The sequence below is a fragment of the Oxynema mangrovii CENA135 genome, assembly GCF_016632315.1.
In the GTDB taxonomy this organism is placed as follows: domain Bacteria; phylum Cyanobacteriota; class Cyanobacteriia; order Cyanobacteriales; family Laspinemataceae; genus Oxynema; species Oxynema aestuarii.
Genome location: NZ_JAEOXH010000001.1, coordinates 3,180,750 through 3,296,092 on the forward strand (window position 1 = coordinate 3,180,750; position 115,343 = coordinate 3,296,092).

93 protein-coding genes, 1 tRNA gene and 2 pseudogenes (2 of these 96 cut by a window edge) are annotated in these 115,343 nt (G+C 51.4%); 44 read left to right on the plus strand and 52 right to left on the minus strand.

The window, feature by feature from the left end:
- Window positions 1–196 carry the beginning of a methyltransferase domain-containing protein gene (locus JJD41_RS12450; protein WP_200666322.1) on the minus strand. 668 nt of this gene lie to the left of the window's left edge, so the window shows 196 of its 864 coding nt (coding positions 1–196); its start codon is at window positions 194–196; its stop codon lies off the left edge, out of view.
- Between the two features lie 428 nt (window positions 197–624).
- Between JJD41_RS12450 and JJD41_RS12455 the strand changes: the two genes are divergently transcribed.
- The 3 genes from JJD41_RS12455 to JJD41_RS12465 all read left to right on the plus strand — a co-directional run bounded on the left by JJD41_RS12455 (window position 625) and on the right by JJD41_RS12465 (window position 3,482).
- Window positions 625–1,959, plus strand: a complete 1,335-nt coding sequence (locus JJD41_RS12455) for a TrkH family potassium uptake protein (protein ID WP_200666324.1) — start codon at window positions 625–627, stop codon at window positions 1,957–1,959.
- 136 nt (window positions 1,960–2,095) lie between these two features.
- Window positions 2,096–2,791: a potassium channel family protein gene (locus tag JJD41_RS12460; protein WP_168567556.1), complete on the plus strand. Its 696-nt coding sequence runs from the start codon at window positions 2,096–2,098 to the stop codon at window positions 2,789–2,791.
- 88 nt (window positions 2,792–2,879) lie between these two features.
- Window positions 2,880–3,482, plus strand: a complete 603-nt coding sequence (locus tag JJD41_RS12465; protein ID WP_200666326.1) for a sulfite oxidase-like oxidoreductase — start codon at window positions 2,880–2,882, stop codon at window positions 3,480–3,482.
- Window positions 3,483–3,610: 128 nt separating this feature from the next.
- Here JJD41_RS12465 and JJD41_RS12470 read toward each other — a convergent pair whose 3' ends face one another.
- From JJD41_RS12470 to JJD41_RS12480, 3 genes are all read right to left on the minus strand, one after another.
- Complete coding sequence (locus JJD41_RS12470; RefSeq protein WP_200666328.1) at window positions 3,611–4,990, minus strand: aldehyde dehydrogenase; 1,380 nt, start codon at window positions 4,988–4,990, stop codon at window positions 3,611–3,613.
- Between the two features lie 56 nt (window positions 4,991–5,046).
- Window positions 5,047–5,952 carry a GUN4 domain-containing protein gene (locus JJD41_RS12475; RefSeq protein WP_200666330.1) on the minus strand — a complete coding sequence of 302 codons (906 nt, stop codon included), beginning with the start codon at window positions 5,950–5,952 and terminating at the stop codon, window positions 5,047–5,049.
- A 174-nt stretch (window positions 5,953–6,126) separates the two neighbouring features.
- A complete protein-coding gene (locus JJD41_RS12480; protein ID WP_200666332.1) occupies window positions 6,127–6,531 on the minus strand; it encodes an MAPEG family protein in 405 nt (134 codons plus the stop codon).
- A gap of 201 nt (window positions 6,532–6,732) precedes the next feature.
- Between JJD41_RS12480 and JJD41_RS12485 the strand changes: the two genes are divergently transcribed.
- Both JJD41_RS12485 and JJD41_RS12490 read left to right on the plus strand, forming a co-directional pair.
- Window positions 6,733–10,230: a WD40 domain-containing protein gene (locus tag JJD41_RS12485; RefSeq protein ID WP_200666334.1), complete on the plus strand. Its 3,498-nt coding sequence runs from the start codon at window positions 6,733–6,735 to the stop codon at window positions 10,228–10,230.
- Window positions 10,231–10,287: 57 nt separating this feature from the next.
- Window positions 10,288–10,716 (plus strand): hypothetical protein, encoded by a 429-nt coding sequence (locus tag JJD41_RS12490; protein ID WP_200666336.1) that lies wholly within the window; start codon window positions 10,288–10,290, stop codon window positions 10,714–10,716.
- A gap of 11 nt (window positions 10,717–10,727) precedes the next feature.
- Here the strand turns inward: JJD41_RS12490 and JJD41_RS12495 are convergent, their stop codons facing one another.
- The 7 genes from JJD41_RS12495 to JJD41_RS12525 all read right to left on the minus strand — a co-directional run bounded on the left by JJD41_RS12495 (window position 10,728) and on the right by JJD41_RS12525 (window position 19,329).
- On the minus strand, window positions 10,728–12,062 hold the full coding sequence (locus tag JJD41_RS12495; protein ID WP_370583799.1) for a hypothetical protein: 1,335 nt from the start codon (window positions 12,060–12,062) through the stop codon (window positions 10,728–10,730).
- 195 nt (window positions 12,063–12,257) lie between these two features.
- Window positions 12,258–13,319 carry an NAD-dependent epimerase/dehydratase family protein gene (locus tag JJD41_RS12500; RefSeq protein WP_200666340.1) on the minus strand — a complete coding sequence of 354 codons (1,062 nt, stop codon included), beginning with the start codon at window positions 13,317–13,319 and terminating at the stop codon, window positions 12,258–12,260.
- A 234-nt stretch (window positions 13,320–13,553) separates the two neighbouring features.
- Window positions 13,554–14,618, minus strand: coding sequence for a uroporphyrinogen decarboxylase (gene hemE, locus JJD41_RS12505; protein WP_200666342.1), 1,065 nt, complete (start codon window positions 14,616–14,618; stop codon window positions 13,554–13,556).
- Between the two features lie 143 nt (window positions 14,619–14,761).
- Window positions 14,762–15,664, minus strand: coding sequence for a S66 peptidase family protein (locus tag JJD41_RS12510; RefSeq protein WP_200666344.1), 903 nt, complete (start codon window positions 15,662–15,664; stop codon window positions 14,762–14,764).
- Between the two features lie 25 nt (window positions 15,665–15,689).
- Window positions 15,690–16,814: a glycosyltransferase family 4 protein gene (locus tag JJD41_RS12515; protein ID WP_200666346.1), complete on the minus strand. Its 1,125-nt coding sequence runs from the start codon at window positions 16,812–16,814 to the stop codon at window positions 15,690–15,692.
- A 46-nt stretch (window positions 16,815–16,860) separates the two neighbouring features.
- The gene (locus JJD41_RS12520) at window positions 16,861–17,949 is read right to left on the minus strand and encodes a HEAT repeat domain-containing protein (RefSeq protein WP_200666349.1); all 1,089 of its coding nucleotides are present in this window, start codon (window positions 17,947–17,949) and stop codon (window positions 16,861–16,863) included.
- A 261-nt stretch (window positions 17,950–18,210) separates the two neighbouring features.
- Window positions 18,211–19,329 carry a DMT family transporter gene (locus JJD41_RS12525; RefSeq protein ID WP_200666351.1) on the minus strand — a complete coding sequence of 373 codons (1,119 nt, stop codon included), beginning with the start codon at window positions 19,327–19,329 and terminating at the stop codon, window positions 18,211–18,213.
- A gap of 341 nt (window positions 19,330–19,670) precedes the next feature.
- On the opposite strand from JJD41_RS12525, the gene sppA reads away from it, so the two are divergent.
- Window positions 19,671–20,486, plus strand: a complete 816-nt coding sequence (gene sppA / locus JJD41_RS12530; protein WP_200666353.1) for a signal peptide peptidase SppA — start codon at window positions 19,671–19,673, stop codon at window positions 20,484–20,486.
- A 132-nt stretch (window positions 20,487–20,618) separates the two neighbouring features.
- Entirely contained in the window at window positions 20,619–21,020 is a 402-nt protein-coding gene (aroH, locus tag JJD41_RS12535; RefSeq protein WP_168567576.1) for a chorismate mutase, read from the plus strand.
- Here the strand turns inward: aroH and JJD41_RS12540 are convergent.
- The gene (locus JJD41_RS12540; RefSeq protein WP_200666357.1) at window positions 21,017–21,169 is read right to left on the minus strand and encodes a hypothetical protein; all 153 of its coding nucleotides are present in this window, start codon (window positions 21,167–21,169) and stop codon (window positions 21,017–21,019) included. The two genes, aroH and JJD41_RS12540, sit on opposite strands and share 4 nt — an antisense overlap.
- 7 nt (window positions 21,170–21,176) lie before the next feature.
- The gene (gene crtR, locus JJD41_RS12545) at window positions 21,177–22,079 is read right to left on the minus strand and encodes a beta-carotene hydroxylase (RefSeq protein WP_200666359.1); all 903 of its coding nucleotides are present in this window, start codon (window positions 22,077–22,079) and stop codon (window positions 21,177–21,179) included.
- A 262-nt stretch (window positions 22,080–22,341) separates the two neighbouring features.
- Here crtR and pyk point away from each other — a divergent pair, with 262 nt between their 5' ends.
- Entirely contained in the window at window positions 22,342–24,129 is a 1,788-nt protein-coding gene (pyk, locus tag JJD41_RS12550) for a pyruvate kinase (protein WP_200666361.1), read from the plus strand.
- Window positions 24,130–24,213: 84 nt separating this feature from the next.
- Here the strand turns inward: pyk and JJD41_RS12555 are convergent, their stop codons facing one another.
- Together JJD41_RS12555 and JJD41_RS12560 are read right to left on the minus strand one after the other, a co-directional pair.
- Window positions 24,214–26,106, minus strand: a complete 1,893-nt coding sequence (locus tag JJD41_RS12555) for a CocE/NonD family hydrolase (protein WP_234488613.1) — start codon at window positions 26,104–26,106, stop codon at window positions 24,214–24,216.
- Window positions 26,037–26,297: a hypothetical protein gene (locus JJD41_RS12560; protein ID WP_200667369.1), complete on the minus strand. Its 261-nt coding sequence runs from the start codon at window positions 26,295–26,297 to the stop codon at window positions 26,037–26,039. Before JJD41_RS12560 ends, JJD41_RS12555 begins: the two co-directional genes overlap by 70 nt.
- A gap of 56 nt (window positions 26,298–26,353) precedes the next feature.
- On the opposite strand from JJD41_RS12560, the gene JJD41_RS12565 reads away from it, so the two are divergent.
- A complete protein-coding gene (locus tag JJD41_RS12565; protein WP_200666363.1) occupies window positions 26,354–27,685 on the plus strand; it encodes an MFS transporter in 1,332 nt (443 codons plus the stop codon).
- 524 nt (window positions 27,686–28,209) lie between these two features.
- Here the strand turns inward: JJD41_RS12565 and JJD41_RS12570 are convergent.
- A complete protein-coding gene (locus JJD41_RS12570) occupies window positions 28,210–28,641 on the minus strand; it encodes a hypothetical protein (protein WP_234488614.1) in 432 nt (143 codons plus the stop codon).
- A gap of 311 nt (window positions 28,642–28,952) precedes the next feature.
- Here JJD41_RS12570 and JJD41_RS25360 point away from each other — a divergent pair, with 311 nt between their 5' ends.
- Both JJD41_RS25360 and JJD41_RS12575 read left to right on the plus strand, forming a co-directional pair.
- On the plus strand, window positions 28,953–29,084 hold the full coding sequence (locus tag JJD41_RS25360; protein WP_255547283.1) for a hypothetical protein: 132 nt from the start codon (window positions 28,953–28,955) through the stop codon (window positions 29,082–29,084).
- Between the two features lie 157 nt (window positions 29,085–29,241).
- A complete protein-coding gene (locus JJD41_RS12575) occupies window positions 29,242–30,216 on the plus strand; it encodes an aromatic ring-hydroxylating dioxygenase subunit alpha (protein ID WP_200666368.1) in 975 nt (324 codons plus the stop codon).
- Here JJD41_RS12575 and JJD41_RS12580 read toward each other — a convergent pair.
- Complete coding sequence (locus JJD41_RS12580) at window positions 30,208–30,876, minus strand: DUF1802 family protein (RefSeq protein ID WP_370583801.1); 669 nt, start codon at window positions 30,874–30,876, stop codon at window positions 30,208–30,210. The genes JJD41_RS12575 and JJD41_RS12580 overlap by 9 nt on opposite strands.
- A 283-nt stretch (window positions 30,877–31,159) precedes the next feature.
- Here JJD41_RS12580 and JJD41_RS12585 point away from each other — a divergent pair, with 283 nt between their 5' ends.
- A complete protein-coding gene (locus JJD41_RS12585) occupies window positions 31,160–32,122 on the plus strand; it encodes an aldo/keto reductase (RefSeq protein ID WP_200666372.1) in 963 nt (320 codons plus the stop codon).
- Between the two features lie 109 nt (window positions 32,123–32,231).
- Here JJD41_RS12585 and JJD41_RS12590 read toward each other — a convergent pair whose 3' ends face one another.
- A complete protein-coding gene (locus JJD41_RS12590) occupies window positions 32,232–33,290 on the minus strand; it encodes a BLUF domain-containing protein (protein WP_200666374.1) in 1,059 nt (352 codons plus the stop codon).
- Between the two features lie 252 nt (window positions 33,291–33,542).
- Here JJD41_RS12590 and JJD41_RS12595 point away from each other — a divergent pair, with 252 nt between their 5' ends.
- The gene (locus JJD41_RS12595; protein ID WP_200666376.1) at window positions 33,543–34,433 is read left to right on the plus strand and encodes a shikimate dehydrogenase; all 891 of its coding nucleotides are present in this window, start codon (window positions 33,543–33,545) and stop codon (window positions 34,431–34,433) included.
- An 82-nt stretch (window positions 34,434–34,515) separates the two neighbouring features.
- Entirely contained in the window at window positions 34,516–34,986 is a 471-nt protein-coding gene (locus JJD41_RS12600) for a hypothetical protein (RefSeq protein WP_370583803.1), read from the plus strand.
- 41 nt (window positions 34,987–35,027) lie between these two features.
- Here JJD41_RS12600 and JJD41_RS12605 read toward each other — a convergent pair whose 3' ends face one another.
- The 3 genes from JJD41_RS12605 to upp form a co-directional block, all read right to left on the minus strand.
- Window positions 35,028–35,309 carry a YggT family protein gene (locus tag JJD41_RS12605; protein ID WP_200666378.1) on the minus strand — a complete coding sequence of 94 codons (282 nt, stop codon included), beginning with the start codon at window positions 35,307–35,309 and terminating at the stop codon, window positions 35,028–35,030.
- Between the two features lie 88 nt (window positions 35,310–35,397).
- The gene (locus tag JJD41_RS12610; protein ID WP_200666380.1) at window positions 35,398–35,730 is read right to left on the minus strand and encodes a glycine zipper 2TM domain-containing protein; all 333 of its coding nucleotides are present in this window, start codon (window positions 35,728–35,730) and stop codon (window positions 35,398–35,400) included.
- Window positions 35,731–35,802: 72 nt separating this feature from the next.
- Window positions 35,803–36,453, minus strand: a complete 651-nt coding sequence (gene upp / locus JJD41_RS12615; RefSeq protein WP_200666382.1) for a uracil phosphoribosyltransferase — start codon at window positions 36,451–36,453, stop codon at window positions 35,803–35,805.
- A gap of 434 nt (window positions 36,454–36,887) precedes the next feature.
- On the opposite strand from upp, the gene crtH reads away from it, so the two are divergent.
- Window positions 36,888–38,414, plus strand: a complete 1,527-nt coding sequence (gene crtH, locus JJD41_RS12620) for a carotenoid isomerase (RefSeq protein WP_200666385.1) — start codon at window positions 36,888–36,890, stop codon at window positions 38,412–38,414.
- A 126-nt stretch (window positions 38,415–38,540) separates the two neighbouring features.
- The gene (locus tag JJD41_RS12625) at window positions 38,541–40,691 is read left to right on the plus strand and encodes a lipase family protein (protein ID WP_200666388.1); all 2,151 of its coding nucleotides are present in this window, start codon (window positions 38,541–38,543) and stop codon (window positions 40,689–40,691) included.
- 75 nt (window positions 40,692–40,766) lie between these two features.
- Here JJD41_RS12625 and JJD41_RS12630 read toward each other — a convergent pair whose 3' ends face one another.
- Window positions 40,767–41,126, minus strand: coding sequence for a phage holin family protein (locus tag JJD41_RS12630; RefSeq protein WP_200666390.1), 360 nt, complete (start codon window positions 41,124–41,126; stop codon window positions 40,767–40,769).
- A 166-nt stretch (window positions 41,127–41,292) separates the two neighbouring features.
- On the opposite strand from JJD41_RS12630, the gene JJD41_RS12635 reads away from it, so the two are divergent.
- The 3 genes from JJD41_RS12635 to JJD41_RS12645 all read left to right on the plus strand — a co-directional run bounded on the left by JJD41_RS12635 (window position 41,293) and on the right by JJD41_RS12645 (window position 43,574).
- Window positions 41,293–41,832, plus strand: coding sequence for a pentapeptide repeat-containing protein (locus JJD41_RS12635; protein WP_200666392.1), 540 nt, complete (start codon window positions 41,293–41,295; stop codon window positions 41,830–41,832).
- Between the two features lie 99 nt (window positions 41,833–41,931).
- Entirely contained in the window at window positions 41,932–42,159 is a 228-nt protein-coding gene (locus JJD41_RS12640; protein WP_168567594.1) for an indolepyruvate ferredoxin oxidoreductase subunit alpha, read from the plus strand.
- A gap of 239 nt (window positions 42,160–42,398) precedes the next feature.
- Entirely contained in the window at window positions 42,399–43,574 is a 1,176-nt protein-coding gene (locus JJD41_RS12645; RefSeq protein ID WP_200666394.1) for a tetratricopeptide repeat protein, read from the plus strand.
- 225 nt (window positions 43,575–43,799) lie between these two features.
- Here the strand turns inward: JJD41_RS12645 and JJD41_RS12650 are convergent, their stop codons facing one another.
- Complete coding sequence (locus JJD41_RS12650) at window positions 43,800–44,240, minus strand: peroxiredoxin (protein WP_200666396.1); 441 nt, start codon at window positions 44,238–44,240, stop codon at window positions 43,800–43,802.
- Window positions 44,241–44,416: 176 nt separating this feature from the next.
- Here JJD41_RS12650 and JJD41_RS12655 point away from each other — a divergent pair, with 176 nt between their 5' ends.
- From JJD41_RS12655 to JJD41_RS12685, 7 genes are all read left to right on the plus strand, one after another.
- A complete protein-coding gene (locus JJD41_RS12655) occupies window positions 44,417–44,827 on the plus strand; it encodes an Npun_F0494 family protein (RefSeq protein ID WP_200666398.1) in 411 nt (136 codons plus the stop codon).
- Window positions 44,828–44,863: 36 nt separating this feature from the next.
- Window positions 44,864–46,327, plus strand: coding sequence for a cobyric acid synthase CobQ (cobQ, locus tag JJD41_RS12660; RefSeq protein WP_200666400.1), 1,464 nt, complete (start codon window positions 44,864–44,866; stop codon window positions 46,325–46,327).
- 111 nt (window positions 46,328–46,438) lie between these two features.
- Window positions 46,439–46,678, plus strand: coding sequence for a 2Fe-2S iron-sulfur cluster-binding protein (locus JJD41_RS12665; protein ID WP_200666402.1), 240 nt, complete (start codon window positions 46,439–46,441; stop codon window positions 46,676–46,678).
- Window positions 46,679–46,874: 196 nt separating this feature from the next.
- Window positions 46,875–48,566 (plus strand): CBS domain-containing protein, encoded by a 1,692-nt coding sequence (locus tag JJD41_RS12670; RefSeq protein ID WP_370583804.1) that lies wholly within the window; start codon window positions 46,875–46,877, stop codon window positions 48,564–48,566.
- Between the two features lie 86 nt (window positions 48,567–48,652).
- A complete protein-coding gene (locus JJD41_RS12675; RefSeq protein WP_200666406.1) occupies window positions 48,653–49,672 on the plus strand; it encodes an ABC transporter ATP-binding protein in 1,020 nt (339 codons plus the stop codon).
- Between the two features lie 210 nt (window positions 49,673–49,882).
- Window positions 49,883–50,725: an ABC transporter permease gene (locus JJD41_RS12680; RefSeq protein ID WP_234488615.1), complete on the plus strand. Its 843-nt coding sequence runs from the start codon at window positions 49,883–49,885 to the stop codon at window positions 50,723–50,725.
- A gap of 104 nt (window positions 50,726–50,829) precedes the next feature.
- A complete protein-coding gene (locus JJD41_RS12685; RefSeq protein ID WP_200666411.1) occupies window positions 50,830–51,198 on the plus strand; it encodes a hypothetical protein in 369 nt (122 codons plus the stop codon).
- 262 nt (window positions 51,199–51,460) lie between these two features.
- On the opposite strand, the gene JJD41_RS25365 is transcribed toward JJD41_RS12685, so the two are convergent.
- Complete coding sequence (locus JJD41_RS25365; protein WP_255547284.1) at window positions 51,461–51,589, minus strand: hypothetical protein; 129 nt, start codon at window positions 51,587–51,589, stop codon at window positions 51,461–51,463.
- On the opposite strand from JJD41_RS25365, the gene JJD41_RS12690 reads away from it, so the two are divergent.
- Window positions 51,588–53,480: an ATP-binding protein gene (locus JJD41_RS12690; RefSeq protein WP_200666413.1), complete on the plus strand. Its 1,893-nt coding sequence runs from the start codon at window positions 51,588–51,590 to the stop codon at window positions 53,478–53,480. The genes JJD41_RS25365 and JJD41_RS12690 overlap by 2 nt on opposite strands.
- A 297-nt stretch (window positions 53,481–53,777) precedes the next feature.
- On the opposite strand, the gene JJD41_RS12695 is transcribed toward JJD41_RS12690, so the two are convergent.
- Complete coding sequence (locus tag JJD41_RS12695) at window positions 53,778–54,458, minus strand: hypothetical protein (protein ID WP_200666415.1); 681 nt, start codon at window positions 54,456–54,458, stop codon at window positions 53,778–53,780.
- Between the two features lie 73 nt (window positions 54,459–54,531).
- Window positions 54,532–55,632: a bifunctional diaminohydroxyphosphoribosylaminopyrimidine deaminase/5-amino-6-(5-phosphoribosylamino)uracil reductase RibD gene (ribD, locus tag JJD41_RS12700; protein WP_200666418.1), complete on the minus strand. Its 1,101-nt coding sequence runs from the start codon at window positions 55,630–55,632 to the stop codon at window positions 54,532–54,534.
- Window positions 55,633–55,848: 216 nt separating this feature from the next.
- On the opposite strand from ribD, the gene JJD41_RS12705 reads away from it, so the two are divergent.
- Window positions 55,849–57,801, plus strand: a complete 1,953-nt coding sequence (locus JJD41_RS12705; protein ID WP_200666420.1) for a mechanosensitive ion channel family protein — start codon at window positions 55,849–55,851, stop codon at window positions 57,799–57,801.
- A gap of 86 nt (window positions 57,802–57,887) precedes the next feature.
- Here JJD41_RS12705 and JJD41_RS12710 read toward each other — a convergent pair whose 3' ends face one another.
- Together JJD41_RS12710 and JJD41_RS12715 are read right to left on the minus strand one after the other, a co-directional pair.
- Window positions 57,888–58,625: a sulfite exporter TauE/SafE family protein gene (locus tag JJD41_RS12710; protein ID WP_200666422.1), complete on the minus strand. Its 738-nt coding sequence runs from the start codon at window positions 58,623–58,625 to the stop codon at window positions 57,888–57,890.
- A 114-nt stretch (window positions 58,626–58,739) separates the two neighbouring features.
- A pseudogene (locus JJD41_RS12715) lies at window positions 58,740–59,853 on the minus strand (RNA-guided endonuclease InsQ/TnpB family protein).
- A gap of 970 nt (window positions 59,854–60,823) precedes the next feature.
- Here JJD41_RS12715 and JJD41_RS12720 point away from each other — a divergent pair.
- Window positions 60,824–61,411 (plus strand): annotated as a pseudogene (locus JJD41_RS12720) (PAP/fibrillin family protein).
- Window positions 61,412–61,567: 156 nt separating this feature from the next.
- On the opposite strand, the gene JJD41_RS12725 reads toward JJD41_RS12720, so the two are convergent.
- A complete protein-coding gene (locus tag JJD41_RS12725) occupies window positions 61,568–61,963 on the minus strand; it encodes a hypothetical protein (RefSeq protein ID WP_200666424.1) in 396 nt (131 codons plus the stop codon).
- A gap of 551 nt (window positions 61,964–62,514) precedes the next feature.
- Entirely contained in the window at window positions 62,515–63,537 is a 1,023-nt protein-coding gene (locus JJD41_RS12730; RefSeq protein WP_200666426.1) for an aldo/keto reductase, read from the minus strand.
- A gap of 64 nt (window positions 63,538–63,601) precedes the next feature.
- On the opposite strand from JJD41_RS12730, the gene JJD41_RS12735 reads away from it, so the two are divergent.
- The gene (locus JJD41_RS12735) at window positions 63,602–63,985 is read left to right on the plus strand and encodes a nuclear transport factor 2 family protein (protein WP_168567687.1); all 384 of its coding nucleotides are present in this window, start codon (window positions 63,602–63,604) and stop codon (window positions 63,983–63,985) included.
- A 305-nt stretch (window positions 63,986–64,290) separates the two neighbouring features.
- Here the strand turns inward: JJD41_RS12735 and groL are convergent, their stop codons facing one another.
- Together groL and JJD41_RS12745 are read right to left on the minus strand one after the other, a co-directional pair.
- Window positions 64,291–65,964, minus strand: a complete 1,674-nt coding sequence (gene groL, locus JJD41_RS12740; RefSeq protein WP_200666428.1) for a chaperonin GroEL — start codon at window positions 65,962–65,964, stop codon at window positions 64,291–64,293.
- 55 nt (window positions 65,965–66,019) lie between these two features.
- Window positions 66,020–66,160: a hypothetical protein gene (locus JJD41_RS12745; RefSeq protein ID WP_200666430.1), complete on the minus strand. Its 141-nt coding sequence runs from the start codon at window positions 66,158–66,160 to the stop codon at window positions 66,020–66,022.
- Between the two features lie 19 nt (window positions 66,161–66,179).
- Here JJD41_RS12745 and JJD41_RS12750 point away from each other — a divergent pair, with 19 nt between their 5' ends.
- From JJD41_RS12750 to JJD41_RS12770, 5 genes are all read left to right on the plus strand, one after another.
- Window positions 66,180–66,332 carry a hypothetical protein gene (locus JJD41_RS12750; RefSeq protein ID WP_200666432.1) on the plus strand — a complete coding sequence of 51 codons (153 nt, stop codon included), beginning with the start codon at window positions 66,180–66,182 and terminating at the stop codon, window positions 66,330–66,332.
- 646 nt (window positions 66,333–66,978) lie between these two features.
- On the plus strand, window positions 66,979–70,710 hold the full coding sequence (locus tag JJD41_RS12755; RefSeq protein ID WP_200666434.1) for a DUF4347 domain-containing protein: 3,732 nt from the start codon (window positions 66,979–66,981) through the stop codon (window positions 70,708–70,710).
- A gap of 98 nt (window positions 70,711–70,808) precedes the next feature.
- Window positions 70,809–70,881, plus strand: a tRNA-Thr gene (locus tag JJD41_RS12760).
- A gap of 175 nt (window positions 70,882–71,056) precedes the next feature.
- Window positions 71,057–71,566, plus strand: a complete 510-nt coding sequence (locus JJD41_RS12765; RefSeq protein WP_200666436.1) for a DUF1648 domain-containing protein — start codon at window positions 71,057–71,059, stop codon at window positions 71,564–71,566.
- Between the two features lie 221 nt (window positions 71,567–71,787).
- Window positions 71,788–72,276, plus strand: coding sequence for a hypothetical protein (locus JJD41_RS12770; protein ID WP_200666438.1), 489 nt, complete (start codon window positions 71,788–71,790; stop codon window positions 72,274–72,276).
- 20 nt (window positions 72,277–72,296) lie between these two features.
- Here JJD41_RS12770 and JJD41_RS12775 read toward each other — a convergent pair whose 3' ends face one another.
- Window positions 72,297–72,911, minus strand: a complete 615-nt coding sequence (locus JJD41_RS12775; RefSeq protein ID WP_200666441.1) for a hypothetical protein — start codon at window positions 72,909–72,911, stop codon at window positions 72,297–72,299.
- 298 nt (window positions 72,912–73,209) lie between these two features.
- Between JJD41_RS12775 and JJD41_RS12780 the strand changes: the two genes are divergently transcribed.
- Entirely contained in the window at window positions 73,210–74,352 is a 1,143-nt protein-coding gene (locus tag JJD41_RS12780; RefSeq protein ID WP_200666443.1) for a peptidoglycan-binding domain-containing protein, read from the plus strand.
- Between the two features lie 42 nt (window positions 74,353–74,394).
- On the opposite strand, the gene JJD41_RS12785 is transcribed toward JJD41_RS12780, so the two are convergent.
- Window positions 74,395–75,150: an ABC transporter ATP-binding protein gene (locus tag JJD41_RS12785; RefSeq protein WP_200666445.1), complete on the minus strand. Its 756-nt coding sequence runs from the start codon at window positions 75,148–75,150 to the stop codon at window positions 74,395–74,397.
- Window positions 75,151–75,484: 334 nt separating this feature from the next.
- Here JJD41_RS12785 and JJD41_RS12790 point away from each other — a divergent pair, with 334 nt between their 5' ends.
- Window positions 75,485–76,339 carry an ABC transporter permease gene (locus JJD41_RS12790; RefSeq protein WP_370583805.1) on the plus strand — a complete coding sequence of 285 codons (855 nt, stop codon included), beginning with the start codon at window positions 75,485–75,487 and terminating at the stop codon, window positions 76,337–76,339.
- 157 nt (window positions 76,340–76,496) lie between these two features.
- Here JJD41_RS12790 and JJD41_RS12795 read toward each other — a convergent pair whose 3' ends face one another.
- Entirely contained in the window at window positions 76,497–77,519 is a 1,023-nt protein-coding gene (locus JJD41_RS12795; RefSeq protein ID WP_200666447.1) for an ABC transporter substrate-binding protein, read from the minus strand.
- Between the two features lie 157 nt (window positions 77,520–77,676).
- Window positions 77,677–79,440, minus strand: a complete 1,764-nt coding sequence (locus JJD41_RS12800) for an NACHT domain-containing protein (RefSeq protein WP_200666449.1) — start codon at window positions 79,438–79,440, stop codon at window positions 77,677–77,679.
- 1,034 nt (window positions 79,441–80,474) lie between these two features.
- Here JJD41_RS12800 and JJD41_RS12805 point away from each other — a divergent pair.
- On the plus strand, window positions 80,475–85,862 hold the full coding sequence (locus JJD41_RS12805; protein WP_200666451.1) for a trifunctional serine/threonine-protein kinase/ATP-binding protein/sensor histidine kinase: 5,388 nt from the start codon (window positions 80,475–80,477) through the stop codon (window positions 85,860–85,862).
- Window positions 85,863–86,118: 256 nt separating this feature from the next.
- Here the strand turns inward: JJD41_RS12805 and JJD41_RS12810 are convergent, their stop codons facing one another.
- The 6 genes from JJD41_RS12810 to JJD41_RS12835 all read right to left on the minus strand — a co-directional run bounded on the left by JJD41_RS12810 (window position 86,119) and on the right by JJD41_RS12835 (window position 93,188).
- On the minus strand, window positions 86,119–86,940 hold the full coding sequence (locus JJD41_RS12810) for a hypothetical protein (RefSeq protein WP_200666453.1): 822 nt from the start codon (window positions 86,938–86,940) through the stop codon (window positions 86,119–86,121).
- A 65-nt stretch (window positions 86,941–87,005) separates the two neighbouring features.
- On the minus strand, window positions 87,006–90,272 hold the full coding sequence (locus tag JJD41_RS12815; protein WP_200666455.1) for a CHAT domain-containing protein: 3,267 nt from the start codon (window positions 90,270–90,272) through the stop codon (window positions 87,006–87,008).
- Between the two features lie 136 nt (window positions 90,273–90,408).
- Window positions 90,409–91,014 carry a hypothetical protein gene (locus JJD41_RS12820; protein WP_200666458.1) on the minus strand — a complete coding sequence of 202 codons (606 nt, stop codon included), beginning with the start codon at window positions 91,012–91,014 and terminating at the stop codon, window positions 90,409–90,411.
- Between the two features lie 114 nt (window positions 91,015–91,128).
- Complete coding sequence (locus tag JJD41_RS12825) at window positions 91,129–91,548, minus strand: hypothetical protein (RefSeq protein ID WP_234488616.1); 420 nt, start codon at window positions 91,546–91,548, stop codon at window positions 91,129–91,131.
- Window positions 91,549–91,945: 397 nt separating this feature from the next.
- Complete coding sequence (locus tag JJD41_RS12830) at window positions 91,946–92,410, minus strand: hypothetical protein (RefSeq protein ID WP_168567704.1); 465 nt, start codon at window positions 92,408–92,410, stop codon at window positions 91,946–91,948.
- Window positions 92,411–92,531: 121 nt separating this feature from the next.
- Window positions 92,532–93,188, minus strand: coding sequence for an MBL fold metallo-hydrolase (locus JJD41_RS12835; protein WP_200666462.1), 657 nt, complete (start codon window positions 93,186–93,188; stop codon window positions 92,532–92,534).
- A 3-nt stretch (window positions 93,189–93,191) separates the two neighbouring features.
- Here JJD41_RS12835 and JJD41_RS12840 point away from each other — a divergent pair, with 3 nt between their 5' ends.
- From JJD41_RS12840 to JJD41_RS12855, 4 genes are all read left to right on the plus strand, one after another.
- Window positions 93,192–94,667 carry a site-2 protease family protein gene (locus tag JJD41_RS12840; RefSeq protein ID WP_200666464.1) on the plus strand — a complete coding sequence of 492 codons (1,476 nt, stop codon included), beginning with the start codon at window positions 93,192–93,194 and terminating at the stop codon, window positions 94,665–94,667.
- Between the two features lie 5 nt (window positions 94,668–94,672).
- Entirely contained in the window at window positions 94,673–96,016 is a 1,344-nt protein-coding gene (gene trmFO / locus JJD41_RS12845; RefSeq protein WP_200666466.1) for an FADH(2)-oxidizing methylenetetrahydrofolate--tRNA-(uracil(54)-C(5))-methyltransferase TrmFO, read from the plus strand.
- Window positions 96,017–96,160: 144 nt separating this feature from the next.
- On the plus strand, window positions 96,161–97,534 hold the full coding sequence (locus JJD41_RS12850) for a serine/threonine protein kinase (protein ID WP_200666468.1): 1,374 nt from the start codon (window positions 96,161–96,163) through the stop codon (window positions 97,532–97,534).
- 283 nt (window positions 97,535–97,817) lie between these two features.
- Window positions 97,818–99,506 (plus strand): glycosyltransferase family 39 protein, encoded by a 1,689-nt coding sequence (locus JJD41_RS12855; protein WP_200666470.1) that lies wholly within the window; start codon window positions 97,818–97,820, stop codon window positions 99,504–99,506.
- 24 nt (window positions 99,507–99,530) lie between these two features.
- Here the strand turns inward: JJD41_RS12855 and JJD41_RS12860 are convergent, their stop codons facing one another.
- From JJD41_RS12860 to JJD41_RS12875, 4 genes are all read right to left on the minus strand, one after another.
- Window positions 99,531–101,156: an AAA-like domain-containing protein gene (locus tag JJD41_RS12860; protein WP_200666472.1), complete on the minus strand. Its 1,626-nt coding sequence runs from the start codon at window positions 101,154–101,156 to the stop codon at window positions 99,531–99,533.
- Between the two features lie 582 nt (window positions 101,157–101,738).
- Window positions 101,739–102,173 carry an acyl-CoA thioesterase gene (locus JJD41_RS12865; RefSeq protein WP_200666474.1) on the minus strand — a complete coding sequence of 145 codons (435 nt, stop codon included), beginning with the start codon at window positions 102,171–102,173 and terminating at the stop codon, window positions 101,739–101,741.
- 117 nt (window positions 102,174–102,290) lie between these two features.
- On the minus strand, window positions 102,291–102,665 hold the full coding sequence (locus JJD41_RS12870) for a DUF2809 domain-containing protein (protein WP_200666476.1): 375 nt from the start codon (window positions 102,663–102,665) through the stop codon (window positions 102,291–102,293).
- 84 nt (window positions 102,666–102,749) lie between these two features.
- The gene (locus JJD41_RS12875; RefSeq protein ID WP_200666478.1) at window positions 102,750–103,877 is read right to left on the minus strand and encodes an acyl-CoA dehydrogenase family protein; all 1,128 of its coding nucleotides are present in this window, start codon (window positions 103,875–103,877) and stop codon (window positions 102,750–102,752) included.
- Between the two features lie 277 nt (window positions 103,878–104,154).
- Between JJD41_RS12875 and JJD41_RS12880 the strand changes: the two genes are divergently transcribed.
- On the plus strand, window positions 104,155–104,541 hold the full coding sequence (locus JJD41_RS12880; RefSeq protein ID WP_200666480.1) for a hypothetical protein: 387 nt from the start codon (window positions 104,155–104,157) through the stop codon (window positions 104,539–104,541).
- Between the two features lie 121 nt (window positions 104,542–104,662).
- Here JJD41_RS12880 and JJD41_RS12885 read toward each other — a convergent pair whose 3' ends face one another.
- Complete coding sequence (locus JJD41_RS12885; RefSeq protein WP_200666482.1) at window positions 104,663–105,475, minus strand: creatininase family protein; 813 nt, start codon at window positions 105,473–105,475, stop codon at window positions 104,663–104,665.
- Window positions 105,476–105,722: 247 nt separating this feature from the next.
- On the minus strand, window positions 105,723–106,595 hold the full coding sequence (locus JJD41_RS12890) for an S-methyl-5'-thioadenosine phosphorylase (RefSeq protein WP_200666484.1): 873 nt from the start codon (window positions 106,593–106,595) through the stop codon (window positions 105,723–105,725).
- A 228-nt stretch (window positions 106,596–106,823) separates the two neighbouring features.
- Between JJD41_RS12890 and JJD41_RS12895 the strand changes: the two genes are divergently transcribed.
- Window positions 106,824–107,024 carry a hypothetical protein gene (locus JJD41_RS12895; RefSeq protein WP_200666486.1) on the plus strand — a complete coding sequence of 67 codons (201 nt, stop codon included), beginning with the start codon at window positions 106,824–106,826 and terminating at the stop codon, window positions 107,022–107,024.
- 141 nt (window positions 107,025–107,165) lie between these two features.
- Here the strand turns inward: JJD41_RS12895 and JJD41_RS12900 are convergent, their stop codons facing one another.
- The 4 genes from JJD41_RS12900 to JJD41_RS12915 form a co-directional block, all read right to left on the minus strand.
- Window positions 107,166–107,999, minus strand: coding sequence for a Tab2/Atab2 family RNA-binding protein (locus tag JJD41_RS12900; protein WP_200666488.1), 834 nt, complete (start codon window positions 107,997–107,999; stop codon window positions 107,166–107,168).
- Window positions 108,000–108,286: 287 nt separating this feature from the next.
- Window positions 108,287–109,018 (minus strand): response regulator, encoded by a 732-nt coding sequence (locus JJD41_RS12905; protein WP_200666490.1) that lies wholly within the window; start codon window positions 109,016–109,018, stop codon window positions 108,287–108,289.
- 57 nt (window positions 109,019–109,075) lie between these two features.
- Window positions 109,076–114,538 carry a chemotaxis protein CheB gene (locus JJD41_RS12910; RefSeq protein ID WP_200666492.1) on the minus strand — a complete coding sequence of 1,821 codons (5,463 nt, stop codon included), beginning with the start codon at window positions 114,536–114,538 and terminating at the stop codon, window positions 109,076–109,078.
- A gap of 583 nt (window positions 114,539–115,121) precedes the next feature.
- Window positions 115,122–115,343: the 3' end of a PAS domain S-box protein gene (locus JJD41_RS12915; RefSeq protein ID WP_200666494.1), read on the minus strand. The gene runs 2,292 nt beyond the window's last position; 222 of the gene's 2,514 nt are visible here — the last part of the coding sequence; its start codon lies off the right edge, out of view; its stop codon occupies window positions 115,122–115,124.

The window sequence follows — 115,343 nt, forward strand, 5'->3', positions numbered from 1 at the left end:
AATCTTGGGATAAATGGAGGGAGGTTTGAGTCAACAATTCTTCAATCAAATCAATTTGGGCTTGGCGACGATCGCGCGATCGCTCGTCTGGAGAAGGATAATAACCGTGGTGCATGTGTTCTCCCCAAATGCTTTCCCACAGGGTCGAAGATTCATCGTAGAATTGTTGGATATTTTCGTAAAGTGTAGAATTCATGGGAATTGACTCAGTAGAAGAACCGTTTTAAAATATAAAAATTTAGCCGACAGAACCGGAAAATCGAAATCAAATCGAATGTTTCTTTAAATTACCAGATTATTGATAGAGTTTCAATAAAATCCTGGGGACGACCCAGAGATGATTGACATTTAAATGAATCATCTATCTAGGATCCTTTTGGTCAACCCTTATTTTTCTAAATGATGGTTAAAAAGGAACGGTCGTTATGTCGGGATTTTTGGCACGATCGCCCGTCAGCCAGATTCCGAGTTTTTCCTTAACCTGATACAATTTATCTAAATCTCAGACCTGGATCGCGATCGAACTCTTATTTCCGATCGGTTTGACTGAATTGCCTCTCAGTAAACGGGGTGAAAAAGAGTTTGTCGATCTCCCAATCTAAAATCTAGAATCTAACATCCTCAATGACTGTTTCTCGAACAATTTGTCTTGGATTCTTGGCAGTAATTAGCATCGGCACTATTTTATTGATGCTGCCAATTTCCACTAGCGATGGGTCTTGGAACAATTTCGTAACGGCATTGTTTACCTCGACCTCTGCGGTCTGCGTGACGGGCTTAATTGTGGTCGATACGGGTAGCTATTACTCGCCAGTTGGCGAGTTTTTAATTGCCTTATTAATTCAGGTTGGCGGTTTAGGTTACATGACCGCAACGACGTTTTTACTGTTGTTACTGGGTCGAAAATTCAAACTGAAAGAAAAACTGGCTATCCAGCAGTCTTTAGATACGCCGGGAATGGCTGGGGTAGCCGGGTTGGTGCGATCGATTATTGCGATGACCTTAGTCTTCGAACTGACGGGAGTTTTCTTACTCTTGTTAGTGTTCGTACCGAAGCATGGCTTTAACTATGGCTTGTGGCTGTCTATTTTCCACAGTATCAGCGCCTTTAACAATGCTGGATTTAGTTTATTTTCAGACAGTTTGATGGGCTATGCCGATTCTTCAATTTTAATTTTAACGATTAGTTTGCTGATTATTTTCGGTGGAATCGGCTATCAAGTCATTATGGCGATGTTTCTGTGGTTGCGCGATCGCCTCACCCGGCGATCGGAACGGGGATTATTTTCCCTACATTTCAAAATCGTAACCACGACGACCTTATTTTTATTAATCGTCGGAACTCTCGCATTTTTCAGTACGGAAGTCAACAATCCCGACACCTTAGCACCGTTAAATTTCGAGGGAAAATTACTGGGGGCGTGGTTCCAGTCGGTGACGACACGAACCGCCGGATTTAACAGTATTGACATCGCCGCGATGACCCCGGCGGCTATTTTTATCACGATTCCGTTCATGTTTGTGGGGGCGTCGCCGGGAAGTACGGGAGGGGGAATTAAAACCACCACGGCCCGGATTTTAGTGATTTGTACGAAAGCCGTTTTACAAGGGCGGGAACAGGCGTTATGTTTTCAGCGCCAAATCCCGGTGGAAATGATTTTAAAAGCGGTTGGCGTCGTCGTCGGGTCGATTGGAACCACGATCGCCGCCATTATTTTAATCACCCTGACCGATCCGAATTTACCGTTTATCGAAATCATGTTCGAGGTGGTTTCCGCTTTTGCGACGGTCGGACTGTCCATGGGAATTACGGCGAGTTTGTCCACCCCTGCCAAACTGATTTTAGTCGTGACGATGTACGTCGGGCGGGTGGGAATTTTAATGTTAATGAGTGCGTTGCATGGCGACCCGCGACCGACGACGATCCGTTATCCGGAGGAAGATCTACTCGTGGGTTAGCCCCGATTCCCTCCCGATCGCGCCGTCGCCCAGTTCTTGATAGTCTTAAAGACGGATCGATCGCGTAGCGGGCGATCGCCCCGGATGGTGGCACCAATTTTTCCCCTCTGTTTTCAGTTGCCAAAGGTTAAGCAGTGTGAATCTATCGTCTTTGAGTTTCTTTCGCAGTTTGCGTTCGGAGAACCGCCAATTCGCCGTGATTGGCTTAGGTCGTTTCGGTCGGGCCGTCTGTCTGACCTTACACGGTTTAGGTTACGAAGTGCTCGCCGTAGATAGCGATGAAAAAAAAGTCAACCAAGCCCTCAACGATCAAATTGCCTCTCACGCCGTCCAACTCGACACCACCGAACCCAATTCCTTGGAAGAGGCGGGACTGACCGAATTCGATACCGTGATCGTGGCGATCGGGAATTACTTAGCCCAGAGTATTATCACCACCCTCAACCTCAAAGAAGCGGGGGTCAAACACGTGGTCGCCAAAGCGTCCTCGGAAACCCACATGAAATTACTCAATAAAGTCGGCGCCGATCACGTCGTCTTTCCCGAACGAGAAATGGGTTGCGCCTTAGCGCGATCGCTGACCAAACCCAGCATTCTCGATCGCTTTGAGCTCGACACCGACCACAGCATCGTCGAAGTTCTCGTCCCCGAACACTTCGACGGAAAAACCATTTCCGAACTGGAACTGCGCAAACGCTACGGTCTGACCGTCCTCGCCGTCGGGTTGGAAAACAAATTTGAGATCAACCCCCCGCCGACGATGCGCCTGCATAAAGGAACGGCAATGGTAGTTATCGGCGCCAACAAAGAAATCGATCGCCTCGCCAGCTAAAACCGCTTTCTTCCGAGGTTTTCTCTCATGTCGATCGGTTCGGTCCGGGGTATACTGCTCCTAATACTGGTGCAATTGTTCGAGAACCATGTTGGGCAAATTTTTTAAAAAACCCGGTCCGGAATTGGGCGATCGCGTCCCGCCGGGTCAGCATTTGACCAATGGCTTTCCAGTTTTGACTTACGGCGATACCCCACAACTGTCCACCGACGAGTGGGAATTTAAAGTCTGGGGGTTGGCAACGCCGAAAACCTTTACCTGGAAAGACTTTATGGCGATGCCACAACACGAGTTTACCGCCGATTTCCACTGCGTAACGCGCTGGTCCAAACTCGATGTCAAGTGGACCGGGGTTAAAGTCACCGACTTTCTCCAACAGGTCGAACTCGACCCCAAAGCGGTTCACGTCATGGAACATTGCTACGGCGGTTACACCACCAACCTCCCCCTGGAAGATTTCGCCCGCGAAGAAAACTTTTTCGCCCATACCCTGTTTGGCGAACCCCTCCCGGCGGAACACGGCGGACCGATGCGTCTGGTGGTTCCCCATCTCTACGCCTGGAAAAGTGCCAAATGGATTAACGGACTCGAATTTCTCGATAAGGAAGAATCGGGATTTTGGGAACGCAACGGCTACCACAAACGGGGCGAACCGTGGGCGGAAGAACGCTACAGCAATGCGTTATTCTAACGGCGACGGAGTTGGGAATAAGGGTGTAGGGGCGAAAAATAGGTGAAAAATAGGTGAAAAATATGCACGCCCATGTTTCGCCCATTCTTCACCCCTACTGCAAGGTTTTCACAAAATCCTACAACATCCTACTGGCCCAAAAACTTTTTAACCAGTTTCAACTTCCCGACATAAGGGGGATAACGCAGGTCGAGATCCAGCCAGAAAGACTTTTTCAAAACGCTTTTGCGGTGGGAAAAGGTATCGAAACTGGCTTTTCCGTGATAGGCGCCGATACCACTCGGACCGACGCCACCGAACGGGAGTTCCGCGACCCCCACATGCATAATCGTGTCGTTGAGACAGACTCCTCCAGAGGAGGTTTCTCGGACAATCCGCGCCTGTTTTTCCTTATCGTTCGAGAACAGGTACAACGCGAGGGGTTTCGGACGTTGGTTGACGATCGCGATCGCCTCGTCGAAGCGATCGTAAGGAATAATCGGTAAAATCGGCCCGAAAATTTCCTCTTGCATAAGCGGCGCGTCTAAAGCGACGTTCTCCACCAGGGTCGGCGCGATGTAGCGATCGCCCGGGTCGAGTTCGCCCCCCGTCACGATTTGAGCATCTTGCAGTAAACTTGCAAGCCTTTGAAAATGCTTGTCACTGACAATCCGCCCAAAATCGGGACTCTCTTGGGGGCTAGGCCCGAAAAATTGATGTAACTTTTGCTGAATTGCCGCGACGAAATCCGCCTGGATCCGGCGATCGACGAGTAAGTAATCCGGCGCGATGCAAGTTTGTCCCGCATTGAGAAACTTACCCCAGGTTACCCGGGTCGCCGCCGTTTCCAAATTAATCTGAGTATCGACAATACACGGACTTTTCCCGCCGAGTTCCAACGTGACCGGAGTCAACTGTTTCGCCGCCGCCTCCATCACCCGTTGGCCGATCGCCGTTCCTCCGGTAAAAAAGATATGGTCGAATTTCTCTGCGAGTAACCCCTGAGAGACCTCCGCATCTCCCTCCACCACGCTGATGTAACCCGGATCGAAGACGGCGCCAAACAATTTGGCAATCATCCGCGACGTATTCGCCGAAACCTCGGAAGGCTTGACGATCGCGCAATTTCCCGCCGCGATCGCCCCAATTAAGGGTTCGATCGCCAAATTAAACGGATAATTCCAGGGACTGATAATTAAAACTACCCCCAACGGTTCGGAATAAACCCGCGCCGAAGCGGGAAATTGTTCGATTCCCGTCGCCACTTTTTGCGGTTTGACCCACGATTTAATCTGTTTGAGGGCGTAATCGATTTTGCTAACGCTGCCAATTTCGGTTAAATACGCTTCTAAATGCGGTTTTCTCAAATCTGCTTGAACCGCCGCGATAATCTCTGCTTCGTGGTCGAGAATGGCTTGTTTGAGCTTTTTGAGTTGTTCGATGCGAAAGTCAACCGATTTCGTCCGACCCGTCGCGAAAAATTGCCGTTGTCTTTCAATAATTTCCCGGACTGGAGTAGCAGTGAGCATGAAATTGTCCTAAATTCAATTAATTTTGAGGCTGTTGTTTCTATTGTAAGGACTTTTCAATCGTTAAAACGGGCGATCGCCGCTTCTAAAAGTTCCGCCGCCGTTACCTCTCCCGTCCCATAACAGGCGCGCTGTTGCCAAGCGAAAATCGGCAAATGTCCGGGAGGGGCTTCTAACGAGAAATCGACCTCATCGTAGTACAACCAATTCTCGCGATCGCGCCAACCGACGCGATCGCAAAATGCCGTATAATCGCCGCCGACTTCCTGCCAAACTGTTCGCTGAACCCGCAACCCAAAGCGCCCATAACTATAAGTCTGCCACGCCCAATCGAGCGTCCCGAGATCCATGCTGGGGAAATATTCGAGATCTTCGCAATTCAAATAGCCTTTCTTTTGACGATCGCCCGCCGTTAACATCAGCGATCGGGTCATTTCATCCGCCTGTTGCCACTCTCCCGCCGCCAGTAAATTTAACAGTTCCGTGTAATCGATTCCGACCTCGGAACTCGGATAGGGATGCTCTGGCTCTTCCGCTTCAGTTTCGGAATTAAAATATTGGTAAATCTGGCTTAACTGAGCCTTAATTTCGTCGAAGGACTGGCGATCGAACGTCGCTAAAAGTTGTTGCAATTGTTGTTTGATTTCCGATCGTTCTCGATGAGATTCTTCCACAGCGCGATCGAGGCGATCGATTTTCGCTTCCAAACGGGCGATCGCTGTTATGTAGTCGGTTTGCGAAGGGCGATCGCGATATTCCTGCCGATATTCTCGCCCAACGCGATCGCGAACCCAGAGTTTAATCGCCCAATGAATCTGCTGTTGTTGCTTGTCGAGAAAGGCACGATAAAGGGGACTGCGCGGGCTTCCTGGAAGCGGCGTTAAATCCCAACCACACCCGAGACATCGCCGAACGGTTTCGGGGTCGTATTCGAGATCGCAAATCGGGCAAAAACAGGGCATAAAAACAGGGCATATAACAGGTGAACCTTTCCCAAACTGGAATGATGGGAAAACCGAATTGACGGCGATCGCCACCGTTAAAGATCGAGATCCATTTAACCTTTATAAATTCAAAAGATTAGGGTGAAATCCTTTAAGCAAGGAAGCGATCGCCCCTTTTAATTCAATTCTTATTTATTCGATCGCTCCCGTTGCCAGCAGTCGAATCACGACCCCAATTAAGGCGCCGAGAATCAAGACCAAACTGGTGAGGGAACCGATCGCAAACCCGATCGATCGCTTTTCCGGTGCCTTGTAATAGCCCCAGGCATAAACGATCCTGCCCACAATCCACAAAGATCCCAAACCACTGCCCCAAATGGGATTAATAAATTCACAAAACAACCATAATGCAGGGAGAAATAAAACGAGCTGTTCTAAAGTATTTTGTTGGACGCGAAAAACGCGCTCGAAATCCGGATCTCCAGAGGTTTGAGGGGCGGGAATTTTATATTTAACTCGCGCTCTACCCACATTAATAATCACACTCAGGTAGAGAATCAGACTGGCGATCGTCACCAAACTCGGCCATGCTGACATGAACTTAATTCCTTGATTTCAAAGAGTTTGACAAGTTTATATTTTTTGAGTATGTCATTGCGCGGCGATTCCGTAAAGCCCGATCGCCCCCCGGTCGGCGATCGGCGGCGATGGACAATCAATAATCTCCGAAGAGGAATATAAAAGATACAATAGTTTAGCTGTATATTAAAAGCAATATCTCCCCCCTCATTGAAGCGAATGGGTAACATCGAACAACTATCGTATCAAGTTGGCGGTTCCCTGGCGAATGATGCGCCGACTTACATCGAAAGGGAAGCCGATCGCCATCTTTACAATTGCTTGAAGCGAGGGGATTTTTGCTATATTCTCAACGCGCGACAGATGGGGAAATCGTCGCTGTTAGTCAAAACCCGCCATCGTTTAGAAACCCTAGGGTTTAAATGCACTAGCGTGGATATGACCCGCATCGGCGGTGAAAATATCACGCCGTTGCAGTGGTACAAAGGGATTGTCACCGAATTGTGGCAGGGATTTCGGCTGTTAGGCAAGTTTAATTTAAAAAGCTGGTGGCGCGAAGCCGAAGATATTTCCCTATTGCAGCGTTTGAGTTATTTTGTCGAGCTTTTATTAGAACAATTCCCGGAAGATCGGTTATTCATTTTCATCGACGAAATTGACAGTATTTTATCCTTAGATTTTCCCGTCGATGATTTTTTTGCCTGGATTCGGTTTTGCTACAACCAACGGGCGATCGCCCCGGAATACCAACGCCTGAACTTTGCCATTTTCGGCGTGGCGACCCCTTCGGACTTGATCCGCGATCGCCAACGGACCCCCTTTAATATTGGCGAGGCGATCGCCCTCGATGGCTTTACCGTAGAAGAAGCCGCCCCCCTCGCCCGAGGGTTTGGCGTCAGCGACGACAAAGCCATCAAAATTCTCAACCAAATCTTGTCGTGGACTGGAGGACAGCCCTTTCTGACGCAAAAACTGTGTCAGTTAGCGACCGTCGAATTATCCAAAATCTCCCTGTTATTCCGACAAGACCTCGATCGCTTCATTGACGATTTAGTGCGTCAGGCGATCGTCGAAAACTGGGAATCCCAAGACGAACCGGAACACTTACGCACGATCCGCGATCGCTGTTTGGCAGACGAAAACCGCGCGGGACGACTGCTGGGGTTGTACCAAACCCTGTTACACCATACCCCCGTTCCCGTAGACGACAGCCGCGAACAAATGGAACTGTTACTCAGTGGCTTAGCGGTCAAAGACTCCGGTCAGTTGCGGGTGAGAAACCCGATCTACCGCCAAGTTTTCGATCTCGATTGGGTCGCGCAACAGTTAAACCAACTGCGCCCCTATTCCCAAACCTTCAACGCCTGGCTGCGTTCGGGGAAAACCGACGAATCGCGCTTGTTACGGGGTCAAGCCCTCCTCGACGCCCAACAGTGGTCGATGGGCAAGAGTTTGAGCAATCTCGACTATCAATTTTTAGCCGCCAGCCAACACAGCGATCGCCGGGCCGTCCAACAAGCATTAGAAGCGGAAAAACTGGTCGAAGTCGAAGCCCGACTCGCCCAAGAACAGAAAACGGCGCAGTTGCAGCGATCGCTACTCGCCACCGCCGTCGCCGCCTTAGTCGTCTCCTTGGGATTCGGCGGGACGGCGTACTGGCAATATCGCCAAGCCCGTTTGCGCGAAATCGACGCCCTTACCTCGTCTTCCCAGGGCTTATTTGCCTCCGATCGGCGCTTGGATGCCCTCATCCAGGCGATGAAAGCATGGCAGGCGGTTCGGCAGTTAGGGGCGATCGCCGCCCCCTTACAAACCCAAGTCAGCGCCGCCTTAAACCAAAGTTTTTACGGCGCCACGGAGTACAATCGCCTCAGCCAAAATGAAACTCGGGTGTGGGATATTGCCTTTACTCGCGACGGGCAACGGATTGCTACCATCACTCAGGACAATACAATCCGAATTTGGGATAACCGAGGCCAACTGTTGCACGAGATCGAGCAACCGGGTTACGAATTGCGATCGCTCGCCTTCAGTCCCGACGGTCAAACCTTAGCGACCGCCACCAGCATCGGCGAAGTTGAATTGTTAAATACCGAGGGTCGAGTTGTCACTCGTTTTCCCGCCCACGATCTCGAAATTTCGCAAATTCTCTACAGTCCTGATGCCCAAACCGTCGCCACCGCCAGTGGTGACGGACTGGTCAAATTATGGAAAACCGACGGAACTTTACAGCACGTTCTCTCCGGTCATCGCGGACCGGTTCGGCAAATTGCCTTCAGTCAAGACGGACAGAGAATTGCCTCGGCGAGTAACGATCGCACGGTCAAACTCTGGAATCGGTCGGGGAAACTGCTCAAAACCTTTGAAGGCTTTGATGCCCCAGTCACTGCCGTTACGTTTACCCCAGACGGCCAATATTCGATCGCCGGAGGCGCCGATCGCCGGGTGGAACGCTTGGGGATCGACGAGGGCGATCGCCTTACCCTCGGCGAACATGAAGGAAGCATTTACGCGATCGCCGTCAGTCCCGACGGACAAACCATCGCCTCTGGCGGTTGGGATAAAACCGTCAAACTCTGGTCCCTCGACGGTCGCTTCTTACGAACCTTTCGCGGACATCGAGCCCCAATTAGCGGCTTGTCCTTCAGTCCGGACGGACAAACCCTCGCTTCTGCAAGTTTTGAGGGAGAGGTCAAGCTGTGGAAACTTTACAGCGATTTTTTGCAAGTTTTCCGCGCCCACCAAAGCGAAGTGCGCGCGATCGCCTTTACCCCGGACAGTCAAAGCTTCGCATCGAGTAGCTGGGACGGATTTATCCATCTCTGGCGACTCGACGGTACCCTGTTACGTAGCATTCGTGCTCATGAGAGTGGGATTGTCGGCTTGGCGTTCAGTCCCGACGGGCGCACCCTCGCTTCGGGGAGTTGGGACGAAACCATTAAACTCTGGGACCGTGACGGGAACTTATTGAAATCCTTTCACGCTCATTCCCTAGCCGTGAATCAAGTCGCGTTCAGTCCCGACGGACAACGCTTGGCGTCTGTAGGTAATGACAACACCGTCAAACTCTGGAAACTCGATGGAACCTTAGTACAGACCTTTGACAACTATCCCGAATCGGCGACGGCGATCGCCTTCAGTCCCGACGGACAACGCCTGGTGACCGGTAGTGAAGATTACCTCGTCCGCATCTGGCATGTCAACGGTACCCTCTTACACCAGTTTTCCGGACATCGGGGGGGCATTTGGGGGGTCGCCTTCAGCCCGGACGGTCGCTGGGTGGCTTCGGCGAGTGCGGACGGAACGGCGAAACTGTGGCCCTTGGACGGTGGCGAACCGATTTCTCTCGACCGTCACGGGGGTATTGTCGATAAAGTCGTCTTCAGTCCCGATGGGGAGTTAGTCGCCACCGCCAGTTGGGACCGCACGGTCAAACTCTGGAACCGCCAAGGGGTGGAACTCAAAAGCCTCGCCCGCCACCAAGAACCCGTGCGGATCGTCCAGTTCAGTCCGGACGGTCGCTGGTTGGTTTCGGGAGGGGACGATCGCAACGTCGTTGTCTGGGATCGATCGCGGGTGATGGCCCTCGACGAATTCGATCGCGCCTGTCAACTGGTCGCCGATTATTTACAATTCAGCCCGGAAATTGCCCCGCGCGATCGCAAGATCTGTAATGACTCGTCGGACGGCGATCGCCCCGGAACGAACCCCAAGTAAAGAAGTCTTAAAATAGAAGTAGAGAATACGGTTAAAAAAAATCGAGGCAATAGCAAAATGAAACCCAAACTTTATCAAAGAATCGCCACGGCGATCGCCCTCGTTCTCGTCAGCGCGATCGCCCCGACAGCGCGCGCCGAAACCATTGAAATTCAACCCCAATTTTCCCCCGATCCGATGGTCGTAGAAGGGCGATCGGGCGGAGCGACGAACAGCGAATGCGGCTACCTCGGCGATACCCCGAATCACGTTTTAGAAGTCGGCGCCGATCTGCCTTACTTGCGGATTGCCGTCGAAGGAACGAACAATCTCAGCCTCTTAATTGACGGACCCGGCGGACGCTTCTGCGTATTAGCCGACAGTTACACCGAACAAGGTCCGGAAATGTCCGGTTTGTGGACTCAAGGAACCTATCAAATTTACATCGGCGATCGTGCCGGAGAAGCCAGCGATTATCGCCTGTACATTTCCCACACTCCCAACTGAATTCTCATCTTTTAACCAAACCCTTTCACGGGTTTTTTCTTCCCTTTAGATTTACGTTTCGATTTGTTTTTTTTAACCTCGGCGAGGGCGCTTTCAAATAACTGGTGCAAATGGAACGGGATACTCGCCGTTCCCGGTAATTCTGGCGCTAAGGGCTTGTCAAATTCTTGCATTAATCCGTCTAAATCCGCTTCTAATGAAAAATTGGGTCGTTCTAATACCGTTGCAAGCAAATTTTCCAACGCTTTCGGGTAGTCCTGCGCCAAGCGCTGCCAAATTTCGACCGTAATTTCGGGAGTTTCTAAATAACGGCGGACTAATTTAGCGGCTAATTCGCTATCTTCTTGAGGAAATTCCAAAAGATGTTCAAATTTAGCATAATCGGCTAAGAAATGATGACCCCAGCGAGGATGAGACAAAGCAGTGACTGCTTCGGCTTTTTTGAGGGCGTCGGGTAATTCAACTTTCGGTAAAATTGTTTTATTTTCGGCTTGTTTTTCTAATAATTCCGAAACTTCTTGCGAACTCGTGCCGGATTCTTTTGCCGTTTCTTCGATAAGGGATTGGCGATCGACTCCCGAATCTGCTGCCAATTGTTCGATAGATTTTGTACCGTCCACTCCCGATTTAGCGAGCTTTTTGTGCATCACTAATTCGGTCAATTCGGCAATTTTGCGATCGAGTTGATAGCCGGGTAAGGTGACGCGATCGCCCCCGAAATATTCCACAAATTCTCGATGATATTGAGCGACGGAATCCCACGCTTCTTGTAACAATTCCGGTGCGTCCGCATACAATTGATGGGGATAGTGTTCTTTAAAATCGCCAATAGCGACGGCAAGTTTGGGTTTACCGAGTTTACCTTTCGGAATAAACGAACCGAATAACATCCAGCGATCCTCGCCTAATGGTGCGATCCGCGCGGCGATCATTTCTCCCGGTTGGAGGCGATCGCATTGCGCGCGATCGCTCTCGGGATTGGGTTCAAGTCGATATTGTTTCGCCGTCAGCCAGTTTTTAACTTCAAACCCATCGGGCAAAATTTGCAGCACTTCAAACAGTCCGGTAAAACTGTGATTCCATGCTTGCAAAAGCTGGCGATCGCCTGTAGATAAATGACCCAAATTGTCCTCGGTTTCTAAAAATAAATCCAGAGGACTTTTTTCACCAACTTTCCCTTCAATTGCAAACGAATCGATTAATAAATAACGATATTTACGATCCGCACTATCCCGCCGCCCCCGTCTTGCGGCGAATTTCTCCAGGGCGATCGCCGTTGCTCCTTCCGCATCTAAAATAAAATCAATTAACCCTTGTTTTAGTTCCCAAGCGCGAGTTACTGTCACTCGTTCCATCGCCTTTTCCAACGCAACAGACCCAGCATATCCGTAGCCAGGAGGCGATCGCTTCCCCCCGCAGATAGGGATTTAGGAATTTTAGAGTTTAGAGTTTAGAGTTTAGATTTTACCGGGTTGGCGATCGATCTTTGCAAGGGCGACCAATTATTCACCTCTACGCCATCACCGAATTGAGAACCATTCTCAAAAATCCCGTTCCGCTTCTCCCGTCCCCGGTTCGTTCTGAGAACTGTCTAGAGTTGGATCGTCAAAACCATTCGCCGACATCGAATAAGGCGACTCTACTTTAAAATACCCCGACGCTTTCAGCGCATCCCTCAACGTGGGATATTCCGTCGTCATCCCAAACGTCGCCGGGGTCACCGGGTCGGTATAGGTAAAGTGGCGTTGCTTGAGACAATATTCATCCCAAGACGACATTTGAATGCGGAATAAGGTAATAAAAATATCCGCCAAAAGGGGCGTCAGGGGAATGCGAAAAACAATACTTTTATTCACTGCCGCACAAATTTCTTCAACCGCTTGGTCTACGGTCATCGCGGCATTTCCCAACACGAACGGACGGGACGGTTCGGGGGGATTTTCCACTAAATGCAGGACGATTTTAGCAATATCGCGGGCGTGAATGAAGTGAAAACTGCCCTCGGCTTTAAAAAAGCGAATTAAATTAATCCATTTGAGGACTTGTGGCACTCCTGCAGTTAAATGAGACAGGGGTTTTTGTTCGTCCCCACCAAAGACCAGCGTGGGATAAAGGGTCGTAATTCGAGAGGCGAGGGGCAAACGACTGAAACGGCGAATACAGTCGAATTTAGAGCGGATATAATCGGTGCCGAGTTGTCCCGCTTCTCGTAACAATTCGTTATTGCGATCGAGAATACTTGCCGTTGAGAAATAAATCACTTGTTCGCAAACCTCCGGATCGAGCATTTCGATTAAACGGAGGGTTTTGAGAACGTTGACATCGAAAACTTCCTGACTTCCTCCCCACGCCGTAGCGGCTAAAATCGCAAGGTCAATGGTGGCGAGTAGATCCTTATAACGATCGATGTCGCGCATATCGGCTTTAATGATTTCGATACCGGAACGCGCTTCGAGATCGACACGCAATTTTTCGGGATCGCGCACGAGCAAAAAGAGTTCGTAGTCGGTTTCTTGAATGAGAGTTTCGACTACGTAGTGACCGATGCAGCCACTAGCACCAGTGACTAAAATCCGCTTGGGTTTATAGTATGAGGAAAACACAGGAGGTCTAGGGCTAAATAAAGGTGTGTGAAGTTAGAGAGGAAAGTAAATGAGCGCCGTTTAACGTTTAGATTTTAGAGGCTGACGGCTGATTTGTCACCGAAAATTTTGGCCGTAAAGTTCGTGGCGAACAGCGAATTCCGTCAATTGACCTCCAAATTCGCCATTCGCCTTTGACTGAAAATTTCGGTTGTTTTGGAGTTAACTACCCCATACACCCTAAATTGGGGACTTTCAGGCACGAACGGCAAGGAGTTTGTCGGCTTGTTTGGCGGTTTCAAAGAAAAAGGCGGCGTTTTCTTCGGGGGTACCGGGAAGAATGCCGTGACCCAGATTTAAGATATGGCCTTGATTGCCTGCTTTGCGAATCGTATCGAGGATGCGATCGCGGATGAACTCCTGGGATCCAAACAAAACGCACGGATCGATATTGCCTTGCACGCCGATCTCGGGACCGAGACGCTTGCGGGCGTCGGCCATATCGACGGTCCAATCGACGCTGACGATATCGACGCCGGATTGACCCATGCGTTCCAGGATGCCCGCACTGCCACTAATGTAGAGGATTAACGGCGTATCGGGGTGAGTGGCTTTGACCTGTTCGATGACCCGTTTTTGATAGGGCAGGGCGAAGGTGTCGTAGTCTTGGGGACTGAGTTGACCCGCCCAGGAGTCGAACATCTGCACGACTTGGGCGCCGCAATCGATTTGATAGCGCACGTAAGTGGCGATCGAGTCGGCAATTTTGCCTAAAAGGGTATGTAACATCTCGGGGTTGGAGAAGGCCATCCCTTTGATAATTTTGTAATCTTTAGAAGATTTACCTTCGATCGCGTAAGCCGCCAGGGTCCACGGCGCCCCGACAAATCCCAAGACTGCCGCTCGATTGCCGACTTCTTGACGCAAGGTTTGTAAAATCGTGCGGATGAAGGGCAAGGAGGCTTCGGGATCGAGGGGATGGACGTTCTCGACTTGTTCGGCGCTGCGAATCGGCGGATCGATGATCGGGCCTTTGCTTTCGACGATATCGAAGGGAATGCCCATTCCCGGCAGGGGAGTCAAAATATCGGAAAATAGGATCACGCCGTCGGGTTGAAAGGCGCGAAAGGGTTGCAGGGAAATCTCGATCGCCAAGTCCGGATTTTCGGACCGCTCGCGAAATGAGGGATATTTCTGCCGCAATTCCCGATAAGCTTTCATATAACGTCCGGCCTGCCGCATCATCCATACAGGGGGACGGTCTAATTTTTCACCACGTGCTGCCCTTAATAGATAGGGAATCTGGCTTGATTCAGCCATCTAATGTTCACCTTAAACGTTCTTAAATGCCATTGTTCAGCTTACCACTGAGCGATTGTGATTTGATGCCTTGTTTCGCCGAGTTGGTAGCCGCACTAAGGCTTACCACGAGTTGGCTAATTTAGCAGATTTTGTAATGTTTTTTAACCCGATCGCCCGTCTCCAAAGGCCAACACGCCGCGATCGCCGTCTAACTCTACCGGGACGCCGACGGGAAGGGCCGCATTGGGACCGTCGTGACCGAAGGGCAAGTCGGAAACCACGGGAATCCCTAAATCGGACAGGCGATCGCGCAGGACTTCGGCCACAGTAAAACTCGGCAATTTGGCCAATTCGTCGCACTGGCTGAACCGTCCCAGGGCAATCCCGGCGACGCGATCGAAGATGCCTTGCATCCGCCATTGGGTCAAGAGGCGATCGAGGCGGTAGGGCGCTTCGCCCACATCTTCGAGGGCGACGATCGCCCCGTCTAAGGGCGCTTCGGCGGCGGTTCCCAACAGGTGACTCGCCACGGTCAAATTGGCGGGAATTAAGACCCCGCGAGCGGTGCCGCCTCCCCACCCCCGTCCTTGAAGGGGCGCGATCGCCCGTCCGCCGACGACATCGAACAAGCGCGCGATCGACCAGTCCGGTTCGGCGGCGATCGTCGTCAGTACCGGACCGTGAACGCCGCCGATTCCCTGACCCCACAAACTCCACAACAAAGCCGTGATATCGGAAAACCCGATTAACCATTTTGGCGATGCGATCGGTTCCCACTGCCACCGTTCGAGCAAGCGCGCCCCACCGTACCCACCTCGGGCGCAGAGAATCCCGCGACAGTCCGGATCGGCCCAAGCCCGTGCCAGTTGCTCGCGGCGATCGCGATCGTCCCCGGCGAGATACCCCCAGCGTGCATCGTACCCGGGGCAGAATTCGACGCGAAACCCGCGCGATCGCCAAATTTCCAGTCCTTTTTCGAGGATTTCCGGTTCTTTGAGACAACCACTCGGGGCGATAACTTTGAGTAAATCTCCCGGTTGTAAGGGCGGGGGAAATAAGGGCATGTTGGGAAATTTTAGAGTTTAGAGTTTAGAGTTTTAGATCGACCCGATTTTCAATTCTGACGCCCCCTTCACCACACAAATCGTCAAACCATTTTTCCATGCGATCGCCCATCGCACTGACGGAAAATTGGCCTTCGGCGCGATCTCGGCAGGTGCGGCGGTCGAGGCGATCGAGCTGGCTAATTGCCTCGACCAAACCTTCGACGGAATCGGGTTCGACTAACCACCCCGTTTCGCCCTCAATCACAATTTCTGCCGGACCGCCGCGACGGTAGGCGATCGCCGGAACGCCGCAGGCGAGGGCTTCGACCACCACATTACCGAAGGCTTCGACCCAACGGGGGGTGACCAAGAGGGCGCGGCTGCGTCCTAATTCCCGTTGCAATTGTTTCGTTTCGAGAAAGCCGCAATAGGCGATCGCCGCATCGGGGTAGGTCTCGCGGATCTTGTGCCAATAATCTTTATCTTGCAAGTATCCGAAAATTTTTAAGGGGATTCCGCTCTTTTGTGAGGCGGCGACGGCATCTTCCAAGCCCTTTTCGGGAGAAATCCGACCGACCCAGGCGAGGGTATTGTCCGGAGTTTCGCAAAACTCGTAAGCGCCAAAGTCAAACCCGTTGAACAGACAGCGACAGCGATCGCCAAAACTAAAGGTTTCCGCTTGCGCTCGCGAATGAACCCCAATACTGCCGGGGAAAGCGATCGCGACTCTTTCAATAATTTCATCCATGACGTCGCTGAGGGATCCCATGCTGACCAGATGGGCGATCGGGCGCTGAAAGAACGGGGTCAAATAGAAGGGCAACCAGTCGTATGCAAAGTTACAAATCAGATCGAACTCACTTTGTCGCGATCGCGCCACTTCCCAGAGATTGGCGAGGACGGAATTAGCCGATAAAGTGACGGGGGTCTGGCGTCCCTGAGTTTGGGCGGTAGGCTGTAGTTCTCCCGGAATTTGGGCGATCGGCAAGTCGCCGAGGTCGGATCCTTCCGGGGCGAGGATGGTTAAGTGATGTCCGCGCCGTTGCAATTCGGTGGCAATATTGCGTAAAGTCAGTTCGACGCCGCCCCCGAGTCCCGAACCGAGCGGACCGACGGGGGTTGAAACGAAGAGCAATTTTAAAGAATCGGGGGGGTTGACCGAGGGCATGAAAAATAAAGGCAATCAAATGAGATCGAGAGCGAGTCAACTCGACTTAGGGAATATCTTCGGGAGCTTCGGGAGGATGGCTCCAACTGGGCAATGCGGAGCGGCTTTCGAGATCGGCACGCCCTTGAAAGCGGGTCAATTGACTGACGGCCCAGGTGGCTGCCTGACGGACATCTTCATCGGTATCGTCAACGGCGTGCTGTAGGAACTGACTAATTTGCAAGACTAAGTCGTAAAACAAGGTGATGTCGCGGATCGCGTTTTTGCGAACGTCGGGATTGCGATCTTTGAGGGCTACGCTCAAGCCGCGATTCATCGGTTGGAGAACGCGGGTGCCAATTTTGGCGATCGCGGCGACGATCGCGCTGCGCTGCTGGGAATCACACTCTACCATCAAATTGACCAACGGTTCGATCGCCCGCGAATCGCCGCACTGAGTCAACTCCCAAATGATTTTGGAGCGTTTTTGGGGATCGCAGCGTTGCAATTCGGCGATCAGTGCTTCGACCCGATCGATATTGGGCAGGGAGTGGGTTGGCTCGATCCTCATCGGAGTGGTGGGAGGTGTCGGCACTGGTGCGGGGGGCTGGGACGTTCCCGAAGCCATTGGGGAGAGGTCCGATCCGGCAACGTCATTGTAGCCATTGAGTCCGCCATCGACGGGAGGAGGGGGAGTAGGGGGCGGCGGTTTGGAAAAAATCTGCGGAGCCTGGGGTAAATTGAGGGGGCGATCGTCCTGGCCGGAGGCTTCGCGATCGCTCGGTGGGGCCTTCTCGTCCTGGATCTCCTCCGACGCTTCGAGGTCGAGATCTTTGTGGGCGAGTGCGTCGTCGAAGGCTTCGGCTTCCGAGGGTTCGTCTTCTTCTAACGGGCGGGTCAGCCAGTAGAAGGCGCCGACAAAGGCTCCCGCCGCGAGCAGGGTTCCGAACCCGAGGACGGCCCACCAGAGGAGTTCTTTTTTAGAGCGGCTTTTTTTCGGTTTGGGGCGCTCCGACTCGGAGTCGTTCTGAGCGATTCGCGTCGGCGAGAGCGGTTCGGGAGACGGTCCGACCCCCACGGCGGTGCGATCCGCGCTCAAGGCAGAATTTTCGGGGATGAGGGGGGCGATTTCTCCTAGGCTGACAAGCGATTCCATGCCTCGACCCTCTGTCAAAGGGGTGGCGAACGATGTCCTCACGAGGGAACTCTCGACGATCCCAAGACAGGTGAAACTGGCGAGTAAGAAGAGGTGGCGCTTTAACGTCATAAACGGATGGAGGGTGAGGAGATGCAACCAGCCTTCTCTGGTGAAAGAGTGACGACCAGCTAGCCCATTCCTACCCGTTATAAACCCGATCGCGCCAGGACACAATGTTTTGAGGGTCGTGGCGATCGCCTCCCGTACCTTGGGGGAAAATTACGAAGTCATTTCGGACTCGGATTGAGAGAGAGCGATCTGAACCGGGAGTTCCACAGGTTTGGAGGGGTGCTTGTGAGTGCGGGCGATCGGTTCGCGATCGCGGTCGGCGAAGCCCTGCTTCTGAGCCAGCTTGGACATCAACACTTCGCGCTGGTTGATGATGTAGATGCTAACGAGAGTGAGCAGCACTCCCGCCCACTGTAATCCTGAAAGGGTTTCCGAAAGTAAGAGATTGCCAAAGAAAAGAGCAAAAACGGGGGTTAGGAAAGTCAGCGCACTCAAACTGGTGAGGTTTCCTTGAGAGGCGAAGTAAAAAAATACACCGTAGGCGATCGCGCTCCCGAACACGGTGGCATAGCCGAGTGACAACCAACCGTACAGGTCAATATTAACCCACTGTTGGGATTCGCTGACTCCCGAGAGAACCCATAAGGGTAATCCACCGAGAATCATGTGCCATCCGGTCGCCACGATCGGATCGACGTGTTTGCAGACGAAACGGACGCTGACCGTGCCTGCGGCCATGGACAGGGCGGCGAGCAGCATCAACCACTCACCGTTATTGAATAATTGCAACAGCAGCGATCGCCCCCACTCGAAATGGTTCACATCGGCGATCGTCAGGGGAATTTCGCCGTTCCCCAGACTGCGGGCGAAGCCCAAAATCCACTCGTCGGGCAAGCCAATTGCGGCAATTCCGACGACGCCGAGACCGAGACCGATCGCCCCCAACCAGCCGATGGTTTCGCCGAACAGCCACGCCGACAATAAGGCGACGGCGATCGGTTGGGAGTCGATCATCACCGAACCCAACCCGGCCCCCGTGCGGACTAGCCCTTCGGCGAGAAACCCTTGAAATAGGGTGCCGTCGATCGCCGCAAACAAGCCGATCCACAACCAAGCTTTCAGGGTTTGCGGTTGTTGGCGACCTTGCAAGGCGGCGACGACCAAGACGAGAATCCCCGCCGGAATCAAGCGAGTGCCCGCCAAAAACAGGGGCGTGGTTTCGGGGATGGTGCTTTTCATGGCGACCATTGCCGTTCCCCACAAGAAGAAGGGACTGAGCAAGAGCAACCAACGCAAGGGGGTTTGGGTGATAATCGTTCGGTTTTGCATAGACGTTATCAAGTTTTATCGAGCACTCAGCAATCAAGCCAACAGGCGCGCGCCGTCCCAGGACGGCTATCAGAAATTTGCCCAATTCTACTAAATTATGTATTTATGTTAAGCGATTGCCCTCAAAGTGGCCCGGCGATCGGGTCACTTGCCGGGGTTGCCCTGGAGAAAGTGCAACGCCTCTCTCGCAATAGGGCAAACTAGAATTGAGCGCGATCTCGTCGATGTCAATCCCTCGTCGAGGTGCGATCGCTTCAACCCAGCGCACTCGCCAGCCCTACTTTTCCTCTGGAAACAGGTGACTCGCTCGATCCATCCATCATTGATTTGCTTAATTGCCCATGATTTGGCCCTTTAGAAAATTCCGTAAAAAAATTGCTCGCATTGAAGTCACCGGATTGATTGCCGGAACCACGCGCAAAAAAGTTCTCGAAGCGCTCAAAACCGTCGAAGAACGAAAATTCCCCGCCTTGTTGTTACGCATTGACAGTCCGGGAGGAACCGTCGGGGACTCCCAAGAAATTTACAACGCCCTCAAGGAACTGGGTAAAAAAATCAAAATTGTGGCCAGCTTTGGCAATGTTTCGGCATCGGGGGGCGTGTATATCGGTATGGGTGCCCACCACATCGTTGCCAATCCCGGGACGATTACGGGCAGCATCGGCGTCATCTTGCGCGGCAATAATTTAGAACGCCTGCTCGACAAAATCGGCGTTTCGTTTAAAACGATTAAATCCGGTCCGTATAAAGATATCTTGTCATTCGATCGCGAACTGACCGAGCCGGAAAAATCGATTTTACAAGAGTTAATCGATACGAGTTACAACCAGTTCGTGCGGACCGTCGCCGAAGCCCGCGATCTCGAAATCGAAACCGTCAAATCCTTTGCCGACGGGCGGATTTTCACCGGGGAGCAAGCCTTGGAACTCGGGGTCGTCGATCGCGTCGGGACCGAAGAAGAAGCACGACGGTGGGCGGCGGAATTAGTCGGACTCGATCCGGAGAAAACCACTTGTTTTACCCTGGAAGAACGCAAACCTTTACTCGCCCGGATCGTCGGACAAACCCAGGTCGCCCCTCGGGTATCGGCAGGTCTAAATTGGTTAGAATTTGAGCTGTCTCACAGTGGACATCCGTTGTGGCTGTACAGACCTTAAGGGGGGATTGGGGGACTGCGCCCTCGGCTGAGGCTGGCGAAGTTCCCCGGATCTGGGCGGACTGGGAGCCTTGGCGCCCGATCGCGGGAGCCACCGAGTCCGTGCAACCCGATCGCTGACAATTGAGAAAAAATGGAGGATTTTGGCGTGGAGTGGAGAGTTCGCGCGATTCGTGGAGCGACAACTGCTTCGGCGAACACAGTAGAAGCCATTCGCGAGGCAGTGACTGAATTACTCGACGAATTGGAGAAACGCAATCAGATCGAGCCGGAAATGACGATCAGCGCGATTTTTTCGGTGACGAAAGATTTGGATGCGATTTTCCCGGCGGCGATCGCGCGTCAGCGTCCCCACTGGGAAAATGTGCCCTTGTTGGACGTGCAGCACATGCACGTGGTCGGTGACTTAGAACGGTGCATTCGGTTTTTGATTCACGTCAACCTCCCCGCATCCCACCTCGAAGTTCACCACCCGTACTTGCGGCAGGCGAAGAATCTCAGACCGGACTGGAGTTTTTCCCGAGTCGGATCTTAAATCCGTGCGGGCGTAGGGGTTCCTCGATGAGAACGTCCTTCCCCGCCGGGGACTCGACCGATAAAAATGGGGGAGGGAGGCGCGATCGCCCCACCTTCCCCCGGTTCGCGTCGGCGCTGCGGCTGGCTCGAACCTTGACAGATATTCAAAAATATGCTACTTAATTTCCGGTTTGCTCTCGGGGCGGTGGTGGTGAAAGCGGATGCCGAGAAAAATGTCGTAGAGGAAACTCCAAAAGTCTTTTCCTTGTAGGAGTCCGAGGGATTGATGGCAGCCTTTCGCTTCCAAAAGCGGTTTCGTCGCCCAATACGCACTTTGGTACTTGTACCAGGGAATCGAAGGCCACAAATGATGGATGAGGTGGTAATTCTGACCCAAAATTAATAAATTCAACACCGGACTCGGATAGACCCGAGCATTTTTCCAGCGATCGCGTTCTTTAAACGGTCGATGGGGCAAATAGTCGAAAAACAACCCTAAAGCCAGACCGACGACTAAAGCCGGACAGAACCAGAAATTGAGAATATAGCCGAGAAAATCATACTCACAGGCGATCGCGATCGCCCCGACCACGACCAAACGGCTTAAAAACCATTCCAGCAGCTCGTAATTGCGCCACAAACGACGTTTGAAGAAAAAGATTTCGTGGTAAAAAAAGCGCGCCGCAATCAACCACAGAGGGCCGCCCGTCGAAACAAAATGATCCGGATCGTTATCCGGATCGTTGACGTGGGCGTGATGTTGCATGTGAACCCGGGTAAATACCGGAAACGCAAAGCCCAACATCAACGCACTGCCGTGACCTAAGATCGCATTCATGAGGCGATCGCGGTGTGCCACATGATGAGACGCATCGTGAATCACCGTTCCCGCCATGTGGAGGGCCACGACATTAATGAAAAAACAACACCATCCCGGCCAGTGGAGCTGCCAATAGCCCAACGTCGATAGCAGCACTAACCCCACCGCCGTAAAAAACATCAGCAGTGTGGGATTGAAGTCCTCTGGAGGACCGAGAAACTCTTTAGGCACCCTCAGTGGCGGCGTCGCCTCTGACATGTTCTTCTTTACTCCTTTCAACGAATCCTCGGATAATGTACAATAAGCATCTTCAAATATAAAGTTTTGTGAATCCGCGTGTCTAATCTGGATGAAAATATAAGTAGTATTTATAAATTCACGGTCTTTTGGTCAAGTCGTCGAAACTCGATCGACCCAAAATCGGCTCGGGACCGTACCTGAGTCAGTTCCGTCCTCAAGCGTAAAAAATAGACCCCAGAAACAACAAGATTCCGTCTTATCTACCTCCCGATTTGAGTTAATGCAATTGCGAAACTGTCCGCGTCGAACCAAGATCGTAGCAACAATCGGTCCGGCCACCAGCCAACCGGATATTCTCCGAGAACTGATCGAAGCAGGCGCTACGACGCTCCGCCTCAACTTTTCCCACGGGACCCACGAAGACCATCAGCGCAACATCCGGCTGATTCGGCAAACCTCCTTCGAGCTCAACCAGCCCGTGGGCATTTTACAAGACTTACAAGGGCCAAAAATTCGGCTCGGTCGGTTCGAGCAAGGGTCGATCTACCTCCAAAAAGGCGATCGCTTCATCCTCACCAGTCGCGAAGTCCCCTGTACCCAAGAGATCTCCTGCGTCACCTACGAACCCCTCGCCGACGAAGTTCCCGAAGGCGCCACGATCTTGCTCGACGACGGACGGGTCGAAATGCGCGTCGAAAAAGTAGACCGAGTCACCCGCGAACTCCACTGCATCACCGTCGTCGGCGGTACCCTCTCCAACAGCAAAGGGGTCAACTTCCCCGGGGTCTACCTCTCCGTCAAAGCCCTCACCGATAAAGACCGCGAAGACCTGCTCTTCGGACTCGATCAAGGGGTCGATTGGGTCGCTTTGAGCTTCGTTCGCAACCCCCAAGACATCCTCGAAATCAAAGAACTGATTTCGAGCACGGGCAAACATGTCCCCGTGATTGCCAAAATCGAAAAACACGAAGCCGTCGAACAAATGGAAGCCATTCTTCCCCTGTGTGACGGCATCATGGTCGCTCGCGGCGATTTAGGCGTCGAAATTCCCGCCGAAGAAGTGCCGATCGTCCAAAAACGGCTGATTGCGACCTGCAACCACCTCGGCATCCCGGTGATCACGGCGACCCAAATGCTCGACAGTATGGTTCACAGCCCCCGGGCCACTCGCGCTGAAATTTCCGACGTCGCCAACGCCATTCTCGACGGGACCGATGCGGTGATGCTCTCCAACGAAACCGCCGTCGGCAAACATCCCGTCGAAGCGGTGCGTACCATGTCGCGCATCGCCACGCGCATCGAACGGGATCAGGCGATCGGTCAAACCAGCCTCTCCGATACCGGGCGATCGATTCCCAACGCCATCAGCCAAGCGGTCGCCAAAATCGCCAAACAACTCGACGCGGCGGCGATCATGACCCTCACCAAAACCGGGTCTACCGCCCGCAACGTCTCCAAATTCCGCCCGCAAACTCCAATTCTGGCGGTGACCCCTCACGTAGACGTCGCCCGTCAACTCCAGCTCGTCTGGGGCGTCAAACCCCTGCTGGTTCTCGATTTACCCTCCACCGGGCAAACTTTCCAAGCGGCCCTCGGCGTCGCCCAAGAAAAAGATATGCTCTCCGAGGGCGATCTCGTGGTCATGACCGCCGGAACTTTGCAAGGGGTGTCCGGTTCCACCGACTTAATCAAAGTCGAAGTGGTCACCGCCGTCCTTGGTAAAGGGGTCGGCTTGGGTCAAGGGTCCGTAAGCGGTCGGGCCCGAGTCGCTCAAAGTGCTTTAGAAGTCGGCAACTTCAATCCCGGCGAAATTCTCGTGGTTCGCAAAACCAATGCGGAGTTTGTCGAAGCGATGCGCAAAGCGTCCGGGGTGATTACAGAAGACGAAAGCCTCACCAGTCACGCGGCAGTGATCGGCTTGCGCTTGGGCCTCCCCACGATTGTCGGGGTCAAAAACGCCACTCAACTGATTCGGGAAGGGGCAATTTTGACCCTGGATATGGAACGCGGTTTAGTCTATTCCGGGGCGGTGGGTTCGGCGCCGACGGATACGGTGTTGACGCCGTAGGGATGGCAGAACTTCAGAACGCCGTAGGGCGGGCCGGATAGCCCGCCCGTGCGAGTTCCGAATCCAACATCCAATATCTAAAATCTAAAATCCCCTCACGGGCAACTCAATTTTAGACGCATAACGCCGATCGCGCCGGATCGTTAAGGTCGGGTGACCGGAGGTGGGATAGCGGGCGAAGGTGTCCGCATCGTGACCCGCGATCGCCACGCGCAAGCGATGGCCTTTTTTCAACAAGACGGAAATGGGGAATAACGAAAACGACACTTTCGTTACCTCTCCCGGTTTTAACGGCATTCCCGCCTCTCTCTCGAAGGAATGATAGGGACCGAAAATCCGATAAGGGGGCGTTTCCGAGGAAATTTGACGGTGAAGGGCGCGCAATTGTCCTTCGCTGAGATAGGTCACCCGATCGCCCTCGTCTACGTCCTCTAAATAGGCGTAAAATGCCCCGTCAGTGGCCGTGGAACTCAAATAAAGGGTAATCGCCGGATCTCCGGTAATTTCCACGTCCTCGGTCAAAGGAGGGCTGGTATAGGTCAACAAGTGGCGGTCGGCGTCGGCGCGATCGCCGTAAACCACATCTTTGCCCCCGGCTTGGGTATGCCAGCGATTGTCCGTTCCCGTGGTCGCCGCAAAATCCACCGCGTAGGGATCGGCGGCGCGATCGCCCGTCGGGGCCTCGGGACTCAAACCGCCATCCGGCGCCAAATACCACGATCTCATCGCCACCCCTTCCGGCGGCCATACCGTGCTACGCTTCCACTCGTCGGCCCCTACGGTGTAATACCGAATTTCCGAGGGCGGCGGGGTTGTTTCGGCGTCATCTTGGAGATAGGCATCGAAAAACGCCATTAACTCGTCCAATTGTTCGGAAAACGGCGGGTCTACGGAGTGTCGCGGCGGATTGTACGGGTTCGAGTCGAAATTCCCCCCGTGATTCCACGCGCCGATCGTCACGGTTTGGGGGTTGTCGTAGGTAAAAAAGCGACTGAGGGCGCCCCTGGCGGTTCCTGCATCGAACCAACTGGCCCGGGCAAAAATCGGGATTCCCGATTTGGAAATCTCCTCTCGGAAGTGATAGGGGCTAAAGTCTACCAGAGTATCGCCACGATCGCCGAAGGGGTCGTCGCGATAGGTGATGTCTTTCGCCGCCTCGTACACGTTCAAATTTTCCCGACGTTCGGCGATCGCCGCCTTCAGCAGTTCCCCGTCCGCATCCTCATCTACGGGTTTAACCCCCGTCACCACTGCTTTCGCCGCTTCGCAACTTTCCCCGGTCAGCTTTTGGATGACGCAGATAAACGAGCGATCGTTGGCATCGAGAACCTGATTGCCGTCACTCCACTGACGGACGAACCACTCGTTAAAAACACCGCCGGGAAAGGCGAGTTGGGTGTAGGGGTCGAAGTTGTTAAATTGGACGGCGATCGCCTTAAGCGGTTCCGGGTGGCGGGCCGCGAGTAACTCCGTCGCATTGCCTTCGTAAGAAATTCCAAAACTGCCCACTTTACCGTTAGACCAGGGCTGACGGGCGATCCACTCGACGATCTCGGCGTAGTCCTCGATCTCGCGTTCGGACCACGGGTGAGGACGGGTCCCAAAAGAGGCCCCACTCCCGCGCCCATCGACGATGACCAGGGCGTAACCCGCCTCGTTCCAGCGTCGGGCGTCTCCGTAGTTGGGATCCGATTCCATGGGTAAATCGACTAAACCGAACGATCGCCAGTAGCGGGTCATCCGCATGACTGTCGGGATGCGGGCGTCCGGTTTCAAATCGGCGGGTAACCACAAATCGAGGGCGATTTTGGTTCCGTCACTCATGGGAACGTAAAGGGCTTGGTTCCGGGGCAGGTCGAAGGCGAAACCGACTTGAAGCGGGACTTGCGCGCCCAAGAGGGCAAGAATTAGCCCCAAGGCGCAAAAAAAGGCATACAGTCGGCGCGATCGCCGCTTAAAAGGCTGTGGATGCTGCATTTCCCCTGTTGAGATGGCGCGTGAGATGGCGCGATGCGACATAAAGTGTAACCCGAATGCGGTCGTTTTCCCGGGCGATCGCCCCCGGGCAATTGCTCCCCAAAGGTTAGAATCGACGGCAGGCGATCGTCCGCTTCTCCAAAAAATTCCTCGCAATTCTTATTATTTCGAGGGTGAATCCGGTCGTTCATCCGGTTAGTATTCTGTCATTCTCTGTCATTCATTGAATTATTTCCTTCATTAACCCATGCTCGACAATCCAAAACAAATTTTCGGTTGGGTGATGTACGATTGGGCAAACTCAGCTTATGTCACCACGATCGTCGTCGCCGTTTTACCTGCTTATTTTGCCTCCGTCGTCGTCCCTTCCGAAGGATTGAAATTTGCAGGAACTTACTACAGTGCCACCTCAATTTGGGGGTTGATGGTTAGTGTTTCTGCTTTCTTTGTTTTTCTGTTCGCCCCAATTTTAGGCGCAATTTCTGACTTTTCTGCCGCCAAGAAAAAGTTTATGATGGTGTTTTGCTACACGGGCGCTCTTGCGGCAATTTTGCTCTTTTTCTGCGGACAAGGCGATATTATAGCGACAATATTTTTATTCATGATTGCTCAAATTGGTTTTGTCGCGGCCAATATTTTTTACGATGCCTTTTTACCGCAAATTGCATCGGAAAATAAATTAGATTGGGTTTCGGGAAAAGGCTTTGCATTCGGATATGTCGGCGGCGGCGTCCAGTTCGCGATCGCTCTGTTACTGATTGCCAAACATGCTACTTTCGGTCTATCTGCCGAATTCGCCGCCCGCTTGGCGATGTTAATGGCTGCTTTATGGTGGGGCGGTTTTGCTTTAATTACTTTTTTAACCTTAAAAGAAGCCCCACCGACGGAATCTTTACCCGCCGCTTATCGACGGATTCCCCAATGGCGCGCTTATACGGAAATTGGGATTTTACGCACGGTTGCCACGGTTAGAAAAGTTAAAAAGTTCAACCATCTTTTACGGTTTTTGATTGCCTATTTAATTTATAACAATGGTATTCAAACGGTGATGGCAATGGCGACAATTTACGGCACCCAAGAATTGGGATTGTCCAATGCAGTCTTGATGGGAACGTTATTGGCCATTCAGTTTATCAGTGTGGCGGGGGCGCTAGGATTTAGTAAGTTAGCGGAAAAGGTTTCGACGAAAACCGCTTTAATCTTTACTTTAGTCGGTTGGTCGATTGTCGTGATTTATGCTTATTTTTTAACCAGTTCGGTCGAGTATTTCGTGATGGGGGCGATCGTCGGATTGGTGCAAGGCGGTTCGCAATCGTTAAGTCGGTCGTTTTACGGGTCGATCGTTCCGGTTCACGCTTCCGCAGAATTTTACGGCTTTTATTCGGTATTTAATAAAGGTTCGGCGATTTTCGGTCCGTTGGCGTTTAGCGCGATCGGGCATTTCACGGGAAACTCACGCACGGCTATTCTCTCTTTAATTATTTTCTTTATTGTCGGTTTAATTTTACTATTTTTAGTGGATGTAGAGAAAGCAAAAGAGGCAAAAAATTCTATTATTTTCAAGCGTCAGGCATTTTAAGCGGTTAGTTATTTAAGCTGCGTGATTCCAGCTAGAAATACTCCTTAAACATGCGATCGAAGATAGTTTTTCTGTGGTGCAATTCTCCCGATCGCCTCGTGACTCCTATACCTATCCTCAATAGATTCTAAAATCAGATCGCTTGCAGGGAAACGGCAATGCCGTTTCCCTACTAAAATGAAATTGGGAGCATCTTTCTCCCTACTTGGGTTCCCAGTCATATAGGACTGCTATATGCATTTTAAAAGAGCAACAGCCTATCGATTGAAGAAAGGCGATCGCATCTAAAATCTAAAAATCCCCAAATCTAAAATCTAAAATCTAAAATTCATAGATGCATCCCCGAAGCTGTAAAAAGGGGTAACTCCATCTGACAAATGCTTCTCTAGTCGGTTGGGAATGGCGATCGCGCAGCAACTCAGTTTGGGAGTTATCGCGCGTTCGCGCTTTGGGTTATCTCAAAGAGCACAATGCAGCCATTTGGCCGATCGATTGTCAGTTGGGGTTTGTTGGAGCTTTTCGACCTAGTTAGTGACCCGCAAGGGGACAAAATCACCAGGGGTTACGCGCAGTTCTTCGTAGAACTGCAAGACGCGCTCGGTATAGGTGCGAATATCGCCCCTATCGTAGAGTGAAGGATCTCCCGAAACCCACCACGATGCCGCGCGACGGACGGCGGTAAACTCGTTATTGTCACTTTCTGGATATTCTTTTCTGAGAATGTCATCCATCACGCAAGCAACAACAAGTCTAGCTTTTTGGACATTTTCCTCAAATTGTTCGGGAGTCAATTCCTCTCCAATACACAATCTCGACCAGCGAGGGATATTAGAGGGTTTGATTTTCCACGGACTGTATAATCCGTCTTCTTGACTAGAAGTTTGCGGTGCTGCCAGTCGAAGCGCTTCCACTAATGCCATCACTTGGGCGTGGGAAATTTGTGCTTGTACTGGCAAGGCCCATAACAGGATTGTCGCTATCAGTCCCCCCACCACTAATCGCATGTTTTACCTTATAGATTCCGTTCACTGATTGTCGATCGTAGAGTAAAAGTCTGCAAAAGGCAAAATAAAAAACGTCAAGGCAAAAAAAAAATTCTCTTGTTTTTAAGTTTGAGCTTTTTCATTCGCGCTTGTAAGAATGGCTCGATTTGTGGTGACAAAATCTAGGGCTCGATCGCCTCTGGAATCGGATGGCCCCTAAATTCTATACAGCGCAAAGGTGAGAGATGGTCAATAAAGCCGAGAGGGGGAACAAAAGAGAAAAAATGAAACGGTCCGAGGCGCGATCGCGCCCCACGACGATCGCCGTTACTGCCAGGAAAAAAATCGATCGATGGCTAAGTTTTTACCCCCTTAAAATCAACCCGATCGCCGCGATCGCGCACTTCACTACTTGAGCTTTAGATACAGTCGAAAGACGTTTGATAGTTTATAAAGTTCCAGGAAAATTGCCAAAGTTTTAAATCGGTACGATTCACTTTTATGATGTTATCAATTAGTCATTGAATCAGAAAATTACTAATTTTTATAAACCCCTACTAGGAGGATTTGAGAATGAGCGAGATCGATCGCGCTTTGCATGAAGACTGGCACCCGATCGCCGCCTTAAACGAACTCGAAAAAACGACGATCCAAGAGCGCTGCTTGTTGGGAAAATCGTTAATCTTGTGGCGCGATGGCGATCGCGTCGCAGTTTGGGAAAATCGCTGTCCCCATCGCGGCGCCAAGCTCTCCGGCGCAACCGTAACGGGCGATCGCCTCGTTTGTCCCTATCACGGATTGCACTACGATCGCGCGGGACAATGCGTTTTCATTCCGGCGCACCCGGATTTAAAACCGCCCGATCGCCTGCACGTTCGATCTTATCCCTGTCAGATTCATTACGATTTAATTTGGGTTAATTTAAGTAAAAACAACGTTCCAATCCCAGAATTTCGTGAATGGAACGATCCCAATTATCGGAAATTCTTGTGCGGTCCGTATGTTTACGAATCTAGTGGCTTTCGGGCGATCGAAAACTTTTTAGACGTGTCTCATTTTCCCTTCGTTCACGACGGCTTACTCGGCGATCGCGATCGCCCCCGGGTGGAAGAGTACACGATCGATCGCGATCGCGACGGACTCAAACTCAACAACGTCGGCGTTTGGCAACCCGATCCCGACGGAACCGGATCCGGGGGTCGGGTCACTTACGATTACTCGGTTTCGCGACCGCTTACCGCCTCCTTTGTCAAACACGCAAGCGGCGGAAAATTGGCGATTTTCTTCACCGTCTGTCCCACGGCGGAAGAAGCGTGCGTCGGTTGGATGTGGATCGCGATGAATTACGGTCAGAACCTGCCAGAAGCCGAATTACGGGCGTTTCAGGATCGCGTCGTCCGTCAAGATCTGCCGATTGTCGCCTCCCAACATCCCAAGCGTCTCCCCCTGGATTTAAAGGCAGAAATTCACCTCCCGTGCGATCGCGCTTCGATCGCCTATCGTCAGTGGTTGCGCGAGCTAAATATTCGCTTCGGAACCTTATGGTGAGGGCGTTACAGCCTCCGCCAGACGATCGCGAACCGCTTGCGATCTCGATCGATACTCCGCTTCCGTCAACACCGGGGACGAGTCGGCGATCGCGATCGCGTCGGTCAGTTCGATCCACGACCGACAACCGCCATACGCCTCCCGGTAAGGGATCTGGCGCACTTGCGCCAAGCGAAACACTCGCAATAACAGTACGTAAAGCGGTTGTTGCGGCTTCCATTTCAAGCGATCTTCAGTCAGGCGATCGGTCCAAATGTGATACGGTAGCAAGGCGCTGACGGCGGCGCGATCGCCCACGGGTAAAATGTCCGTAATCTGTGCCCAACTGCCGATTCTGACCGTTTCTGGATGCCACCCGGATTCTACTGGGGTCACTTTTCGCGCATATTCCGGTTTGAGTAATTCGGGTTTTTGATGTTCGTAAGTCGGATAGAGTAAAACGCGATCGCGATCGATCGTAAACTTTCCCCCCCGTTCGCGAATACCACCTTTACGCAGTAAAACGATCGTTTCTCCCCGTTCCAACGCTTCGACGGCGATCGCCCATTCTTTGAGCGCGTGAGTCATCATTTCACTCATGGAATTAGCCTCTTTAGATTGATACATCGATGGTTTTAATCTCCCTTCAACTACAGCATTTTCCTCTGCTATGCAAGACATTTAGATCCCCCTAAATCCCCCTCGCCAGGTAGGGGTTTGGTTACCAAACCCCTACTTTCCTCGTTCCCCCCGAAATCCCCCCAACCCCCCTTTGAAAGGGGGGCGAAGGGGGGATAGAGGGGATCGGCACTGTACCTCATCAGACGCCCGAGTGCTGTATAGTTTTTTAAAATTTCAAAATTCAGATAGGATTAGATAGCATTCCAATCCTCTGACTCGAAAAAATTAATTTGCTATAATTACAAAATTATCAAAAAATTGTCAATCCAACCCTGGAGGATTAATGAAAACGCGCCCATTGGGAAATACAGATATTCAAATCACCCCCATTATTATGGGAACCTGGCAAGCCGGGAAAAATATGTGGGTCGGTATCGACGATGACGAAATTACTAAAGCAGTTCGCGCTGCTTTTGATGCGGGAATCACTACCTTCGACACCGCCGAACAGTACGGCGAAGGTCACTCCGAAACGATTTTAGGTGCAGCATTGGCGGACGTGCGCGATCGCGTCGTTTACGCCACTAAAGTGTTTGCCAATCATTTGAAATACGACCAAGTGATTAGCTCGTGCGAAGGCTGTTTAAAACGACTCAAAACCGATTATATCGACCTGTATCAAATTCATTGGCCTTCTGGCAGTTGGGGCAGCGAAATTGTCCCTATTGAAGAAACGATGCGCGCTTTAAACGATCTCAAAGAGCAAGGCAAAATCCGCGCGATCGGTGTTTCTAATTTCTCCCGCGAACAAATCGCGGAAGCTGCTCAATTTGGAAGCATTGACAGCTTACAACCGCCTTATTCTTTATTTTGGCGACAAGTTGAAAAAAATGAAATGCCTTATTGTGTCGAACACAATATTTCAATTTTAGCATATTCTTCTTTAGCCCAAGGTTTACTCACTGGAAAATTTGGACGCGACCATAAATTTGAAGAAGGGGATCACCGTTCTAAAAATAAGTTATTTGCCAATCGAGACAATTACGAACGAGTACAAACTGCTTTAGATCGCCTGCGTCCGATCGCCGATCGCCATCAATGTAGTCTCGCTCAATTAGCGTTAGCTTGGTTAATTGCTCAACCGCAAACTCATGCGATCGCCGGGGTACGCAATGCGAGTCAAGCGGTGGATAATGCCAAAGCAGGATCGATTGAATTATCGTCAGAAGATCTGAAAGAAATTGACGCGATCGGGCGTACTGTTACCGATTCTCTCGATGATAATCCGGTGATGTGGAGTTTCTAAAATTGAGGATTGAAATTCAATAAAAATTCTTTAATAATCTTGAGTGCGGCCATATTGGCCGCTTTTTTTAAAGATATTTAACTCTTTTGTTTGATTCTTAAATTTTTCTTTATCCTTCAAACTGGTTTAAAAAGTGGCGAATTTCTTGCGCGATCGCGGAAAGTTTTTGCTCTTTTTTAACCCCTTCATCATTGATTGAATAAATTTCAACGGGATTTGATTTACCTTTTACTTGATAGTTATCAATTTTTATAAAATCCCAGGACTTTTTAGCACTGTTTTTGACTTCGACAGAAAAAACCATCGCATAGGTCAAATGTCGGGTCAGCGCTTCCAAGCGAGAGGCGACATTAACCGCATCGCCGATAATGGTATATTCTTTTTTCAACGCCGAACCGATATTTCCTTCGATCACTTTCCCTTTCGCCAATCCCATTCCTGTATATAGAAAGCGCAGGGGACTGTCCGGTGCAACGCTATTTCTTAAAATTGCTAATTCTTCTAAAATTTCGACTCCTGCTTGAATGGCATTGTCCGCGCGATCGCCGTCAAAATATGCCATAATACAATCGCCAATAAATTTACTAACTTCTCCGCCTTGTCGGGTAATTATTTTCGTGGCGATACTAAAATAATTGTTGACTAAATCGACGACCTCTTCGACGGGGAGTTTTTCCGCAAAGGTGGAAAATGAAATAATATCCCCAAATAAAATCACTTTTTCTGCTTTGACCGGACGAACGGAAAGGGGATTAATTCCCTGACTGATGATGGCAAAGATTTTAGATTGTGTGTATTTTTCTAAAATACGGTGAGATCGGGTGACTGTTTTTAACAGGCTGTCAATGGGTTTGATTAATAAGTCTTTATTGTTGTCTAAAATAATGGTCTGCATCGACCAGTCCGGGAACATCCGGGTACGGACGTTTAACTCAGATTTCAAGCATAAAATATCGGTATGGCGATCGTCTTTTAGAATTTTCTTATAAAGGTTGTCAATTTTTTCAGCTTCTCCTTCTAAAATTTGGAAAAAGATGCCGCCAGAACAGAGCAAAACTCCGGTAATCCCATCCCGTTGGTTGTTGCGACGAGAAACTTGTCCGATCTCTTCAACCTCTTTTGGGGAAAGCGGTCGAGAAAATTTACTAATATAGGTCAGTCTTTTCATTTTAAAAAAGAGCCATTCAATAAGATGCGATCGCCCGAATTGCCCCGGGTTTTAAATCGGAGGGGAAGATAACGAATGGCGACACAATGATAGATACTTGACTTATTAAAAGTGATGCCAACCCTAGAAAACATCGGTCTCGATCGCAATTGTGACATAGAATTTCTCGATTCGTCAGCAGATAAGAACGTCTCGATCGATCGTATTCTGGAGAAGCAGTAAGTCATCAGTACGACTCACCCGTAAATTTTAATGCAGGCGATAACAGGAAAAACCAAACTCCTCGGGGTCATCGGTCATCCCGTGGAACATTCCCTCTCCCCGGTGATGCACAATGCGGCGATCGCGGCCCTGTCCGCCACTGAAGGGGGGCAAGTCGATTACGTTTACCTTCCTTTCCCGGTCAAACCGGAGAATTTAAGTGCGGCAGTAGCCGGGTTTGAGGCGGTCGGTTTGTGCGGTTTTAATATCACAATACCTCACAAGCAGTCGATCGTCGCCTTCTTGGACGAAGTCTCTCCGGTCGCGCGGGCGGTGGGGGCGGTGAATACGGTGTGGCGCACCCCCACGGGATGGGCCGGGACGAATACGGACGTAGAGGGCTTTTTGTCGCCGTTACGGGCGCGCGATCGCCCCTGGAAGGGAACCCAAGCGACGATTTTAGGGGCGGGGGGCGCAGCGCGGGCGATCGTGGCGGGCTGTGCGGAACTGGGGTGCGAGGAGATCGTCGTGGTGGGTCGCGATCGCGCCAAACTCGACATTTTCGCGCGCAGTTGGGAGGAATCGCCGATCGCGATCGCCCCGCTTTCAACGGGTCTCTGGGAGGATCTGCCCGCCGTGTTGGCGCAAACGGACTTGCTGGTCAATGCGACTCCGGTGGGGATGCACCCCCAGGTAGATCGCACTCCCGTCGAGGCGTCGCTACTGGCACAACTACCCGCCGGGGCGATCGTCTACGACCTGATTTATACCCCCAATCCGACGCGGTTGTTGCGAGAGGCGCGCCAAGTCGGGGCCGGGGCGATCGACGGCTTGGAAATGTTGGTACAACAAGGGGCCGCCGCCTTACAACTCTGGTTAAATCGACCCGTTCCCGTGGACGTGATGCGTCGGTCTTTACAGGAACATTTAGGCTCGATTTAACGGCGATCGGACGATCGCGGTAAGCTGGGATCGAGGATTTTTCAATCCCTTCGATCTGTTATTACGCGATTATTACAAACGTATGTCGATCTTTAACCCCTTCTTCGATCGCCCTTGGATGCGGCGCGATCGCCTCGTGAGCCTCTTCCTCGCCGTCTGTCTGACGGCGATCGCCTCCTGGGGATTTGCCGCCCCCGCGTGGGCCATCACCCAAATCAAACTCTACGACCTGTCCTATCGCGACTGTCCCACGGCTTTGTCCGAAGGCGCCGTCGCCAGTGGCAGTATCATGAGCGCTAACTGTTTCATCGTTTCCGGGAAAGCTAAAAATCCCTCGGGGAAAACGATTTACGATGCCGATATTTACGGTCGCGTTTACGACGCCAACAACAACAACGTCTTACCGAATCGCACCCGCTTGGGGAAAATTGACGAAGTCCCCCCGGGAGAAAGCAATTTTGAATTGCAACTGACCGTACCCTCCAATCTCCCCACTCCGTTGAAATTGGAGCAGTTCAAAGCTTCGGGCTTTACCGGACGAGTACGCTTCTAAACTTCCGGGGGACTGGGTGGGCCAGACCCACCCGACTCACCTTAAAATGCGGGCGCCCCTTGGAAACTGGCAAATACAGAGGAGAGAATTTGCAACAAGAAAATAGCCAAAATGGGGGAAAAATCAATCCCACCCAAGGGAGGAATGAACGAGCGGAAGATATTGAGGTAGGGATCCGTTAACTGGCTGACAATCGAAAACGGTGGGTCGTACCAGTTGATATTGGGAAACCAGCTCAGAAAAATACGAATTAACAGCAGGACGAAATAAATTTGTAAAAAGGTCGCCATCGTACTGGCGAGTAAGTTAATGGCAGGACTCATAGGCTTAGTGACTCGTTAGTTTCTACAAAACACGGCCCACAACAGGACTTGCATTCAGTGTAATCGATCGCCGAATCCGAGGCACGACTTAGACTTCTTCACTGCGGGAAGGCGATTCGAGGAGTTCTTCTTCGGACATCGAGTTGACGTCGCCGAGTTGCTGGCGCACGTCGTCGATCGCCTCGTTGAGTTGGGCGATTTTTCCTTCTAAAGAGCGCCGTGCTTGTTCGATGCTTTCTTCGGATTGCTGGGAATAGGGTTTGAATTTGCGCGATCGCCCCTCGCTCAAATGACCGTTTTCGCCGACGGTCTCTTCATCGGAGAGTTTGGAGCCGACCACCCAACCGAGTGCGGCGCCGATCAAACTGCCGACTACCGCTCCCGCGATAAAACCACCGGTAAAATTATCTCGATTGCTCATGGCTTGGGTTGTGGGTGAGGTTGCGTACTGTTTTTAGATTAGTGCAGATTCGCCGGAGTTCGCGATCGCCCTCTAGGTTCCGAAGGTGCGATCGCCCGCATCCCCCAATCCCGGGACGATAAAGCCGCGATCGTCAAGACCTTCGTCAATACATGCGGTATAAATATTTAAACTCGGATAGTTGGCGCTTAACTTCTGCAACGCAGGCGGCGCGGCGACGACGGCGACGATCCGAATCTTTCCGGGATCGATCCCGCGATCGCCCAACGCTTCCAAAGTCGCCGTAATCGTTCCCCCAGTTGCCAACATCGGCTCGCAGATCAGCACCCGCGTTTCCGGGTCGAACTGGGGGGGAAATTTATTCAAATAACAACTCGCCTCCAAGGTTTCCTCGTCGCGCACCATGCCGAAGTGATAGATCGAGGCTAGCGGTAGCACCCCTTGGGCGCCGTCGAGTAACGACAACCCGGCTCGCAAAATGGGAACCACAACTAAGGGCTTTTGCGGATCGACTAACTGGGCGCGACAAGGGGCCAGGGGGGTTTCGACGGTCGTTTCCAGGGTCGGCAACCAATCGCGACAGGCTTCGTAAGTCAGCCACCGCCCCAACTCGGTCATCGCCGAACGGAATAAGGATGGAGGCGTCGAAGCATCCCGGGCAACCCCCAACCAATGTTGGATCAAGGGATGGGGGGGAACGTAAACGCGCATTTGAAGCGTCATAAGCAATAGATGACTGACAATCGGAGTTGAAGACCTGACCCATGATACTGTGTTTGGGCTTGAGGGTTTTCGGTTTTGAGATGTTTTGAGATTGAGATTTGAGATTTAGATTTCAGATCGCCTCTGCCCGCCGTCAGCCCGGGCGATCGCCCCTTGGCTCTCCCCGTCGAAAAATTTTTTGAAAAAAATTCTCAGTAAGTATTGACAAAGATTTTCAATAACTCTATAGTAACTTCCATAGTGTTCTCCTCTCAAAGGATCGGCAGGCGGGATTGGTCGGCAATAGCAGACCGATCCCGGTTTTTTTTAGTAATTTTGGCCAAACCCGGGACGATCGCGCCCTCGCTCCCCTCCAGGTTGACCACAAAGCGCTACACTCGTAAAAATTGACCCAACCTGGAAACCTTCCCCCAGCAAGCGCGCAATTACGACTCATGGCAGCTTTTTCCCCAAGACAGTTACCTCAAACCCGACAATTTGACGCGATCGTCATCGGTTCCGGAATCGGCGGACTGGTAACCGCCACCCAACTCGCCGCCAAAGGGGCGCGGGTTCTGGTTCTCGAAAGCTACGTGATTCCCGGCGGCAGTTCCGGCTACTTCGAGCGATCGGGCTATCGCTTCGACGTGGGCGCCTCGATGATCTTCGGCTTCGGCGATCGCGGTACCACCAACCTGCTCACCCGCGCCCTCGATGCGGTCGGCGTCAGCCTCGAAACCATTCCCGATCCGGTTCAAATTCACTACCACTTACCGGACGACGTCACCGTGCGAGTTCACCGAGATTATGAGAAATTCTTGCAAGAACTCGGAGATCGCTTCCCCCAGGAACGGCAAGGACTGCGGCAGTTCTACGATGAATGCTGGAACGTCTTTAACTGCCTCAACGCGATCGAGTTACTCTCCTTAGAAGAACTGCGCTACCTGACCCGCGTCTTCTTCCAAAATCCCCGCGCCTGTTTGGGACTGGTCAAATATTTACCCGTCAACGCCGGACAAATCGCGCGCAAATACATCCGCGACCCGCAAGTTCTTAAATTTATCGATATCGAATGCTACTGCTGGTCCGTCGTTCCCGCCGACCTGACCCCGATGATTAACGCCGGGATGGTGTTTTCCGATCGCCACTACGGCGGGATTAACTATCCCAAAGGCGGCGTCGGACAAATCGCACAGAAACTCGTCGAAGGCTTGGAAAACGCCGGGGGCGAAATTTGCTATCAGGCGCGCGTCGCCAAAATCCTCGTCGAAAACGGTCGCGCCGTCGGCGTCCGCCTCGCCACCGGGGAAGAATACCGCGCCGAACGGATCGTGTCCAACGCCACCCGATGGGATACCTTTGACACCTTACTCGGCGATCGCCCCCTCCCGGCGAAAGAACGGCGCTGGCGCGATCGCTACCAAAAATCGCCCAGCTTCCTCAGCTTGCACCTCGGCGTCGAAGCCTCCCTACTGAGCGCCGATACCGCCTGCCATCACATCATCGTCGAAAATTGGCAGGAAATGGAAGACCCTTACGGCACCCTATTCGTCTCGATTCCCACCTTACTCGATCCCGACCTGGCCCCGGAAGGCTATCACATCATCCACAGCTTCACCCCGAGTTGGATCGAACAGTGGGAAGACCTTTCCCCGAGTGAGTACGAAGCGAAGAAAGAAGAACTCGCCTGGGAAATCGTCGATCGCCTCGAACGGGTGTTCCCCGGTCTCGATGCGGGCCTGGACTTTATGGAAGTCGGGACGCCGCGATCGCACCGCCGCTTTTTAAACCGCGTCGATGGCACCTACGGCCCGATTCCCAACCGCAAGTTACCCGGCTTGTTACCGATGCCGTTTAATCGCACTTCAGTTCCCGGCTTGTATTGCGTCGGCGATAGCACCTTTCCCGGGCAGGGCTTAAACGCCGTCGCCTTTTCCGGGTTCGCCTGCGCCCACCGGATCGCCGTCGATTTGGGCCTGTAGGGTCCACCCGCGACCCTCCCCCGATCGCCCTCACCCGATCGCGCGACGACAACACCGGGGGCGATCGCTTAAGATCGGGAGGATCCCGGGATCTGCAACCCGATTCGTCCCTCGTCCCTCCTTACCATGCGCAAAGCTACCCTGACGGTCGCCTGCGCGATCGCGCCGATTCTGTGCAGCTTCGATCGCGCGATCGCCGAACCCTCAGCCCCAACCCCTTCGACCTATCCCCTCCTCCAAGAATATAAAAACTTTTGCGCCCGGGATCCCGTCGGCTGTCGGGACGTGGCGATCGCCTCCGAAATTGCCGCCGACATCATCTACACCTCCGAACTACAAGGGGATTTATCCCGTTGTCCGTGGACCTTCCCCCACTGTCAGCCTCAAGATTACCGGATTATCGATTTATCCCTGAGTAACGACGAAATTATCGATCGCCTCAACGCCCGCGACCGTCCCCAACAAGCGGGGGCGAGTATGGTTAAAACCTTTATCGAACAACTGCGGGCGTCCTTCCAGGATTTAGGCGGTTATGCCTTAATCTTTCACCGCCAAAACCGACAAGAAAACGGTCGCGAACGACATCATTATTTAATTGCCTTTAAAGGCACCAATCCCCTCAAAATTAACGATTTATTTAGCGATTTAAGCTTTCCGGCAGTTCCCCTGTCCGCAGCACAACCGGACTTACTCGTTCATTCCGGCTTTTATCGCTATGCGGCGAGTATTTTCGAGGCCACCTTACCGGATATCGAGACCTTTCTCGCCTTGCAAAACGATCCGAATGTGGATCTCGAAATTATGGTCACCGGACATAGTTTGGGGGCGGCGGCGGCGAGTATTTACACGGCGTTGCTGAAAAATTACGGGATTCGAGCTTCCCATCTCAAATTAATTACCTTAGCGGCCCCTCCCTTCCTCAAAGAAGAAGCCGTCGCCGCCTTCGATCGCGCCTACGGCGATATCCCCACCATCGATGTCGAAAATCGCGGCGATATTATTCTGGATAGTCCGATTTTTGATTCGTTGATTTATCGCTTGAGCGAATATAGCTATCCGAATTTTGGCGAAAAAATCGAAGGATTGCTTTCCGAAACGTTAGAAAAACTCTACAAACAAAGGGAATTGGAAAAAGCCACGAATACGGTTCCCGCCGGAGCGAGCGATCCCCAGTTTGCCCTTTCGGGTTTGGCGGCGATCGATGCCAAAATTAAGATCGAACAAGTGCAAGTGCATACGATCTCTTACACGGATTATTATCAATATTATTTAGAGGTTTTACAAGGCGATCGCCGCTTCCAAAATCGCCTCGCTGCCCCCCGAAACCGCGACGACTCGCCGAATCGCGGCAGTTCCTTCGCTTTGAATTATACATTAGACCCGAATTTGGGGGCGATCGCCGCCAATGCCCTCGCCTTGAGTCCGGACGGTAAAACCCTCGCCCTGGCGAGTGCGAGCGGATCGCTCCAAATCTGGAAGACCGAAGACGGCACGATCGCCCACACTTTTGACACGACGCGGAGCGGGCCGCAAGTTCTCACGTATATGCCGAACGGACGCCAGTTGTTCGTCGGCGGCGAGGACGGCGGCATCGCCGTTTACGATCTTGCAAGTTTTTCGCAAGTTAGCACGATTCCCGGGACGGGCGACCGGGTGACGGCACTGGCGGTGGATCGGCAGGGCGATCGCTTGCTAGTGGGGCGGGCGAGCGGCAAGATCGACAGTTTTAAGCTGGAGAATTCCCCTCATTTTGAGAAGGACAATTTTGTGAAAATCCGCACTTTTGACGGCGAAGGCGATCGCATTACGGCCCTGGCGACGACCCCGGACGGTCGCACCCTACTCAGTAGCGATTGGCAGGGACGGATTAAACGGTGGGATCTTGCCAGTGGCGAAGCGTTATCCCTTCCGAGGGGACGACTGGGGAAAGTCTGGCATTTGTTCGACGACGATCGCGGCAGATCGATGGTGGCGAGCAGTTTTGACAATAAAATCGAACTGTGGAATCTCGAAACTGGGGAGATTGAAACCACATTGCGCGATCGCGACGGGACGATTTGGGCGATCGCCGTCAGTCCCGACGGACAGACCTTAGTGAGTAGCAGTTGGGACGGACAGGTAAAAATCTGGGATCTCGCCACCGGGGGACTGGTCAAAACCTTGGGCAACGAATTGGATGTCGTGACATCCCTGGCGTTCGGTCCCGACGGGAAGACGTTAGTCACGGCCCTGTGGAACGGACGGGTCAAGTTGTGGCAACGGGGACGAGTAGAGTAGGGTTGGCGGAAGTATTGACGAGTAATTGAGAGGAAGGGCCAACCCTAGAGGGATTGATTAGTCGAATGAACCGAATTAACTGATTTCCTGCTCGACTTGACCGACGAACTTACCAATTAAGCTAGAAACGAAGGACAGGACGATCGCGCCGATGACGGCGGGGAAGAACCCGGCGATCGTGAATCCGGGGGTGAGATAGGCGACCAGTCCCAAGCTAATACCGTTGACGACGAGCAAGAATAAGCCGAGGGTCAAAACGGTGAGCGGTAGGGTAAACAGGACTAAAAGCGGTTTGACGACGGCGTTGACCAGTCCCATGACGATCGCGGCGATCGCGGCGGAAGACAAGCCTGCCAGTGTCATTCCCGGGACGATGTAGGCGGTAATCAGGAGGGAAGCGGCAGCCCCCAACCAGGTCAGAATGAAGTTGAGCATGATTGTGGTTTAACTCTGTGGTTTAACTCTTTCGATCTCGCTATCAATTTTTATATTAGCGAGAGGAAGGGGGGAGACGGACAGGGGGAAAACCGTTCCGGGATGGCGAAACTCCCTAAAATAACATCAAATAACATCAAAAGTGATTTGCAAGGGATGGAAGACCATGAAAAAGCGCGAGTTTTTCCAGGCGATCGCCTCCAAGGGCCTGTGGCGGGCGATCGCGCTGCTGTGGGTGGCGGCGATCGTGGGGTTATTTCCCCCCCCGGTGTTGGCGCAAGCGACGAAATATTATCCTCCACCGCTTTCTTACAGTCACGCCCAACTGTCGGGTCAAGATTTTTCTGGAAAACAACTGTATTCGGCAGAATTTGCCAATGCTAATTTAGAATTTGCCAATTTTAGCGACGCGGACGCTCAAGGGGCAATTTTCAGCGCGGCGAATTTGATTGGGGTGAATTTTCACGGCGCTAATTTAACTAATGCCATGTTAGATCAAGCGGACTTGACCGAGGCCGATCTCGGCGATGCGGTGTTGGTGGAGACGATTTTACTGGGGTCGTTGTTTGAAGATACCCAAATTGAAGGGGCGGATTTTAGCGATGCCTTGTTAGATGGGGCGCAACTGCGGCAATTGTGCGCGATCGCCTCCGGCGTCAATTCGCAAACGGGGGTGGAAACCCGCTATTCTCTCGGTTGTCGTTGAGTGGGTGCGCGAGGGGCGACGGGACTGCTAGGCTAGACATAGGCACTTTAGCGGATTGGATCGAGCCAATCCCGACGTTGATTAAATTCGAGGAGAACTGTGTCACATACGATTGTTACCAATGTTTGTGAAGGCGTTGCCGACTGTGTAGATGCGTGTCCGGTGGCGTGCATTCATCCCGGTCCGGGAAAGAATAGCAAGGGGACGGATTGGTATTGGATCGACTTTGCGACCTGCATTGACTGCGGTATTTGCCTGCAAGTTTGTCCGGTGGAAGGGGCGATCGTTGCCGACGAGAGACCGGAGTTACAACAAACCCCGCAATAGGGGAGAGATCGACCGATCGAAGTCGAGAGGGGTCCGATCGCGATCGGCTGAACACGGCGCGATCGCCTAAAGTTTTGGTTCTCAATGGGCGTCTAATGTTGGGGTCTCCTCTACGGGTTGACATTTGGCAAGGAAACCCGGGCGATCGCCGAGCTTCGCTGCGATCGATCTATAATGCTCTACGCTACAACGGGCGATCGCGATTTCATTTCTCAATTGGAGTTTTATAGAGGTGCCAGATGTTCCAACGAGTTTGGCAGTGGTTTTCAGGGGTATTTGCAACCCTTTTCGGTTCGTCAACGACGCCATCGACCGATCGGCCCATCGCCGCCAAACCGGAACCACTGGAGGAAACCCAATACGAACATTATTTTTTACAATTGCTCGACGGCGTAGATCGCGGTTGGGAAGGGGTTAAGATTTACCGATTTTTCGAGGCGTTGAGCGATCGCGCCACCCTGTCCGATTGGGAAAGTTGGTTGCGTCGTTTTGGAGACAAATTGCTCGCGAACGACGGTTCCCATCGCGAATTAGCCCGTCGCTTATTGCGTTTGAGCGATCGCAGCCATTCCGTGGACGATTTGCGGACGATTCGGGCGATCGCCCGCGAAATTGGCTCCCAGTTAGAAGCGCGCGCGGTCCCCGCCGAGAGTCCCCCGCAACCGCAATCGCAATCGCAACCCGAACCCACACCGGAACCCGAACCGCAACCGCAATCGGAAGCGATCGAGACCGATTTTTGGCGAGACGACCGTCACGCGACGATCGCCGCACTCGATCGCCAAGCGCTGGAAGTGGAATTAAATCGAGCCAGCGATCTCCTGCACGAGGAAGCGTTTGAAGAAGCACTAAGCGGCTTCGATCGCGTTTTAGAAGCGGATCCGGACAACGATCGCGCTTGGTTGGAACGCGGTGTCGCTTTGGCGAATTTAGGCAAGCACAAAGAAGCGATCGCCTCTTACGACCGCGCGATCGCTTTAAATCCGAGTGCGGCCCCGGCGTGGTCCCATCGCGGCGATGCGTTCTACGACTGCGGCGAAATTGAAGCGGCGATCGCCTCCTGGGACCGGGCCTTGGAACTCAAACCGCAAGATCCAGAAACTTGGTATAATAAAGGACTGGCCCTCGGTCGTAATTTAGGGCGATGGCAAGAGGCGATCGCCGCTTGGGATAAGTCTTTGGAATTTAAACCGGACGATTTTGAAACCTGGTTTTATCGAGGCGTGGGTTGTGGCGCCTTGAAGCAGTGGGAACAAGCGCTGACGAGTTGGGAAAAAACCCTCGAACTCAAGCCCAATTTTCGCGATGCCTGGATTAACAAAGGTACGGCGTTACAGCATTTGGGCCGTTACAACGAGGCGATCGAAGCCAACAACCGCGCCATGGAATTACAATCTAATGCCGTTTCCGAGTAACCGTGCGAGCGGTTGAGCATTGAAATTGGGCGATCGAGAGCGATCGAGAGCTTACCATTTCCAGCAGGCCGAAATAGCTTCCCGAGTTCAAGTGCAAACAGCTTACCTCATCGGTTGGCAAGGGCGTCATCTGGTTAACTTTTGAGGGGTTCGGGGAGCGATAAGTAGGGTGGGCAAGTTTTGCCCACCCTACTAAGAGAGATTTAGCTCACTTGACTGGAGCAATTAGGCCATGGCGGCGAGGATGTCGGCGGCGTGGGTGTCGGTTTTGAGGTTAGATCCTTCGTAGACTTGGGTGATTTTGCCGTCGCCGTCGATGACGTAGGTGACCCGTTTGGCGTAGCCGCCCCCTTCGACGTCGTAAGCTTTGGTCAGGGTACCGTCGCTGTCGGCGAGCAAGGGGAAGGGAATATTATATTTCTCGGTAAATTTTTTGTGGGATTCTTCGTCATCCATGCTGACACCGAGAACCGCGATGTCTTTGCTTTGATATTCGTTGTACGCATCGCGGAAGCTTTGGGCTTCTTTCGTGCAACCGGGGGTGTCGTCTTTGGGGTAGAAGTACAAAATCAAGGTTTTGCCCTTGAAGTCAGAGAGGTTGACCGTGTTGCCGTTGGTGTCTTTGGCGGTGAAATCCGGTGCGGTGGTTCCGACTGATAAAGACATAGATGCGTAATTTTCCTTTTTGAAACTCGATCCAAATCCTAACAAACTTGTTACGTGGGGGGAGCGAGGGGAGGCGATCGCCGATTGGTATGTTACTACTAGAATGTTAAGGCCGACCCGATCGCCTGTCCGCGTATTCTCCACTTTCTCAACTTTCTCAAGAATTGACGCCAAGAATGAAAGCTGTCGAATCTCAACCCGCTCAGTCCATTACGTATCCGCCGCGTACCGTTACTCGGGCTAGACGGGCGCTGGCGTGTTCTCCGTTCACCCGGGTACTGTTCGAGGCGATGAAAACTGACAGCGTTCCCCTCGGCGCGATCGCCTCGGAATCGGGGAACCAACAGAACTATACCCGACGGGCGATCGCCGAACTGCGGGTCGAAAATGACCTGATGTGGCTCATTCAAGTCGGCGTGTTGCGCCGGGAAGTAGACGGACAGGGAATTACCGACAGTTTTCGTCTGACCCCCCTCGGACGGCAACTGATCGATCGCCAGGACGAAGAAGCGGTGAATTGGGGGGCGCCCAGTTGGCGCGATCGCCTCTATAATGCTGGCGCTCGTTGGCTGCGTCTACCGTTCTAACCGCAATCGAACTCATACGCTCGCAGGCTTGCCGATATGAAAGCAATTATGGTAGTGGGAACCACCTCCCACGCCGGAAAATCCCTCGTTGCAACGGCGTTGTGCCGCATTCTCTCCCGTCGGGGATGGCGGGTCGCCCCGTTCAAGGGACAAAATATGGCCTTGAACGCCTACGTCACGGCAACAGGGGGCGAGATCGGTTACGCGCAAGCCTTGCAAGCTTGGGCGGCGGGAGTGACGCCAGAAGTGGACATGAACCCGATTTTATTAAAACCCCAGGGAGATATGACCTCCCAAGTCATCGTCCACGGCAAAGCCCAAGGGAGAATTAACGCCCTAGACTACTACGAGAAGTTTATCGATATTGGCTGGCAGGCGATCGCGGATTCGCTCAAACGACTCAGTGCAGAATTCGATTTAATCGTTTGCGAAGGCGCCGGAAGTCCCGCCGAAATCAACCTCAAACACCGGGATCTCACCAACATGCGGGTGGCGAAACATCTCAACGCCCCCACGATCCTCGTCGTCGATATCGATCGCGGCGGCGCCTTCGCCCATGTCGTCGGGACCCTCGAACTCCTCGATCCCGACGAACGGGAACTGATTCGCGGCGTCGTCATCAACAAATTTCGCGGGCGGCGATCGCTGTTGGACTCCGGCATCACCTGGCTCGAAAAACGCACCGGGATCCCCGTCCTCGGCGTCATTCCCTGGATCGACGAAGTCTTCCCCGCCGAAGACTCCCTCAGTTTAGTCGATCGCCCCTCGCGCAAAGGACGCACCGATCTAACCATTGCCGTCATCCGCCTGCCGCGTATTTCCAACTTTACCGACTTCGACCCCCTCGAAGCCGAACCTACCGTCACCGTCGAATATGTCAGCCCGAAACAGTCTTTAAACTATCCCGATGCGGTCATCGTCCCCGGGTCCAAAGCCACCATCCCCGATTTACTCCTGCTCAAAAAAACCGGAATGGCGGAACAACTGCAAAACTACGTCGCCGCAGGCGGTACCATTTTCGGCATTTGTGGCGGCTTTCAAATGCTCGGCGAAATGTTAGCCGATCCCGAAGGCGTCGAAGGACAAGAAGGACGATTTGAAGGCTTAAATTTACTCCCGGTTAAAACTATTATTACCCCCCATAAAATCGCCCGCCAACGGCTCGTCACCTCCCAATATCCTTACGAAGGCTTGCCCGTTTCCGGCTATGAAATCCACCAAGGTCGCTCCCAATTTGGCACCTCCAACGGCGTCAAAAACCTGTTTGACGATCCCAGTTTGGGCATGGTAGACCAAGAACAATCGGTGTGGGGAACCTACCTGCACGGCATTTTCGATAACGGTCCGTGGCGACGCGCCTGGTTGAACCGCCTACGGCACCAGCGCGGGCTGAAAGCTTTACCCACGGGCATTCCCAACTATCGAGAACAACGCGAAAGCTTGTTAGACCGACTGGCGGACGTGGTACAGTCTCATATAAATTTGAAGCCGCTATTGTAGGTGAAAGACAAGAGACAACAGGGAGGACAGGAGAGGATAAGTCCGCCATCTAAAATCTAAAATCTCTACTCCCTCCATCTAAAACCTAAAACCTAAAATCTAAAATCCATCGTGAGTGTCAAAATTCGATTTGTCCCGGATGATATTACCGTTGAAGCTCAAGTGGGAGAACCGTTATTAGAAGTGGCCGATCGCGCGGGCATTTCGATCCCCACCGGATGTTTGATGGGGTCGTGTCATGCCTGTGAAGTCGAAGTCGATGACGGCGAAATGATTTGCGCGTGTATTTCCGGGGTTCCCCCGGGAAAATCGGAAATCACAATTAGTTTGTATGTCGATCCGACTTGGTAATCGTAAGATCTGGGGGAGATTTGCGGCAATTTCTGCACGAATTTTGTGAAAAACGAACGGTTCGATCGCCAAGTTTCCATTTATCTTTAAAAGACAAACGAGGGTTGCCATGACCCTCGTGCGCTCGAATTGACGCGCGCTTAACCGAGCTCTCCATACTCTTTGTGCTTGAAGTTCCATGCCCCTAGATCGTACTGTGCCTGCTGACAGTCCAGCTTTAGATGACGCGATTGCCACTTTGCCCCTCGCGACCCCGGACATGCCCTTGCTCGATGTCATCGGACTGATGCTGGAGTCCCCGGAAGGGTCGGAACGGGGAGCGGCAGTGGGGGGGTGCGCGATCGCGATCGCCGAGTCGAAGCTCGTGGGGATGTTTACCGAGCGAGATGTGGTGCGCTGGAGTGCCAAAGGACTCGATTTTCAACGGACGACCTTAGCACAAGTGATGGGCGCTCCGGTGGAGGCGGTCCGCCGATCGCAGTTGGGGGATCTGTTCGGCGTGTTGGCGCTGATGCGCGATCGCCCGATTCGCTATCTCCCGGTTGTTGAAGAGGACGGCACCGTTCTCGGGGCGATCGCCCTCGAAACGATTCGCCAAATTTTGCAACCGTGCTATCTATTCAAAGTGCGATCGGTAGCGCAAGCGATCGCCGAAACTCCTTCCACCGCCCCGCCGAATACCTCGATCCTGGAGCTGACGCGGATCATGGCCGATCGCCCCACGGAGTACGTCGTCATCTGCGATCGGCTCGAACACCTCGATCGCCCCGCGCGGCCCCTCCCCGTCGGGATCGTGACCGAACGGGATATCCTCCGCCTGCAACACCTCCAATGGGATTTACGCTCCACCCGAGCCGACCGAGTGATGAGCGCCCCTTTAATCGGGATCCATCCCGACGAGTCCTTGTGGTCGGCTCACGAACGGATGCAACAGCACCGCATCCGCCATTTAACCGTCACGGGCGATCGCGGCGAACTGCTCGGCGTCCTGACTCAAAGCCAGTTGCTGCAAGGATTCGACCCCCAGACGATTTACGAAACGATGCAACAGCTCGGCGAACAGTTAGAAGGCGAACGGAGCGAGCGTCGCCGTCTCGAAGCCGAACTGCACAAAATCGCGATTCAAGAGCAAGAACTCGGCGAACTCAAATCCCGCTTTACCTCGATGGTCACCCACGAGTTTCGCAATCCCCTGACGACCATTTTATATTCGACGCAGTTATTAGAAACCTTCGGTCATCGGGCGACGGAGGAGAAAAAACGCAGTTATTTATTACGAATTCGGCGGACGGCCCAATATATGAATCAGTTAATTGAGGATTTGCTCGTGATTGGCGGGTCCGACGAAGCCAAACTGGAGTTTAATCCCAAACCGCTCGATTTAGAAGAAGTTTGTCAGGATTTGATCGAACAGCAGCATTTGAGCGACGGAGGACGCAATCCGATTTCTTTTGAAATTGAAGGCGATCGCGATCGAGTTTGTATGGATGAAAAATTACTGCGCTACATTTTTACAAATTTACTCGCTAATGCTTGCAAGTATTCGCCAAAAGGAATGCCCGTCGAGTTTCACATCGCCTGTGAAGACGAGCGGGCGATTTTTTATTTGAGCGATCGCGGCATCGGGATCCCTCCGGAAGAGTGCGATCGCCTCTTCGACCCGTTCTATCGCGCTACTAATGTCGGCAATATCCCCGGTACCGGATTGGGATTGAGCATGGTCAAGCGCTGCGTCGAGTCCCATTACGGCACGATCGCCGTCGAAAGCGAAATGGGTGTCGGTACCCGCTTTATCGTCACCCTTCCCCTCAGCGGGATCTCGGAGGTGGATCCCCAAACCCCCTCGGTTGCAGTCGAACAGAATTCACTCGAACGCAAACCGTCGTGAGGCGATCGCCCGCCAGCCCAACCCGATCGCCTTAAAATAATATTTAACGAATATGTAGTTTTGTATCAAGAACCTTAACAGAACCTATGGCACCTGCCGTTATTGTCGAAAATTTGCAGAAACGCTACCGCGATATCGAAGCGGTTAAAGATATCTCTTTTCGCATCGAACCCGGAGAAATTTTCGGATTGCTCGGCCCCAACGGTGCCGGAAAAACAACCACGATCCGGTGTTTGTGTACGTTGACCTCGCCGGATGCGGGACAGTTGCAAGTCTCGGGAATCGACGTGGTCGCCAATCCGAAGGCGGCGCGGCAGCGTTTGGGTTACGTAGCGCAGGAAGTCGCCCTCGATAAAGTGCTGACGGGTCGAGAACTGCTGGAATTGCAAGCGGCGCTTTACCATATTCCCCGGGCGGCGATCGGCGATCGCATCAAAACGATGTTGAGTTTGCTCGGTTTAGAAGAATGGGCCGACCGTCAAACCGGGAAATATTCCGGCGGATTGCGCAAGCGCTTGGATTTGGCGGCGGGATTGCTGCACGAACCGGACGTATTGGTTCTCGACGAACCCACCGTGGGATTAGATATTGAAAGCCGGATGGCGGTCTGGGCCTTTTTGCGGCAATTGCGCGATCGCGGGACGACAGTGTTACTGACCAGTCATTATTTAGAAGAAATCGACGCTTTAGCCGATCGCGTCGCCATTATCGATCGCGGCGTCGTCATCGATACGGGAACCCCATCGCAACTCAAAGATCGGGTGGGAGGCGATCGGGTCACCTTGCGCGTTCGCGAGTTTTCCCCCCTCGACGAAGCCGAAAAAGTAAAATCTTTACTCGAACCCTTACCTTTCGTGCGCGAAGTGATTATCAACCACGCCCAAGGGAACTCGTTAAATCTGGTGGTCGAACCGCAAAGCGAAGCACTGATCTCGATCCAACAAGCCTTACGCGATGCGGGATTGCCGACCTTTGGCATCGCTCAATCGCGTCCCAGTCTCGACGATGTTTATTTAGCCGCAACGGGTCAAACTTTACTCGATGCGGAGTTAGCCACCGCCGGAACCCGCGATCCGAAACAGGAACGCAAACAAAATATGCGTTAAAAGAGAGTTGAGGGTTGAGAGTTTAGAGTTTAAATTGAGGGAATGGGGAGTGGAGATTTTAGAGTTGAGATTTTAGAATTTAGAATTTTAGATCTGATATCTGACTCCCGTATTTCCCGTTTCGATTTCCCCGTTGTCACTCCCCGCGTCAACTGATTTATCAACATTCTGATGAGCCAAACTATCGATTCTCCAGAAAGGGAAAAGAAAATGACGACTCAGCGCGTGCCAGAAACCGGAAATGCGATCGCCGAATTCTTGCAAGAAACGACGGCATTGACCAAACGGTTATTTGTCCAATTACAGCGCCGTCCTTCCACATTAATTGCTGGAATCATTCAACCGTTGATGTGGTTGATTTTGTTCGGGGCGCTGTTTCAAAATGCACCGAAAGGGTTATTTGGAGAAAGTTTAAATTACCTGCAATTTTTAGGAGCGGGAGTGATCGTATTTACGGCATTTGCCGGGGCGCTCAACGCCGGGTTACCCGTGATGTTCGATCGCGAATTCGGCTTTCTCAATCGCTTTTTAGTCGCCCCCTTATCGACGCGCTTTTCGATCGTGGTGGCGTCGGCGGTTTACATTGTCATTCTCAGTTTTCTGCAAACGGGAATTATTTTGACCGCCGGGGCGCTGATGGGCGCTGGATTGCCGGGAGGACTTGGGTTAGCGGCGATCGCCCTGATTATTTTCTTACTCGTTCTCGGGGTGACCGGATTGAGTTTGGGGCTGGCGTTTGCGTTACCGGGTCACGTGGAATTGATTGCGGTGATTTTCGTGACGAATTTGCCGTTATTGTTTGCGAGCACGGCCCTGGCTCCCTTATCTTTTATGCCAAAATGGTTGCAAATCGTAGCGACGCTCAATCCGTTGAGTTACGCGATCGAGCCGATTCGTTATTTGTACTTGCATCCCGATTGGAATTTGGGCAGTGTGGTCATGCACGCGCCCTGGGGGGATGTTAGTTTTGGGGGTGCCTTGCTCGTATTGGCGGCGTTCGCGACGGTATTGCTCGCCAGCATTCAGCCCCTTCTCAGAAGAACCTTTGCTTGAGTAGAATCGTCTTTAGCATACAGCGTTGTTCTTGGCAACCGCAGACGTTTATCGCAAATCGCAAGAGGAACCAACCGATGATCTTTGTTCGTAGATTTTCCCCTTTGGCTTTGTCAACCCTGGCGGCGATCGCCGTAATTTCCGGGGGATTGGGACAACGGGCGATCGCCGAACCGGAGGCGGATGTCGAACCCGTGCAAAGTAACTCCTTAGAACTCGAAGACGGACGGGATCCGTTTGAAGGAACCAGTGGGGAGGCGGATACCCGGGTGGATATGTTCGAGTTGATTCACCGGGCCAAACTCGGCGGCGGGCGATCGATGGATGAATTTCGCTTGGGAACGGAGCAAAATATTGACGATGCGGCTGCCCAATTTCGTAACCGACAATTGCAACAGTTAGAACCGGGAAATATTGAAATTTTGCCCGATCTCGAACCGGACATGAGCGGTCGTACTTCTGAATTCGAGTAAATTTTACCCGCAAGATAGGGAAAACGCCGATGGAACTTTGCCCGATCCACGGCGTTTTTTTATGGAGATCGCCCCTCCATAGGGTCGGTTAAGATCGGGTGGGCGTTTTGAGAAAAGTACGATTTCAAAAAGGATTGAGGCTCGAGCGATCGAAGATCTACAGGGGTAACGCTAAGGTACACTACGGACAAAGCGACGCTAAAGCGATCGTCGGATCGATCGATTCGATCTCCCCCCTTGATGACCCGCCGAAATCGACCGCCTAAAATGGAATGGAATTGACCGAATAGTGGGTGCGCCCGTACAGCACGATAGCGGTTTGCCGTTTCAAACGTCCGCCTTTTCCGGCGATCGAACCACTTGTAAAGCAGGTAGAGAAGAAGCGATTCATGGGCATATTTAGCTGGAGACAAGGCTCCCTTGCCACCAAATTGACCCTAGCGATGACGAGTGTGGTCATTGTTGCTGTCGGTAGCGTCACCTGGCTATCCCTGCGCCGCCAACAACAATCCTTTCGCCAAGAATTGCAACAACAAGCGGCGATTTGGGTTGAAGCATTGGATCTGGCTACTTCCGACGTTCTCAATCCCCTCAACAGTCAGGCGATCGCCAAGATCGCCGATCGCCTCGGAGAAGACGGACTGTTAGTGTCGGGACGGATTTATCGACAAGACGGACGGGCGATCGCCGATATTTACGAAAACCAATTACTCTTGTCCGATCCCCAAGTGGATCCCTTCGGCCAAAAACTGATCGACAGCGACAAAGTCGTTTACGAATGGTACGCCGATCGCCTGATCGCCGGAAAAGCCGTTCTCGCTGACGGTCAGCCCATTGGCGCCGTCAGCATTGGCTTGTCTACGGAACCGCTTCACCTCAAAATGGTGACCGTTCGCAATCAAGGGTTACTCGTCGCCGCGATCGCCGCTAGCATCGGCGCCGCGATCGCCGTCCTCCTCGGGCGATCGATTATCGGACCGTTACAAGAAATCACCGCCGCCACCGAAGAATTTGCCGAAGGCGACCTCACCCGTCACATTACCGTCAACAGTCGCGACGAACTTGGCGTCCTCGCCAATTCCTTCAACCGCATGGCGGAAGAATTGCGCGACCTGATCGAGAGTATGGCCCAAAGGGCCGAAGCGTTGCACCAAAGCGAAGCCAAAAATATCGCCCTCCTCAACGCCATTCCCGACTTAATGTTCGAGTTCAGCCACGACGGCACCTTCGTCGATTTTAAAGGCGGTCGCGGCGATACGATCCTGCGACCTGCCGGAGAACTTTTACGTAAAACCGTTTCCGACGTTTTACCCGCCCAACTCGCCAAACTCTATCTAAAATACGTCGAGCGCACCCTACAAACCCGCGAAATTCAAGTTTTCGAGTACGAATGGTTTATTAATAACAAACGCCGCCATTTTGAGGCTCGCTTCGTCGTCAGTGGCGAAAACGAAGTGCTGGCGATCGTGCGCGATGTCACCGAAGGCAAGCTCGCCCAATTCGAGCTAGAACAAGCCAAAGAAGCCGCCGAAGCTGCCAACCACGCTAAAAGCGTCTTTTTAGCCAACATGAGCCACGAATTGCGAACCCCCCTCAATGCCATTCTCGGTTACAGCGACCTCTTGCGCGAAGAAGTCGAAGATTTAGGCTACGAGGACTTACTCCCGGACTTACAAAAAATTAGACAAGCCGGATTACATTTACTCTCGATCATCAGCGACGTTCTCGATATTTCCAAACTCGAAGCCGGACAGATGACCCTGTATCTGGAAAACTTCGATATCGCCACCCTGATCGCCGAAGTCCGAACCACGGTCGAGCCTTTAGTTCAGAAAAAAAATAACACCCTTTCCATTCACCTCGCCCGCGATTTGGACTCGATGTACGCCGATCGCACCAAAGTCAAACAAATCTTACTCAATTTACTCAGTAATGCGGCTAATTTCACCGAAAAAGGGTCGATCGTGGTCAACGTGCGTCAAGATAGCCCGCCGGACCGTGCCGAAGCAGACCCAAGCGAGACTTTGCTGTTCTTTAGTGTCAGCGATACGGGAATTGGCATGACCCTAGAGCAACAAGAACATATTTTTGAAGCCTTTACTCAAGCGGATAACTCCACGACTCGCAAATATGGCGGAACGGGTTTGGGATTGGCGATCAGCCAGCGTTTTTGCGAATTGATGGGCGGCGAAATTATCGTCGAAAGTGAAGCGAATGTCGGTTCTACGTTTACGATGCGGTTACCGAAAATGGTGGTGGAACAAGAGGGAAATGGGGAGTAGGGAGTCGGGAATCGGGAATAAGCTGTTAGATAAAGTAGTAGTAGGGTGGTCGTTCCCCACCCTACTGAAATTTGCCGACGACCATGCATTTTAAAAGAGAAACAGCTTATAGCCATCCTAAATGATTTTTAAATCAACTAGGGAGCCAGAGTTCCCGAGCACAGCCGAAGGATGCTCCCACTCCAGGGGTTTCAGGTGGGCACCCCTGACTCAAGTGATGGAGGGATGCTATACCTTGTGAATCAGACGATCGCGAACAGCCAGCAACTCCCCATTCCCGACTCCCGACCCTCTCTCCTAGGGAATCATCGGCGGTTCCGGCGAAGATAAATCGACCGTCGGGGCGGGTGGGGCGATTTGGGGGGCGTGTTTGTTGAGGGTGTTAGCAACTAAAATGTAGCCGAGATAAGCGGGTAGAATCATCAGGGTGAGTGCGGCGATTCCCCCGAGTAAATGGATCGTACCCATGGACGGACCGTAGTGGACGCGATAGGGATCGAAAGGTAAACCGTCTTCTTTGAGCATTTTTCGCCAGACGAGGGCTCGTTTGAAGCGAACGCGGCGATCGTCGAGTTTTTCGAGTAATACCCATCCGGCTTGACTTTCTTCTTCACACAATTGGTGGAAAACGTCGGGATTGCGGAATAGGTCGAAATTGGCGCGCACGATTTTATATTCCCACTCTCCTAAAGGGGGGTCTTGGGGAGAGGGCGATCGCAGTTCCGGTAACGGATCGTGACGGATCGACTCGCCATCGGAGGAATTTCGTTGTTCTAGGTTTCCGGTGGGGAGAAAGGAAGTGGGAGGCGTGTCAATGGCCGGGAGTTGACCATTACCGGAATAAGCATCAAACATTTCTTCTTCCTCTTGATGTGTTCGTGCGATCGCCAAATGTCTCCAGCGCAACCATCCGCCAGCCACCAGTGCCTCAATTCCCAAACTGCCCACAAAAACACTCCACACTACAATTTCGAGCATAGTTATTTAACTGAGCTAATTCATCGATCGCCAATCTGGGGCGATCGCTCCCAAAACTGTCAAAATCCCGTGTTTAGGGGTTTAAATACCCTTCCACGACGCAATCGGAACCGACACTGCGCCATTGCACCCGTTCTAAAGTCAGCGCCCGATCCATCTGAGTCAATCCTAAATCCCCGACCGGAGAAGGCGCCAAACGACCGCCGATGATTTTCGGCGCGATAAACGCCAAAATTTTCTGGACGGCGCCATCGGCGATCGCCCGAGCGCCCAGGGTGCCGCCGCATTCCCACAACACCGAGAGAAACTGACGCTCGTAAAAATACTCCATTGCTTTCGCCGGAGTCAGTGGGTCGAGTTCGACGACTTCAACCCCTCTATTCAATAGTCGTTTCTGCACTTCCGGATGGCTCCCCGCTTCGGTCAGCACCAAGGTCCGAGCTTCGTCAACATCCCACAAGCGCGCTCGTTCCGGTAACTCCAGGGAACGACTCATCACCACCCGCAAGGGGTTGTGGCTCCCTGCACGATGGCTGGTCAAGTGGGGATTATCTTGACGGACCGTATTGCCGCCGACGATCACCGCATCGCACGCCGAGCGCAACAAATGGACTTCCCGGCGAGCGGCTTCGCTGGTGACCCAACTGCTGTGACCTGTCGTGGTGGCAATTTTGCCATCTAAGGTCATGGCATATTTCAAAATCCCAAAGGGACGTTGGTGGAGCGATCGGTAAATAAACGCTTCGTTAACTTGGCGGCAGTCTTCTTCTTCGACGCCGACCACCACTTCGATCCCCGCCGACCGGAGGCGATCGATCCCGCCACCGGAGACCCGCGCGTCCGGATCGACAAAACCGACGACCACCTTCGCCACCCCCGCCGCGATCAGCGCTTCGCTACACGGTGGGGTGCGTCCGTAATGGTTGCAAGGCTCCAAACTAACATAAACCGTTGCCCCTCGGGCGCGATCGCCCGCATCGCGCAAGGCAAACACTTCCGCATGGGGTTCCCCCGCACGGGGATGAAATCCTTCGCCGACAATCTCCCCGTCGCGAACGATGACACAACCTACCAAAGGATTCGGAGCTGTCTGTCCCAAGGCTCGGCGAGCAAGTTCCAGACAACGTTGCATCATCTGGCGATCGAAATTCTGGGCGTCCTGATTCGTACTCATGAAGCTAAATTTTAACTATCCGCCATCTCACGATCCCTGCGGAGTCGGTCGAAGGTCTACAAAAAAATGCGGTGCGAGGGTACTTCCTCCCCTGAGTGTATCGGAAAGACGGACGGCGAAACACAGACCGACTCCAATCGTCTGTTAGAGTAAACTTTTGTAACGCTCAAGGGCATCTGCTTCACTATGGATTTGAGCAAGCATCCGACAACCCCAATGACCATCCAGCAGACGCGGTTCAACTGCACGACCCACCCATTGTCCCTCCGATCGCTCCTGCGTTGGGGTGGAGCGATCGCGCTTCAGGCGGTGACCCTTTACAGCCTCTCTACAGTCCCCGTCTCGGGTCAGACGCCTACTTTCATCCCCTCCCAACTCCCGGAAGCGCAAAAACCCACCTCGAACGACAATGGATCGGGGGAGTCTGGGGAGTCGGCGTCGGATAAGCAAGGCGCCGAGGCAGACGCTTCCCCCTCAGAAACCCCTTCCCAAGAGACCCAAAACTCTGGCAACGGTTTTTTGCCGTTTATTGGCGGGGAAGAACAAATCCCCCAAACCCCGGTTTATCTCGACGGTCGCAAATTATTCGACATCGCCACCAACGATAGCGAACGGGTTCGCGAAATCGAAACCCGCCTCAAAGAAATCGTTCGCAACGGCTTCGAGCCGGAAAAACTCTCGGTTTACAATGCGGTTCTCAATGGCGAAACCGTGATTTGCCTTGCACCCGATGGTAATAGCGATCGCGTCTGCAACGAACCTGCCATTTACCTGATGACCGTCACCAGTACGGATGCGCGCCTCAATCGCTTTAGTGCCGATCCTCAACTGCTCGCCGACGAATGGAGTCAACGGATCGAGCGGCAACTCGACCGAGCAATTGAGGAACGCCAACCCCAACACCTCAAAGAACAACTTTCCCTGGCGGCGGCGATCGCCCTGGTAATGGTTTTAGGCAGTTTTACCCTCGCTCACGAACGACAAAAACTCGAAGCGCAACGCCAAAAAATCGCCAACCAACCGACCCCTCCCCCCTCCGAATCCAGTTCCGAAATCGATTTATCCGAGTCTACCCCGACTAATCCCGTCGAGTCCGACTCCCTCGACCGACGGCACGAATCGGAATCGATCGGCGAGTTGCAGCACAAGATGAATCAGCGCGAACAACGCAACATCAACGACCTCAAACAACGACTGATTCAAATCGGACAGGTCGGCGTTTGGGGGGGCGGCAGTTACGCGATCGTCGGTCTATTTCCTTACACTCGTTGGTTGCAACCCCTCGTCCTGTCCTGGTTGCCCCTTCCGCTTAAAATTGTCGGAATTGTCTTTAGTTCTTATGCGGGCATTCGCCTCACTTACGTGGGCATCGATCGCTTTTTTAGTGCCTTACAGGACGAAGACTTTCTCGATGCAGACGAATCCCGGCGTTTGGCCTTGCGGTTCTCGACCTTTTCCGCCGTCTTTAAAAGTATCAGTTTTGCCGGATTTGTCAGTGTCGGCACCTTGGCGATCCTCTCGGCGATCGGTCTCAATCTCGCCCCGATCTTGGCTGGGGCCGGGATTATCGGTTTGGGCATTTCGTTAGCGTCCCAAAGTTTGATCAAAGATGCGATTAACGGCTTCTTAATTCTCTTAGAAGATCAATACGCCGTCGGCGATGTGATTATCGTCGGCGATGTCGGCGGCTTGGTCGAAAATATGAACCTGAGAATCACCCAACTGCGCAATGGAGAAGGTCGCTTGATCACCCTTCCGAATAGTACGATTTCCGTGGTTCAAAATCTTTCTAAAGAGTGGGCGAGGGTGGATTGCACGATCGACGTGGCCTATCATACCGATGTCGATCGCGCCCTTGCCGTCCTTCGAGAACTCTCGGTGGAAATTTATAGCGAACCGGAATGGCGGGAAAAAATTATCGACGTTCCGGAAGTGCTCGGCATCGATGAAATCGACCATGCGGGGATTTTAATTCGGACGTGGATTAAAACCAAACCCTTGCAACATTGGAGTGTGGGTCGGGAGTTTCGCCGTCGGATTAAAACGCGCTTCGATCGCGAAGGCATTGCGATCGGAACGCCGCAGCAATCGGTTACCTTTAAAAACTCCCTGGAATTGCTCAAAGAAGCCAGTAATGGCAACAGTCCTTCAGAACACGCGATCGTGTAGGCGATCCTAGGCGATCGCCCGCTCTCGGCGAAGAATTTGGCCTTTAAACTCTCTTAACACCCGTTTTGGGCCACGATTTTTCCTCTCTAAAACCCCACCAATCCTCGTTGGGTCCACATCATCAACGCCCCACTAATTCCCATCACCGCCAAAACAATCTGGCGGAATTGTTGGGCGTTGAGATAACCCAGTAAATATTTACCGACTAAATTCGCCGGAGCTGCGACCAATCCGATCGCCAATCCATAACCGAGGTACTGTGGGGTCAGCGCCCCAAAGGCGGCATAAGTTAACATTTTCACCACGTGAATGACGACTACATTGGTGGCTTTGGTGGCGATCATTTCTTCTTTTACTAAGCCGTAATTGAGATAGAGGGGATTGAGAATCGGCCCGCTACTGCCAATTAAGCCGGAAAGTAAGGCATAAACAAATCCCGCAGGCAGAAAATACCACGCTTTGGCGCTCCAGGTGGTTTCTTGTTTTCGCAAAGCGAAGCCGATCACCAGAAGGACGATCGACAAACCGACGAGGAGTTCGAGCCATTCGAGATGCAGTTGGGTAAAGGCATAAGCCCCTAAAACCGCACCGACCATTCCGCCGGGGAGATACCAGAGGGTGACTTTCCAGTTGACCGATCGCCAAAAGAGAAAGATGCGCTGGGAATTTCCCAACAACATCCCCGTGGTAATGACTGGGGCGACCCCGGCAGAACCGATCAGAAAGTTGACGAGGGGAATCAAGAGAAGGGGACTGCCACCGCCCGCCAAGGTGCTAATCAACCAAGAGATAAAACCGATCGAGGTAAGCAGGACAAGAGGCATGGGTGTGGCTGTCAAGAATTATTCAAAGCTTCCGCTCTCTAAAACTTACTCAAACTTAATCATTTGATGTTTAGTTCCTAGCTTGGATCTTCCGAGACCTTTCCATCACTAGGCTTACACGGCTGAGCTCTCCGCGTTTTCCAAATTAATTGACGCATTTAAGTCACGATCTATGGAGACGTGACAGCTCGGACAATCATACTGTCTTTTGTCCAGGGGCATTTTTTGTTGGTGTCCGCAGTTAGAACAGATCTGCGAACTGGGATACCACGGGTCAATAAATGTTAATTTGCTCCCATACCACTCGCATTTATACTCAAGTTGACGACGGAACTCATAAAACCCACCATCCGCAATCGCACCAGCCAGCTTGTGATTTTTGAGCATCCCTGACACATTTAAGTCTTCGATTTTCACTTTCCCCTTTTCACTTTTGACTTTCCCCTTTCCCCTTTTCACTTTCTCCTTTTCACTTTTCACTTTTCACTTTTCACTTTCCCCTTTTCACTTTTCACTTCGCCGTGGTTTTTGGCTAAGTAAGTTGTTAACTTGTGTAAATGGTCGGCTCTCATATCGGCGATGCGTCGGTGGGCCTTAGCTAACTTGAGTTGCGTTTTTTCTCGGTTTTTACCTCCTTTTTGACGGCGGCTTAGTTCTTTCTGGAGTTTGGCTAGTTTTTTCTTGGCCTGGCGATAAGCTTTCGGATTGGGATAGATTTTACCATCGCTCAGGGTGGCCTTTTAATTCCTACATCTACCCCAATCCGCTCTTTTATTTTTGGTGTGACCTGGGGTTCAAAATCAATTTTGAAGGCAATATACCAGTCCCCTGCTCGTTTACTTATGGTGACGTTTTTAGGATTGACTGGCGGTAGCTGTTCGTGGCTTTTTACCCAACCAATCCGAGGTAGCTTCACCCGATCGCCGGAAATTTTAATGCTTCCTTCCAGGTAAAAAGTATCTTTGACATTCTTTTTCTTAAACTTTGGGAAACCTGTTCCTTTGACTTGCCCAACTCGCTTAAACGCTTTATTGAGGTGACGCAACGCTTCTTGAGGGCTACATTTGGAGACTTCATAGTACCAAGGATTCTGAGTTTTTACCTCGGCGACTAATCTTTTGTGTAAGTCTATAGTACTCGGGAGTTTACCTCCGGCTTCTAATGTTTCCTTACAGGTAGCCAGTCCCCAATTCCAAGCGTGTCGAGCTACTCCTGCGTGTTTCGCCATCAGCGTTCGCTGTCGGTTATTTAAGTCTAGCTTGGTCTTAAAGCCTTTCAATGACTTTTTTAACTCCTCAACCCTCTTTTTGTTCGGCTAAGTTCAGCTACCATAAAGACTAGCAGAAAACAATGGAGATGGTAAAATCCGCGATTTTTGCGGCTTCAGTCTTTTTGAAATTACTCAAACTTTTATTGTAGCATAAAAAGTGAGTAAGTTTAAGAAAATTTAGGTAGAAATTTAAACCCTGTTGTTAACCCTCATTCTCTCATTTTCTTTACCGTTACGTGGTTTTCGAGGCTATCCACGATCTCGAAGGGGTATGGAGGGCGCGTGGGGGGCGGGGCGATTCTCCTCGGCAGCCGAAATCGCTGGTGAAAAATTAGCCAACAAAAAACCCTGTCCAGGGGAGAGGATCAGGGTGTTTGATAAAGATGTGCCAGCCTGTTTATCTTTCAGTTCCAATTATGGCCAAGAAGGCAGAAGTCCGTCATCGTGAAAAACACTAGTGTTTGGCATTTTGGAGCTTCCGTAATTGTGCTGAGGTCAAAATGGGTGGGAACTGAGTTGGAAAGGCTTGCGATGGCGTCAATTTGTCCGATACGATGAGATTTTCGCCGCTCGAATGGTGGGATCGGTTCCTCAAAATTGCGGAGGTGTAGCGGTGGGGTAACCTCCGTATTTTCCGAGGGTTCCGAGGCAGGGCGATCGCCCCTCCAGAGCGGTTTTTAAAAGGCAAGGTTTTCGCAAAAAATCGAATTTCGCGAGGGCGCGATCGCGCGGGATCTCCCCCCTCTACTCCCACACGATGGCGGGGGTGAGGCGATCGTCGATCGTCGTTTTGCAATCCGAACGAACTGGAAAGTGGGATTTCTAAAATTGGAAAGCGAAAAATGCAACGGGACAAATTCAAACCCAAAAATCCAAACGCTCAATAAAATAAGATCGACCTTCCTAGGACACCCGGTCCCGAAGGTACCTGACGACTTCAGAAGTCAAGCTCTTAGCGGCGATCGCCGGAAAACATCGCGGATTGCTCGCCAGCGATCGCGATCGGCGCGAAATCCAAGCGGCGATCGCCGATTTGGAAAACCACAATCCGACCCCAACGCCGACGGCAGCGACCGATTTACTCGCCGGATATTGGTGGGTTCTTGATACGACCAGTAGAGATCTGCTCGACCTCGATCGCCCGCCGTTCGTCCGTTTGAGACAAATCTACCCATCGATTCCCCCGCAGACATCGCACTTAGTTAATTTCGTCGAACTGCACGGACTCCCCTACCTCGATAGCATCGTCAGCGTTAGCGCTCGCTTCAAGCCCGTTTCAAACTTGCGAGTTCAGGTAACGTTCGAGCGCTGGATTGTCGGCTTGCAAACGGCGATCGGCCATCAAAATCCGGCGCAATTCATCGAGAAAATCGAAGCGGGGAACGAGTTCGGCACGATCTCGGTGGGGATCGACCGTGGCAATCGCTATAACTGACTCGATACCACCTATCTCGCCGAAGACTTACGAATCGGACGGGGAAGCCGGGGGAGTTTATATATTTTGACTAAAGTATAAAAAATCCAAAAAATATTTTTTCGATCGACAACTTCCACCGCGACGCGCGCAATGGAAGTCATGAGGTCGGCAAACTTCAGATCGGTGAGGTGAGGAGCGACCCACGAAGTTTGTAAAAACTATCCGATCCCCTCCCGATGCTGACGCGCGATCGCTTTAATTCAATTCGGAACGGTGTTCGGACGGGTTGCTAAACAATTTGGCCATCATGAACTGAGGGGCCAATCCGGACTTGCGACGGCGAGACGAAGATAACTTATTTTCCGATTGCGGCGGCATTACACAAACTGCGGTTTGATCGATCCCCGGCATCAGTTCGGATACCCGATCGATGATTTTGTCAATGCGATCGGTGAGGCGATCGGCTAATTCGAGATTGGGCGTCACGATAAAGAAGGTTCGATCGCCATCCGCGCTGGGAGCCACACCAAAGCTGCATTCACACAGCAACTCTTGTAGGGAGTCTTCAAAGGATTCGCAGAAGCGATTGACTAACGCTTCGTAAAACGATTCAGCTAACTCGCGATCGTCGAAACTGGGTTTAGGTAACATGGCAACTCTCTCAACGATTTCTCTTCGACGCTCTCAAAACCTTTCCACACTCTCAATATCGTTGATTTCGCAGCAAGTTTCTGTGATGGAAATCTCTAAGAACGAGTGATGGTGATAGGCGCTTTCGGCGATCTAATGCAATTAGATCCGGTGTTTTGCTTCATATCGATCGCGCGATCGCGATCGCACTGACCCATTCGATCTTCCCCTTCACTCTAAGACGAGTTAGGAGATCGGTTCAAGCATCAAAACTCACGCCGATCTCGGGTCAATCCGGAAAAAAATGGGGTTTGAGCAGCTAATTTGGCAGTTGTCGCCGTTAAATCGCATTTTACCCTTAAAAAATACTCTAAAAAAAGAATCTTTTTCATGCGATCGCCCGCTTCCCAAGCCCGATTCAACTCTCCAATCGTAACAGGGGATACTGTTATTTTGTCAGGAAATTTTGAGATCTCTAGGGTCCCCATTAGGGTTCAATCCCTCAGTGGGACTGACGGACGCACGAGAAATTCCTCCGTCAATTGAAATAACTGATGGCAACCCCAAGCCATTTACCGACGGCGATATTCGTCGCCGCAATCGCCGATCGCCTCCCACAGATCGCGCGATCGCGTGGCGAACTCATCGATGCGATCGCGATCTTCGCCGTCGAGATCGAAACCAAAGGTTTTCGCATTGTCCTCGATATGCTCCGACACCCCCAAGCGCGCGCCGACGATCGCCCCCGCTACGGCGGGCTTGTCGAGTACGTAACGCACCGCCACGTTCGCTATTTTGACCCCGTGTTTGTCGGCAATTTCTTTGAGAACTTGCAGTAATTGTTGAAATAAACTCCAATTTCCCCAAACATCGACCATCTGCTTGTACTTGCCCAACGAAGCGGTATTGAGCCGTCCCCAACGGGGTTCGCCCTCGCCTAAATAGCGCTCCGAGAGCAAGCCGCCGCACAGGGTACCGTAAGCGAGTAAGTGAATCCCCCGTTCCCGGCATAATTCGACCATTTGGCGTTCCGGACGGCGATCCACGATCGAAAACTGGACTTGATTGGAGACAATTTTCAGACCGCGATCGCTCAGTTCTTTGAGGTGTTCGGTATCGAAATTCGTCAGGGCCAGATGTTTAATTTTCCCTTCCGCTTGGAGTTCGGCTAAATAATCGAGGGCGTCGAGATAGGCGCGATGGCGATAGTCCCACCAGTGGAACTGGAGCAAATCCAAGGCTTCGACCCCCATGCGGCGCCGGGAAATATCGATATTTTTTTCGACGATTTCGCGGGTCATCGCCGTCGGTCGGGGAACCCACTTGGTAAATGCGTGAATTTGGCCGAGGGTTTCGGGCGATCGCCGGGTGGCCCATTGGCGGCGAAATTCGCCGATAAAATCCTCTGCCGGACCGTAATGGTCGGCTAAGTCCCAGGTAGAGAATCCGGCATCGGTATAGTCAAACATGGCGGCGATCGCGCGATCGCGGTCAATTTTTCCGTGGGCTCCGGAGACTTGCCACATCCCATTTAAAATGCGGCAAATCTGTAAGTCTGGGGTCAATTGAAAGCGGCTCGATTCCGGTAAGTTCATTTTTATGCGGTTTGAGTTCTCTGGTACGATCGATAGAATAAACGAAAACTCTCCCTTAAAAAAAATGACCGACCGACAGGCATTATTAGATGCTAATGAATCTTTTTATCGAGCCTTTGAGAAGCGCGATCTCGATGCGATGAGTAAAATTTGGTCTCAAGGCACGGCCAGCCTGTGCATTCACCCGGGACGGCAAGCGATCGAGGGTTGGCAGCAGATTCGCGCATCTTGGGAAAAGATTTTTAAAGCCACCCATTATCTCGAAATCGATCTCGATATCGTGCGCGTCGAAGTTTACGAGAATTTCGGTTATATTGTCGCCATTGAAAATTTACTGCAAATCAACGGGGGACGAAAACTCAAAGCGCAATCGATGGCGACGAATCTATTTGAATACTTGGGGGGATCGTGGTACTTGATTCACCATCATGGCAGTCCCATTGTTTGAGGGGGTTTTAAATTTTCAACCCCGAATGAATTGGGTTAATACTTAATTATAATAGGAACACTCAACAGCGATCGCCCGCCCGTTGGCAACCCAATTTTTGCGATCGCAAAGAGAATAATTCACCTCTGAAAAACGATGGGGATCGCGATCCTGGGGTTTGCAATTTAGGTGAAACGAGGCGATCGCGATCCCCGATCGGGGGGCAGTCGATCCAAAAAAAGGTTACAAGGAGAGAACCTTGTAACCTTTTGAATGGCTCAAGGAACGAACCTAAAAGCCAAAGGCGAAATTAGGGGAGGACGAGCTTACATCATCCCCATGCCGCCCATGCCGCCCATGCCGCCCATACCGCCCATGCCGCCCATGGCATCCATATCGGGGGCAGGGGGAGCGTCTTTTTCAGGTTGTTCGACGACCAGGGCTTCGGTGGTCAACACCATACTGGCGATCGAGGCGGCATTTTGCAGGGCCGAGCGCACGACCTTCGCCGGGTCGATAATTCCGGCGGCAATCATGTCTTGATACTCGCCCGTCAAAGCGTTGTAGCCGACGTTAAATTCACTTTCGCGAACGCGCTCGACGACGACGGAGCCTTCGACCCCGGCATTGTCGGCGATTTGACGGACTGGCGCTTCTAAGGATTTCAACACCAGATCCGCACCGAGTTTTTCTTCGTCGTGCAGGGTGGCTTTAATCGCGTCAATTTTAGTCGCCAAGTGGATTAAAGTGGTACCGCCACCGGGAACGATCCCTTCTTCGATCGCCGCTTTAGTCGCGTTGAGCGAATCTTCGATCCGCAGTTTGCGTTCTTTGAGTTCGGTTTCGGTGGGGGCGCCGACTTTGATCACCGCAACGCCGCCCGCAAGTTTGGCGATCCGTTCTTGCAGTTTTTCCTTGTCGTAGTCGGAATCGCTTCTTTCGAGTTCCTTGCGGATTTGAGCAATTCTTTTTTCGATATTACCTTGGGTGGCGTCGGTATGTTCCGCGACGATCGTGGTGCTATCTTTAGAAATCGTAACTTTGCGGGCCTGACCGAGCATGTCGTTGCTGACCGCATCGAGACTCAAACCAATTTCCTCGGAAATGAGCTGACCTCCGGTGAGGACGGCGATATCTTGTAACATCGCCTTGCGACGTTCGCCAAATCCGGGGGCTTTGATCGCGGCAGCATTCAAAACGCCACGGGCTTTGTTGACCACTAAGGTCGCGAGGGCTTCGCCTTCGAGGTCTTCCGCGACGATTAACAGAGGTTGACTGGCGCGGGCGACTTTTTCGAGAACCGGAACCAGATCTTGAATGGCGCTGATTTTTTTATCGACGAGCAGGATCGCGGGATTCTCGAATTCGACGATCATCCGCTCGTTGTCGGTGACGAAGTAAGGGGAAATGTAACCGCGATCGAGTTGCATCCCTTCGACGACTTCTAACTCGGTGGTCAGGGATTTGGACTCTTCAACGGTAATGACGCCGTCTTTGGTGACTTTATCCATCGCTTCGGCGATCATTTGGCCGACTTCTTCGTCGTTACCTGCCGAAACGGTTGCTACTTGGGCGATCGCGCCGCCTTCGACGGGCTTGGCCAAGTCTTGAATCTCTTTGACGAGTTTGTTGACGGTTTTTTCAATGCCGCGACGCACGGCTACTGGATTGGCTCCAGCCGCCACAATTTTCATCCCTTCGCGGATCATGGCTTGGGCTAGGACCGTCGCCGTGGTCGTTCCATCTCCGGCTAAGTCTTTCGTTTGCGAGGCCACTTCCCGGATCAGTTGGGCGCCAGTATTTTCTAGCGGATCTTCTAATTCGATTTCTTTGGCGATCGTGATGCCGTCATTGACGATATCGGGGGCGCCGAATTTTTTCTCCAGTACCACATTACGTCCTTTCGGGCCTAAAGTAATGCGGACGGCATCGGCTAAGGCGTTGACGCCTCTTTCCAAGGCGCGCCTGGATTCTTCATCAAATGCAACCAGTTTGGCCATACTTCAGCTTCCTAGCTCTCCAACTAGCAAATTTAGCACTCTCTGGGGTCGAGTGCTAATGCGTGGAAACCGTACAAGGAAACCGTCGGTTGTCGATCGCCTCGATGCGGTGGCTACGGTGCGATCGCCTTGCCAAATAAGGAGAGAAGGCCCGATCGAGGCGATCGAGGGGAAGGGTTGACGCGATCGCCGCCATCCCTATTGTACGGGAAGCTATGACGTTTGTGCTGTGGGACTCTTGGCGGTTGGCTCCCGGCGCGATCGCCTTGCTGGGGGAACACGCGATCGCGGTTCCCTGTCACAGAACCTGGGGGAGTGAATCTACCAACGCGACTTCATTCGCCGCTCTAACCGCTTTCACTCGTTAATATTGGCGCGATCGTGGCTGTTCGTTTGCCCTCGATCGGCAAGTTTTTTCCGATTGACAGTCATTTTTTAAGACATTTTTCAGTTTATCTTTGCCGAAAACTAAAAAATGTCAGTTGATTGAAGAATTTTGTCGTCAATGTATTTTTGAGAGCATCTTAATTAAATGCTCTCCTTGAGGCTCGATGAATCGACTTGAGTAATTACATTTTTGGTCTCATTTGGCTGATATCATTTGTATGTCATTAAATAAAAATTAGATTGTCATTTTATATCTCTAATTCAGACAAATCCTGAATTTTAATCTATTTGTTTGCGTAAAAATACGGGATTTTAAAATTTAAGCTTTTCAAAAATCCGCAAATTCATCCCTAGTAAATCAAAAGAGCTTTTAGTTAAAATTGGAAACAGAGAAGCCAGCTAATCTCGATCGCGGGCGATCGCGGCATCAATTTTCTGCATTTGAAAGGAAAACCGAAGAATAAAATATCTCCTTTTCTCCGTATTTGCACTTAGAAGTTTCAATCTAATTCAAAAATAAATAACTCAATTCTTATTCGTTGATAATACAGCTAAACTCGATAATTTTCCAGATGCCATCACTCCGAAGGTGTATCTACAATTAAAATCCTTCTGGAGCGGCAAAAGATGAATAATAAGATTCAAGTTTCCCTCGATCGCTGGCCAGCTACAACGGCCAGAATAATCGAGTTAATTTTTATTGATTTAGGAATAGAAAATCCGAGAAAATTACTGGCAGGGGTACGACCGGGGAGCATGGCGATCGCCCTCGATCGCAACCGGAATGGAATCGAACAGATAGCAGAAACGATCGAGAAATACGGCGATCGCCCCGAAAAAATTGGCAAAATCCATATTTTCGCTCACGGTCGTCCCGGCGAGATCGAGCTGGGAAATAGGAAATTAAACGAAAAAAGTTTTAGCCGCGATCTCCATCATTTAGAGCGCTGGGCGAAAGGCTGGAGCGAAGACGGGGAACTGCATCTGTACAGTTGCCGAGTGGCGGGCGATCGCGGTCAAAATTTTCTCTATCAATTAGCAAAATTTTTAGGCGTAAAAATTGCGGCGTCCGAGCATTTGATTGGCAAGGTGGGGGTAGAGACCCATTGGAATTTAGAGTTTGCCACGGGCAAAATAGAACGGAATTTCCCCCTAGAAAAAACAGCGATCGCAAATTACGCGGGAGTGTTGGCCATGCTGAATGTAACGAATACCAACGATAGCGGTGCCGGGTCGCTCAGAGCGGCGATCGCCCAAGCCTTGCCGGGAGATACGATCGTTTTTGACAGCAGTTTGAGCAATAGCACGATTCGCTTGAGCAGTGGTCAACTCGAAATTAATAAAAATCTGATTATCGACGGAGCCAACGCCCCGGGGTTGACGATTAGCGGCAATAATGCATCGCGAGTTTTTGACGTTAAAAACGACGTCAATTTTAATCCAGTCACCTTTACCTTGCGTAACGCGATCGTCGCCGACGGCAAAACCACTCAAAATGGAGAAGAAGGGGCGGGGGCGGGGATTAGAACCGACAATCGAACCACGTTAATTGTCGAAAATAGTCAATTTATTAATAACTTTGCCAACGGAGAAGGCGGCGGGGCCATTTTTGGCGGGTGGCGGAGCAAAAACACGATCGCCAATAGCCAATTTGAGGGGAATGGGTCGTCCGGAAATGGGACTTCGGGGAAAACCGAACGGGGTGGGGGGGCGATCGCCGTTAAAAGCGAAAGTCAAACCACGGTGACCGATAGCGAATTTACCAATAACCAAGGCACCCTCGGCGGCGCCATCAATACCCTCTTAGGGGGACTCACCGTCGAAGCTTCCATTTTCCTCAACAACGACAGCCTCTCGAATGGGGGTATCGGTTACGGCGGCGCTATTTATACCGACGGGGCCAGCGACCTCAACGATCCGGATAGCGGCACGATCGCCATTCGCAACAGTCACTTTGAAGGAAATACCGGACAAGGACAGGGCGGCGCCTTATTTCTCTACGTCTACAATCCCGATCGCGTCGTCGTCGAAAACAGCACCATTGTCAATAACACCGTTTTGGAAGCGGCGAACGGCGACGCCTTGGGCGGCGGCGTGCGGATTGGCAACGGCGACGTGAGAATCATCAACACGACGATCGCCAACAATCGCGCCTACAGTCAAGGCGGGGGCTTGTGGTTGGGAGAATCGGCGACCTTATCGATGGTCAATAGCACGTTTTCGGGCAATCGCGCCGAATCGGCGGATGGAACTTCCGGACTCGGTGGGGCGATGATGCTCAACCATAAGGACGGTTTCAACGCTACGATCGACCATACGACGGTTGCGAATAACTACGCCGGATTCCAAGGCGGGGCATTTTGGGGCAATGGGGACCGGACGACCCTGAGCAATTCAATTTTCGATCGCAATACGGCGGGTAATGGCGGGAACGATTGGAATAACAAGCAACATACGGGAGTCGAGTTAATCGACGGGGGCAATAACTTACAATTTCCGCCGAAAAATCCCGACGATGGGAACGATGTCAATATTACGGCGAACGTGACGATCGCCGATCCGAAACTCGGACCGTTACAAGATAATGGGGCGGGAATTCTCACTCATGCTTTATTAGACGGCAGTCCGGCCCTCAATGCGGGGGCGTCTTCGGTGACGACGGACCAACGAGGGGTGAACCGCAATCAGCCCGATCTCGGATCGTTCGAGCAATTCAGCCTCGATTTTGTCGAAACGGTCTCGACGGGAGAGGAACCCACTCAAGGTTCACTCGCGCGGGACGTGCAGGTGCAGTTGACTCAAGCCCTCAATTTCGATCTCAATATTCCCTACAGCGTCACTGGGGGGACGGCGACGGCGAATAGCGATTTTACCGAACCGTCGGGGATGCTGACGATTCCGGCGGGGGCGACGACGGCGGCGATTTCGTTACCGATTCTCGCCGATAGCGAGGCGGAAGCGGCGGAAACGGTGCAACTGAGTTTGACGCCGCCGTCGGGTGGGGCGTATGGGTTGGGACTGAATCGGGTTCATACTCACACGATCGCGGCGAATTCGACAACGGCGCTACCCGTTCCGGCGAATCCGAGTCGTTTTGTGGCGACGGCGCAATCGGCGACGGCGGTACAGTTAAGTTGGCAAGACAATAGCGATCGCGAAACGGGATTTAAGCTGGAGCGATCGCCGGATAATACGACCTGGGAGGAGATCGCCACGACGGAGGCGAATGTCACCAGTTATCTCGATTCCGGACTGGCGGCAGATCGTCAATATTATTATCGCCTCAGCGCGATCGGCGATGGGGGCCGTTCGGATTTAATTACGGCGGAGGTGACCACACCCGTTGTCGAGAATCCGGTAGAGAATCCGACGGACCATCCGATCGCGCCGATGTTGACCGATCCCGATGCGGCGATCGGGGACGGGTCGGATCCCGAGGGACTCGTCTGTCCCTGTGAGGGTTTGCCGAGTTCGAGTGAGTTGCGTCAGTCGGTCGAACCGCCGGGGAGCGATCGCGCGGTGGTCGCGAGTACCAACGATGATTTTTACTGGGGAACGCCAGAAAATGAGGCGATTTCCGGTTTGGACGGTTTCGACTACCTCCTGGGAATGGAAGGCGGCGATCGCATTGAGGGGGATGGCGGTAACGATTTACTCCACGGCAATATCGGCGACGATTGGCTCGATGGCGGGGTCGGTGACGATACTTTGTTCGGTGGAAAGGACGACGATTTACTGTTCGGTGGTGGGGACAACGATGCTCTGTTCGGGGATTGGGGGAACGATACCTTGTTCGCCGACGACGGGGATGATTTTCTCAATGGCAATCGCGAGAATGACTGGCTGTACGGCGGTGGCGGGAATGACACGATTCACGGGGGCAAACAAAATGACACCCTCATGGGTGAGTGGGGCGACGATACGTTATTTGGGGATTTGGACGACGATCTCGTTTGTGGCAATGAGGGCCGTGACCTGCTGTTGGGCAATGTCGGCAAAGATATTCTCTGTGGCGGTTTGGATGACGATACGGTTTACGGCGGGAAGGACGACGACGTGCTGTTTGGCGAAGCGGGTGACGACGTGCTGTCGGGGGATTTGGGCAACGATATCGTTGTCGGCGGGGCGGGTCGCGATCGCTTCGTCTTGCGTGAGGATGGCGGTCACGATGTCATTGTCGATTTTGAAGTCGGGGTCGATTTGCTGGCCTTGAGCGGGGGACTGACGCCGGATGCGGTGGAATTTGTCCCTGGGGACCGAGGGGCGATCGTTCGTCTCGCGGGGGGCGATCGCCTGTTGGCGACGTTAGAAAATGTCAGTGCGGACGAACTCAGTGCCGGGGATCTGACGTTGATTTAAGGGTTCCCTGGCTTCCCGGGTCGTCCGGGCACATTTTTTCAGTCGGGGGGATAGGCAAGCATCGAGAAAGCTGCTACAATGGGTCAGGTTATTGCCAAGCCGATGTAGCTCAGAGGCCAGAGCATTCGATTCGTAATCGAATGGTCGCGGGTTCGACTCCCGCCATCGGCTTTGCGCCTGGAGAAATAAAGGACTTTGGGCGTTCGATTTTGGAAGGGTTCGACCCCTTCCAGATGCCCGACGAACTGCAACAGAAAGCTCCCCATTTTGGGGGGCTTTCAACTGTATGGGGAGATCTTGGCGATCGTTCGTCTCGCGGGGGGCGATCGCCGGATGAAATGGACGAATGAGTCAGAAGGGTTCGCGGCGTCCGAAACTCAAGATCGGGCGATCGCGGTTGGAAAATCTGCTCGAAGTCGTGGCGATCGCCAGTTTAATTTTGGCGATCGGCTTTCCGATGACCGTCTGGAACGAGCTTCCGGAAGAGATTCCCGTCGATTTTTCCTTAAACGGACAACCGAGTTTATGGGGTTCTAAACTGTCGATTTGGCTGTATCCGGTCTGCGCGGCGATCGGCTATCTGGTGATGACGGTAGCCCGTTTCTATCCCCACACCTTTCACTATTCGGTTCGGATTACCCCAGAAAATGCACGCAGGCAGTATCAAAATGCCCTGTACTGGTTGAGTTGGACTAAAGTCAGCTTTATTTTGACCTTCGGATTTGTCGAGTGGCAAACGGTTCGGATCGCATTCGGGTATCGCGATCGCCTCGACTGGAAAGGAATCGTAGTTTTATTGGCGATCTTTTTGGGGGTAAACTTCGTTTATCGAGATCGCCGCGATCGCGACAGCTAAATCTAGACCCAAGGGTGAGAAAAACCCACAACTTCCCGCAAAATACTGCAACCATCGCCTCAGTTGTGCCTCAAGTTTTTACAGGTCTATCCATCAAAAATGATTATCCATTGGGGGGATTTATCCAAAGCATAAAATTAAAAATCTAAAATCTTCACGCTAAATTCTAAAATGTTAATCGTGCTACGGTAGCATACTGTTAGCGAGAAGGAGCGCGTCTGATGGCTACAAAAAATATTCGGATTGTCGGCTATTTACCGCCACCGTACCACGAGAAACTGCGCGAATACATGGACGAACACGACCTCAGCGAAAGTGCGGCGCTGGTGAAGATGGTCAAGCAGTTTTTTGACGGTCCGGTGGCGTCCCCTCACGCGGAGGAACTCTCGGAAGTACAAACGGCGATCGCGGCGTTGCAAAACCAAGTCGAGCATTTACAGCAGCGCGTCAGCCTTTTGGAAGCGGAAAGTCAGCCTTCGCGCCGTCAAACCCGACTGGTGGGCAAAAGTCCGAATCGGTCGGGTCATTCCGGGAATTTAACCCGTCAGGGGCAAGCCGATCTCGCCCGCCGTCTCGGGGTAACGTCCAAAACCATTTTAGAGGCGGTAGAACAAGGGGAAGACTATTTTCACAAGTGGTCGCAACAGCGAGATCCGGCGGGTCGGGCTTGGCAAAAACGGGGGAGTTGGTTTTATTCGGTGGGGGAGTAGGGGGAGGAATTTTGGAGGTGTCAGGTCTTCGTTTTACCCCATAAGGCTAAACCGCCGCCGCGTCCTCGGGCGGCGATCGCGGTGTCGGTGACGAGAAAATAAGCAAAAAAAGCTTGTTTGGCGATGCGATCGCGGTAAAATCCGGCTTCGCCGCTTTGTCCGCCGCGAATGTCGCCACCGTAGAGCTTGGCGCCAAAAAGTTTGACCTGCATTTGGGTAAAATCAAAAGCGACGATATTTTTAGGCGGTATAAATTTCGTCGGACCGCTCAACGTCACTTGCAGCATTCCTAAATTAACCTGATTGCGAACTCGTCCGATCGCCTCGCACCCATCGAGATCCACAGATTGGGCGAGGGAGAGGTAACTCAGTTCGATCTCGACCCAAGGGGGAAGGTAAAGTCCGGAACCGATTAAATTTCCGGCCCGTTGGCGAGTTTTTTGGGTTCCGGTGACGAAACATAAACGCCAGGTTCCCAAAAATTCCTCGAAATGGTAGCGGCGTTTGGAGGTTTTAGCGAGGCGTTCGGCATTTAAAAGAGCTTCGACCACCGTTTCCGGTTTCGGTTTGTCGGGAGAGTGGGCGAGGACGCTGTTGACGGCGCGATCGAGTAGGAGTATAGAATCGTCTTGCATCTTCTGGTTAATTTTTGATTCAGCTTAGTTCTTGACGGGAGAGAAAGAGAGGAACGCGGGAGGGGCGATCGCCTTCATTTAACTTATCAGTTAACGAATGGGTGGATCGAACCGCTATCTTATGCGGATGTCGTTTCGCTAAATTAGAACTAATGGGTCAGTAGGGGTTGACTTGAGGTTTCCTCTAACCGAGTTAATCCTTTTTAAAACAACTACACGACTGACGAGTTGCGCGATCGCATACTCGACGATCGCGAGACCATCATTCAATTCTCACCCTCACAATCAGAGGCTCGTTATGGAAAATTTGGCTTATTTAGAAGTGCTGGCCGCGCGCGATCTGCAAGTCGATCGCCCGGTCACCGTTACCACACAATTTAACTGGAAAAAGCTCTCGGCGGCTGCCAGTTTTACCCTACTCGGATTGACTCCGAGCTTATTTTTAGTCGTTCACACTCAAGCCAGTTTGGCGGCGTTGCGTTTCGGCGATCGCGGTCCGCAAGTCACCGAACTGCAAGCGCAATTGATGGATGCCGGAATTTACAACGGTCCGGTCAACGGTTATTTCGGGCCGCAAACGGAAGCGGCGGTCAAGCGTTTTCAACAACAACACCAGACGATCGCCGATGGGGTGGTCGGTTCGGTGACCGAATCGCTCTTACACTCTCCTCACACTCAATATACCGACTTCGGTAAGGGCGATCGCGGCGAAAAGGTCGTGCGCTGGCAGCAAAGTTTATCAATTCTCGGTTACTATTTCGGCCCGATTTCGGGCATTTACGACGAAGGAACCACCGTCGCCGTCCGCGATTTTCAGCGCGATTACGGCTTGCCGATCGACGGGAGGGCCAATACCAACACTCAAATCGCTGTCGAAGAGGCGATCGTCTTTACTCCCGGCGCCGATCCGGTAGATGTCACTCCGAGTCGCCGTCTGGACGACACCCGCGAAACCCCTGACCCATCGGTGGAACTGCTAGCCAGAGGCGAACTGTTGGCGAGAGGCGATCGCGGTCCGCAAGTCGAGCAGTTGCAAGATCGATTGCTGGCCCTGGGTTACTTCCACGGTCCGCGTACCGGATATTTCGGTCCGCTTACGGAAACCGCCGTCCGCAGCTTTCAAGCGGACTATCATCTCGCCGTCGATGGCAAGGTCGGCAGCACGACCGCGACGATTTTATCTCAAACTCACCCCGGCGAGCCTTCCGTGTCCGGCGATCGCGCCCAACTGGCGCGCGGCGATCGCGGTTCCGAGGTGGAAGCACTCCAGCGTCAGTTAATGAGTGCGGGCTATTTTCACGGTCCGGTTACTGGATATTTCGGCCCGCTTACCGAGGAAGCGGTCGAGCAGTTGCAGCGCGATCGTCAGCTCTATGCCGATGGGGTTGCCGGACCGAATACCCAAAATATTTTAGTTAGCTTGTTGCGATCGGTCGAGTGAGCCATCCCCAACTTTCTAGGGCGGTCGTTGGGGCCGCTTTTTTTATTGTCGTAATTGGTGCAGAACTTGACGCTGAATTTCGATAAATTGTGGGGTCAATTTGGTTTCTAAATCCCGATCGCGATCGAGATCGACGTGGATTTCCGCTTGAATTTTACCGGGATGCGCGCTCATGATATAGATGCGTTGGGACAGAAAAATCGCTTCTTCCACATCGTGGGTAATCGTTAAAATTGTGGTGTGAGTTTGCTCCCACAAATTTAATAGAAAAAGCTGCATTTGTTCCCGGGTTTGCGCGTCTAAGGCTCCAAAGGGTTCGTCCATTAATAACACTTCCGGTTCGTTGGCTAAGGCGCGGGCGATCGCCACCCGTTGTTTCATCCCTCCCGAGAGTTGTTTGGGATAGGCATCGGCGAATTGACTCAAGCCGACGACTTCTAAATAATAAGCTATTTTCTCTTTTTGCCGCGATCGCGAGACCCCTTTGAGTTGCAAACCAAAGGCAATATTATCCGCTACACTCAACCAGGGAAATAGAGAATAGTTCTGGAAAATCATGCCGCGATCGCTCCCCGGTCCGCGCACGATTTGACCGTCAACGAGGACTTCTCCCGCACTCGGAAGCATCAATCCGGCAATGATGTTGAGTAAGGTGGATTTTCCACATCCCGACGCGCCGACGATCGAAACAAATTCATTCGCTTCTAAGTGCAAGTCGATCGCCGCTAAAACGTGCAGGCGATCGAAGTATTTGTCAACCCCACGCACTTGCAATTTCGCTTCGCCGAATTCGGTCATTCTTTTGAGGGAGTTTTGAGATGGCTCGGTCAGTTTAGCTCGCTGTTGCGATCGAAATTATAAAAAAAATGACGATCTTTTTTGATAAAGAAATGTAAGGCAGGCGATCGCGGGGGCGCGTTTTGTGATATGTTTATATTATAATGAAAATATGGTCAAAATTTTTATTTTGGCACAAATTCCCATTATAATATAAACAATACCAAACTTCAGCCGCCAGCGCAATCCCCATTCGAGCAAATTTCGCGCAAAAATTGATAAATTTTTGTAAAAAAATATTACAAAAGTAGCCAAAAAATACAGCGATCGCCGGGATGTTAGAATCCAGGATCGAGTGACTCCTGCCAGTATACCTCAGCAGCCCATGCCGCGATCGCGCCCATCCTATTTAAAACCTTCTGTTTTTTGGAGTATTCGTCAAGGATTCCCCAAAAAGCTGAAACTCGCCCTTTCAACAATTGCCCTCGTCATCCCCCTACTCTTGTGGGCGATCGTCAGTTATAGCGGTTGGGTAACGCCGATGATTTTACCCACACCAACCGCCGTTATCGAAGCGGCGATCGTCATGTTTTTTCAAGAAAACTTATGGGTAGATATTGCCGTCAGTTTCACCAGAGTTGCCCTAGGATTTCTAGCGGCGGCGGCGATCGGCATTCCCATCGGCATAGCCATGGGAACCTTTTACAGTATGGAAAGCCTGTTTAGTCCGATCGTCGGAACCGTTCGTTATATGCCCGTTGCCGCTTTTATTCCCTTATTAATCGTCTGGTTTGGCTTAGGAGAACTGTCCAAAGTCGCGATTATTTTTCTCGGAATAGTCTTCTATAACGCGATCATGATCGCCGATGCGGTGAAATTTATTCCCAACGAACTTTTAAACGCCGCTTATACCCTCGGGGCCGATCGCAAAGCGATTCTCTGGCGCGTCATTTTACCCGCCTCGGTTCCCAGTATTCTCGACACCTTGCGGGTCAATATTGCCGGGGCGTGGAACTTCCTCGTCATCTCCGAACTGATTGCCGCCGATCGCGGTTTGGGCTTTAGAATTATTCGGGCGCAACGGTACGTACAAACGGATAAAGTTTTAGTCAGTATTGTCGTGATTGGGGCGATCGGATTGTTACTCGATTATGGCTTTAAAGTCGTTTCGCGCAAACTCACCCCCTGGGCCGAACATTCCACCCATTAAGAGACTGTTTATAAAATCAACATTAACAGCCCGTTTCTATTGTCTTCTGTAGGGGTTTGGTTACCAAACCCCTAGATTTTTTTATATTTTCTTTATAAACCGTCTCTCATACCATACTCAAAGCAATTCAGAGGTAAAAGAAGTGATTCCTATTAACTTATCCCGCCGCTTCATTTTGCAATGCTTTGACAAATTGCGGTTCGATGAAGGGTTCTAAGTCGGGAATCCTATCGATTTGACCTTGAGATTGGAGAAACTTCGCCAAAGATTGCATCGACTTTAATAAATAAACGGGACTATTCGGATCGGCCAACATTTCTACATTTGCGGCTAAATCGGGCAGTTTGACTCCTTGTAGATCGGTTTTCAAACTTTCGGGAGTGACGCCCAAGCGTTTGGAGGCGATCGCCAATCCTTCATCGGGATTTGTTTTCAAAAACTCCAATCCTCGTAAAACTCCGGCGACAAAAGCCCGGACGGCTTGGGGATTTTGTTCGATAAAATCCGCATCAAAAACATATAAATCAGTAATAGCCGTGGGCATTTTGGAGGAATCGTAAATAATGCGTCCGTCCTTTTGAACGTCGTTCGCTTGTTTTAAAAATGGGGCATAAGTCACCGCAATATCAATATTGCCGGATTGATAAGCCGCCGCCGCCGCATCGGGTCCGGCATTGACGAGGGTAAAATCTCCCGAACCCAAGCCGACGGTATCGAGGACTTGCAATAAGAAAAAGTGGCTGACGCTGGCTTCTTCTACGGCAATTCGTTGTCCTTTAAAGTCAGAAATGGTTTGAATTTTATTCCTCGCTAAAATACCGTCGCCGCCGACGGAATTATCTTGAACTAAGACGATGCGAAATCGTTTTCCTCGGGCCGCGAGGCTGACCGCTTCGGAGACGACGGGAGAAACGGCATTGAGTTGACCGGAAATAAAGGCGGTGTTGCCGTCGGTATTGGTTCCGAAAACTTTAATGTCTAAATTTAAGTTTAAGTCTTGAAAAAAACCTTTTTCTTGGGCGATGTAAAGGGGAGTGGAACCGACCCAAGTAAACAAACCAATGGAGGCGGTATTGGCGGACGATCGCCGATCGCCGGGAGTGCAGGCGTGGAGAATCAGCCCTCCGGTGATTCCGGAAACGAGTTGTAAGGTTTGGCGACGAGTCCACAGTCGATTCATAACAGGTTCGGGGTGAGAAGTTGGGTTTAGTTTAGCTTAGAAAATGAATAAATTTTTGGGAATCGGGAATTGTTTTTAGGGAGGGATTAATGAGTTGAAGAAGGTAGATCGGTGGAAGGGATGTTGTTGATGGCGATCGCCCCTTTTCGGATAGGAGTTAAGATCGCGATCGCCCCTGGGGAGTGCAAGCACTTAGATATTCGGAAATTTGACGGTGGACGAACAAATAACCGCCACCGACTTTATACATCAGTCCGATGGTGACAAGGCGATCGAGAAAATCGGCATACTTCCAAGGCATGTGACCGCTAAAGGTGAGAATGAGGCGCAAACATAAATGTTGAATGCAGGAATTTCCGGCGGCAAAAATGCCTAACAGAAAGCCCGCGATCGCCCCTCGGACGGGAGAAAAGGCAAAACCGACGGCGACGGGGATCGCGAGTATGCCACTCAAGCATCCGACGATCGCCGCTTGTTTGGCCCGTTTCCAGATGCCTTGATTGGGATAACTGTGAGGATCGATCGCGCGATCGATCGGGTTGATGCGGGTTAACATTTTGCGGACGAGTTTGGGGGTGAGGCGGCGAAAAATCAGTTTGCTGACCAGGCGATAGGGATAGCGCAAGATTTTGCGACGCAACCCGTTCCACAGGAGGCGGGCGATCGGTCGGCGGAGGGAATGACCGAGGATTCCAGCTAAGGGTTGGAGGGTTCGGAAGGTCAGCGTACTGAGGGATCCGCCGATTCCGCGCAACCATCCGGCGGCGATCGGAGTGCGGATAAATTGGAAGATCCGGGCGATCGCCACTCCCACCGGACCGCGCAAACTGCCGATCGCCAAGCCACTGAGGACGCCACTACCCATGCCGATCGTCGGTCCGGTGAGGATACCCCGTGCGATCCAAACGAGGACGATATACAGGTAATACTGCCAGCGATGGGGCAGCCAATCCGAGTGCAATTGTTCGAGATAAAACAGGCTGCGGGCGCGATCGCCGGGTCTTTGGGCTAGCCACAACAGCCAGGGTCGCACCCGATCGCGGCGGTAGGGCAGGCGATCGCAGGCGCGATCGATCGCCGTCTGGATGTAGTTGTCGATCGTGCGATCGCCGAGGTCGCCGCCGTGACTGGCGATCGCCTTGAGGGTCAACACGGTGACGGCGCGATCGCCACCGACGGGAAGTTTGCCCTCGGGGTGACCGTTGAAATAGTGCTGGATTTGCACCGCCGTGGGCGATCGCACGCCGATCGCGCGATCGAACTGTACCCGAGTTGCCACTTCGTGAGCTTCCTCGGTCCGACTCGTGCCGATAATTGTAAGATCGGGATACCGTTCGATAAAACGATTGAGAGCTTCGCAACCGGGCTGCTGTTTCTCGATCCCGAGGGCGTCCAATCCTTCCAGACAGAGGATGAAGGGAAGACGATCGCCGTCGTCGTCGAACCATTCCCGGGCGAGGGAAGGGGAAATTTGATACAAAGTATGAAGCTGGGCGATCGTCCACTGGGCGATCGGGCAGTCTTCCCCGGGCCAAGAGGCGAGGTCAAAAATCAGGGGAATGGGAGCATTTGGGTTATTTTCGGCGAGTTCGAGGCGATCGCGAACCCATTGTAAGAGTAAGATCGTTTTACCCGCCCCCGCCGAACCTAGAATCAGCAGAGTTTCCCCGGCTTTGAGGTCGAGCAAGTGGCGGCGATCTCCCGTGGGTTGGGGAATCGTGAGATTTCCGGCAACGGAGTGTACTTCGAGATCTAAATGCAATTCCTCCCGACCGTGCAACGCCGGAATTAACACCCCTTCCAGCCAAAATCGGCGTACTTTTCGCAGTAACCCACGACGGATTTCAGCCGAGAGGGAGTAACCCAGTTTGCTCGATCTGCGATCTGTTGTTGTTTTGCAACGGTTTGGCTGCCAATTCATAGTTAACGAGCATTTCTTTCGCCACGGCTTCCCAGCGAAGCTGATTCGCTGTCGATCGCCCCTTGTTATTCTCCCGCTTATTTGTCTTCACAATAACCCCCTATGGATATATTGGGGTCGGTTCTTCGGGGGATTTTTGCAACGAAAAGAGAGGGATTCTCACTCGGATCGCGTTCTCGGGTCTCGACGGATTCCCGGAAGGGTTGAAGGGTCAACGCGATCGCGTTAAGTCATGCGATCGCCCGTCAAAAATAGAGGAAATTTGTTGTAAATTTAGGAAAATTGAGGACTGACGAGCCTAATTTTCGATCTTGACAAATTTGCTGTCTTATGAATAAGAAAGCTCGCGATCGCGCGATCGCGGACGAGTTTAGAATCTTTGCTCTCGTCGAGGATAGACCCTAGAGAGAAGGAGGCGAGATCGCCCCACGGAAACGAACGATGTAGCTTCACTCATGGGTGGGAGAGTCGCCGCACAAATATTACCGATAGCGAGGGAATGCCCTTATTGACGCAGCTCTTGGGCAATGATTACAATAAGCTGTGAATTGAACTGCGAAATCCTGCCCGATGGTCTGTCATTAAGAAGTAATAAGAGCAATCCCCATCTAAGTGTTGATTTTTAATACAGTTAGAGCCACAGACGGCCTGCACTCTAAATGTATTAAAACTTCACCAAAAATAAAACTCTCTAGATCGAGGGTTGGCTACTTTAGTTTTTTTCTGACTGACAATTTCTATCTAAAAAATAGCTTCTTGCTCAAAAAACGGCGGTTTTTCTCTCTTGTTTTCCCCTTATCTTTCAAGATAATCGCAATAGAGCGTCTTCAAGCCAGGTAGCCTCTTCATCCTCTCGCCGGGTTGGATTTCAAAAGATAGGAACGCGGATCGATCCCTCTCGAATAGAAAGGGAAGTATTGGCACGGGTGGTGCTGGTTATCAACCTGTTTTTGAAATCCATTCACCCTATTTTTTGTTGACGCTTTTTTGAGTTCAACTTAGATTTTTTCCCTGATTTTTTGGCGATCGCAATAATGCTAAAGTTACCGGGTTATCAACCAACCAATCCCATTTACGTTGGCAGTCGTACCCTCGTGTACCGTTCGACACGCATCGATGACGGTCGAGCAGTCATTGTTAAAGTGCTGAGGAAATCGCATCCGACCTTTAACGAATTAGTTCACTTTCGCAATCAATATCTGATTACGCGACATCTCGATCACCCGAATATCGTCCGTCCGTTGGCCTTAGAACGGTACAATAACGGCTATGCATTAATCATGCCCGATGAAGGAGCGATCGCCCTCGGGGATTACTGGCAGCAGGGCGATCGTTCCTTAGCCGAATTCTTCGATGTTGCCCTCCAATTAACCCAAGCACTGCACTATCTGAACCAACAACATATTATCCATAAAGATCTCAAGCCCAATAACATTCTGATTCATCCCGAAACCCGGCAAGTCAAACTGATCGACTTCAGTATTTCGACCTTGCTAAAAAAAGAACAGCAACAACTGAGCAATCCGAACGTTTTAGAAGGAACCCTCGCTTACCTTTCCCCCGAACAAACCGGGCGCATGAACCGGGGAGTAGACTACCGCACCGACTTCTATTCCCTCGGAGTCACCTTTTTTGAACTGCTGACCGGAGAATTACCGTTTGTCAGTGAAGATCCGATGGAAGTCGTCCATTGCCACATTGCGAAATCGGTCAACTTTCCCGACGATCGCCCCTCCAAACCGATCCCGGAAATGCTGCAAGCGATCGTGGGCAAATTAATGGCAAAAAATGCCGAAGATCGCTATCAAAGTGGGTTGGGATTGAAATACGATCTGGAAAAATGCCAGCAAGAATTTAACCGAACGGGACAGATTTCTCCGTTCATTCTCGCCGAACGCGATCGCTGCGATCGCTTCTTAATTCCCGAAAAACTTTACGGACGCGAACGAGAAGTCCAAACCCTACTCGATGCTTTCGATCGCGTCGCCGACGGTACCACAGAAATCACCTTAGTCGCTGGATTTTCCGGCATTGGTAAAACCGCCGTCATCAATGAAATTCACAAACCGATCGTCAAACAACGGGGCTATTTCATCAAAGGGAAATTCGACCAATTTAACCGCAACATTCCCTTCAGTGGTTTCGTGCAAGCCTTCCGCGACTTAATAGGACAACTCCTGGGCGAATCCGACAGTCAATTAGCCATTTGGAAAACCAAAATTCTCGACGCCTTGGGAGAAAACGCCCAAGTAATTATCGATGTCGTTCCCGAACTCGAAACCATTATCGGCCCGCAGCCGTCGGTGTTGGAACTGTCCGCCAGTGCGGCGCAAAATCGCTTTAACGTACTGTTAGGAAACTTCGTGCGCGTTTTTGCCACCCGAGAGCATCCCCTGGTGTTGTTCCTCGATGACTTGCAGTGGGCCGATTCGGCATCTTTAACCCTGCTCAAGCGCTTAGTTAACGAATCCGAGAGCGGTTATTTGCTCGTTTTAGGGGCCTATCGCGATAACGAAGTCTTTCCCACCCATCCCTTGATGATGGGATTGGATGAAATTCGGCAAGAGGGGGCGACCCTTCATACTTTAACTTTGCTGCCGTTAACTCAAGTCGATTTGGCGCGTTTGGTCGCCGATACCTTGCTTTGTTCGCGCGAAATTGCCGCACCGTTGTCGGCGTTAATTTATCAAAACACGCAAGGCAATCCCTTTTTTGCCACCCAGTTTCTGAAACGCTTGTACGAGGAAGGGGCGATCGCCTTCGAACCCGATCTCGGTTACTGGCAGTGCGATTGGGTGCGATCGCGCGAGTTGGCGGTGACGGACGACGTGGTAGCGTTTATGGTGGAGCGCTTGCAAAAGCTGCCGCCGCCGACCCAAGAGGTGTTGAAATTGGCGGCGTGTATCGGGAATAGCTTCGATCTCACGAGCTTGGCGGTGGTGTGCGAACGCCCTGCGGAAGCGGTGGCGGCAGATTTGTGGACGGGGTTGCAAGAAGAATTCGTCTTGCCGAAAAACGAGATTTACAAATTTTTCCAGGGAGAGCCAGAGGAGGGGGAAGGGGTCAATTCTGTGACGCCGACCTATCGTTTTCTGCACGATCGCGTCCAGCAAGCGGCATATTCTCTGATTCCCGAGGAGGAAAAAGCGCTCACCCATCTCAAAATCGGTCAGTTACTGCTCGGTTGCATTCCCGAACATGAGCGGGAAGAAAACATTTTTGCGATTGTCGGTCAGCTTAACGTGGCGCGGCAATTGATTGAGGAGGAGAACGAACGGGAGAAGCTGGCGCAGTTGAATTTAACCGCCAGTCGCAAGGCGATCGCCTCTACGGCTTACGCGGCGGCTCTGGAGTACGCTCAAATCGGCATCGAACTGCTCGCAAGTCGCCCGTGGGAGGAGCAATATGAGTTGACCTTGGCGCTGCACGAACTCGCCACGGAAGCGAGCTATCTGAGTGGAGATTGGGAACGGATCGATCGCTTCGCCCGGGAAATCTCGAACCACACTCACACGGTGTTAGAGCGGCTGAAATTATACGAAATCGAGTTAGAATCGCTGACGGCGCGGGGTCAACTGGCGGAGGCGATCGCCTCGGGATTGGCGATTTTGGCGCAAGTGGGGGTAGAATTGCCGGAAAATCCGGACGATCGCGCCGTCGGAGCGGCGTTCGAGTCCGTTTCCCGGGCGATCGGCGATCGGTCTCCGGCACAACTGCTCGACCTGCCAGAGGCCAGGGACCCCAACATTCAAGCGGCGGCGCGGATTTGGACGGCCCTCGTGCCACCGACTTACTTATCCCGACCTCGGCTTTACATCGTCGGTGCGTTAAAACAGGTGGAACTAGCGATCGCCTCCGGTCACTTGCCCGAATCTCCCTTTACCTATGCCTGTTATGGCATGTTGCTGTGCGGTCTCGTCGGCGATCGGGAATTGGGTTTCCAGTTCGGTCAATTAGCCCTCGACTTGCTGGCTCGTCAACCGCACGCCTTATTAAAAGGAAAAACCTTACAACTGGTTTATACTTTTACCCGCCACTGGAAAAGACCTCTACGAGAATCCCTCCCCGCTCTCAAAACCGCTTACGTGAGTTGTGTGGAAGTTGGCGATCTCGGATTTGCGGGCTACCCGGCGAATACCTACGCCTATTATGCCTACTATGCCGCCCAACCCTTGGCGTCTTTAGCGACGGAAATCGCCGGGTACGTCCAAGCTTTAGAACAATTTCAGCAACACAACACCCTGCTTTACTGCCAGATCGTGCGCCAAGCGGTTTTGAATTGGATGGGAGAAAGCGACTGTCCCCCGGCGTTAATTGGCAGCGTTTACGACGAAAGAGAACAAATTGCTTTTCACGAAAGGACGGGCGATCGCTCGGGATTGGCGTTAATTTGGATTCAGAAATTAATCTTATCCTATGCCTTCGGCGAGTTCGAACAAGCGCGAGAATACAGTCAAAAAGCGCGCCAGTATTTAGATGCGCTGATTGGGTTCATTCATCTGGCGATCGTCAATTTTTACGAATCTCTAACCTTAATCGCCCTGTTACGACGAGGGGAGGTGAGCGATCGCGAAGCAGTTGAGAAACAGATTGCCAACAATCAGGAACAATTAAACGAGTGGGCCACCCAAGGGCCGATGAATTTTGAACATAAATTCGATTTAGTCGAAGCCGAACGAATGCGCTTGGGAGGCTGCCGCGATCGGGCGATCGAGAGTTACGATCGCGCTATTGCCGGAGCCAAAACGAACCGATACCTTCAAGAAGAAGCCCTAGGGAACGAATTAGCCGCTCAATTTTATCTCGAATGGGCCAAAGATGCGATCGCCGCCGAGTACATGCAACACGCCTATTCTTGCTATGCATATTGGGGTGCAAAAGCTAAAACCGACCGACTGGAATGGGACTATCCAGAACTCCTCGGACCCGTTTTACAACGAGCGAAACTGGAGTTGAATCCTAGTAATAGTTTAGAAGGGTTGACCCATACCTTACTCTCTACCACTCATACCCACAATAGCAGCACCGGATTGTCCGATTCTTTAGATTTAGCCTCGCTGTTGAAAGCCGCTCAAACCCTATCGCGGACGATCGAACTCGACCAATTACTGTGCGAAATTTCTCAAATTATTTTAACGAATGCAGGGGCGCAAAAAGTCGCTTTATTAATTCCCCAAGAGGAGATCTGGCATTTGCGAGCAATGGCGGAACTTACCGAAGAGGGAACCGTAGAAACCGACACGCGATCGCAACCGTTAACCGTTGAGAGTCCGGTTCCTTCTTACTTAATTCACTACGTCAAAAACACTCAAAAAGTGGTGGCGATCGACGAAGGAAAAACCGATATTTCCGGGATTGTCAGAGGATATTTACTCGAACGCCAACCCCAAAGTGTCCTCTGTGTTCCCCTGTTAAATCAGGGGAAATTAATCGCGATTCTCTATTTAGAACATCCGATCGCCAAAGGGGTATTTACCCCCGATCGCCAGCAAGTGGTGAAATTCCTCTGCACTCAAGCGGCGATCGCCCTCCAAAATGCCCAACTGTATCGCCAAGCACAAGAAGCGTTAGCCCAACTCCAACAAGCGCAATTACAAATCGTCCAAAGCGAAAAAATGTCCGCTTTGGGTAATTTAGTCGCCGGGGTCGCTCACGAAATTAACAACCCTACGGGATTTCTGCAAGGGAATATTAAACCTGCCCAAGACTACGTGAATGACTTGATGGCTGCGATCGACTATTTACTACAAAAAGTTCCGGCGAACGACCCGGAAATCGAAGAAAAATTAGAAGAATTCGATCTCGAATTCATTCGCGAAGATTTGCCCAAACTTTTAGAATCGATGCATTTGGGAATCGATCGCATTCGCAGTATCAGTAAAAGTTTGCGAACTTTCTCCCGTCAAGATCGCGAACAAAAGATCAAATTTAATCTCCATGAAGGGATTGAAAGTACCTTACTGATTCTCAAGCATCGCACGAAAGCGAATAAAATGCGTCCGGCGATCGATATTATCAAAGACTATCGAGATTTGCCCGATATTCAGTGTTTCGCGGGGCAGATCAATCAAGTGTTTATGAATATTTTAGCCAACGCGATCGATGCTTTAGAAGAAGGTTGTCAGGGGAAAGATTACGCGCAAATCAAAGCTAACCCCAATCGGATTACGATTCGGACGTATCAGGTCGATCGCGATCGGGTGCAGATTGAAATTGAGGATAATGGTTCTGGGATGCAACCGGAAACCCAACGCCGGGTGTTCGACCACAGTTTTACCACCAAAGAAGTTGGAAAAGGAACGGGTTTGGGAATGGCGATCGCCCATCAAATTATCACCGAACAACACGGCGGGACGATTCGCTGCGATTCCACGTTGGGACGGGGGACGGTGTTTACCATCACCCTACCGATTGGGGGATAATTTCCTCGTGAGATTCAATGCTGCATGAAAAAACGGCAAAGATCGCCTCGCTGGGCGAATTAAGCATCTGGAGTTGCCGATCGAGATCTGGGTAAATCCGGTATGAGTAGGTCAATACAAGCATGTAGCTATTACAACTTAGTAGAAACAGCAATGCTCCCTAGAAATTAGCGAAAGAGTATGGCGACTCCGTTCCACTCCATCGCCTCGGCTTTCATCCCGACAGCTTCGCGTAGAGTGCGGGGCTTCCCGCCGATTAAGCTAATGCCGAATCCAAAGATCCTCGAACAAACAAATCTAAAAACTCCTCGACCACCGCTTCGGGATCGTCCAAACATTCCCGTTCGGTAAATCGAGTATAAACAATCCCCTGGCGCAAAAAAAGACGAGCGCGGTGGTAGTCCGGGGGAGACCCGGCGGAATCGGTGGGGCCGTCTACTTCGAGGATGCCCAATTGCCCGCGATAGACGATCGAAAACTCGACATCGATCGCCCGAGACGGGCCGTCCCGGGTGGGAACGCGACCGGGAACGTTGGCAAAAAACACGAGCTGTCGGCGATCGAGGGCTTCGGCGATCTTGACCTGGGCGGGCGATCGCAACCACAAGCCATTCCACTCGATCGCCCCTCGCGCCGTGCGATCGCCCGTCGGCGTGGGGGGGACCGCGATCGGCAAGCGGGAATTGCGCTGCAACTGCTCGAACACCTCGCGCAATTTCGGCGATGCCTTACTCACATCCACCCGCCAGTGATGTTCGCTATTCTTACCTCCGGGCTGCCCTTGATAAGTCACGCGAATCCCTTCTATATTCGTCGTCAAACCCGGATCGCGCCATTTGCGATAAATATAATTATTAACCTTGTGGCGATTGAAATGCTTGTTGGGTTGGAGAACTTGAAACAGAGGAATTAAAAAATCGAGTAATTTGCTCGTCGGGACGACGATCTCTTGAGCTTGGGTTTGTAAGGCGCTGGAAAACATCGGTTGCGGAAACGGGATTTGACTGAAATTGAGATAGCCCTTACGACTTCGTTGGGGAAGAACCGGGTCACCGGAGTCAGGTTTAAACGTTCCCATTCACTTCGCTGTTGAAATTTGCCTTATTGTAGTTCTCACATCAAACGTCGGTCAATCGATCGCCCTCAGCGCATCTGACCGATCGCCGTAAACGCCGCCCATCCGTAGGGATTCGGATCGACGGCGATCGTTGCCAACATCGCCTGTCGCAATGCCTGAGCCTTATCCCCCGATTGGCGCCAGTGACGGTAAAATTCCCCCATCAGCACCGCCGTAGTATCGTCCGGAACCGACCACAACGACACCAACACGCTCGTCACCCCCGCCGAAATCAGCGATCGCGACAACCCGATCACCCCGTCCCCCGTAATTTTCCCCCGTCCCGTCTCACAAGCGGACAACACCACCAATTCCGCATCGAGGTTCAACTCAAAAATTTCCGCCGCCGTCAGCAAACCGTCCTCATTTCCCGAAGGGGTCAGGGCAATCCAACTATCGAGGGCGCGATTGGGGTCGAAACTGCCGTGAGTGGCGAGATGGATAATCCGCGACCCTTGCATTTTTTCCACCACTGCGGTTTCCGTCGCCTGTTGACCGAGGATCGGATTGACGTCGAGCAGTTGGGCAATTTCGCGGGCTTCCAGTTCCGCATAGGGTAACGGGGCCAATTGGATCGACCGTTGACCGATGCCCTCGGAAACCCTCGGCATTTGGGGATTGCCGACGACGATCGCCTCCCCACCCTGGGTTCGCGCCTTCTCCTCCCATTTCTGGCCCCGGCGGTGGGTCAAATCGAGAATTTGAATGGAGGGAGCCGTAGAAATTGCGTATTTTTCAATGAGATAGCGCCCGTCTGCGTCGATTAAGGCGGGAAAAGGCAGGAGAAAGAGAGAATCTTGAGGGATAAACACGACATGCTCGTTGGGATCCGTCGGCAGCAGATCGGCGATCGGGTCGATTAACAGTTCGTGCAGTTGTTTTAACTCGTCATAAGTCACTTCCCATTCCGGGGGCGCTTGGGTTCCACTCGTTTGAGCTTCCAGGTTGAACAGTCTGAGATTCCGACTGCCGATGACTTCTGGCAGACGGTTCCCCCGTCGGTCGATGCGAAATTCCGAATGACAGGCCCAGTCATCGAAACAACGGGATTGATAAATCAGGGTGTCGAGAGAGGTATTCTGTTCTCGCCATAAGGGTTTGAGGTCGCTGCGGCGAAAGGTAATTTCTCCGGTCGGCTGGACCACCCAGATGTACAGCTCGGATTCGCGCCATTGGCGCCGTCCGTCGATTTCAAACAGACGGGCGATCCGGCTGTATTGAACGAGGGTGGCGTCGAGATCGCGGGCGATCGTGCGGATTTCGTCGATGTTGGGGGGGGTGATTTCTCGTTCGACATTCAAGCGGTCGGCGAAGTTTTCGGCGACCAATTCGACAAAAGCGCGGGCCCGTCCGCGTTCGGCGATTTCGAGGGCGCGATCGCTTTTGTCCTGTATCACGAGGACTTGTTGCAAGAGTTCGTAACTGTTTTTTTGCCGCTCGAACAGGGCCACTTTTTGACGGTCGCTCAATCCGGGGCGCAACTGTTCGCGAAGGTCGATCGCTTCAAATAGGCGGCTTTCGGCTTGCGGGTAGTCGCCGCGATCGCGGTAGAGTTCGCCAAGATTGTGCAGGCTGATGCCTTGTTGGGGGCGATCGCCCGATTCTCGATGGATGGCGAGGGCGTCTAAATAATACTGCTCGGCGCGATCGTACTGTTTCAACCCTTGGTAAACCCAACCGAGATTATTGAGGGTCGTCCCTTCGATCGGTCGGTTGCCGACTTGGCGATGAATGGCGAGGGCTTCTTGTAAATATTGCTCGGCTTTGGCATATTCCCCCTGTTGCTGGTCGATGACGCCGAGGTTATTGAGGATGGTCGCCACGCCGCCACGGGACCCCAACCCTCGGTAAATTTCGAGGGCTTGTTTGTAGTGAGATTGCGCCGTGCTATAGTGACCGAGACTTTCATAAACCCGTCCGAGGTTGTTGAGGACGGTGCCGACGGCTTCGCGATCGCCCACGTCCCGACTGATGGTGAGGGCTTGTTGGTAAGACTGTTCGGCTGACTCGAATTCGCCCAGATTGAGGGAGAGGGAACCGAGGTCGTTGAGGGTTGCGGCTTGCCAAAGGCGATCGTCCAGTTCGCGATAAATCGTTAAGGTGTCGGTGTAATATTGTCCGGCGCGGGCGTATTCTCCTTGCTTTTGGGCGATTTCCCCTAAATTTCTGAGGTTGGCGGCTTCTTCGCGGCGATCGCCCCGCTCTCGATTGAGGCTTAAGGCTTGTTCTAAGTAAGATTTGGCGCGATCGTAGGCTCCCCGGTTGCTATACAGTTGTCCGAGCATTCCGAGGCTCCAGGTTTCCCCGGGGCGATCGTCCAATTCCCGATAGAGGGCTAAGGCTTGTTCTAAGTAGGGTGCGGCGCGATCGTATTCTCGGCGGCTGTTGTAAACGCTGCCGAGGTCGTAGAGTCGGGAGGCTTCGGCGTGGCGATCGCCCAATTCCCGATAGAGGGCTAAGGCTCGTTCGTAGGACTGTTGGGCGCGGTCGTATTCGCGCCAATTGTGATAAAGCTCTCCGAGTCGGGTGAGAAAATTGGCTTGTTGGCGGCGATTGTCGAGTTCGCGGGCGATCGTTAAACCTTGCTGGTAGTAGGGTTCGGCGCGAGGGTAATCGGCGCGTTTGAAGTAGAGGCGGGCGAGGTTGTAGAGGGTGATGCTTTCCCTGGAGCGATCGCCCAATTCACGATAAATGGCGAGGGCTTGTTCGGAGTGAGAACGGGCTTCCTCCAATTTGTCCCAGTGGTCGTAAAGTAAGCCGAGATTGTTGAGTAGGTTGGCTTCGGCGGAGCGATCGCCCAATTCGCGATAGATCCCGAGGGCTTGGGAGTAATATTGTTGGGCTTGAGAATATTTTTCCCAATCGTGATAGAGATCGCTCAAGGCGCTGAGGGTAGCTGCTTCCCCGGCGCGATCGTCGAGTTCGCGATCGATCGCCAACGATTGCAAGTAGGATTGTTCGGCACGATCGTACTGTTGGAGTTGCCGATAGACCGAGCCGATACTGTACAGGGTGATGCCTTCTTCGAGGCGATCGCCCCGTTGGCGATCGAGGACGAGGACGTGTTGGAACAGTTCGAGGGCTTGGTTCCATTCGCCGCGATCGTAATGTTCCTGCCCCCGTTCAAACAATTGCTCGCGTTCGCTTTGGGGGGGTTCCTCCTCGACCGCTTCCACGGTTTGAGATCGCGCCGATCGCGGCCACGTGGTGTGAGGAAAGTAAGAAAATTCGAGGACGATCCCGAAACTTAATGTCACAACTAACAGGCTCGACAGTCGCGGCTTCAATGACATCGGTAGTGATTCTCCGATCGATCCGACGGTAAATAGAGGGGCGTGACCCTCGACGGGTCAAGTCCTCTCCCAGTGTTGCCTTTGTTGAGGGCGATCGGCAACCCCCCGATCCGGCGACTAAATCATGTTGTTGCGCTTATTTAGAGCGATCGGGTCTGGATTTCGGGTTTTTGACATGGGTCAATCCGAGTTGACCTCTCAAGCGTCCCAATTCGGTATCGATCGGATCGCGCTGGCGTCCTCGCGAGCGCGATTGTACGGCTTGGTGAGGCTTCGAGGATAGCTGGCGCGATCGCACGGAGGCGTCGTAACGATAGAGGAGGATGGCGATCGCGATCCAGGTAAAAGATAGGGTTTTTAGCAGCCAATCGCGCTCGATGGGGTTAACGATACCATCTGCGGCCATTCGGAAGGCGATCGGGAGCCAGATGGTCGCGGTGGCGATCGTGCTAACAAGGGTCACGATCGTGGCGTTCATTCCTTCGACCCATCCCCGCCGAGACAACCGCCAACTGAAGGGCTGGCGATCGGCGATCGCGTCGATAAATTGCCGAAAATAGGCCATTTCAAGGAATAAGATGATAATCGTCAAAATTCCGCTCGTCAGCAGGAGTTCGGGTTTGTCGAACAAGACGGCGAGCAGGTTGGTATAAAAGCCGACGATATAATTGAGATAGAGTGAAACACTGAGTGCGATCGCGAGAACGACGGTTCTCAACGCCGCAATTAACCAAAATTTCATCACATACCTGTTTGTTACTGCGCCCCTCTTAGTCCCACAACTATTATGCATGAAAGTCTGATGCACAAACTATCTATGAGGAGCAATCGTCAAACAGCCGTTTGAAGTTAAACTTCAAAAAGGTTTGAGCCAGTGGCGGGCGATCGCCCAATCCAGAACGAGACCTGCAACGGCAAATAACACCAAACTTTCGAGGACGAGGACGCCGACGGGCCAGAGGGGGCGTTCTAAGTATAAACCGAGGTCGAGTTGGGTTAAACCGCGCACCAGTCCGAAGGCGAGGACGCCTCCCGATTTGAGGTGGGGGTTGGCGTCGTCGCGAATGATGTAGCGGTAGGTGACGCCGAAGAGGAAGCCACTGACGGCAACGATCGCGGTGGACACCACCCAGTGGAAGGGGTCGGCGCCGAACGGCGACCCGAAACGATCGCCCGTCCCGAGTTGAGAATTGATAATAGAAAAAACTTCAAACGAGACAACCGTCGCACTGGCGGCGATCGCCCCCGATTTTACGGATTCTAAACGCTCGGTCATTCGTTCCATTTTGGAATTTTAGAGTTGAGATTTTAGAGTTGAGATTGAAAGGGCTTGCCGGGAAATAGTCCCAAGTAAGTGAAGGTAAATTCACAAAAAGATATCTTTGAAGATTTTATCATTTTTAGTAATTCAAAATTCACGATTGTGGATAAAATTACTCCATTGCCTTATCTTTCTACCGATGATTTATCCCAATTTCTAAACCTTTGACACGGACCGATCGCCTGTAGGGACGCCGATATGCCTTGTCCCTACCTCTCGATGCAATCTTTAAACGACGGGATTACATAGGCGCGATCCGTCGATCGCACCCATTAAAAATAGACTGCTTGCAGATCCCTTGAAAATCTACGAGCAGCCTATTCATTCATCTATCGAACGGTTCAAAATCGCCTTACAAAACTTGATGGGTGTAAGAATGTTGTTTGACGTTATCTTCAGTTTTGACGATATTTTCTGAATTGAGCACTCGTTTGCGTTCCGTGGAATAATTCAACTCGCGATAAGTGCTGCCTACCGAGATAATTTCCGTGGCTTCGGGACGGCGTTTGTAAGTGCGGGTCGCGGCGAACAAGCGTTCTACAAACTCATCGCAAAATTGAGCTTCGGCGGGAAATTCCGAGAGCATTTTGGGAGTATCTCCCTGTAAAACATCGCCAATTTTCGCCGCACGAGCAAATTCATAGGAGGTAGGAATCCCTTTAACGATCGCCTCTAGGGCCGCCGAGGGAATCGGTTCGGCGATTTTTACTTCGTGCAGTTCGCCTTCTTCTTTCAAAAAGCAAGTCGCCAAACCGACAACGATATAATCGTCAGCCGTGAGGTCGGGGGCGTTGGGATAAACGGAGGTAGCGGTCATAAGCCTTGATTTTCCAGGATTGAATCGCATTGCCGGATGCATTGTAGCAAGTTGGCGACGGGAGACGCAGGGGGGCGACCCCGGGATCGACAATCGCCCGTAACCTCCGTCTAGAAAGGGGTTAGAGAACGGCCTCCGTTTGAGCTGCCGCCTCCAGGTCGATCGCGCAGAGGCGATCGTAGGCCCGATCGATCGCCCGTTGACCGCGCAAATAGCCCGTATTGGCCCCGGGACAGATCGCGGTTAAGGTTTGCGGACTGAAACGATCGCGCAACAAGGCGACACTCCGCAGTTGGCGGGGCCAGTGAAACGTTTTCGAGGTCCGCAGGGGAACGGCATTGCCGTCGCGGTCCGGGACTAAGTGACGCCCGCTAAACAAGACGCCCCCTGCTACGCCCGCGTACAAACAGGCACTTCCGGGGGAATGTCCAGGGGTCCAAATGGCCTCAAAATCGGGATCTAAAGCCAATTCACGATGAAAAGTAGTGACCTCCAAGCCGGGAAGCAAGTAAGCTTCTTGTTCCTGAACGACGATCTCGCAATCGAAACATTGCTGAATTTCTTTAGCGCGGGCGATCGCCGTGCGATGGGTGATCGACAGCCATCGCACGCCGCCGCGTTCTTCCAAAAACTGTTGGGTCGTTTCGTCCCACGCCGGACAATCAATCAGAAGATTGGCGTTCTTTTTTACAATAAAGTAGGCTGTGCCTCCTAACGTTTCTCGATTGGGAGGGAAGGCAAAAATTCTGTCGAACACAGCCCGTGGTTGTTTGGGCATAGCATGATTGTCTGGTTACTTCTCGTTCTCTTAGGCGCGGTTACCTATCTTATTTTGCAGCATTGGGTCGCTTACCGGACGCGCACGCCGATCTGGATTTTGTGGCTGGTGTTGATGACTCCGGCCATTATTTGGTTGGGATGGTTGGTGGTTTACGGTGAAAACGCGCCGATTCCCCCGATTTTGGCGATCGCGCCCTTTGCGGTCTGTCCGATAATTTACTGGTTTTTAGTACAGTGGGGACGGCGACCGTTGCCGCGCGGCGAGGTTGTCGAGACCCAGGTGGAGGAAGAAGAAAGCGAGTCTGCGTCTGAATCCGAGTTACCCGAGACCGAACCGCGTCCCCTCACTCAAGAGGAAGAAAACCAACTGCGCGATTGTTTCTCGTGGACGGTTTATCCCCTTCACGGGATCGATTACCGTCCGCAGGCGGTGATTTGCCGGGGTCAGTTGCGCGCGGCACCGGACGTAGCGTACCACAAGATTGAAACCAAGATTCACGAGTGTTTTGGCGATCGCTTTCTGGTGGTTTTGCAGGAAGATTTCAAAGGTAAACCATTTTTTGTCTTAGTTCCCAATCCCCAGCGCCAAACCGAACGCGACGATCTCAGCCGACCTGCGATCGCCTTAGCCTTAGCGGCGATTACGTTATTTACCACCACGGTGATGGGGACGCAAATTGCCGGACTGGCGATCGAAAATGTCTTTGTCAACCCGGTTTTACTGATCGACGGATTGCCCTACGCGATCGCCCTGATGGCGATTTTGGGCATTCACGAATCGGCCCATTACCTGTGCGCGCGCTACTATCAGATCGAAGTCACCCTACCTTATTTCATCCCCTTTCCCGCCTTTTTAGGCACCTTCGGCGCCTTCATCCAAATGCGATCGCCGATGCCGAATCGTAAAGTCCTCTTCGATATCAGCCTCGCCGGACCCGTCGCCGGATTTGTACTCACGGTTCCCCTACTGATTTGGGGCTTGCAGAACTCGACGGTCGTAGACCTGCCCGAAGACGGGGGCTTGTTGACCATCGAAGCCCTCAACCCGCGCTTTTCCTTCCTCTTAACGATCTTGAGTAAAATCGCCCTCGGGTCGCAATTGACCGCCCAAGGGGCGATCGCCCTCCATCCCGTCGCCGTCGCCGCCTACATCGGTTTAATTGCCACCGCCTTTAACTTAATGCCCGTGGGACAACTCGACGGCGGACACCTGGTTCACGCCATGTTCGGGCAACGCACGGCGGTAATGGTCGGCCAATTTGCGCGATTTTCACTGCTGGCGTTGTCCTTCCTGTATCGAGATTGGTTTTTCCTGGCGTTATTTCTATTTATCATGCCGATTCTCGACAATCCCGCCCTCAACGACCTGAGCGAATTGGACGATCGCCGGGATTTTTGTGGCTTGGTGGCGATCGTCGTGTTACTCTCGATCGTCCTACCCGCCCCCAGTTTTGTTACCCAGTGGCTCAATCTCTAACGCTCATGAACCCCCAACACCCCCCCATCCACGTCATCGGCGGCGGACTCGCCGGAACCGAAGCCACCTGGCAAATTGCCCGGGCTGGCATCCCCGTGGTGCTTCACGAAATGCGTCCCCTTCAAACCAGTCCCGCCCACCATACCGAAGAACTCGCCGAACTGGTCTGTTCCAACTCCTTCGGCGCCCGGGCCAGCGATCGCGCCGCCGGACTCCTGCACGAAGAACTGCGCCAACTCGGGGCGATCGTCATTCAAACCGCCGACCGACACCAAGTTCCCGCCGGAGGCGCCCTCGCCGTCGATCGCGCCGTCTTCAGCCGCGACCTCACCGAAACCCTCGCCAACCACCCCCTCATCGAACTCCGACGCGGCGAAGTCCGCCAACTTCCCCCAGAAGGGATCGTCGTCCTCACCACCGGACCGTTGACCACCGACCCCCTCGCCGAAGACCTCCAGCGTTTCACCGGAATGCAATACATGAGCTTCTTCGACGCCGCCAGTCCGATCGTTCTCGGCGAGTCCATCGACTTCGAGACCGCCTTTCGCGCCTCCCGCTACGACAAAGGCGACGCGGACTATATCAACTGTCCGATGAATAAAGACCAGTACCTGCACTTCTGGCAAGAACTTTGCGCCGCCGAACAAGCCGAACTCAAAGATTTCGAGCGCGAAACCGCCAAATTCTTTGAAGCCTGTCTTCCGATCGAAGAAATGGCCAAACGCGGCGAAGATACCATGCGCTACGGTCCGCTCAAACCCGTCGGACTCACGGACCCGCGCACCTCAGAGCGCTTTTACGCCGTCGTCCAACTGCGCCAAGAAGACAAAGCGGGCAACCTCTGGAATCTGGTTGGCTTCCAAACCAACCTGCGATGGGGCGAACAAAAGCGCGTCTTTCGCCTGATTCCCGGCTTGGAAAATGCCGAATTTATCCGCATGGGCGTCATGCACCGCAATACCTTTATTAATTCCCCCGAACTGCTCGAATCGACCTTGCAGTTCAAAAAACGTCCTACCCTCCTCGCCGCCGGACAACTGACGGGAACTGAAGGCTACACCGCCGCCACTGCAGGGGGTTGGCTGGCGGGCACCAACGCCGCCCGATTGGCCCGAGGGTTGGAACCCGTGACTTTACCGACGACGACGATGATGGGTTCCCTGTTCGAGTTTATTAGTTCGGCGTCCCCGAAACATTTTCAACCGATGCCGCCCAATTTTGGCATTATTCCCGAGTTACCTGTGAAAGTTAAAAATAAGCGGGAACGTTACGGAAAGTACCGCGATCGCGCTTTAAACGATTTAACGCAATGGCGCGATCGTCTTTTAACGATACCCGCCAATGTTTAACTAATATTAAATTGCGCCACTGCTCGCTCAAACTCAAGTCCCCCTTGTTAAGGGGGATTTAGGGGGATCTCTGTTTTCTCCACCGATCGCAATTCCTATGATATCGTAGGTGCAAAATCTAAAAAAACATGAGGCGATCGCGGCATGGAACCCCTACATCAAAACGGCGATCTCATCAACAATCGCTATCGCATTCAAGGTCTTCTCGGTGAAGGTGGCATCGCGATTACTTATCGGGCGATCGACGAAACCACCGACGAACCCGTTGCCATTAAAGCCCTTTCCTTACGACAAGTTAAAGACTGGAAAATTCTCGAACTCTTCGAGCGCGAAGCTAAAGTTCTCGCCCAAATCGACTATCCCACTATTCCCAATTATTTAGATTATTTTCACATCGACCTCGATCGCGATCGCCGCTTTTATATCGTCCGCCAAATTGCCCCCGGTAAATCCCTCGCCGCTTGGGTCGAACAGGGATGGTACGCCGACGAAACCGAAGTCAAGAATATCGCCGAAAATATTTTAACAATTCTCGTTTATTTACAACAATTTACTCCTCCCATCATCCACCGCGATCTGAAACCCGAAAATATTATTCGACAAGAAGACGGACAACTATTTTTAGTCGATTTTGGTGCCGTTCAAGACACCTATCGCAACACGATGATAAGCGGGAGTACGGTGGTCGGAACTTACGGTTACATGGCGCCGGAACAGTTTCGGGGTAAAGCCGAACTCGCCACGGATTTATACGGTTTAGCCGCAACTTTGCTATTTCTTTTAACCCATCAATCCCCCGCCGATTTGCCCCAAAAACGCATGAAAATCGAGTTTCATTCGGCGGTCAAACTCTCCGATGAATTCGCCCGATGGCTCGAAATTATGCTCGAACCTGCGGTAGAAGATCGGTTTCAAAGTGCAACGGAAGCCCTGAATGCATTACACGATCTGCGAGGAAGGTTAACACCCCGTCATCGCGATCGCCCCCTTCCCGGAAGTAAAATTATCTTAGAAAAAAGCGATCGAGAATTAATCGTAGACATTCCCCCGACTGGATTGACTAGACACAATGTAGGCTTGCTAGGATTTGCCCTGTTTTGGGATTATTTTGTGTTGATGTGGACGTTCTTCGCCGCCTCTGCGAGTCCATTTTTTGCTTTATTTTCGATTCCATTTTGGGCAGTCGGCTTAACTCTTCTCGGTTTCGCTTTATCTTCGTTCTTTTTACATTTCAATTTAGAAATTAATCCCCGCAACTTTTTCATGCAGTGGAAATTCGGTTTTTGGCGACATCAAGTTACGGGTAAAACTCAGAATTTATCCAGGGTAGAAGTCAGTCCGACCTCGATGAAAATTAATAATAAACCGATCGTTACTTGTGCCTTATTTAAAGGCGCAAAAGAGTATCGCTTTGGTTCTCAACTGTCAACCATCGAACAGGAATGGTTAGTGCAGCAAATTGCTACTTATCTCGGTATTTTTGCAAAAATTGAAGGTCGAGAGAGCGATCGTTATTAGAAATTGTCAAAAGATAATCGTCACAAATTGCGATCGCCTCCAATTACAATGGTCAACCAAATGCGAAGGTCGATATCCTCATACAGTATTTGCCTCTGCTATGCAAGACATTTAGATCCCCCGAAATCCCCCTCGCCAGGTAGGGGTTTGGTTACCAAACCCCTACTTTGCTCATCAGACGCCCGAGAGCTGTAAAGTACACTGATGTAACTTATCATTCCCCTAAAAACAGCGAAGCCAGTAGAATCTTTGCCTTGTAGAAAAATATAATTGCTTTACTTTTATGGGATTATCTCGCCACTATTTAAATCTGACTATTATTTTATTTTTGGGTGCCTTATTACGCTTTCTTCAATTAGAAGCAAAACCGTTATGGTTGGATGAAATCATGACGGCGATCTTTAGTTTGGGAAAAAGTTATCAGGAAATTCCTTTAGATATTGCTTTTTCTCCAGAAGTATTAACCAATATTTTCAGCGATCGCCCCCCGGCGACTTGTTCGCAAATTGCGGCAACAGTAGCTACTGAATCGACCCATCCACCCTTATTTTTTTGCTTGATGCACGATTGGTTAAATCGAGTTGATGGGTCTTTCGTTTGGCAGTTACGATCGCTTCCTGCGTTATTTGGAGTCGGGGCGATCGCCGCGAGTTATTATCTCAATCGCGTGGCTTTTTCTAAAGAAGCGGGAGTAATGGCGGCGGGAGTAATGGCGGTCTCTCCATTTGCGGTTTATTTATCGCAAGAAGCGCGCCATTATACCTTACCAATGCTGCTGATTTCTCTCTCCTTAACTGCTTTAATTTCAACGATCTGCCGTTTAATTCAAGGTAAAAAATTTCCTATCCGTTTGGGGTTGTTATGGGCGATTTGTAATACAATTGCTCTTTACATTCACTATTTTTCTTTACTGGCGATCGCCGCTCAAATTTTAACGACAATTATTATTTTGATCTGGCATTATCGAACAACTATAGAGCGAATTTCAAGCAAGGCGATCGCCTTAACGGGCTTTTGTTTTACCCTACCTTTTCTCGCCTTTTTACCGTGGTTACCCACCCTTTACAGTCATTTCAATCGTTCGGAAACCGATTGGTTTCAACCCTTCCAACCGTCTTGGGTCGATAGCATCAACCCCATTTTCCAAACCCTCGCCGGATGGACGGTCATGGTGGTGGCGTTCCCCGTAGAAAATCAACCTCTCCCGTTAGCGATTCCCGCCGCCATCTTAATGCTGCTTTTTGTTGGCGCTTTACTGTGGGTTTTATCGGGAACAATTCGCCAACTCATCTCCCAAAAAAGCACCCAGCTTTCAACGCTCATTTTACTATTATTTACGGCAATTGTTTTATTAGAATACTTGACAATTGTCTACGGCTTGGGCAAAGATATCACCTCAGCCGTTCGCTATCATTTTATTTACTATCCGAGTATTTGCGCCTTAATCGGTGCGGGATTGTGGTACGGTTCTCCCCGCGCATTGTTACCACTTCACAAGCGAGTTTATGCCCTGTTTGTATTCACTGTAGGCACGTTGAGTAGTGTATTTGTTTTGTCTAATTTGGCATTTCAAAAGCCTTACGACCCTCAAGGGGTTGCTAAGATCGTGAATTTAGAACCGACACGATCGCTGGCGATGGTGGTAGGGTACGAAAACTATCAAGAAGTGGCATTAGGGTTAAGTTTTGCTCTCGAACTCAGTCGCCAACGCGCCGAAGAAGGGGAAGGAAACGATCGCACTCAGTTTGCCTTTTTATCTCGATCGCCTCACTATCAAAATGTGTGGCAATCCCTGGCTGAATTGGAAAATTTAGGAGAACTTCCCCTCAATTTGTGGGTCGTTGCGCCGGGTTTGCGACAACGACAATATCCCCCAGAATTGGCGATCGCCTCCGGGAAGAGTTGCGCGTTAGATCCGGCACAATATTATCGATTGGGAATTCCCTATCAGCTTTATCGCTGTCGGGAATAAAAATTGAGAATTTCAACTCTCCAACTATTCTAACAGTCCGTAATCGAAACTATCGCTAACGGTAACGCGATCGCGCCCTTCTTTTTTAGATTGATATAAGGCTCGATCTGCGGCTTGAACTAACTGTTTGGCTTCTGTTTCTAGATCTGGAACCGTACAGGCGACCCCCAAACTAATCGTGACGATGCGATCGGCGAGGGCTGACTTCTGGTGAACAATCGCAAGCATTTTTACCGTTTCCCGAATTTTTTCGGCTAGATAAAAAGCACTAAAGGCGTCGGTTCCCGGTAAGATAATAATGAATTCTTCGCCGCCATAACGGGCTGCAAAATCAGTAGAACGACCGATCGCATGACGAATCGCCTGAGCGACTTTTTGTAGGCATTCGTCCCCCGCTTGATGGCCGTAGGTGTCGTTATAATTTTTAAAAAAATCAATATCGCACATGATCGCCGCTAGTGGCGTTTTGGAGATCGCGGATTCTTGCCATTTTTGCTGAAATTCGCGATCGAAATAACGGCGATTGGCGAGTTGAGTTAAATCGTCAATATTGACTAACTGATAAAGTTCTTGGTTGGTTTGTTGCAATCGTGCGAGGCGATCGCTCAATCGATCCCATCCTAATTCTCGATCTTGAAAATAAATCCGATATAAATTACATGAAACTTGGACGCGATCGCCCTCTAATTTAACCAAACCCATACTATTCAATTTATAAGCCAGCACGGGTTTTAATTTAATGCTACTTTCACTTTCAATGACTTCTTGAAAAGCGGCAGCCAGTTCCGGGTCTTTTTGTAAAGTTGTCAGTTGGTCGCGCAGATGATCTTGATAAATTCCGCTTAAAGTCGGTGCTTCATTTAAAAGCCGATCTAAACTCATTTGCTGCTGAGAAAGATGATATAAAGCCAATCGAATTAAATAAGGATGTCCCCCCACCATCGCCATCAAGCGTTTGGCTTCGCTGTTTTCCTCGGAACAGTCTCCCCAATTCAAATTATGGCGCCGGGACAGTTCGCCGACTTGTTGTAAATTAAATTCCGGTAATTTAATCGGTAACCCAACATTAAAGGGAGATTGATTGATATTTAAAGGGATGTAAATTTCTGTGGAATGAACCACAACTAAACGCAGATTTCGCCAGATCGCCACTTGCTTTCCGTCTTCGTGCCAAGAACGCAATAAAGCAAAAAAATCAGTCGCGACTTTCGAGTATTCAAAAATACAGTTAACCTCGTTTAAAGCTAAGACGAGGGGGCGATCGAGTTGTTCTAATAAATACCCTTGAAAATAGAGAGAGCAACTCACTTTGCTGCCAATATCTTCATCCCAATAATCGTTGAGTAAAGGCGGACGTTTTAACTGTAAAGAAATGGTGGCACAAAACCAGCGTAAAAATTTATCTAAATTTTCAAAAATTGATTCGTCAGCACGCTGAAAATCTAACCAAGCTTGATAATAATCGAGCTCAGCCGCTCGATTCATAATGCGGAGTAACAGAGAACTTTTTCCCGTCCGGCGCGGCGCTCGAATCCGAATAACACTTCCTGGTTTTTCGAGGGCTTCAAATGCCAGTTTTTCGACCGGAGGACGGTCAATATACAGCTCGGAATCAATCGGTACCGGGCCGCTCGGAAATTCTAGGGACATGGTTTGGATCGAAGTATCTCGATGGTTCACTATCGGCTATCCTTGGCTCGACGAGAAATTCCCTACACTTGAAATTCGTTTCTCAGCGCGATCCCCATGAATCATTAGCCAAAGCGCGCGGTCTTGTCGTTCTCGGGTATCGTCGATAGAAGTCTCCCTGTAGACTTATCCACAATTCAGCGCTTGTTTCTCGACTCTCTTTAGATTACCGATTTTTGAAAAAAGCGTTGAATCCCGCAGCACAGTGCTTGTAACCTTTTTGAGGGGTTTTAATCTCGACACCGTTGTAGATGGCTCGTAGCTAGAAAACAAATATCGCTTAATGATTATTGTAATCCTTGCCGATATTTTTTGCGATTTCCAGCCAGACGATCGCCTTCCCCCTAATTCCATTTTAAATGGCACTTGGAGACTTGTGGAGATTGTTATGATTTCTTAACTTTTTTAAAAAACTAACTAGTTACAAACGAATTATTTACTATTTTCTGTATTGTTTCCATGATTTTTTTATGCTTTTCTCATTGTCCCACAGCAGATTCTATGACAAGTTCCACTGATTCTAACTGTTACCCCCTTCTACCTCTAATTGTAGCAATTGGCGGCGATTTCTTGGCGATGCTTGGAAAAAGCGGACAAAATTTCAGGGGGAATGGCTTTGGGACGCATGGTTTTGACATCGACCCAAACCCACAAAACTTCAGCCGTAACGACGAGGTCTTCTTCACCTTGTTTGCGAATTTCGTAGCGACGAATTGCCCGAGGGCCGCGCATCTTTTCCAACCAGGTTGTAATGGCGAGGATATCCCCGGCGATCGCCGGACGGAGATAGTCAATTTCAATGCGACGCATCACGAATAAACCGCCGAGTTCTCGATAGCGATCGACCCTAAATCCGAGATGTTCTGAATGCTCGATTCCGGCTTGTTCTAAGTAATGCTGGTAACAAGCATTGTTGACATGACCTAGCGCATCCATTTCATGATGTCGGACGCGAATTGTAGTAATGAATTTTGACATGAGACGGGATGAAAAAGGTAAACAATTAGGTTAAATTGAGCCGTGATAATCAACAATCAGATTCGCCGATCGCCCTATTTTTTTAGATTATATCATTTTTAAAAAAGGATTACAGATTTATCTTCTTTCGACGAGGGCGTAGTTCTCGATGAGGATGGCGATCGCCAACCCGGCAAAATAAGCAAGAAAGTCCCAGACTTCAAAGTGCGAACCAAAGACAATTTCAGTTAAAAAAGAGTCATTTTGTGGGGTCAGTTTGAACAATTGCGCGAATTCAATGGCTACGGCGATCGCCCCGATCGCTCCGGCACGCCAATAGCAAGAAATGCGCCAAAACAGACTCAAAAAAAAGTACAAAAATGCGACGGCAACCACATCGCCGATATAAAACCGAAAAAATGTCCATCCCGGACCACGATAAACGAGGATCGCTTTTCCGAGTAAGATACTAATAACAGAAGGCCAAATAAACTGTTTGTTAATCTTAGACAAGGTTTGAGTGAATCAATTGCGTGAAAATCAATAGATGAGGGACATTTTACCGAGTTGAGTAGGGTTTAACCATCCCCACCCCATTTATCTACTGTAGCGCGATCGCGTCAAGCGTCGTAATGTTTCCTCCATAACCGCAGTCGTTTGTCCGGACACCGTAAACACCAAGGCTTCGCGATAAACACGACCTGCGGCATGATGGTTGCAATTAGCCGCCCCACTGGACACGGTGACCGCCGCATGAGCGCAGCGATTGGCCAATTCGATCGCCCAAGCTCGCAACTCCAAAGCTTGAGTATACCAAGCATTTAACTCGCTGCTTTCTCGCTTGTCTATGGCTTTAAAAATAGCCGAGCGACACTGCCTTAATTCGCGATCGAAGATCTCAAAGGTTTGGCGAATAAATGTTAATTGTTTTTGATGCATGGCTGCTTCAATAATATCGAGGGCAGCGCGGGTACATCCGAGGGCAAAAAAACTCGCATTTAAAACATTTTTTTGGTCTTGTTCGTGAATCCACCCCGGGGGACGAATGACGACAATTCGATCCTGAGTCAGAAACCACGATTCGAGTTGAGCGCTGACGGTTTGACTCGATTGCATCGCTGCTAAAGACATCGGCGGCGTAAATAAAATTCGCCCTAATTTCCACGATGAATTAGAAGCACGATCGCCTTCTTGATAGCTTTCGCTAAAGGGAACGATACCGTAAACGGCGCGTCCGTCGGGCAATTGAGCGCCTACAATAAACTCTTCAAAAATACCGAAGCCAGTGACCCAAGGAACTTGACCGTCAATTTGATAACCGCCATTGACGGGCCAGGCTTTGACCATCGGTTCCCCGGAACGGCGCAGTTGCGAAAAGGCGATTCCGAGCAACCGATCGCCTGTAGCTAAACGATCGAGATATTCTTGTTTTAGCCCTCGATTTTTGCTGTTGGCGAGCATGGCACTCGCGCTTTGATGTTGGGTTTGCACGAAGGCTAAAGCGCCCGAATATCGAGCGACCATTTCTTTAAAACGATGGGCGATCGTTTCTTTGGAACTGCTGGAATTGTGAGTAACTTTTAAAGCGAGCGAGGCGCGATCGCCTAACCCGAGAAGGGCTTGATGCAGGGCGAGCATATCGCGATCGATCGCCTCCGCTTTAGGGGCGACTTTTTCTCGTAAATAAGACTCGGCTTGCTCTAGCAACTGTTGCTGAGAAGTCATGAACCGTTAACCGCTTACTCAGATTTCCTCGGAGATTGAATGGATCGCTAAACTTGCTACAATTGATTCTAATTGAATTGAAAGTTTACTTTAAAGTTGCTCTCTCTATTCCGAGAGGATCGCCATCGGGATATTATTTCGGCGATCGCGCGATTCACTCCTTAAAAATATTGGTTGAAATAGACCGAATTGATAAATAAATAAGGAAAGAGTAAATTGCTTTTCTTATCGCTCCTGAGTTGAACTTATTTTCTTCTATCATATCATGCTCTTTTCAATGCGACAGATTCTGATTTTACTATTTTTCTGTATTTTACTGCTGACTGGATGGGCGATCGCCCCGGCTTCTGCGGATGTTTCCGCTCAAGTTTCTCGGTTAGAAGGGGAAGTCTTCAACCTGCGATCGCAAGTCAACCGTCTGGAAAGCCAAGTTTATCGACTAGAAAATCAATTTTCTGCGGACAACCGAATAACAGAATCTAGAAGAATATCCCCATCTTCTCCCGAAAATATTAATCGAGAAATGAATAACAATCCCGATTTAGAACGACAGTTCGATCGCCTCGCAACTTTAGTTATAGAAATTAACCAACGGCTCAAAGAAGTGGAAGCAAAAGTTTCAACATTTGAATCTAATAGCAATGAGCGATCGAGACAATTTTGACGGGTTGGCTCGCAACCATGTTATTACTGCGATCGGGTTGAAAGTATTTATAATTCATGCGATCGCAACGGTAAAAATGGAAAATTTGCCCATACGATACGAGGTGCTACTCAGCAGAAAATCATAGATTTTTGCGTACATTGGGTGGTTCAAAGTTATAAACTTCTTCGATTAACTGGATCCAACCTGCTGCTAAAGAGTTTAAAATGCGATCGCCCTTGTCTCGACTGGCTGCGGTTGCATCGCCAATGACACCACTATGGCTGAGGCGATCGCTCATCCAGGCAAAGGTTAACCCTCCTTTCGTCCCCAATAAACTCCCTTCCGGACGGTTTGGCGGATATTCACAAATGGCTTTATCCATGTGTACGAATTCCGGCAGAATTGACAGCATCAAGCTTGTTTCTGCATCTCCAGCGTGCATGGCATGCTGACGCTCAGTTTCACTCATCAATTGTTTGCTGAGATTGGGAACGCGCCAAGTAAAAATGGGAAAAATACTAAAATCTTGATATTTTGCCGTTAAATCTTGGGCGGCAATTTCGAGGATTTGCGGTTGTCCGCCGTGAGAATTCATCAAAATGAGTTTGCGAAATCCGGCGCGATACAAACTTTCGCCAATTTCGAGTAAAATAGAGATGAGTGTATTAGTGCTGAGGCTAATCGTTCCGGGGAAATTACCGTGTTCGTTCGATTTTCCGTAAGCTAAATTCGGTAAGGCATAAGCGGGAATTTGGGGGGATAATTGTTCTAAGGCTTTGCCCAAAACGGCGACACTAATAGCGCTATCGACAACTAAGGGTAAATGATAGCCGTGTTGTTCGATCGCCCCCATCGGTTGAATGATGACTGTATTGGCTTTATCCGGTAAGGCGTCAACTTCAGCCCAAGTTAAATAGGGAAAAAAGCGGTGAGGGGGAATAAATTCGCGCATGAGGGTACGGTAAAATTAAGGAGTAATTTTATAAAATTTCTTTAGTCTATTTAAAGCCCATTCAATCTCAAATCTCAAAGATGGAAAACACGACCAATTTAGACATCGTGATGGGAGCGATCGCGATCGCCATTGTTCTCGGGGCATTGTTGATGTTATTTACGGGAGTTCGAGCGATGGGCGATCGCGAAAAGTAAAGCCACGGGAGGGGCGATCGAAAGCGATCGCCGCCCTGAATTGACGAGAGTCAGAGATATTTTTGCAACAATAATTGCAACCGTTCGCGAACTGCCGGACTAATCCGATCCAAAGGAGTTAAAATGGCATATTTGAGAGCCTCGTGAGCTTCCGATTCGGGGGGATTTTCGCTCAAACGGCGCACAGTTTCGCGGATCGCTTTTTGGGCGTTAATTGCGTTGGCTTTTAAGTTAGCAATGACCATTTCGACGGAAACGCTATCGTGGTCTAAATGCCAACAATCGTAATCGGTGACTAATGCTAAAGTGGCATAGGCGATTTCGGCTTCGCGGGCGAGTTTGGCTTCGGGTAAATTGGTCATGCCGATGACCGAGGCGCCCCAACTGCGATAGAGATGGGATTCGGCGCGGGTGGAAAAGGCGGGGCCTTCCATGCAAACGTAAGTCCCGCCGCGATGGAGTTCGACTTCGGGCAAATTCAAGCTTTCGACAGCATTGGCGAGAATTCGGGCTAAAGCGGTGCAAACTGGGTCTGCAAAGCTGATATGGGCGACTATTCCATCGCCGAAGAAGGTGGAGGGGCGCGATCGCGTGCGATCGATAAATTGATCGACGACGACCATATCTAAGGGCTTTACAGTTTCTTTAAGAGAACCGACCGCCGAAGCGGAAATCAAGTATTTGACGCCGAGTTGCTTCATGGCGTAGATATTCGCCCGAAACGGCAGTTCTGAGGGTAATAAGGTGTGATCCCGACCGTGACGGGCTAAAAAAGCGACGCGGGTGCCGTCTAAGGTGCCTAAAACGATCGCGTCGGAGGGGGCGCCGAAGGGGGTATCGATGCGGACGTCTTGGCGATCGCCCAGGGCCTCCATTTCATAAAGCCCACTGCCGCCAATGATGCCAATCGTTGCTTGTGCCATGAGTTTTGCTGTCCTTATTGCCGATCGTCGATCGCAGAAATGCCCAGCTATTTTACCTGGAACAACCCGCCCTTTTAAAGGGACAAAAGGGTGTCAATGACCGATGTCACTCGATTCGCCCTCAACGGTCACAAAAGAAGGGTGGTTTCGATCGCCTCCGAGACTTTACAGAAACTTTATGATTAAAAAGACAGAAAACTGCTCTTCGATCTTCAAACGCGAACCATCATGGGTGCTAAAACGAACGTCCCGAAACTGTCCCTAGAGCAAGTGATCGAGCGGATCTTCTCCCTTCGTCAGATCACTCGACTCGACCAGCAAATCTTGATGTCTACGGTGTTGTCGAAAGAGTCTTTAAGCGAACGGGAACATTCCCAAATCGATCGCATTTTTGAGGCGGTTCAACGAGGAGCGATCCGGGTGGTTTGAGAGCCATTATTCTAACCTCGATCGCGCCAGAGATCGCCGGATACTATCGATTAAAACACCAATGAATCATCCCAACTGCCGAACCCGTGCGATCGCAACCGATCGCCCGGGTTGCTGTTTTAGGGACGAGTGGGGAAGCACTCACGCCGCTTGCAGCAGCCAAAACCCACTGTAAGTCCGGCCCGTGTCGTCGGGTTGAACGAGGAGAAAATGCAGACCCCCCGCCTCCTGCTTGCGTTGCTCGAATCGTCGGGCGCAGGCGATCGCCTCCGGGTCGTCAAAGGTCGCCAAAATGGCGCGATCGTTCAATCCCGCTTCTAACACCAAACCGCCGAACTCGCCACCGCGATAGTCGATCGCCACGGGTCGGGCCGCTTGCAACCAGCGCGCCAGTTGCATCGACGCTTTCCCGCCATCGATCGCCACTCCGGGAACCGTCACCGTCGATGACAAGCCCAAATGAATCGGTTTGAGTAGGTCCGGCATTTCGACAATCGGGATCGGGCGATCGGCAAAGGTATCGACGAGATCGCCCGCCTCGATCCTGGCAAAACGCCAACCGTCACCCCACAACTTTTCCGGTAACGGAAGCGGCGGCGGGCGATCGACGGCCAACGGATCGTACTCTTCCCCGGTATAGTTCGCTTCTTGGGGGTACTCCCGGGCGAGTAACAACAGCAATCGCTTTAACGCATAAGTGCGTCGGGTCGCTTCGATCGCCATTCCGAGCTGTTTTGCCGCTTCGCCAATCAATCCGAGACATTGGGGACGAAACACCTGCACCGTTGTGGCGAGTTGACCCTCACTAAATTGTTGAAATTGTCGGGCGACCCATTGCGGATTCGCTTGGGACTGTAGACAGCGCTGTCTGTAGGTCAAGCTGCCATCGGCGTCACACAAAAGTAATTCCCAAATCGGTTCTCCTCGTTCAGTTTTAAGGGGGCGTCGGTAAAAATCGGCTTGCCAAACAGACATGGTGGAATGTGGGATTTTAGATTTTTGATTTTAGATCGTAGATTATATCTTAGTTTTTAATTGGATAAATAACAAAATTGCTCTATTTTGGATAGATACCATTTTTCAAAGATAATGAGAAATGAGAGAGGTCGAGGGTTGAGAAAAATGGTATTAGACTTTAGATTTTGAATTAAATTTTGAATTTCAGACTTTAAATAAATTTCTAATGAAATCGAGAACAAAGTCGCCCGATTTTGGATGGAGACGGGGGCGATCGCCGGACAATTGCAAAGGTTCCTCACCGATTAATCATGAGCTGGCAACCGATGACTACGCCCGAGACTGCGTAACCAAATCATCGAAGCCGATCGATCTTCCCATTGACCCTTTTTAAGGTGAATAGCCGCTTTTTCTAATTCTCCATTTTCTCCAACCACTTCGATCTGTGCACCGTCGTTTTCCAGTAGCGCATCATCGCAGGGATGGCCGACTAATTCAGACAAGGACTTATTTAACATCCGCGCCGATCTGGGATTGGCAAATCGAATTACCCCCCCTGAATCGACGACTAAAACCCCGTCATCGAGCTGATTGGCAAGGGTTTCGAGCTGATTGCGAGTCTGTTTGAGGGCGATTGCCTGTTGTTGCAATTGGATGTGAGTTTTAACGCGGGCGAGAAGTTCGACGGTTCTAAACGGTTTCCTCAGATAATCGGCAGCCCCTTTTTGAAAGGCAGTGACCAAATGATCTTCATCTTCACTCGCCGATAAAAACAAAATAGGAATATCTTGATAGTTCGGATCGGCTTTAATTTTCTCGCAGATTTCCAACCCATCCATATCCGGCATGAATAAATCGAGGAGAATTAAATTTGGTTTAATCGCTTCGAGTCGCTCAAAAGTCGCGCGACCACTGAGGGCATAAGTAATAGAATAGCCGTGCATTTCCAAGGCGATCGCCAACACTTGGATATTGTCGATGCGATCGTCCACAATTAACAACGTAGGGGTTGGATTGTCGGGGTAAGAGATTTCCATAGCATCTATCGATGGCTGGATTGAGGTTTGGGTCGATTGTTCTAGAGATCGAGATCGTCAAATCGTAGATCGATCGTAGTCGATAGATTGCCCGGTTGCTGACGGAGAGCGCCGAATCGATCGACGATCGAGAAATTGTTCTAACTGCTGTTTAACTTGAGGGAAAGCGGCGAGGGTATTCGGCAGATTGACTAAATCAAAGCCCGTAATTTGTTCGCTGAGGGTGGAGACGTAAGCTTGCAGTTGAGGGCATTCATATTCACTGGCCCAGCGTTGCAGTTTAGCCGTAAAAACGCGCACGCGATCGAGAGCGAGGGTGCGGTGGAGACTTTGCCAAACCTGTTCCTCCTCTCGTTGCAACAGGGTTAAGAGTTCGGGTAATTTACGCAGAGCTTCCTCAGACAGGGCGATCGCCGATTCGGGAATCGGCAGAGAATCGCTAACGAGGGCACTCTGTTGACCGAAAAGACGCTGCAATTCCCGAGTAACCTCCGTGCGGCTGACGGGTTTGCGTAAGAAACCTTGAGTCAACGGTTGTAACTCTTGGAGATCCTTTTCTTGAATCGACGCGGTAACCATGACCACGGGAATATGGCGGGTGCGTTCGTCTTGTTTGAGGGTTTTGAGTACGGTTTTGCCGCCAGGGGGAGGCATGACCAAATCGAGAAAAATCAGATCGGGGTGGTGTGTCCGGGCGATTTCGAGAGCCGTGGTACCGTTTTGAGCCGTCAAAATCTGATGGGGACTATCCTCTAAATAAGCACAGAGTAGTTCGCAGTTAGATTGGACATCATCGACGATCAAAATCGAGAGAGGGGGCAACGCTTCTAGGGAAATAGGTTCGACAGCTTTCGAGGCGACGATCGCATTTTCGGGCAGTACCCGCAGATGGGGGAAGCGCAAGGTAAAGGTGGAACCTTTGTTCACTTCACTTTTCACGGAAATCTGACCTCCCATCATTTCGGTCAAGCGGCGCGTAATCGTCAAACCCAAACCCGTCCCGCCATATTTGCGATTGGAATTGCCGCGAACCTGCTGGAACGGATCGAAAATAATTGTTTGTTCTTCTGGGGACAGTCCGATCCCGGTATCGGCGATCGTAATTTCCAAACCAAACTGCTCGTCGCGATCGCCTCCATTGTCCTCGATCCGAGCAAGTTCGTGAGGTTCGTTCTCCGCTTCGAGAACGGGATAATCCCGAACGCCGATCTCAATTTTGCCTTCCTCCGTAAATTTAACCGCATTCCCCAACAAATTAAACAGAATTTGCCGCAATCGGATTTCATCAATAGAAATCTGTCGGGGAAGACTATCGGCAATATTTAAAATTACTTCCAGTCCTTTTTGTGCAGCCCGTTGGGCAAAAATTTGCTTGATATCTTCGAGGAGGTGGTGCAGGTTAACGGGTTCGTAAAGCAGTTTGAGTTGACCTGCCTCAACTTTCGACAGATCGAGAATATCGTCGATCAAGGTCAGCAACATCCGCCCGTTGGACTGAATTAATTGGAGATAGCTTTTGCCTTGCGGGTCTTGCAGCAACACGTGCAGCAAGTCCGAAAACCCCAAGATCGCATTCATGGGAGTGCGGATCTCGTGGCTCATGTTGGCGAGAAATTCACTTTTAGCGCGACTGGCGGCTTGAGCTTGTTGGCTGGCTGATTCCAGGGCTAAATTTTGGTGGGCTAATGTTTGCTGGCGTTGTTGGGCTTCTTGTAGCAGTTGGGCGTGGGCGATCGCGATCCCGACTTGAGCGGCGACGGCTTCGAGCATCTGGATTTCCGGTTCGGTCCAGTGGCGCCGGGTTTGGCAATGGTGTAAGGCGATCGCGCCGTTGGCTTGGTTCTGGTAGGACGTGCGAATGGCGAGCATCGAGACGATCGCCAGTTGCTCGTAAACAGAGAGCTGAGGCGCGAACAGGGGATCGTCGGCGATCGCGTCGCAGGCGATCGCGCGATCGCGGGCGAGCAAAGTTTCAAAATGGGGATTGCCGAAGGTGGGAAACGAGATGCCACGTGCGGAAGCAACCTCGCCGTTGAGATACTCGGCGACAATCCGGAGCGCCTCTGTAGGGCGTTCGTCGCTCCCGTCGCCCCGATAAACGTGCAGCACGCAGCGATCGACCTGAAACGTTTGACCGATCCGCTTGACCGCCGTTTCAAAAATCTGTTGTGGGTCGAGACTCTTGCGAATCTCGTTGCTAATTTGTTGAACCAGTCGTTCTCGTTGAATTTGCTGTTCGAGCAACTGTTCTGCTTCCTTGCGATCGCTGATATCGACCAAATAGCCGACACATTCTCGATCGCTCCCATCGCCGTTCCCCATCAAGCGCATTTGGGCAAAAAACCAACGATAGGAACCGTCTGCAGCGCGCAGTCGATACTCGTGGGAATAGCTTTGAGCATCGTTGAGATCCTTAAACCCGGCGAGAATGCGATCGCGATCGTCCGGATGGATATGCTCGATCCAAAACTCCGCCGTTTCCAGAAACGCTTGAGCCGAATACCCCAACACCTGCTCCACATTCTCGCTAATAAACGTAATCGGATAATTCGGTTCCGGTTCGCAACTCAACAAAATCGTCTGGCTCGATCGCATCAAATCTTGCAAGCGCTCTTGACTTTGGCGCAAAGCGGCTTGAGTTTGCTTCAGTTCGGTCACGTCCACCACCACCGCATTCACGGCCCGTCGTCCGTCCGCCAACTCCACGGGTAAATAACTGGCAATCCAATCGCGCATCAGCTTCGGTTCGGCGGGTGTCGTGCCCCTCACTTCCAAATTGCGGATCGGTTCGTTGCTCTCCAACACCTGCGCCAACAACGGCTCCACCGACGGCGCCAACTCCGGCAACAGTTCCCCAATCGTTTTCCCCAAATGATCCTCCGCAGACAGACCGTTAATCTGCGCCATTACCTCATTAATCCGCACGAATCGATAGTCAGAATCGATCAGCGCCAAGCCAATCGGCGAGGTCGCGTAAAGCATTTCTAGCTCTTCCGTGCGTTGTTCGAGGGCTTGCTGCACCCGCTTGATCTCGTCGATATTGACAAAATTAATCGCCAACCCGTCCGCATGACCGTCATCGCGCAAGTACGGGTAAATCCGCATTAATAAATTAGTTTGGGTCTGTTCTAAGTAAACCTCTCGTTCGATCGGACGCTCCGTTTCCAACACTATGTGCAACAGGTCGATCAACTCCGGACAATCGAGATTATGAGTAATGTGCTGAATCGGTCGGTCTACATCCGTCGCCACTAAATTGACTGCGGGGGTGGCGGCGGGGGTAAACTTACGAACGCGCAGGTGGCGGTCTAAAAAGATCACCCCAATTTCGCTACTGCGCAGCAAGTTGTCGATGTCGTTGGTCAGTTCGGTCAGTTCGCGAATTTTCGTCTGATACTCGGTATTGACCGTGTATAGCTCCTCGTTAACCGAATGCAGTTCTTCGTTGGTACTTTGTAGCTCTTCGTTCGAGGCCAGCAGTTCCTCGTTCGTCGCTTGCTGTTCTTCGTTGGTGGTTTCTAATTCTTCAATCGTCGCCTGCAAGTTTTCCCGGGTCTGTTGCAGTTCGTATTCTAAATCGAGAATGCGTTGAGTCGCTTCCGCATCCTGCTGGAACGTTTCAATCGGTCTAGGTAAGTTCGGACGATCTTCATTTTCGATCGCGAGCATGAAAAAATCATCCATGCGCGTGTCACCGCCATGGTAAGTGACTTCTAAATTGACCGAGCGAATCCGATCCCCCTGATTGAAGTGGATGCTCCCGTAAAGCACGGGTTTGCGCTCTCGTTTGGCCCGATGGAGGGCGGTATCGATCGGTAGGCGCAGTTCGTCGGGAACTAAATTGGCAATCATCCGCGTCATGCCGCCTTCGGGAAATTCCATAATCTCTGCGGCGTCGGTGACGACGTGAAATAATTCCAAATTGTTATTGACGAGCAAGCAAGAACAATTGCGGCGTTTGCTGAAGGCGCTGAACGCACGGCTCAAAATCGGGTCGAATTGATGGGTACTGCGCCGTGCTGCAATCGGAGGGCGAGGGGTAAGCGGGACGGTATATTCTAAATTTTGGGTGAGAATCGGTAGGCGCACGTTGCGCCGTTTTTGATAAAGTTTATATCTTTCATACAGGGGACTGAATTCTTCTAATAAGTCTCCCGGAGTTTCGGCAGCGCCTAGAAATAAAACCCCCTTGTGCATCAGGGAAAAGTGCAACATTCGCATGACGTGCTGTTGCAAAATCGGCTGCATGTAGATGAGGACATTGCGGCAGCTAATCAGGTGCATTCGCGTAAATCCGGCATTTTTCGCCAAGTTGTGGGGGGCGAAAATGATGTTTTCGCGCAGGCTGCGGGTAATGTGGAAATGGCGATCGCGGAAGGTAAAATATTTTTCCAGTCGTTGGCGGGACACGTCGATGGCAATACTTTCGGGATAAACCCCTTCGGCGGCTTTCGCCAAGGCGGTACTGTCGATATCGGTGGCAAAGATTTTGACGCTGAGGTGCTTTCCCAAACGGGCGATCGCTTCGTCGAGGACCATCGCCATCGAATAGGCTTCTTCTCCCGTCGCACAAGCGGTCACCCACACCCGCAATTGTTGCCCGTTCTCCAGTTGTCCGACCAGTTCCGGTAAAACTTCTTTTTCGAGATATTCCCACGCTTCCGGATCGCGGAAAAACCGGGTCACGCCAATCATTAAGTCGTCTCGTAACAGTCCCCGTTCTTCCTCGGAAGTTCTCAAATAATCAATATATTCGTCGAGTAAGTTGTAGCCACTCAACGAACATCGGCGGTAAATTCGGCGGCTGAGGGTGTTGGTTTTGTAGTAAGAAAAGTCCAGTTTTTCATATTGGTTGAGAATTTGAACGATCGCGCGCAGTTTATCCGATTCGATTTCCGGGAGGAGGGTGTCCGGTTGGGCCGTCCCGGAATGCTTCATAGTAAGAATTTCGTAGATGGTTTGGGCGATCTCTTGGGGGGGTAAGACGCGATCGACGATCCCCGTGGCGATCGCACTTTGAGGCATTCCATCGAATTCTGCCGTAGTCGGCGACTGCACGAAGGTCAATCCCCCCGCTTCGCTGATACTCTGTAGCCCTCGGCTACCGTCGCTTCCCGTTCCCGATAAGACGACCCCCATGGCGAGATCGCCTCGATCTTTCGCCAAGGAATCTAAAAAAATATCGATGGGAAAGTTCGGTTGCTGTCGGGGAAACTCATTCTGCTCGATTAATTTTAAGGTGCCGTCTTCGATAACTAAATTGTTTCTTGGAGTAATTAAATAAACAATATTCGGTTCGACTTTCATCCCATCTTGCACGCGCTTGACAATCATGCGCGTGCGCCGTTCTAATAATTCCTTCATCAAACTTTTGAAGTCCGGGGATAGGTGTTGTACGACGACAAAAGCCGCCCCACTGTCGGCGGGCATGTGGTCGAAAAACTCTTCCAAGGCCCGCAACCCACCTGCGGAGGCTCCCACACCAATGACAAAACAATGATTTTCAGCCGCTTCAGACATCTGCTTTACCCCTCAGATTCTCTATTTAGTTATAACTTTTTTTATTGGTAACGGGGAGATTATTGTTTAATAATATATTTTTTATCTCGAATATCACGGCGATTCGGTCACCCTCAAAACCCGATCGACAATTAATGACATATTGAGGAATTCAACTATTTTCGCCATCGATCGATTTACCAAAAATCATTTTCGATTTTTATAAAGACGAAGAAATACTTTTTTACTCGGCTTGTCTGCTCGCCAAATCTAAATAAATTGTCTTCGGTTTCCATCCACAAAAATTCTAGATTTTAATCATTTCCCTTTTTAATGCAATGACAGACGGCCAACCTAACCCTCATGCAAAAAGGGGATGCATTGATTGGCTCGATTAAGAACTAGACGATCGAAGAATTTCGATCGCCACTCCCAAACGACGAAAACAACGATCGAACGCGAAAATTGAGAACGACTGAATCGAAACTGCGCATCCGAGCGAAACCCGCCGTTCGCCGCTTACAAAAATCGCCGATCGCCCGAACCGAATCCCCCTCGCGATCGAGATCGCGCCCGGGACTCTCGATCGGCTTGCTAAAGCAATTTAACTGTGGCGATCTTGCGGATAAAGGGGCACGACGATCGCGAATTCGGTTCCTTCTCCCGGCGTGCTGTGACATTCCAAGCGCCCTTGGTGTTGGTTGACGATCGTCGAATAGGCAACCGATAAACCCATTCCGGTTCCTTTCCCCACGGGTTTGGTGGTGAAGAACGGATCGAAGACGCGATCGCGCACCTGGGGAGGAATTCCCAAGCCATTATCGCG

What these genes read in the sequence shown, in the direction of transcription:
- JJD41_RS12455 (WP_200666324.1), top strand. Translation starts at nt 625, where the DNA reads ATGACTGTTTCTCGAACAATTTGTCTTGGATTCTTGGCAGTAATTAGC.
- JJD41_RS12465 (WP_200666326.1), top strand. Translation starts at nt 2,880, where the DNA reads ATGTTGGGCAAATTTTTTAAAAAACCCGGTCCGGAATTGGGCGATCGC.
- JJD41_RS12470 (WP_200666328.1), bottom strand. Translation starts at nt 4,990, where the DNA reads ATGCTCACTGCTACTCCAGTCCGGGAAATTATTGAAAGACAACGGCAA.
- JJD41_RS12475 (WP_200666330.1), bottom strand. Translation starts at nt 5,952, where the DNA reads ATGCCCTGTTTTTGCCCGATTTGCGATCTCGAATACGACCCCGAAACC.
- JJD41_RS12480 (WP_200666332.1), bottom strand. Translation starts at nt 6,531, where the DNA reads ATGTCAGCATGGCCGAGTTTGGTGACGATCGCCAGTCTGATTCTCTAC.
- JJD41_RS12485 (WP_200666334.1), top strand. Translation starts at nt 6,733, where the DNA reads ATGGGTAACATCGAACAACTATCGTATCAAGTTGGCGGTTCCCTGGCG.
- JJD41_RS12490 (WP_200666336.1), top strand. Translation starts at nt 10,288, where the DNA reads ATGAAACCCAAACTTTATCAAAGAATCGCCACGGCGATCGCCCTCGTT.
- hemE (WP_200666342.1), bottom strand. Translation starts at nt 14,618, where the DNA reads ATGGCTGAATCAAGCCAGATTCCCTATCTATTAAGGGCAGCACGTGGT.
- JJD41_RS12510 (WP_200666344.1), bottom strand. Translation starts at nt 15,664, where the DNA reads ATGCCCTTATTTCCCCCGCCCTTACAACCGGGAGATTTACTCAAAGTT.
- JJD41_RS12515 (WP_200666346.1), bottom strand. Translation starts at nt 16,814, where the DNA reads ATGCCCTCGGTCAACCCCCCCGATTCTTTAAAATTGCTCTTCGTTTCA.
- JJD41_RS12520 (WP_200666349.1), bottom strand. Translation starts at nt 17,949, where the DNA reads ATGGAATCGCTTGTCAGCCTAGGAGAAATCGCCCCCCTCATCCCCGAA.
- JJD41_RS12525 (WP_200666351.1), bottom strand. Translation starts at nt 19,329, where the DNA reads ATGCAAAACCGAACGATTATCACCCAAACCCCCTTGCGTTGGTTGCTC.
- sppA (WP_200666353.1), top strand. Translation starts at nt 19,671, where the DNA reads ATGATTTGGCCCTTTAGAAAATTCCGTAAAAAAATTGCTCGCATTGAA.
- aroH (WP_168567576.1), top strand. Translation starts at nt 20,619, where the DNA reads ATGGAGGATTTTGGCGTGGAGTGGAGAGTTCGCGCGATTCGTGGAGCG.
- crtR (WP_200666359.1), bottom strand. Translation starts at nt 22,079, where the DNA reads ATGTCAGAGGCGACGCCGCCACTGAGGGTGCCTAAAGAGTTTCTCGGT.
- pyk (WP_200666361.1), top strand. Translation starts at nt 22,342, where the DNA reads ATGCAATTGCGAAACTGTCCGCGTCGAACCAAGATCGTAGCAACAATC.
- JJD41_RS12555 (WP_234488613.1), bottom strand. Translation starts at nt 26,106, where the DNA reads ATGCAGCATCCACAGCCTTTTAAGCGGCGATCGCGCCGACTGTATGCC.
- JJD41_RS12560 (WP_200667369.1), bottom strand. Translation starts at nt 26,297, where the DNA reads ATGAACGACCGGATTCACCCTCGAAATAATAAGAATTGCGAGGAATTT.
- JJD41_RS12565 (WP_200666363.1), top strand. Translation starts at nt 26,354, where the DNA reads ATGCTCGACAATCCAAAACAAATTTTCGGTTGGGTGATGTACGATTGG.
- JJD41_RS25360 (WP_255547283.1), top strand. Translation starts at nt 28,953, where the DNA reads ATGAAACGGTCCGAGGCGCGATCGCGCCCCACGACGATCGCCGTTACT.
- JJD41_RS12575 (WP_200666368.1), top strand. Translation starts at nt 29,242, where the DNA reads ATGAGCGAGATCGATCGCGCTTTGCATGAAGACTGGCACCCGATCGCC.
- JJD41_RS12580 (WP_370583801.1), bottom strand. Translation starts at nt 30,876, where the DNA reads ATGTCTTGCATAGCAGAGGAAAATGCTGTAGTTGAAGGGAGATTAAAA.
- JJD41_RS12585 (WP_200666372.1), top strand. Translation starts at nt 31,160, where the DNA reads ATGAAAACGCGCCCATTGGGAAATACAGATATTCAAATCACCCCCATT.
- JJD41_RS12590 (WP_200666374.1), bottom strand. Translation starts at nt 33,290, where the DNA reads ATGAAAAGACTGACCTATATTAGTAAATTTTCTCGACCGCTTTCCCCA.
- JJD41_RS12595 (WP_200666376.1), top strand. Translation starts at nt 33,543, where the DNA reads ATGCAGGCGATAACAGGAAAAACCAAACTCCTCGGGGTCATCGGTCAT.
- JJD41_RS12600 (WP_370583803.1), top strand. Translation starts at nt 34,516, where the DNA reads ATGTCGATCTTTAACCCCTTCTTCGATCGCCCTTGGATGCGGCGCGAT.
- JJD41_RS12605 (WP_200666378.1), bottom strand. Translation starts at nt 35,309, where the DNA reads ATGAGTCCTGCCATTAACTTACTCGCCAGTACGATGGCGACCTTTTTA.
- JJD41_RS12610 (WP_200666380.1), bottom strand. Translation starts at nt 35,730, where the DNA reads ATGAGCAATCGAGATAATTTTACCGGTGGTTTTATCGCGGGAGCGGTA.
- upp (WP_200666382.1), bottom strand. Translation starts at nt 36,453, where the DNA reads ATGACGCTTCAAATGCGCGTTTACGTTCCCCCCCATCCCTTGATCCAA.
- crtH (WP_200666385.1), top strand. Translation starts at nt 36,888, where the DNA reads ATGGCAGCTTTTTCCCCAAGACAGTTACCTCAAACCCGACAATTTGAC.
- JJD41_RS12625 (WP_200666388.1), top strand. Translation starts at nt 38,541, where the DNA reads ATGCGCAAAGCTACCCTGACGGTCGCCTGCGCGATCGCGCCGATTCTG.
- JJD41_RS12630 (WP_200666390.1), bottom strand. Translation starts at nt 41,126, where the DNA reads ATGCTCAACTTCATTCTGACCTGGTTGGGGGCTGCCGCTTCCCTCCTG.
- JJD41_RS12635 (WP_200666392.1), top strand. Translation starts at nt 41,293, where the DNA reads ATGAAAAAGCGCGAGTTTTTCCAGGCGATCGCCTCCAAGGGCCTGTGG.
- JJD41_RS12645 (WP_200666394.1), top strand. Translation starts at nt 42,399, where the DNA reads ATGTTCCAACGAGTTTGGCAGTGGTTTTCAGGGGTATTTGCAACCCTT.
- JJD41_RS12650 (WP_200666396.1), bottom strand. Translation starts at nt 44,240, where the DNA reads ATGTCTTTATCAGTCGGAACCACCGCACCGGATTTCACCGCCAAAGAC.
- JJD41_RS12655 (WP_200666398.1), top strand. Translation starts at nt 44,417, where the DNA reads ATGAAAGCTGTCGAATCTCAACCCGCTCAGTCCATTACGTATCCGCCG.
- cobQ (WP_200666400.1), top strand. Translation starts at nt 44,864, where the DNA reads ATGAAAGCAATTATGGTAGTGGGAACCACCTCCCACGCCGGAAAATCC.
- JJD41_RS12675 (WP_200666406.1), top strand. Translation starts at nt 48,653, where the DNA reads ATGGCACCTGCCGTTATTGTCGAAAATTTGCAGAAACGCTACCGCGAT.
- JJD41_RS12680 (WP_234488615.1), top strand. Translation starts at nt 49,883, where the DNA reads ATGACGACTCAGCGCGTGCCAGAAACCGGAAATGCGATCGCCGAATTC.
- JJD41_RS12690 (WP_200666413.1), top strand. Translation starts at nt 51,588, where the DNA reads ATGGGCATATTTAGCTGGAGACAAGGCTCCCTTGCCACCAAATTGACC.
- JJD41_RS25365 (WP_255547284.1), bottom strand. Translation starts at nt 51,589, where the DNA reads ATGAATCGCTTCTTCTCTACCTGCTTTACAAGTGGTTCGATCGCCGGA.
- JJD41_RS12695 (WP_200666415.1), bottom strand. Translation starts at nt 54,458, where the DNA reads ATGCTCGAAATTGTAGTGTGGAGTGTTTTTGTGGGCAGTTTGGGAATT.
- ribD (WP_200666418.1), bottom strand. Translation starts at nt 55,632, where the DNA reads ATGAGTACGAATCAGGACGCCCAGAATTTCGATCGCCAGATGATGCAA.
- JJD41_RS12705 (WP_200666420.1), top strand. Translation starts at nt 55,849, where the DNA reads ATGACCATCCAGCAGACGCGGTTCAACTGCACGACCCACCCATTGTCC.
- JJD41_RS12710 (WP_200666422.1), bottom strand. Translation starts at nt 58,625, where the DNA reads ATGCCTCTTGTCCTGCTTACCTCGATCGGTTTTATCTCTTGGTTGATT.
- JJD41_RS12725 (WP_200666424.1), bottom strand. Translation starts at nt 61,963, where the DNA reads ATGTTACCTAAACCCAGTTTCGACGATCGCGAGTTAGCTGAATCGTTT.
- JJD41_RS12730 (WP_200666426.1), bottom strand. Translation starts at nt 63,537, where the DNA reads ATGAACTTACCGGAATCGAGCCGCTTTCAATTGACCCCAGACTTACAG.
- JJD41_RS12735 (WP_168567687.1), top strand. Translation starts at nt 63,602, where the DNA reads ATGACCGACCGACAGGCATTATTAGATGCTAATGAATCTTTTTATCGA.
- groL (WP_200666428.1), bottom strand. Translation starts at nt 65,964, where the DNA reads ATGGCCAAACTGGTTGCATTTGATGAAGAATCCAGGCGCGCCTTGGAA.
- JJD41_RS12745 (WP_200666430.1), bottom strand. Translation starts at nt 66,160, where the DNA reads ATGGCGGCGATCGCGTCAACCCTTCCCCTCGATCGCCTCGATCGGGCC.
- JJD41_RS12750 (WP_200666432.1), top strand. Translation starts at nt 66,180, where the DNA reads ATGACGTTTGTGCTGTGGGACTCTTGGCGGTTGGCTCCCGGCGCGATC.
- JJD41_RS12755 (WP_200666434.1), top strand. Translation starts at nt 66,979, where the DNA reads ATGAATAATAAGATTCAAGTTTCCCTCGATCGCTGGCCAGCTACAACG.
- JJD41_RS12765 (WP_200666436.1), top strand. Translation starts at nt 71,057, where the DNA reads ATGAGTCAGAAGGGTTCGCGGCGTCCGAAACTCAAGATCGGGCGATCG.
- JJD41_RS12770 (WP_200666438.1), top strand. Translation starts at nt 71,788, where the DNA reads ATGGCTACAAAAAATATTCGGATTGTCGGCTATTTACCGCCACCGTAC.
- JJD41_RS12775 (WP_200666441.1), bottom strand. Translation starts at nt 72,911, where the DNA reads ATGCAAGACGATTCTATACTCCTACTCGATCGCGCCGTCAACAGCGTC.
- JJD41_RS12780 (WP_200666443.1), top strand. Translation starts at nt 73,210, where the DNA reads ATGGAAAATTTGGCTTATTTAGAAGTGCTGGCCGCGCGCGATCTGCAA.
- JJD41_RS12785 (WP_200666445.1), bottom strand. Translation starts at nt 75,150, where the DNA reads ATGACCGAATTCGGCGAAGCGAAATTGCAAGTGCGTGGGGTTGACAAA.
- JJD41_RS12795 (WP_200666447.1), bottom strand. Translation starts at nt 77,519, where the DNA reads ATGAATCGACTGTGGACTCGTCGCCAAACCTTACAACTCGTTTCCGGA.
- JJD41_RS12800 (WP_200666449.1), bottom strand. Translation starts at nt 79,440, where the DNA reads ATGAATTGGCAGCCAAACCGTTGCAAAACAACAACAGATCGCAGATCG.
- JJD41_RS12805 (WP_200666451.1), top strand. Translation starts at nt 80,475, where the DNA reads ATGCTAAAGTTACCGGGTTATCAACCAACCAATCCCATTTACGTTGGC.
- JJD41_RS12810 (WP_200666453.1), bottom strand. Translation starts at nt 86,940, where the DNA reads ATGGGAACGTTTAAACCTGACTCCGGTGACCCGGTTCTTCCCCAACGA.
- JJD41_RS12815 (WP_200666455.1), bottom strand. Translation starts at nt 90,272, where the DNA reads ATGTCATTGAAGCCGCGACTGTCGAGCCTGTTAGTTGTGACATTAAGT.
- JJD41_RS12820 (WP_200666458.1), bottom strand. Translation starts at nt 91,014, where the DNA reads ATGAAATTTTGGTTAATTGCGGCGTTGAGAACCGTCGTTCTCGCGATC.
- JJD41_RS12825 (WP_234488616.1), bottom strand. Translation starts at nt 91,548, where the DNA reads ATGACCGAGCGTTTAGAATCCGTAAAATCGGGGGCGATCGCCGCCAGT.
- JJD41_RS12830 (WP_168567704.1), bottom strand. Translation starts at nt 92,410, where the DNA reads ATGACCGCTACCTCCGTTTATCCCAACGCCCCCGACCTCACGGCTGAC.
- JJD41_RS12835 (WP_200666462.1), bottom strand. Translation starts at nt 93,188, where the DNA reads ATGCCCAAACAACCACGGGCTGTGTTCGACAGAATTTTTGCCTTCCCT.
- JJD41_RS12840 (WP_200666464.1), top strand. Translation starts at nt 93,192, where the DNA reads ATGATTGTCTGGTTACTTCTCGTTCTCTTAGGCGCGGTTACCTATCTT.
- trmFO (WP_200666466.1), top strand. Translation starts at nt 94,673, where the DNA reads ATGAACCCCCAACACCCCCCCATCCACGTCATCGGCGGCGGACTCGCC.
- JJD41_RS12850 (WP_200666468.1), top strand. Translation starts at nt 96,161, where the DNA reads ATGGAACCCCTACATCAAAACGGCGATCTCATCAACAATCGCTATCGC.
- JJD41_RS12855 (WP_200666470.1), top strand. Translation starts at nt 97,818, where the DNA reads ATGGGATTATCTCGCCACTATTTAAATCTGACTATTATTTTATTTTTG.
- JJD41_RS12860 (WP_200666472.1), bottom strand. Translation starts at nt 101,156, where the DNA reads ATGTCCCTAGAATTTCCGAGCGGCCCGGTACCGATTGATTCCGAGCTG.
- JJD41_RS12865 (WP_200666474.1), bottom strand. Translation starts at nt 102,173, where the DNA reads ATGTCAAAATTCATTACTACAATTCGCGTCCGACATCATGAAATGGAT.
- JJD41_RS12875 (WP_200666478.1), bottom strand. Translation starts at nt 103,877, where the DNA reads ATGACTTCTCAGCAACAGTTGCTAGAGCAAGCCGAGTCTTATTTACGA.
- JJD41_RS12880 (WP_200666480.1), top strand. Translation starts at nt 104,155, where the DNA reads ATGCGACAGATTCTGATTTTACTATTTTTCTGTATTTTACTGCTGACT.
- JJD41_RS12885 (WP_200666482.1), bottom strand. Translation starts at nt 105,475, where the DNA reads ATGCGCGAATTTATTCCCCCTCACCGCTTTTTTCCCTATTTAACTTGG.
- JJD41_RS12890 (WP_200666484.1), bottom strand. Translation starts at nt 106,595, where the DNA reads ATGGCACAAGCAACGATTGGCATCATTGGCGGCAGTGGGCTTTATGAA.
- JJD41_RS12895 (WP_200666486.1), top strand. Translation starts at nt 106,824, where the DNA reads ATGGGTGCTAAAACGAACGTCCCGAAACTGTCCCTAGAGCAAGTGATC.
- JJD41_RS12900 (WP_200666488.1), bottom strand. Translation starts at nt 107,999, where the DNA reads ATGTCTGTTTGGCAAGCCGATTTTTACCGACGCCCCCTTAAAACTGAA.
- JJD41_RS12905 (WP_200666490.1), bottom strand. Translation starts at nt 109,018, where the DNA reads ATGGAAATCTCTTACCCCGACAATCCAACCCCTACGTTGTTAATTGTG.
- JJD41_RS12910 (WP_200666492.1), bottom strand. Translation starts at nt 114,538, where the DNA reads ATGTCTGAAGCGGCTGAAAATCATTGTTTTGTCATTGGTGTGGGAGCC.